The following is a 111,086-nucleotide window of genomic DNA, read 5'->3' as shown; positions in this document are numbered from 1 at the left end:
CCACCGGGAAGGCCATAGGCCAATAAGCCGCGCCCGTTGCACCTGGTGCGATCGACGCCGAACTGGTCCATTGAATGATTAAGCTACCGAGCCAAGACGGAAACACGACATAACCTGATGCGTTGAAACTCACCGTAAAACCCAAACGCATCTTGTACGGCGTGACCATGACGTCATCACCTGATCCCGCATTGACCTGCGCCAAGGTCGCTACTTTGGCAATGCCCTTGACCACTTCAGTCGCCTGAATAACCAACGCCGCAATTCCAGCAGAGAACTTTTTCGGCGTGACAATCGTGGTGTCATCGGCGCCCGAGTTGGTCTGCGTCTGCGTCGCAATTTTCGCCCAGCCGAATGCGGATTCGGTCGCCTGAACTAACCGCTTGGCGATGGCCTGGAACACGCGCAAGGCGGTCATGGGCTTGGTGTTGTCCTGATCGGCCTGCGCCTCGGCTTCGGCCTGCGTCGGGATGTCGATGCCGTAACCCGTCAGCGTGGTTGGATTGGTGCCGCCAATGACTCGACCGTACTTGTCGACGGTCACGCTGCGGTAGGTGCCGGCGTTGATACCGGTGCGCCCGCTGACCATTTCAAACAGCAGATCCGAAACGCCCAGGACAATCGGCCCATCCGTTACCAGTTGCCAAACGCTGTCGCCGTTGAGCGTGCCGCGTTCGACATGCACGAACATGCCGGGAGTTACATCCAGACTGCTGTCGGCATCCGCGCTGCGTGTCCATACCCCCGCTGCTGACACGTTGTACAGACCATTATCTTTGGACGCGGCCTGATGCTTTACCAGCACCCGTGCGTCGCCGGTCAACTGCACGCCATCGATGATCTGCAGGCCATTCAATGCCACCGGGCCGGTGGTAGCTGCCAATACCGAATGCTTAAAGTCCTGCTTGTTCAGCTCATCGAGGACTTTTTGATCTACATACGACCGGGTCGCTAGCACCACGCTCGGATCGATCTTGAGTTCGACGGTGCTGCTGTTGCTGACGAGTAGGTTCATGCGTACGACTTGCGTGCGACCAGATCCTTGCGTGAGTAGCGGTTTGAACGACGGCGCGCAGTTGGCGATTGCCACCAGGTCGTTGTCGGCATCGTACAAACCGATCTCGCGGATCCACCAGCCACCGACCTCGGCCGGGATAACTTGCTCGGCAATGATGATGGCGCTATTGGCAGGATCAACCTTGAGCTGATTCAGCGGCGCGCGACGCCGTTCATTGATCAATGCGATTTGCGTGGCTGCCGGAATCGGGTCGGTGCCGTCGGCATCCCCCACACCCATCTGGGTGATCTTCCAGGGAATGCCCAGGGCATCGGCGTTGGCTTGTTTGGCGGCGCCGACGTTGGTCAGGATGGCGAAGAACTGCGAGGTCTGGTCGATCATGAGTAAATTTCCAGAGTGTCGATTATGTGATCACGCCCACCACGACCGATAACCCCCGAGACTTCGATGTCTCGCGGCTCCGGTGGGTAAACATCAATTTCGTCGCCTTCATGAAGTGCCGCGGCGAGGTGAAAGCCACCCGAGGTTTCCAGGCTGATGGCCAACCCGATCAGATGACGAGTCAGGGGTTTGGCGTCTTCGATCAACCAAGTGAGCTCCTGGTACATCTCCTCGGTGATGCCGGTGTCGAGTACCCCGACCTTGAGGGCAAAGGTGCCCGGGACGCCTTCAGGTACCGTCTGCCACCACTCCAGCACTTCGATCAGGTAGCCCAGCGGTTCGACGACACGCCGCAGGGCGCCGATAGTGCCCTTGCGCGAATGGACGTAATACGAAGTCTTGATGACTTGGCGCTTGGTCGCCTCCGACCAGTTCGAATCCCACCGGTCTACGGAAAACGCCCAGGCAAGGTAGGGCAGCAGGTCAACAGGGCAGCGGTCGGGATTGACCAGGTCGCGGATCGGAATGGGAACGCGCTCGATGCGAGCCAGCGCCTGGGCGGCGAGTTGCTCGAGCTGGCTGGCATTGGGCGGCAGGAGAGTGCTCACAATTGCCCCCCGACAGCCACGGAAACACCCGTGCAATAGGCCGCTTGGGCAGTGGTGGGGGCCAAGTCAGTCCAGCCGTTCAACACTACCTTTCGAACGCCTTCGACGTGCAAGGCGGCGTGAATGGCGGACTCCGAGACTTCAACGCCCAGGCGCCGACGTTGCGATACAAAAGCCGCGAGTTTGGCTTCAGATGCTGCGCGAATGGGCTCCGCTTCGGGTCCAGTGGTGGCCAGGTACAGCACGGCGTCAACGGTGTAGGTCAGGATTTCAGCCGACTGCACGGTGAGGCGATCAGCGACCGGGCGCCGATCCTCGTCACTCAGATAAACAAAGACCTTATCGAGCAGGTCCTGTGAGGCCGTGCCGTCGCCCAGCAACGCCTGAACGGTTACCACCGCCTCGGCAGGGGACGGGCTTTCGGCCGAGGCATCGGCAACACGACCATCGGCGCTGCGCGCGTGGAGGATGTAGCTGTTACGCGGACCAGCAGTGGAAAGACCCTCCCACGCCATTTGGGCGCGTTCGCGCAGGCTTTCGTCCGACTCCATCACCGCCGCGATGGGCGGGACTGCTGTGGGGTTGGCAGGTATGACCACAAGTCGATGAACGTTGACGTTGGCGGCTAGCTGCACCAGGTCATTACCCTTCGCCTTGGCCAACAGGTTGGCCAGGCATGCCTCATTGACCCGTTGACGCCAGATGGTCTCGCGGTAGGCGTTTTCCTGCACCAGTTTGGTCAATGGCTCTGACTCGAGTGCCAGCGTTGCGGCTACTTCTGCCTGCTGTTCGGCAGGCCACAAGCTGACCGTGTAGGCCTTTCGTTCAGCGAGAATCTGCTCGTAGTCGATCTGTTCGACAACGTCGGGGTCCGGTAACTGAGCCAGGTTAATAGGTGTGAAGGTTTTCATGCGGTGGCTCCCATCGCCAGCGGTACGCGCAAGCTGAGCGGCTCGTTGTTGTCTACCCGGGTGCCCTCGATGTCGAGAATTGCCTGTCCGGCTTGAGCGCCCAGGCTCAGTTGCACGCGGCTCAAATGAATCCGCGGTTCCCAGCGCATCAGGGCCATTGCCGTCGCGGCATAGGCCTGCAGGCGCGTGGCGTCATTGGTTGGCCAGTCGATGAGGTCGACGAGCAGGCTGCCGTATTCGCGGCGCATGACGCGTGTGCCAATCGGTGTGGTGAGGATGTCGGCAATCGACTGGTTCAACTGGTCGTTGCCGACGATCGCGCGGCCGGTGGCCTTGTTCATACCTATCATGGCGTCGGCTCCTCAGAGAGACCTGAGCCCGGCATGACGCCTTTGGTTCGGTGGTTAACCAGACTGATGTTTTGGGCGCCGGCAGTGACGTCTTCCGTCGCGCTGACCAGTCCTTCCACCGCTACATTGCCGGTGATGTGCACGTCGCCGGTGATGTTGACGCCACCGGGGGCGGTGAGGTTGGCGGTTCCACCATCAGGCAAGGTGGCGGTAAGCGTATGGGTCGCCGTGTCGTATTCAACAATGGCGCCATCGCGGTACTTGCGCCGATGGCGGGCGAGGTCGTTGTCCGGTGCCGGGAACTGGTCGCTGAAGACGCCGTAGAGGACAAAGCCCGTTGCTGGATTGCCCGATGGTGAAAGCACCAGGCACTGCTCGCCTGCGCTGGGCGGATCCCACTCGCTGTCGGTACCGGCCCTCGGGGCAAAAAATGGCAGCCAGCCGGTTACCAGTCCGCCAGTTTTCACCCGGCAGCGTGGGGCCTCCGGATCGATGTCGGCGATGGTGCCGGCACGGAGCAGGTTTTCGAGGCGGCGAATAAGATCGGTTGGATTTTCCATGTCGCCGATGGTGACGCTCGCGCGTGCGAGTCGCATTGGTCGGTCCGTGTAGCGGGGCGTGCTACAGGAACCGATCAACCCGCGAGATGATCGATCACGGCGTTGCGGATGGTTTCGAGCTCCTGCTCGGTGAATCCGAGCAGTTGACGCGCTTCATATCGGACATCGGCCTGGCCACGTTCAGGCCTGTCCTTCAGGCCGTACTGGTGGACGCGAGCCATACGGGCCACCCGGCCGAGGAATTCGACGGAGAAACCGACACCCGAGCTCTGGATCTTGAGGTAGCGGGCGGTGCGCAGCTTGGTGAACATTTTCGACTTGATCCGCCCCTGCTTGCCCCGCAGCGTTTGCTTCGGCTTGCGTGGGGCAAACGCGGTGCCGTCCGGGTTGCGCTGAGCGGTGATCCGCTGTCGTTGGCTGCGGCGCAGCTCCTGGGCAAGGGTGCCCATAAACTTGCGGCGCTCGTTCGAATCGAGCCGATTCAACAGGACGGTGGCCCAGTCCTCGAGCGCACTCAGGTCCTGGCTCACGGCTGGCCCCATTGAGCGAGAAACTCGCCATCGGAGGTCATCACTGTGACGCCGGCAACGGTGAACTGTTCGTCATCGACAATGGGCTCGGCCGGATGGCTGACCACCAGGTTGCCGTCATCCTGTCGCTTGACGATCACCCTCTCAGTGAGCGGCAGCTTGATCGAAAGGTCGACCTTGCTGTTGTCCAGGACGTCCGCCTCGAACACGATCGCGTCCTTGCTGCGCTCAAGGTTCTCCATCAGTTCGCGCTGGTTGACCAACACCCACGCGAACAAAGGGATGGCGACTGCGTCCGGGTGGCCGGCGAAGTCGGTCAGAATCAGGTTGAGGGTGTAGACATACTCGAACGACAGACCCGGGGCAGCGGTGCTGCGCATCGTGCCGTTATCGATGAACACCAGCAGGCGATCGGGGTTGTGCTTGAGCTCGGGTATCGAGTCGAGCAGGTGTTTGCGCAGGGATTCGGGTTTTTTCATGGCTTTGCGGCCTGTTCCAGTTGGTGGCGATAGACCATGTCGACCTGGGCGGCGCAGTCCGCCCACGCTGCCTCGGCGCGGTCTTGATCAGTGAGCAATTCGCCGTTACTGCTTGGGCGGGTTGCCTGCAGGCTGCACGGCACCACGGCCGGACAGCCACTGACGATAAGCGTCGGCGCCGGTGAGGGCGGGGCGCTCGCGCAGCCGGCGAGCAGCATCAGGCAAAGACTGGGCAGCCCAATCGCGTAGTTCGGCGTTTTCACGTTTCAGAGCCTCAATGGTGAGTTCGCGTTTCGCCAGGCCTTGGCGCAGCTGATCCTGCTGGGTGCGCAGAGTGGTTTGCGCGCTGCGTTCCTGCTCCAGGGTGGCCTGCAGGGTCTTGGCGGTTGCGAGGTTGCGGTCGGCGTCTTCGCGGGCAGTCTTGGCGTCTTGCGTTGCTAGTTCCGTATTCTTGTCGGCAACCGTGATGCGCAGCTCTTGGGTCCAGATCAGCAAAGCCAAGGCACCCAGCAGGGCAACGCCATAGAGGAGCTGGCGCAAAGTACTCACGCGCGGTACCAGCCGAGTTTGTTCATATCACCCACATCCATTTGCTGCACCGGGCCGCGAATGATGATGACTTTGCGGCTTGGCATTTGGACGTAAAGCGCATTGATCAGCAGCTCCATGTCGTGCTGATCGCTGTCCGGTGGCACCACCAGCAGATCGCCGTCCTGGACGTTCAAGCGTTGTATTGCATCGATATCGATCATGCGGCCTCCGGCATCGAGCAGCCGGCAGCATGCCGTTGATAGGCGCGCTGCAGCTTGGTGTCGTAGAGATTGCGTTCGTAATCGGGGCCGTTGTATCCGCGGGCGAACGTTGCCCACTTCTTGGCCCGAAGCGCCTTCAATAGCGCCGGATCTGCCTCGAGGAAGCGCACGAACGCTTCGAACTGCTCGTTTTCGTCCTTGGCCATGCGAGTTGCGAACTCTTGCACGCTGGCATAGCCCAAGCGCACCGCGTGGTACCCCATGATTTGGAAACCGCCCCAACTGGCCGACTCCAGCGCACAGGTGTCGTCGATCAGCTTGGCATTGGCCAGGCGCTGATGTTCGGCCGTGCCGCCGACGTATCCACCGGGACGCGGGTTGACCAGGTTGGGCTGGCTGGCAGCTAGCTCCACGGCATGGGCCTTGAGTTCAGCCACGTTGTCATCGGAGTGGCGGGGCTTGGCGAGCTGGCGGTACATGATGTGCCGCTCGTAGAGAATCTTGGGCTTACCGTTATCGAGGAAGCCCGAGCCCAGGCTTTCCACTTCGTTCACCGCGAGAATGGCTGCCAGTTCGATGCCGAGCCGCGCAGCAGCGGTTGCCAGCGTGGAGTGGCGCAACAGGCAGGAACAATCGGCACCGGCCAATGCGGCGAGGGTCTTGGGGCCGGCGATGCCGTCACTGACCAGTCCGATTTTTGATTGATAGTTGCGCACCGCGATTTCGGTGGCGTCGCCGAAATGACCGTCTACATAGAGACCGGCGCCGGTTTGGTTGAGGCGTTGCTGCAGCACGCGAACATCCTGGCCGCGGTCGCCATGACGAAGGGTTGTCATACCTGCTCCACCTTGCGCTTGAAGAATTGGTTGGCCAGGGCGCGGGTGCCCTCGACGCCCAGCAGTCCGATGACACCGCCGAAGAATGGCGCCGTCGTCGCCGGGATTCCGAGCAAAGACAGACCGTGGCTGCAAGCCAGGGCAAGTGCGCCACACAACGGGGCTTCCAAGGCCACGCGGCGCAGGGTGCCGCCGCCGTACATGATCCGCAGGGCGGCGATAACGGCGGCGAGGCCTCCGGAGTAGATGGCGGGCCAGTTTTGTTCGAGCCAGGCCGCGAGCCAGGCCCAGGTATCCGGTTTGTCAGGCATGCGCATAATTCCGCTGTCCGAAGGTGGAGGTAGAAAGCTTGTCGGTGCCCAAGTGACGGGCGGCTTGAATCAGTCCCACAAATTCACCATCTGGCGCTGCTCGGCTTGTGGCGGTGCCTCGGGTAGTTGCACCAAGGCGCCGTGCGGCAGGATCGTTCCGTAATCGGCCAGCCCCGGGTTCGCCTCGAGCACGGCTTCGGTGACGCCCGCCGTGCGCCCGTAGATCCGCCAGCAAATGGCGTCGACCGTGTCACCCTGATTGGCACGCACACTGGTCGCCATCAGGCGTGTTCCTTGAGGTCCGGGGTGACCGGATCGGCGTACACAAACTCCCCATCAGGTGAAACCAATGCACCTGGTGAAATACCTGTTTCCGGGATGCGGCAAACCGCCAAACCCAGCGGGTGCATGATTTCCCGGTTGATCCGCTCGAGCAGGCCCAGGCGGCTGATTTCGTTCCAGTCGATTCGTTTGCAATCAATCATCAGAGCAGCTCCACGGTGGCACGCGAGATACCGCTCAGGTCGCGCATCGCCCAGCGCGCATCGCGGCGGAATTCGTCAACGCTCGGGGTGAGTTCATCGGCATTGCTGTTGCCGTCGTTGGTGCTGTCGTAACTGCGGTACCGCTCGGCCAGTTCGGCACCGGCGGTGCAGTAAACGGCGCGCAGGTACAGGTGCACTGGACGTTTCATGTTCTGGATCAGTGGTCCGGGAACGGCTTCCAAGCTGGTGTGGCCGAGTGCGCGTTGGGCGGTTTGGTAGTCGCCCAGGTCGCGGTTAACGCTGAGGATTGCGTTGACCAGGGCAACCTCGAGGCGCATGGCACTGATGCTGGCGTCGAGACGCAGAGCGGCGCGCACGCTTTCACCATCGAGATCTGGCCACCAACCGTCATTGCTGATCGGATGGGGCTCGCTCGCGCTGGGAGTGCTGCCGTTCGCAATAAAACCGCTCATGTTCTGGCTCCTGGCCAATCAATGCCTTGAATAGGTCGGCGGTGGTCGGGACTTCACAGCAAGGAAAGGAGAAAACCCGCTGATTCGTCCCGAGCCGCCGGGGTTGCGTGGGAACGCTCGGTTAGCTGGCAGGGCCAGCGTGTTTTTTCAGGAGGCGATCAACGCGCTCCAGATCCTTTTTGCCGCCGCAGGAGGTGTGCAGCGCAATGGCGCGGGTGAGGTTTCCCCTCGCTGATCTGAGCGTCTCCATTTGCTCGGCGGCCGGAGTTTCATCCGTCACCTGTGCAGCCAACGCGCGGCCGATGGCCAGATGCAACTTGGCGCGGGCTTCATCTGGCATGTCCCGCTCCCGCGTCAGCTCCTCGGTGTCGAGCAGTGTTTGCAGGTCGAACTCGCCGCCGGCTTTCTGTGCCTTGAGGGCAGCCTCGGCCACCTCTTCGGCGATCAGGCAGCCGGTGCTGCGGGCAAAGCGGTCGGGCATGATCAGGTTGTGTTTGAGCACGTAGCCCGCGATCTTCAAGGCATGGGGGAATGCACCGGCATCGATCGCCCAGACCATAAGGGTGGTCATCACTTCATCCTGGGCGCCGTTGCCGCCAGCCAGGACACCCTCGATGTAGGGCTCATAGGTCGGCAACAGCTCGATCTTGAGCGCGGCCTTGCGCTCATTGCCCTCGATGTTTTTCAAGCGCAGCCGGTCCTGCAGCAGTTGGGCCAGTTGAAGCTCGTAGGCCGTGGCACCGGCCATGCTCGTCAGTGGGGATGTGGCGGCGGCCTCCAACTCCGCGAGAACGCGGAGCCGGTGGCGCTGAGCGAGTGAAAGCGCCATGGCTTATGCCTCTTCGATGTTCTCGACCACGGCACCCAGACCGAAGTCCTCGATGACGTAGGCGTCGTTGGAAGACTGGTAGTCCGCAATGCGATCCCACTCTGGCTCGTCTTTGATGTGACGGCGGCGGGCGCTGATCTGCCAGTAGATCGACAGGTTCTTCAGGGTGGTGACCATGATCGCCTTGTCCAGGAAGAACGGGGCATCTTCGATCGGCAGACCACCGAGACGAGCCTTGGCGATGATCTGGGACGCCGCCAATTCGTTCTCGTTGTCCGAGGCCCCTTCGATGTTGGCCAGGAACTTGGCGTGCAGCAGACTACGATCGACCAGCACGACCAGGTCCGGACGCTTGCGGTGCCATGGGTCCAGCAACTGGATGGCGTCATAAACCAGGCCATCGAGTGTCTTGTAGTCACCGCCGGCACCGATCGTGACCTTACCCGCGACCGCACCTTCGCTCATTACGCGTTCCGGCGCATTGGTGCGGTACTTCTGAATCCAGCCGACGTTGACATCCTGCAGCAACGGATTGGTTACGCGATTGGTATCCGCGGCTGCACTGGTGCCGTTGAAACCAATCATGATGCGATCGAGCGACTGGCGTTCAACGATGGCGCCCGACAGGCGTGCCTGGAAGTCCTGAAACTTGGCCCAGGCATCGAGCAGGGCGTAAGGGATGGCGGTGTCGAAATCGGTCTTTTTGCAGCTGTAAGTGTCCTTGTTCAAGGAGCTCACATCACGCGGCGTACGGGCCTTTTGGTTGGTGTCGGTACGTCCGGCGATGGAGCTGCCGACACCGAGAACAATGGCTTCGCCGTCCTTTTCGTCCACGCCGATGACGTTGATTTTTTTCAGGAAGTCGCTGGCTTCCTGAATGGCGGTTTCCAGTTTTTGTTGCACCGAAGGGGTGACCGTGAAGGACTCCGCCGCCGAGCTGACGCCGTTGAGTTTGGCGACTTGTTGCAGAAGGCCGGTGTAGGCCTGGCGAGTTTCATTACGCATAGGGTTCTCCGAAGAAAGGCTGGGGTCAGAACTGGGTCAGCACTTGGTTTTCGCCACCGGTGACCGGCGGGCGATGCTGTTGGCTGTGATCAGCGGTGTTGCCGAGCTTGGCCTCGAGGTCTGCAAACTTCGTTGCCAGCGCATCGTGTTTGCCGGTCAGCGCCTGCAGATCGGTTTGGGCTTTTTCATTGGCGTCGAGCGTGCTGCCCACGGCATCCGTCAGCTGACTGATCAAGGTGCCCAGTTCGGCAAATTGCTCTTGGTCGGCGTCGTCCTTGCCTTTGAGGCGGGTGAACAGGCCGTTAATTTTTTCCTTGAGACCGGAGAACACCTGGGGCTGATCGCTGACCTCTTCGAACTCCAGTGCGACCTCTTCGGCGGCAGTAAACAGATTGTCCGAGTGGGCTTTTCGGCTGGAGAGGGTGCCGTGCTGGGCGCTGAATGACAGCGCCTCGGTGCCCAGGCTGGCTGGGGTGTCGGTAATTGCCAGACCCACCAGATAGGCCTTGCCGGTGTCGGCAAATTTCGGTTGAACCTCGATCGAGGTGTAAACCTTTTGGCCGGCCTTGTTCAGGGCGAGCAGGGCATCGTTCGGCTGGAGCTGGCCAAACAGGGCGAGTTTCTTGGCTCCGTTGATCTCGACTTCTTCAGCCTTCAACGCCAGTACGTCGCCGTAGGCACCGAACTCACCGCCAGGCCAGTAGCCTTTGATGTGTTCGCAGTTGATCCGTGCACCGTAAGTGTTCGGGCTGTACTGGGTGGCCATGTCTTCGATCCAGCTGCGCTCGATCTGACGGCCGTCGGTAGTCGCGCCTTCGACGGCGATGCGAGTCCACTTGGAGCGAAATTTCTTTTTCATGGGTGAGGCCTCAATGCGTTGGCTGCGGTGGCAGGTAGCGTTGAGGTCATGGTCGGCAGCGCGCGCACGGCGAGCAATGAGGCTGGACTGTAGCTGTCAGTTTTACAGGTCGCGGCGTTAGGGGCTTCGCGCGCGTGACGGCAGCATCTGCGTCATGAATGAAGCCGCCCACCCACCGATGGACCCTCGCCGCCAGGCCAAGTTTTTGTACTGGACGGGTTGGCGCGTCACCGATATTGCCGACTTCCTGAGCGAGAAAGAGAAAACCATTCACTCCTGGAAGGCCCGCGACGACTGGGACCGGGCAGACAACGTCGAGCGCATCGGTGGTGCGTTGGAAGCACGCCTGGTGCAGTTGATCCTTAAAGAGGGCAAGTCCGGGGGCGACTTCAAGGAAATCGATCTGCTGCATCGGCAACTGGAGCGACAGGCACGCATTCAGCGGTTCCAGGGTGGCGGTACCGAAACCGACCTCAACCCGAAGTTGGCCGCGCGCAACGCTGAACCGAAGAAACAACCCAAGCGTAACGACTTTTCCGAGGATGACTTCGAGAAGTTGGAAGAAGCGTTTCGAGATGGCTGTTTCGAGTACCAGCTCGACTGGTATCGGTCGATGAACCAGCGCACCCGGATGTTGCTCAAGAGCCGGCAGATCGGGGCGACCTATTACTTTGCCCGCGAGGCACTGATCGACGCCCTCAAGACCGGGCGCAACCAGATTTTCCTGTCCGCCAGTAAGGCTCAGGCCCACCAGTTCAAGAACTACATGCAGGCATTCGTCAGCGATGTGCTGGGCCGGCAATTGACGGGCGATCCGATCGTGCTGGCCAACGGCGCCGAGTTGCATTTTCTTGGGACCAACTACCGCACGGCGCAGGGCCGCTCAGGCAACTTCTACTTCGACGAATTCTTCTGGACCCACAAATTCGAGGAGCTCAACAAAGTCGCCTCGGGCATGGCGCTGCACAAGCACTGGCGCAAGACCTACTTTTCGACCCCGTCGAGCATGGCCCACGAAGCCTACAAGTTGTGGACCGGCGAGCGTTTCAACAAGGGTAAACCGACCGCCCAACACCTCAAGCTGGATGTAAGTCACGACGCCCTGGGGCAGGGCCGACTGTGCGAGGACCGAATCTGGCGCCAGATCGTCACGATCCTTGATGCCGAGCAACGTGGGTGCGATCTGTTCGACCTGGAAGAGCTGCGCTTCGAGTACAACCCCGAGCAATTCGCCAACTTGCTGATGTGCCAATTTGTCGACGACGGCGCCTCGATCTTCCCGCTGCAGATGCTCCAGCCCTGCATGGTCGATAGCTGGGTGGAGTGGGGCGAAGATTACAAACCGTTCGCGGCACGTCCCTTTGGCGATCGGCAGGTCTGGGTCGGCTACGACCCCGCCGAAACCGGCGACAGCGCTGGGCTGATTGTCGTGGCGCCGCCGCTGGTACCGGGAGGCAAGTTCCGCGTGCTTGAGCGTCATCAGTTCCGGGGCATGGACTTCGCGGCGCAGGCTGAGGCCATCCGCCAGGTGACCAAGCGCTACTGGGTGACCTACATCGGCGTCGACGTTACCGGTCTGGGCAGCGGCGTGGCCCAGCTGGTGCGCCAGTTCTTCCCGGCCGTCACCACGTTCAGCTATTCGCCCGAAGTGAAAACCCGTCTGGTGCTCAAGGCCTACGACGTGATCAAGAACGGACGCCTCGAATTCGATGCCGGCTGGACCGACATGGCCTCCAGCCTGATGGCCATCCGCAAGACCATCACCGCCTCAGGGCGGCAGTTCACTTATACGGCCGGACGTAATGACGAAACCGGTCACGCCGACTTGGCGTGGGCATTGTTCCACGCCCTGCACAACGAGCCGTTGGAAGGGCAGACCGCTGCCAACACCGGCATCATGGAGATTTGTTGATGACTACCGATCTGGTTGAGGCGCTGCCTGCGCAGAGTCAGGCCCATGCATTCACCTTCGGCGATCCGGTACCGGTGCTCGATGGTCGCGAGATTCTCGATTACCTGGAGTGCTGGTCGAACGGGCGCTGGTACGAACCGCCGCTGTCGCTGGACGGCTTGGCCAAGTCGACCCGGGCCAGCGTGTACCTGCAGTCGGGGCTCAACTTCAAGCGTAATGCCCTGGCTCGGACTTTCATCCCTCACAAGCTGTTGAGCCGCCAGGCCTTCGAACAGGTTGCCCTGGACTTTATCTGGTGCGGCAACACCTACCTGGAGAAGCGCGACAACATGCTGCGCCAGGCGCTCGGCTTGTTACCGGCGATGGCGAAGTTCGTCCGCCGCGGCATCGACGAAGGGAGTTACTTCCAGGTGCGTGGCTGGCGCGACGAGCACGAGTTTCGCAAGGACAGCATCTGCCATCTGCGGGAGGCCGACATTAACCAGGAAATCTATGGATTGCCTGAGTGGCTGTCGGCGCTGCAGAGCGCGCTGCTGAACGAGGCAGCGACCTTGTTCCGGCGCAAGTATTACCAGAACGGCAGTCATGCCGGCTTCATCCTCTACATGACCGATGCCGCGCAGAACGAAGATTTCGTCACGGACCTGCGCAGCGCCATGAAGAGCAGCAAAGGCCCGGGCAACTTTCGCAACCTGTTCATGTACGCACCTGGTGGGAAGAAAGACGGCATCCAGCTGATCCCCATCAGCGAGGTCGCGGCCAAGGATGATTTCGGCTCAATCAAAAACATCAGTCGCGACGATCTGCTTGCGGCTTTGCGTATTTATCCGCAACTGATGGGCATCGTGCCGCAGAACTCGGGGGGCTTTGGTTCGATGCGCGAGGCTGCCCAGGTGTGGGGGCTGAATGAACTGGAACCGCTGCAGGCGCGCCTGCTGCAAATCAACGAATGGCTGGGCGAGGAGGTTATTCGCTTCAAGCCGTTTGAGCTTGGAGAGGGGAAATAAGCCCGCGCAGTGAATAAACGAGGCGACGAGCCGGTGCGTCAACACCAGCTCGACGTCGTACCACTCGAGCATTCCGAGTGATCCAACCCAAGGCCTCGCCCCACTGCGCAGGGGGTGCGAAGCCTAAGCGAATCCAATAGCAGAGACAAGGATCACTTATGTCTACACCGATTTTCCCGTGGATGGGCGGAAAGCGCCGCATGGCCAAACACATCCTGCCTGAGTTCCCAGAGCACGAATGCTATGTCGAGCCGTTCTGTGGAGGTGCGGCACTGTTCTTTATGAAAGAGCAGAGCCATGTGGAGGTCATCAACGATTTCGATGGTGAGGTGGTCAACCTGTACCGGGTTGTGGCGCATCACCTGGAGGAGCTGGTCCGGCAGTTTCGCTGGTCACTGGTCAGCCGCAAGATGTTTGAATGGACCAACATGCAGATCCCGGAAACGCTGACTGATATTCAGCGGGCTGCGCGGTTCTTCTACCTTCAGCAGCAATGCTTTGGCGCCAAGCCAACGGGCCGAACCTTCGGTACCGCGACCACTTCACCGCCCAGGCTGAATCTGTTGCGCATTGAGGAAAAGCTCAGCGAGGCACACCTGCGATTGGCTCGGACAACCATCGAGCATCTGGACTGGAAGGAATGCATCCGCCGGTACGATCGGCCGCACACGTTGTTCTACCTCGATCCGCCTTACTTCGAAACTGCGGGGTATGCACCAGGTGCATTCAACTTCGAGCAGTACCGGGTGATGGCCGAGCTGGCGGCATCGATCAAGGGTCACATGATCATCTCAATCAACGACCACCCGCAGATCCGTGAGGTGTTCTCGGGGCTTCGACTGAAGGAAGTGCCATTCCGGCATATGGTGGGGGGGCAGGGTGGCAAGCAGGCCAACGAGTTGATTTATTTAAACTGGTGATAAGCGCTCCAAGGAGGCGCTGAGAGAAAACACTACAGCCGCCCTCGGGCGGCTTTTTCGTGGTCGAGTGCTAATAACTAATTGGATGATCTAGTGAGTAGATTATGTTGTTGTGTGTGTCGTTGATTAAGTTTTCATTGTTCTCAAATAACAGGGGGGCGTATTCTTTGAACTCAGATAGCGAATCAATATTGTTGAGAAGTCCTCTCATTACCCCAGCCTGGCATCTTGAAACAGCATAAATCATTATGCTGCTAAATAGTTCAAGTTCACTTTTCGTGAAGTCGACACTTCTAAAGCCTTCATGCACAGAATCGTTGCGAAAGTCACGAATCTTCAAGACTATTTCAAGAAGTTTTTTTTGCCAGTGTTTGTATCTTGGGTGGCTTTCTAAGTTGCTAATTAGTGTTTTAGATACTAGCTCTAGCTGCCTGCCGTTGGGGAATCCCAAAAATAAACGGATGTAGCTCTCAACGCAATTGTCTGTCACGCTGGCCTTTAATAAAGCTTCCAGGGAAAACCATAGAAATATAATTTTAATTTGGGGGTTCGTTTCGTTTTTGCTGTTTCTTGCCCAATGAAGGGAACGCATGTAACGTTCGCTTAGCTCACTTTTGAGTGAAAGTACAAAATTGGTTGTATCAAAACTGTTGGTTTTTCCCCGGCTCATAACGAAAGTTAGTGAAGGTTGGAAGCCAAATCCTTTAATTGGTGTTATTTCCCCTGATTCTAAATCTTTAATCAGGCCAATCCGCGACGTTTTGATAGTGGACACTGAAAATTCTGTCGATTTCAAATCGAGAACTTCAAGGAACCTGTTCTCAGAAATGTGTACTGCCTCACTATGCGTTTCGCATTCGACGATCGTGGCTAATCTGGCGCAGATGCTAAGTCTGGCAAAGTCTAGCCCACATTCAGATGCAGACTTTTCCAAGGCATCAGTTTCAATCTTTGTGTCAGATAAATAAGATCTAAGCTCAACAGTTCCGTAGTTTTTTGTTGATGTTTCAGAGATGCTTCGGTCGTCTAAGACTTTAACTACCAAAAAGAATGTCATTTTAGTCCCCGAAGTGTTTCTATGAGTCTTTCAATTGTTATCTGTTTTAGCCAGTTGCTCATCGGAGGTTTGAGAGTTAGCTGATATTTAACAAGGTGTCGTGCTAAAGGTTCGGCTATCGAGTATCTTTTACGCTCTAAACATACTTCAAGGATTGCGGATAGGTATTCATTGCTTAAGCTATTTCCAAGCATTTCAATGCATACGGCTTCGCAGTTTAATATATTGTTTTGAGATTGGTAATAACGCAAGCGGTACCACAGCAGTTCGTTAATGTCTGGCTTCGAGTCAGTCAGCAAATTATCGTATTTCCAAACTCCATCGTTGTCGAAGAGAGCAATTGAAATTGCATATCCTAATCTAATGGTTTTTTCATGGTGTGGGCTAATTTCACATAGCTTTGAAAAGAAGTGATTGGCTTCTAGGTATCTGCCTCGCTTCACCAGTTCATTGACATACTCAGTAAGCCTTTTAGGGTATTTACGACTTGTGGTCGCTGTGTCCCTATAATTTCTTTCAATCTCTTCCAAAACGCAAAGCTCCATTCTCAGCGTATCACCTGATTTACAACATGCTCTTGTCTTTCAGGGTAGTTGTTGATTCAAATATAAGTCCTTCAATCCATCCCTGACGACGGTTTCCAGCAGTTTGGTCTGATACCTGCGGCTTAGCAAATTCTACCTGAGGCGAGTTACCGTCCGCCGAACTTCAAACCACTCCCTTCCTGTTACTAACGATAGAGCTCAGAGTTCAGGCGCTAGAGCTGAGGGATGCCATCGCCCAGAAATGGTGCGCGAGTGAGGTGCGGACGGTGATTTCTCCTGGCGCGCGCCGTCGTCCCCCCGCCACGCCTGCGGGCTAAATAGGGCGCTTTTTCTGCACTCCCTGCAGATGCTGCGGCGCGGGCGTGGCGGTGCTTGCTTGGGCTTTGATGGGCGTGAAAAAGCCTGCGAATCCCTGCGAGGGTAGGCTGTTTTGAGAGCAGGGCTGGAGCGCAGGTTGCGAGCGATTCTGAGAGGTCACTCGGGAAAAGGGTTAGTTTCTGAAAAAGGGAGGAGAGGTGCTGTACAGGTCCCGTATTTGCTGGGCTTGAGAGCTAACTTGGGAGGGTTAGCTATGGTTAGGTTTTAGGTTAGTAAATCGCAAGTCGCTGATTTATATAGGTTTTATATGTTGAATTTTTAACAGTTATAAAGGTTAGGAAATTACTTCTCATAACCCTAAAGCTAACCCAAAGCACCACCCGCAAAGCCGCAGAGAATAAGGCTTTCAGGTCGATTAGCAAAAAACTAACCTTCCTAACCTATTTCCCGTGGGTCAACATGAAAAGCCGAGAGCACCTAGGGCGTGGGTGCTGGCAATGGTCCGTCAGATGTTGTGCATGCACGCGCCGCACGAAAACTCCCAGGATTACAGTAACTGTCACCAAAACTGTCACCAGTCTCGTATGACGCTACCTCGATACCGCTGGAGGCCTTGAAAAAAGTGGAGCGGGTGAAGGGAATCGAACCCTCGTTATCAGCTTGGGAAGCTGGAGTAATGCCATTATACGACACCCGCTCAGAGCGGTGACTTTGTACCAGATGTGGGCATGGAAATGAAGTTTTTCTTTGCGCCAGACGGGTTTAGCACAGATGACACGGAGCAACGACCGGATGACGGTCTGTCGCGGGCAAGCTTCGCGGCTACAGGAATGCGTTCAACACTGTAGAGCGAAGCGTGCTCGCGATGACTCTCTTTCAGATTGCCAATGCATGGTGGTCCTGGACGTAGTGGTAACGCGGTCGGCTTTCGTGCAGCGCCGGCTTCAGGAACCCCATCAGGGCGTTACGGCTGTCTCGGCAGGCGGCTTTGTGTTCCATGTCGAGAAAGTGGCCGGTGGCCTCAAGGGTGGTGAAGGTGGCGTTTTGCACGTGGTTGGCGAACAACCGGGCGCCATCGGCGGCGGTGTATTCGTCCCATTCGCCGTTCATGAACAGCACTGGCACGTTGATTTTCTCCGAGGCTTTCAAGAAGCACTGGCGGTCGCTGTGCAGCAGGTCGTTGATGTGGAAGTGCATCTGCCCGTATTCGTGATCGGCCAGGCTGCTGACGTGCCGGTAGTTGAAACGCTTGAACAGCGACGGCAGGTGTTTGCCGATGGTGCTGTTGACCAGATTGCCGACACGGTCGCCATCACGGCTGCCAAGGTAATCCACACCGCGCTCAAGGTAGTCGAGCATGTGTGCGTTGATCTCCGGGGAGAACGAGCTGATCACGGCTTTTTCGATGCGCCGTGGCCGGTGGGCGAGGGCGACCAGGGTCGCGGCGCCACCCCAGGAAAACGACAGCACGTGTTCAGCGGCGAAGTGGTCGATCAGCTCCAGGAGGATCTGCCCTTCGACTTCCTTGGTCAGCAATTTCTCATGCAGGTTGTGGGCTTTGGACTTGCCCGCGTAGGGCTGGTCGTAGCAGACCACATTGAACTGCGGGTGAAGGTTCTTCACGGTTTGTGCAAACGACGCAGTCGTGGCCATCGAGCCGTTGACCAAGATGATGGTCTTCTCTGCGGCGTCTGCGCGATAGAACTCCGTGTAAACCCGATACTGACCCTGTATATCCAGCACAGCGATTTCTGGCCTCATGTCATAAGACTCCTGGCAAGCGGGTATGCGCGCAAAAGAGATTGCACGAGCTTTGTGACAGGTAGGCATATGCCTGGAATTTTGAGAGGCCCATGTCGATCCAGTGCAGTCCGGTCGACGGGTATTGTTATTGGCGGGCAGTCTGCCGGGTGAGGCCGGAACCCAAGGGTTCCTACCGGCAAAAAGTTTCTTAGAAGTATGTGGTGACTTGTCGGTCACATTTCGGCCGACGTCCTGATTCAAGCAGGGGTCACATCATTGCGCAAGTGCCGTTGGTAAATTGTTCGACAACTTCTGCTCAGCGGTAGGCTGCTTAGATCAATTCGATCTCATCAACCCTCAGCGGACGGTATTCGCCCGGTTTTAACGCGTCGTCGAGCACCAGCGGGCCCATGCGTTCACGGTGCAGGCGCAGCACTTTGTTGTTGAAGTAGCCAAACATGCGCTTCACCTGATGATAGCGACCTTCGACGATGCTCAGGCGCGCGCACTTCGGCCCGAGCAGCTCCAGCTCGGCGGGCTGGGTGGTGAGGTCTTCGAAGGCGAAATACAACCCTTCGTTGAATTTGATCGCGTATTCGGGGCCGATGACTTGCTCGGTTTCGACGTAGTAGACCTTCGGCAGTTTGGTCTGCGGCTGGGTCAGGCGTCGTGACCAGCTGCCGTCGTTGGTGATCAGCATCAGCCCGGTGGTGTTGAAGTCCAGGCGTCCGGCGATGTGCAGTTCGTCCTTGTCCGGTTCATGGATCAGGTCGAGCACGGTCGGGTGGTGCGGGTCGATGGTGGCGCTGACGCAACCGGCAGGCTTGTTCAGCATGAAGTGGCGCAACGGTTTGCCGGTTTGCAGTACCTCGTCGTCGACCTCGACGCGACTGAACTCGCGGACTTCGCTGTGCGGGTCGCTGACGATTTTGCCGTCAATCCTGATGCGTTTTTCGACCAGCAACAGGCGCACTTGCTTACGGTTGAAGCGAGGCAGATTGCTGAGGAATCGGTCGACGCGCATGACTTAAGGATCGGTCAAGAAAGGGCCGCGCATCTTACTTGATCGCCCCGGGCGCTGCTTGCAACTGCGCCTCGACCTCGGCACAACGCGGGCACAGGCAGGAAGCATTGCGCAGCTCGGCGGGCAGCGCTTCGAGTACTGCCGGGTCGATGCTGACGCCGTAGCACCAGCAGGCCTGGTCGGCGGTTCGCGGGTCGGCCAGGGCGCAGTCGTTGGGGGCGCCGCAGGCTGGGCAGAGATCAGGCGGGTTCATAGCTGGAGTGAGGTTTTTCCACGCAGGTGCGGTTGCGGCCACTTTGCTTGGCCCGATACATCGCATGATCGGCCCGCGACAGCAGGGTATGCAAGGTGTCGTCGGTTTGCAGGGTGGTCAGGCCGATACTGACTGTCAGATGCAGGGTGCTGCCGTTGTAGGCATAACGCTGCTGTTCGACATGATGACGAATTTTCTCGGCGATCATCAGACCGGTCTCACCGTCGGTGTCCTTGAGCAGCACGATGAACTCTTCACCGCCCCAGCGACAGACGATGTCGGAATGCCGCAGACAGCTCTCCAGGTCCCGGGCAAAGCCGATCAGCACCTGATCGCCAGCGAGGTGGCCGTAGGTGTCGTTGAGGGCCTTGAAGTGGTCCAGGTCCAGCAGCAACGCCGTCAACGGTTTCGGCTCGCGCTGGGCTTCGTGCATGGCTTGCGCGGCCAGCAAGTCGAAGCCGCGGCGGTTGGGCAGGTCAGTCAGACTGTCGAGGGTGGCCTGGGCCTGGATCTTGTTCTGATAGCGCTTGATCACCCGATTGAGCAGGGCCAGCACGGTCAACGTGACGATCAGGCAGATCAGCAGGTTGAGGTACAGCGAGCGACGGATGTCACTGAGTTCGCCGTCTTCGCGTTTGTCGACGAACAGGTACCAGTTCAACTCCGGGATGAACCGCACGTTGAGGAAATGTCCCTGGCCTTCGCCGGAATATTCGTAGCTGCCGCTGTGGGGCTTGGGCAACTGGCTGACCAGATCCTTCATGCTGTCGATTTCGCCCAGGGTCTGCCCGATACGTGCGCCATCCGGCCCACCCTCGGCGCCAGTCAGCACCACGCGTCCGAACGTGTCGACGAAGTACACGCTGCGCTGGTAGCGCTGCTGGTATTTGTCGATCAGTTTGATCACGGCATCGACCGTCAGCCCGACACCCGCGGCACCAATGAAACGGTCGTCGTAGTCGTAGACTTTATAGTTGATGAATACCGTCAGGTTGTCCTTGTTGGCGAGGTCCGGGTCGACGTTGATCTCGTAGGGATCCTTCATGTCGCGCACGCGAAAGTACCAGGCATCGCGCGGCTCGTTGGCCTTGACCTGCTTGAGCACGCCTTTGGCGTGGTAGTACGTCAGGCTGGTGTTGGAGACGAAGAATGCGGTGTAGGCGCCGTAGTGGGTCATGACCTCGTTGAGGTAGCGGGTCATCTGGTCGGAGTCTTTTTCACCGTTGACCACCCAGTCGCGCATAAAGGTGTCGCGGGCCATCATCGAGGAAATCAGGATCGGTCTGACAAGGTCTTTCTGGATTTCCGAGTACACCGTGTCGGACGTCAGCGGCAGTTCGGTGTTAACGATGTTGTCGCGGATCGACGCCCGCGAGGCGTAGTAACTGAGGAATGACGTGGCGAGGAAACCCGCGCCCAGCAACGCGACCAGCGTGAGGACCAACGAACGTTGAGAATACAGCGGCGAGCGAAGCGGCATGGCAATTCCGTGGTCAGTAATCCGGTGGCATGCATTCTAGTGGCACTGCCGGGAAATAACTGCTCTATGTGCGCCGCGAATGGTCGTAAATCTTGCCCGCACCTTGTGGGAGCGAGCTCGCGATCGCGCAGTATCAGACACCCATGAGGGGCGTGCTGACGTCATCGCGAGAAAGCTCCCACAGGCACACTGTCAGACGAGGCTTTTCAGATACGCTCGCCAGCCGCCGAGGTGGCTGATGTCGGTGGCGCCCTCCAGGCCATACGCCTCACAGATAAACCCGCTCTCCCAGCGACCATCCGCCAGTTGCACCTTGCCCAGTCCCAGCGGTGCGGGAATCCCGGTCAGGAACGAGCCCAATTCGTTGCTTGGCAACTCCCACACTTCCACGGCAATCGCCACGCCACCGTCTTTTACGCGAACCATGCCGGGACGAAACGGCGGGCCACCGGCCAGGGCGTACAGTTGATAGTCCGGTGAGCTGAATGTCGTTTCCACCCATCGACCACCGCGCTGCTTGAGCTGCCAGTTCAGCGCCAACCCGTCCAGGTGCGCGCCGCAGACCACCAGTCGGGCGCGGTCATTGCGCGCAATGGTTGTCGGCGCAGACGTTGCCAGGCCCTGTTGGCGCTGCAATCCGTGCGCCACGCTCAATAGATATTGATCGGTAAACGCCCGGCCAAACAGCGTCACGCCCCACGGCAAACCATTGCCCATGAAGCCGCTCGGCACGGCGATGGCGGCGTAGTCCAGCAGGTTCATGAAATTGGTGTAGTAGCCCAGTTCGGAATTGCGCTGCACCGGTTCGGCGGCGAGTTCTGCCAGGGTGACGGGGCGGCCGATGGTCGGCGTGACCACGCAATCGAGGTTGTCCAGCGCTTTGTCGCACAGGGCTTTCAACGCTTGCAGGCGGTACTGGGCGCGGAAGGTTTGCACGCCGCTGACGGCTGGCGCCTTCGCCAGCACGGCACGAATCACCGGCAGCACGGCTTCGGGATTCTGCTCCATTAGTTCGCCAGCCACGCTATAGCGCTCGGCCACCCAAGGACCTTCATAGAGCAGGCGCGCCGCTTCAAGGAATGGCGTCAGATCCAGTTCCACCGCTTCGCCGCCCAGGCGCTTGAGTTGCTCGATTGCATCACCGAACAACACGGGGCCTTCGGCGCAACCGAAAAACGCCAGGTCTTGTGCGCGGGGCACGCCGAAGCGGAACGGGCGCGGCGTGCCAAACGCCGAGCCGTCATTCCACAGCGGATTGTTACGGCTGTACTCATCCCGAGGGTCGAGTCTGGCGGTCAATGCCAGCAACTGACTGGCTTCCCGGGCGGTCGCCGTAAACGTGGTCACGCAATCCAGCGTACGACAGGCCGGCACCACCCCGGCGGTGGAAATCAGGCCCTTGGTGGCTTTCATTCCGACCAGATTGTTCAACGCCGCCGGTACGCGACCGGAGCCTGCCGTGTCGGTACCCAAGGAGAAACTCGCGACACCGAGCGCCACAGCCAACGACGAACCGGCACTGGACCCCCCCGACGGATATTCCGGCAGCACGCTGTTCGGGCAAACGCCATACGGCGAGCGACTGCCATTGAGACCGGTGGCGAATTGATCGAGATTGGTCTTGCCCAACGGCACCGCGCCCAGCGCCAGCAATTGCTCGACGATGGTTGCCGAGCGCTCGGGTACATAGGCAAATGCCGGGCAGGCTGCCGTGGTTGGAATGCCTGCCAGATCAATGTTGTCCTTGATCGCGAAGGGCACGCCGTACAGCGGCAGGCTGTCGATGTCGCGACCGTCGAGGGCCGCCAGATACGGTTCCAGTTCCTCGACACTCAGCAAGTGGATAAACAGGTGATAGTCCGGGTTCAGCGCCGCGGCTTTGTCCCGCAGACTCAGCAGCAGTTGCCGGGGCGTGGTGCTGCCGTCGCGGTAAGCGTTGCGCAGGGCATCGAGTTGCAGATTGATGTTCATGGTGTGCGTCCTTTTCAAAATGGGTTCAGTCGAGTGCCAGCACCACGACGCGCTGTCCGGCGCGCACGGCCGAACCGGGTTGCACGCGAATGTCGCGGACCACCCCGGCCATCGGGGCGAGCAGGGGGATTTCCATCTTCATCGACTCCAGAATCACCAGCACATCACCGGCCTCGACGCGGCTGCCGGTCTCCACCTGCACTTGCCAGAGGTTACCGGCAATGTGGCTGTCGATGCTCAGTTGGCCGTCGCCCAGCGGTGCGTCTTCAGTCGCTTCCGGGGCCAGTTCCTCGCTGTCGAAATGCGCCTGGCCGCTGGCGATCCAGCGCTCGCGTTCGGCGTTGAACGCGGCTTGTTGCTGATCGCGAAAGGCGCTGATGGTCTCGGCTTCCTGCGCCAGGAAAGCCTGGTAATCCGCCAGGTTCAGCTGGCTGTGCTCGATGTTCAGGTCGAAGCGTCCGAGGGGGAAATCCCGGCGGATGCGCAGCAGTTCGTCGGCGCTGACCGGGTAGAAACGGATCTGGTCGAAGAAGCGCAGCAACCACGGTTTGCCATCGAACGCGGCGACTTCGCGGTAGCGGTTCCACATCTGCAAGGTGCGCCCGACAAACTGATATCCGCCGGGGCCTTCCATGCCGTACACGCACATGTAGGCGCCGCCGATGCCCACCGAATTCTCGGCGGTCCAGGTGCGGGCCGGGTTGTACTTGGTGGTGACCAGGCGATGGCGCGGGTCGAGCGGGGTGGCGACCGGCGCGCCGAGGTAGACGTCGCCCAACCCCATCACCAGATAGCTGGCGTCGAACACCGTGCGCTGCACTTCATCGAGGTTCGGCAGGTCGTTGATGCGGCGGATGAACTCCAGGTTGCTCGGGCACCACGGCGCGTCCTTGCGCACGGTGGTCATGTATTTCTCGATCGCCAATTGGCACGCCGGGTCGTCCCAGGACAGCGGCAGGTGGACGATGCGCGACGGGACTTGCAGGTCCTTGGCGGCACACACCGCGTCCCATTCGCCGGCCACGATGCCGAGCAGGTCGGCCAGTGGCAGTTGTTCGGGCTGGTAGTGGATTTGCAGCGAGCGGATGCCGGGGGTGAGGTCGATCACGCCGTGCAGGGTTTTGCTTTCCAGGGCCTGCATCAGTGCGTGGGCGCGGAAGCGCAGGACGAGGTCGAGTTCGGGGGCGCCGATTTCCAGCAACAGGTGGGTGTCGCCGGAGAGGCGTGCCACCAGCCGCGTATCGTCCTGGCCCAAATCCAACACCACAGGCGACACAATCCCCTGTGGGAGCTGGCGTGCCAGCGATGGGCCCCGATCAGACACCGCATCAACTTCATCGCTGGCAGGCCAGCTCCCACATTGATCCCATTTCAAGGCGAGGGTGCGGGCGCTCTTCAGGTCAACTGGACAGAACTGCACCTTGTCCCCAGCCTTCAACTGCCCCAACTGCCAAAGATCCGCCTCGATCACCGTCACCGGGCATACAAACCCACCAAGGCTCGGGCCATCCGGGCCGAGGATCACCGGCATGTCACCGGTAAAATCCACCGCGCCAATTGCATACGGATTGTCATGAATGTTCGACGGATGCAGGCCCGCCTCGCCACCGTCGGCACGCACCCATTGCGGCTTCGGTCCGATCAGGCGCACGCCGGTGCGGCTGGAGTTGAAGTGCACTTCCCACTGCGTGGCGAAGAAGGTGCCGATGTAGTTTTCGGTGAAATATTCCGGGGCGCCGTGGGGGCCGTAGATCACGCGGATCTGCCGCACGGTTGGCAACGCGGTCACGTGCTCTTGCGCCAGTTGCTGACCGACGCTGCGATCGCTCAGCGCGGGTACGTGCAACACGTCGCCGGCACGCAAGGCGCGACCGCCGTGACCCCCAAACTGGCCGAGGGTGAAGGTGCTTTTACTGCCCAGATAATCCGGGACTTGCAGGCCACCGCGCAGGCACAGGTAGCTGCGGGCGCCGGTGCCGGCGATGGTGCCGAGGCTCAACGTCGCCCCCGCTGGAATCAGCAGCACCGTGTTCATCGGCACGGTTTCGCCGTTCAGCGTCAATGGAATCACCGCCCCGGTCACGGCAACCACGGCGTCGCAATTGAAGCGCAGCAATGGGCCGCTCATGGTGATTTCCAGTGCCGCCGCGCCTTCGTCGTTGCCCAGCAAGCGGTTGCCCAGACGCAACGCGCGACTGTCCATCGGCCCCGATGGTGGAACGCCAACAGCCCAGTAACCGAGGCGACCGGGATAGTCCTGCACGCTGGTTTGGGTGCCGGCACTGATGACTTCAAAGGTGTTGGCCTGATACACCATGCCTTCCAGGCAACGGGTCCATGGCTGGCCGCTGGCGAAGGGTGCATCAAGCAGAATCTGCCGCAGGTAATCGCGATTGGTTTCCACGCCATACAGCAGGCTGTCGCCAAGGGCACGATGCAAATCGGCGCGGGCTTCTTCGCGCGTTGGCGCCCAACTGATGACCTTGGCGATCATCGGGTCGAAGTACGGAGGGATCTCGCAGCCCGCTTCGACCCAAGTGTCGATGCGCAGCTGGATGCCGTTGGCTGTCGGGAAATTCACGGCAGTGAGCAAGCCCGGGCTCGGCTGGAAATCCCGGCCCGGATCTTCGGCATACAAACGCGCCTGAATCGCATGGCCTTCGGGTTGCAAGCCCGGCATCAGCTCGCTCAGCGGCGGCAAGTCACCGGCGGCCAGCTGCACCATCCAGCGCACCAGGTCCACGCCCCACACTTGTTCCGTGACGCCGTGCTCCACTTGCAAGCGCGTATTCACTTCAAGGAAATAGAAGCGCTGGGCGTCACTGTCGAAGACGAATTCCACGGTGCCGGCGCTGCGGTAATTCACGGCTTTGGCCAGCTTGATCGCGGCGGCGCAGAGTTCATCGGCCATGCCGTCCGGCAGATTCGGCGCCGGGGTTTCTTCGAGGACTTTCTGGTTGCGCCGCTGCACCGAGCAGTCGCGCACACCAAGGGCAATCACCTCGCCACAGCCGTCGCCAAACACCTGCACTTCCAGATGCCGGGCGCGCTGGATGTACTTCTCGATGAACACACCCGCGTCGCTGAAATTGTTCTGCCCCAGGCGTTTGACCGCTTCGAAGGATTCACTCAACTCGGCCGCGCTGCGGCACACACGCATGCCGATGCCGCCGCCGCCAGCGGTGCTCTTGAGCATCACCGGGTAGCCGACCTGTTCACCGGCAATCAGCGCGGCGTCGAGGCTGTCGAGCAGTTCGGTGCCTTCGAGCATCGGCACGCCGTGTTGTTTGGCCAGGGCGCGGGCGGTGTGCTTGAGGCCGAACACGCGCAGTTGCTCTGGCGTCGGGCCGATGAAGGCGATGTCGGCGGCTGCGCAGGCTTGCGCGAACGCGGCGTTTTCCGAGAGAAAACCGTAGCCGGGATGGATCGCCGTGGCACCGGTGGACTTGGCAATAGCGAGGATTTTGTCGACCGCCAGATACGTGCCGGCGGCGGCGCCTTCGCCGAGGCTGTGGGCTTCATCGGCTTGCAGGATGTGCAGGCTGGCGGCATCGGCTTCGGAGTACACGGCGATGCCCTGGACGTGCAGCTCACGCAGGGTGCGCAGGATGCGGCAGGCGATGGCGCCACGGTTGGCAATCAGGACTTTTTCGAACATGGCATAACCCCTGAAGGGGATGCGGGCCGTCCCGCAGTTTTTCGACAGGCATCCGGGACGTCCCGGATGTAGAAATCCACATCAACTGTAGGAGCTGGCAAGCCAGCTCCTACAGGGATTAACTGTGTTTTTACTTTTTGAGGCACTGGCCTGAACGTGCCTGGCACAGGGCAAACAACCAGCGCCGCAACCGCGAAAATTTCAGTTCCATACCAGCAGCTCTGCAGGGGTCGGGTTGTAGGCGTTGCACGGATTGTTCAGTTGCGGGCAGTTGGAGATCAGCACGATCACGTCCATCTCGGCGCGCAGGTCAACGTACTTGCCCGGTGCGGAAATCCCGTCTTCGAAGGTCAGCCCGCCGTCAGCGGTGACCGGCACGTTCATGAAGAAATTGATGTTCGGCCCGATGTCGCCCTTGCCCAGCCGGCCATCGTGGACACAGGCTCGCAGGTAGTTGTCGCGGCAGCTGTGCATGTAGCGTTTTTCCAGGGCGTAGCGCACGGTGTTGCTCTCTTGCGCGCAGGCGCCGCCGAGGGTGTCGTGACGCCCGCAGGTGTCGGCGACGATGGTCAGCATCGGCTTGCCAAGGTTGGAATACAGCACGCTGCCGGTGCTCAGGTAGACGCTGTTCTGCCGGCGCAAGGTGCGTTGCACGTCGTAACGTTCCTTCGGATTGGCCACGCTGTAGAACAGGGTATCGACCGCTTGGTTGCCTTCGAGGTCAAGGATGCGCAGGGTCTGGCCTGCCTTGACCTCCATCAGCCAGGGTTCGCCGGCGGGCACAGTGGCGCGGTAGATCGCGGTTTCTGGCTGCTTTTCAGTATTGATGAGAGCGAGTGACATGGCAGCGGTCCTCAGGCGAACAAACGGTCGGTGTTGATGAAGCCGCGCTCGTTTTCCGGGCGCGAGGTGCGGCAGTGTTCGGCGACGCTGGCGTCGGCGTTCATCCAGCTGAGCTTCAGTGGTTTCGGTGCGTATTGCGGCGACGGGTCCATCGGGTGTTGCAGGGCGGTGAGCACCACCAGCGTGTCCATCGGTGCGTACAACTCGATGTAATCGCCGGCCTTGGAATTGCCCTCGACAAAGTGGAAGCGTCCGGCGTCGTCGACGTTGACGCGGCTGAACAGGTTGAGGGTCATCAGCAAATCCGACAGGCCCAGACCCCACTTGCCCAGTTCCACCAACAGGTTGTCGGTGCCGTTGCGGAAGAAACCGTTGCGCAGTTCCTGATAGCGCCCGGCGCCGTATTTTTCGGCGACTTCTTCAGCGCAAAGCACACCGCCGAGGCTGTCGCTCCAGCCGCAGGTGTCGGCGGTGATGGCCGCGAGCACGCGGCCCATGTCCGAGTACAGGCAATGGCCGGTGGTGAGCTTGGCGGTGTGTTGGCACTTGAGGCTGTCGGGCAGGTTCAGGCGTTCGGTTTTTTCATTGGCGTTGAGCAGTGTCAGGCTGACGTTGGCGCCGCCGCGAATGTCAGTCAGGCGCAGCAGTTGGCCGCGTTTCAAAACGAAGGAACGATGGCCGCCACCGGGGAGCATTTCTTCGGCGAAGGGCGGGAACAGTCGGGTCGAATCAGTCATTGTCAAAGTCCTCTCAAGCGGTTCGAAGTGCGCCTGCCAGTTGCACCGGCAAGGCATCGACGGCGGCACGGATGGTGCGGCGGTCGCTGTTCAAAGGGATGTCGTAAGTGATGCGTGCGCCATAGCGGCCGGGTGCATGGGGGTCGAGGCGGACCTTGTCGAACACCAGCAGGCGGGTGCCGAGGCTGAAGCCTTCCGACAGATCATGGGTGACCATGAATACCGTTAATTGCGTCTCGCGCCACAACTCCAGCAGCAACGCGTGCATGTCCTTGCGGATGCCCGGATCGAGCGCGCCGAAGGGCTCGTCGAGCAGCAGCACGCGAGGCTTCATGATCAACGCCTGGGCGATGGCCAGGCGTTGCTGCATGCCGCCGGACAGCTGCGCCGGGTACTTGTCCAGCGAGTGCCCGAGGCCGACTTTGTGCAGCAGCGCCGAGGCCTGTTCGCGGGCTTCTTTTTTTGCGCTGCCGAACAGGCGTCCGAGCAATGGCGAGCGCGGCAGTTCGAGGCCGAGGGCGACGTTGTCCAGTACGCTCAAATGCGGGAACACCGAATAGCGCTGGAACACCACGCCACGGCTGGCATCCGGCTCACCGGCCAACGGTTGGCCGTCGAGCAGGATCTCGCCGCGGCTGGCGCGCTCCTGGCCGAGCAGCAGGCGCAGGAAAGTCGATTTGCCGCAACCGGAAGCGCCGACCAGGGTGCAGAACTCACCCTCGTTGACGGTCAGGTTCAGGCCTTCGAGCACCACCTGGTCGGCGTATTGCTGCCAGACGTTTTTCACGGTGATGAAACTCATGCCCGTGCTCCTTCATACCAGGGGAACGCACGTTGGGTCAGGCGTTTAAGGCCCCAATCCATCAGCCAGGCGAGCAGGGTGATCCACACCACGTAGGGCAAAATCACGTCCATCGCCAGGTAGCGGCGTACCAGGAAAATTCGGTAGCCGAGGCCGTCGGTGGAGGCAATCGCTTCGGCGGCAATCAGGAACAGCCATGCCGAGCCGAGCATCAGCCGCAGCGAGATCAGCAGCCGTGGCAGCAGTTGCGGCAACACTACGCGCAGCATCAAGGTCCAGGTCGAAGCGCCGAGGGTTTGGGCCTTGATCAGCAGTTCCACGGGAATTTCCCGGGCGCGCTGTTCCAGATCCCGGGCCAGTGCCGGGGTGATGCCGATCACGATCAGCATCACTTTCGACAACTCGCCCAACCCGAAAACGATGAACAGGATCGGCAGGATCGCCAGCGGCGGCACCATCGACAACACCGTCAGCAACGGCGACAACGGCGCGCCAAACAGCGGCAGGGTGCCGGCGGCCATGCCCAGGCATAAGCCAGCGAGGGCGCTGATACCCAGGCCGATAGCCAGGCGTCGCAGACTCGAAGCGCTGTCCTGCCAGAGCAGGTATTCACCGGTGCGGCTGTCGGCGACGAACGCCAGGCGTTTAACCGCATCGGTCATCTGCACGGCGCTGGGCAGCAGCTTGTCGTTGGGGTTGTCCGCCAGTCGCTCGGCCGAGCCCATGAAGTAGGCGAACAGCACCAGGGCGAATGGCAGGATCACCAGCAACAGACGACTCGGGCGATCCGGGTGGCGATTGATCAGGCGCATGGCCAAGTCCTCTTCTTACAACTTGGCGTCGGCGGCCATTTGCACGTAAGTCGGATCGAAGCGCAGCTTGAGATTGCCTTTGTCGCCGCTGGTCACGCCGTTGGCAAAGGCCATCCCGACCGCACTGGTGTCCTTGGCGCCTTCACCCAGCAAACCGTGCTGGAAGGAGAACTCGGCGACCTTGCGCATGGTTTCCGGCAGTTGCTTGCTGGTGCTGAACGCCAGGGCTTCTTGCGGCGTGGCGAACAGCTTGGTGGTGTCCAGTTGCGCCTGGAAACCTGCCAGGTCGGTGCCCGAGGCTTTGGCCATGTGTTCGAGCGCGGCTTTGCTGGCGGCGTTTTTCGCGTTCATCAACTCGACCACTTCGAACCAGGCGCCGGTCAGTGCTTTGCCGAGGGCCGGGTTGTCTTTGAGGGTGGTGCTGTTGACCACCATCATGTCCATGATTTCGCCGGGGATCTGGCTGGAGTTGAAGACTTCGGTCACCGCTGGCTTGGCCTTGATGTCCGAAAGCATCGGGTTCCAGGTGGTGACGGCATTGACCTGATCAGTATTGAAAGCCGCCGCGATATCGGCGTCGGAGGTGTTGACCACTTTCAGGTCTTTCTCGGTGAGGTCCACCGAATCCAGGGCCCGGGCCAGCAGGTAATGGGACACCGACAGCTCGACCAGATTGACGTCCATGCCTTTGAGGTCGGCGACTTTCTTGCCTTCGCCCTTGAGCACAATGCCGTCGTTGCCGTTGGAGAAGTCGCTGACGATCAGCGCGGTGCTGTCGACGCCACCGGCAGCGGGAATGGTCAGCGCGTCCATGTTGGTCATGGTGCAGCCGTCGAACTGGCCGGCGGTGTACTGGTTGATGGATTCGACGTAATCGTTGAGCTGCACGACATCAATCTTGATGCCGTACTTCTTCGCCCACTTGTCGACGATGCCTTGGCTGCCGGCGTACTCCCAGGGCATCCAGCCGGCATAAATCGTCCAGCAGACGCTGAAGTGGTCTTTCGGTGCGGCGTGGGACGAGACACTCACGAGGGCTGCGAAAGCAGCGGCGAGCAGGGTGGGTAAACGAAGCTGGGACATGGTGGTTCTCCAGTTGATCAGGGGCGGACAGGAGGCAACGCGGCACCTTTAGCGGTGGCTTGTCTCCCGGGCTTTTGTCCCGCCGTGTAACCTCAACTGGAGGTCGCCAACTCTCGGACCAGTCACTCGCGAAGCGAGCCGGAACCCTAGTCAGCCATTGCAAATTGTGGTGCCGCGAACCTGTGATGACTCCTGCACGCCATTGTTAAAGCGAGAGCCGTGCCAAGTTTGCAGAACGCTTCTAGCGCGCGGGGGAGAGGCAAGTCTCGGTGAGTGCAGTGGGGAACAGCTGCTTTGTGATGGTGCATCGGTGCACTGTGATGTGGCGCGGGCAGCCGTTATTACGGCGGTGGATCTAATCCTCTGCACTACTAATCAGCGCGTGAATGGATGAAAAACCTTTCATCGGCGAGATGTTTCAACTTGTTGCTGGAGCGCACCAGATTCTGAAATCGATGTCTGATCTTTCGACCGTCGCCGAATAATCGACTGTCGCCTGCCAGCGTCGCTGGTGTGGCTCACTCGCGGTCCAGGAGGCCGCCATGCTCTCTCGAATTCTACTGATTGCTGTGTTGGGTTTGTCCCTTGGTGCATGCGTGCCTTATTCCGATGGAGGCGTCAGCTACTACAGTTCCGAGGTTTATACCTCGCCAGCGCCAGGCTATTACGCCAGTGGTGATCGCTACTATTCCAATGGCGGTTATTACTCGCCACCAGCCCGTTACTACGCGCCGCCTGCGCGGTATTACAAGCCATCGCCGCGCTACTACTCGCAGCCGCGGATTTATCAACCCTCACCGCGCTATTACCAGGCGGCACCGCGTTACTATCAGGCGCGCCCCGATTACCGGGCGCATCAGAATCATGGCTGGGATGGCCGCAAGCGTGGCGGCTGGGACAACGACCGAGGCCATGGCGGGCGCAACAACAATCACGGCGGGCGAGGTGACCATAACGGACGCGGTGATCGCGACGGCCGGGGCAATCACCGCTAATCATTCTTTGTAAATAGTGGGAGCGAGCAGGCTCGCTCCCACAGTTCTTTCAGTATTCGGAAAGATCGGCCAACGGATGCCGCCCCTCCCAAACCTTGTGAAAATGCGCCTCCACCACCGCATCCGGCACATTATTGATGTCCGGCCAGTGCCAGTGCGGTTTTTGATCCTTGTCGATCAACCGCGCGCGCACGCCTTCACTGAATTCCGGATGGCGGCAGCAGTTGAGGCTTAGCGTGTATTCCATCTGAAAGACTTCGGCCAGCGACAGGTGGCGGGCGCGGGCGATCTGTTCCCAGACCAGATGGGCGGTCAGTGGTGAACCTTCGCTCATGGTTCGGGCGGCGCGGCTGAGCAGCGGGTCGGCGTCATCGCGCAATGGGCTGATGGCCTTCCACGCGCAACGCACATCACTCACATCCAGCAGTTCATCGATGCGCTGGCGCCGCGGCAGCCATTGAGGTTCGGGCATCTGTGCAACGGCTTCCTGCTGCAAAGCCTTGAGCAGACTGTTGAGTTGCATCGGCGTCTGTTCCTGCCAGTTCAGTTGCAGCAAGCCTTCGAGTAACGCTGCCTGTTGCTCGTCGAGCAGGAAGCGGTCGGCCAGGTCCAGATCGATCGCATCACGAGCGTTCATGTGGGCGCCGGTCAAGCCGAGGAACAATCCAAGCTTGCCGGGCAAACGGGACAGGAACCAACTGGCACCGACATCCGGGTACAGGCCGATGGTGATTTCCGGCATGGCCAGTCGACTGCTCGGCGTGACAATGCGGATGCTCGCTCCCTGCAGCAGGCCCATGCCGCCGCCGAGCACATAACCATGGCCCCAGCAGATCAACGGTTTTGGATAGGTATGCAGGCTGAAGTCCAGGCGATATTCCGCTGCAAAGAAGTGTGCGGCCAGGGGGGGCACTTCGCCGGGATGGTCGCGGCAAGCTTCTACCAGGCTGCGCACCTCACCACCGGCGCAAAAGGCCTTGGCGCCGTTGCCTCGCAGCAGGACGCAGACGATTTGCGGTTCCTTGGCCCAGGCGTTCAGTTTATCGCTCAAGGCGTTGATCATTGGCAAGGACAGCGCGTTCAGCGACTTTTCGGCATCCAGCGTGGCAATGCCGATGCGGGCGCCGTCGGTGCCGGTGAGTTCTTCGAAGTGCAGATTCATCGTGACCTCGATCAGGAAATTGAGGGTTAAGTATGATCGCTGTGTAGGAAAGTGCCGGATCTGTGTCAGATCAATTGACAAGCGTGATGCGCTTTCCTAGGGTTCGCCCCATTGTTTTTGCCGGATGTAACCATGACTGCTGATGACCGTATCAAACTCGAACCGAGCTGGAAGGAGGCCCTGCGTGCCGAATTCGACCAGCCCTACATGACAGAGTTGCGAAACTTTCTCCAACAGGAACGGGCGGCCGGCAAGGAGATCTATCCACCGGGCCCGATGATTTTCAACGCGCTCAACTCCACGCCGCTGGATAAGGTCAAGGTCGTGATTCTCGGCCAGGACCCTTACCACGGCCCGGGCCAGGCCCATGGCTTGTGCTTCTCGGTGCAACCGGGCGTGCCGGCACCGCCATCGCTGGTGAACATTTACAAAGAGTTGAAGCGCGACCTGAACATCGACATCCCCAGTCACGGTTATCTGCAAAGCTGGGCCGAGCAAGGCGTGCTGATGCTCAACACCACCATGACCGTCGAGCGCGCCAACGCCAATGCGCACAAGGACAAGGGTTGGCAGTTTTTTACCGATCGGATCATCGAAGTGGTCAGCCAGCAGCAACCGCACCTAGTGTTCATGCTGTGGGGCGCTCATGCCCAGAGCAAGCAGAAGCTGATCGATGCGACCAAGCATCTGGTGTTGACCTCGGTGCACCCGTCACCGCTGTCGGCCTATCGCGGCTTCCTCGGTTGCGGGCACTTCAGCCGCACCAACAAGTTTCTTGAGCAGAATGGCGAAACGCCGATCGAGTGGCGGTTGCCGCCGGTTTGAGGAAAGGAGGGGAGCTTTTGTGGCGAGGGAGCTTGCTCCCGCTGGGCTGCGAAGCAGCCCCAAGTCCCGCGACCTGATTTCTACTGACAGACCGCGCACATAGGTTTTACGACTGCTATGCAGCCGAGCGGGAGCAAGCTCCCTCGCCACAGTGGGCGGTGTCAGGATTGCTCCGGGGCCCGGTTCCAATACTTGAACAACGGCTCCGCCAGAAACAGCACAAACAACAACCGCATCACCTGCATCGCCGTCACCAACGGCACCGACAGTTGCAGGGTCTCCGCCGTCAGGCTCATCTCCGCAATCCCGCCCGGCATCATGCCCAGCGTCAGCGAACGCAGATCCAGATGAGTCAGCGCACTCAAGCCCAATGCCGCTGCCGTGGCGATCAACATGGTCAATACCGTACCGATCAAGGTCCGGCCCATGAATGAAGGCGCACGACGGAAGAACTGCCGGTTGAAATGACAGCCCAGACCGCTGCCGATCAGCCATTGGCCGATTTGGCTGCCGCCGTTGGGCAAGCCGATGTGCAAATCCCAACCGATACTCACCGCTGCACTCACCAGCAACGGCCCGAACAGCCACGGGTTGGGTTGACGCAGCCGTTCCCATATCCAGGCTGCCAGCGCACCGGCGGGAAACAAAATCGCCAGCCAGCGCCAGTCGATGCTGCCAGCATGGGAAATCGGTGCGCCGTCGCCCAATAGATACTTGAACGCCGCCGGCACACACAGCACCACCACCAGTACCCGTAAACTCTGGCCAGCGGCTACTCGGCTGAGCACCGCGCCATTGCGGGCACCGAGGTTGACCATCTCTCCGGAACCACCCGGCATGCTGGAAAAGAATGCAGTGGCGCGATCCTCACCGGTACGTCGCATCAACCAGACACCGACCACGGCCGACAGGCTGGTGACCAACGCACCGAAGAAGATCAAACCGAAATGACTCAGCACCTGCTCCATCACCACCGGGGTGAAATGCAGGCCAATGCCGATGCCGACGATCCACTGGCCGCACTTACGGCCGCCAGGGATTTCCGCCAGTTGCCAGGGTGTCAGGCAGCGCACGAGGATAATCGCCAGCAACGAGCCGACCATCCACGGTAAAGGCCAGCCGACCTGGCTGGCGAGATAACCGCCCAGCAGGCCGACCAGCGGTGTTCCCCACCAGGCTTTGAACGGTGTTCGATCAGACATCGGCAATCGCGCGTTGCGCAGCCGAGCGTTTGCGCCAGATGCGGATAAGTGGCATCAGCAGCATGATCGCCGTCAGCACCCAGCAACCGAAAGTGATCGGGCTCGACCAGAGGATTTCCAGCGCACCGTTGGAAATCGACAGGGCGCGACGCAGGTTTTGTTCCATCAAGCCGCCGAGGATGAAGCCCAGCAATACCGGCGACAGCGGGAAGTCCAGCTTGCGCAGGATATAACCGAAGATGCCGATGCCGATCATCAGGAACAGGTCGAAGGTGGTGGCGTGCACCGCGTAGACGCCAATCCCGGTAATGATCGCGATCACCGGTACCAGTGCCCAGTTCGGCACGGCGAGGATGCGGGTGAAGATGCGGATCATCGGGATGTTGAGGATTACCAGCATGAGGTTGGCGATGAACAACGACGCGATCAGCCCCCAGACGATGTCCGGTTGCTGCTGGAACAGCAGCGGGCCCGGCGTGATGTTGTACAGCGACAGGGCGCCGATCATCACCGCCGTGGTGCCCGAGCCCGGAACGCCGAGGGTCAGCATCGGCACCAGCGCACCGCAAGCGGCGCCGCCGATCGCGGTTTCCGGCGCAGCGAGGCCGCGCATGTCGCCCTGGCCGAAAGTACCTTTGGCACCCGCCATGCGTTTTTCGGTCATGTAGGCCACGGCGCTGGCCAGGGTCGCGCCGGCACCCGGCAACACGCCCATGATGAAACCCAGTACGCCGCAACGGATGTTCACCGCAAACACCGACGCCGCTTCCTTGACGTTGAACATCATCCGGCCGGTGGCTTTCACCGCTTCCTGGCCGTGATGGGTTTTTTCCAGCAGCAGGAGGATTTCACTGATGGAGAACAGGCCCAGCACCAAAACCACGAATTGAATGCCGTCAGTCAGGTGGATGTTATCGCCGGTAAAACGGTACACGCCGCTGTTGGCATCGATGCCGACGGTCGACAGGAACAGGCCGATCAGTGCCGCGATAAATGTTTTTAGCGGTCGGTCGCCGGCCATGCCGCCCAGGCAGACGATCGCGAATACCATCAGTACGAAGTATTCCGCCGGTCCGAACGCAATCGCCCATTTCGCCAGCAGCGGGGCGAACAGCACCATGCCGCAGGTGGCGATGAAGGCACCGATGAACGAACTCCACGCCGACAGCGACAGCGCCACACCGGCCTGGCCTTTGCGGGCCATTGGATAACCGTCGAGTGTGGTCATCACGGTAGAGGCTTCACCCGGAATGTTCAGCAGGATCGAGCTGATCCGGCCGCCGTATTCGCATCCCAGGTACACCGCTGCCAGCAGGATCAGTGCCGACTCCGGTGGCAAGCCGAGGGCGAACGCGATCGGGATCAACAGCGCCACGCCGTTGATCGGGCCCAGGCCCGGCAGCAAGCCCACGACGGTGCCGATCAGGGTGCCGCAGAGCGCGGTCACCAGGTTATACGGGCTCAGTGCGACGCCGAAGCCATGACCCAAATAGCCGAGAGTATCCATATCAGTTCTCCAGAACGTCGAGCACGCCAAGTGGCAGCGGCACGTCCATCAACTTGTCGAACAGCAGGTAGAGGCCGACGGCCATCAGACTGATGATCACGATGCTTGGCACCCAGCGACCGCCATACAAGCGGGCCATGGGTACGCCGGCCAGGATGCTGGCGACGATGAAACCCAGCGGTTCGAAGGTGCCGGCGAACACCAGTAGCAGCGCTACGCAGAGGCCGATCTTGGTCAGGGTTTCGCGATCCAGCGGCGGCTCGTCATCGTTATGCTTGATCGGAGTGGGGCGAAACACCATGTACAGCAGCGCTGAGCCCATCAGGCCCAGCATCAGCAGCGGAAAGGCCCGAGGCCCCACCGGTTCATAGGAAAAAGCCGCTTGATACGGCCAGGCCATCAGCGCGAGACCGACACAGGCCAGCAACAGCACCGAAGCAAAAATGCGTTGTAAGAGCATGGGGAACTCCTGGGCTGCGGCTCCGCCAAACGGAGCCGCAGCCGCTAGACAGAGGCGATCACTGAATCAGGCCGAACTCTTTGGCCAGCACTTTGTAGTCCGCGACTTGCTTCTTCACGTAGGTGTCCAGTTCCGGGCCGGTCATGGCGAACGGGAACAGCTCACGCTGGTCGCGCAGCTTGGCGAACTCAGGGGAGGCCAGCAGTGTGTCGAAGGAGCCTTTCCACCAGGCGTAGTCTTCGTCGCTGACTTTCGGCCCGAGGTAGAAGCCGCGAACCACTGGCCAGACGATGTCGTAACCTTGCTCGCGAGCGGTCGGGATGTCCTTCATTTCCGGCTCATCGAGACGCTTGTCGGCGAACACCGCCAGCAGGCGCATGTCGCCGCTCTGGATGTGCGGCATGGAGTCGGAGATGTCGGTGCTGCCGACCTGAATGTGGCCGCCGAGCAGGGCGGTGGCGATTTCACCGCCGCCTTCGAGGGCGACGTAACGCAGGTCTCGCGGGTTGATTCCGGCGGCTTTGGCGATCAGTGCGGTTTGCATCCAGTCCTGGCTGCCGACAGTGCCGCCGGAACCGATTACCACCTTGCTCGGATCTTTCTTCAGTGCCTGCACCAGATCGTCCAGGGTCTTGTAGGGCGAATCGCTTTTCACCGCGATGGCGCCGTAGCTGGTGCCAACAGCGGCGAGCCAGCGCACATTGGTTTCATCGAAACGGCCGAACTTGCCCTGGGCCAGGTTCAGCAGCGAACCACTGGACCAGGCCACCAACGTACCGGCATCCGCCGGGCGCTGGGCAACCACTGCGTTGTAGGCCACCGCGCCGACACCGCCGGGCATGTAGGTCACGCGCATCGGTTTGGTCAGCAGTTTTTCGTTGACCAGCGCGCTTTGCGCCAGTTTGCAGGTCAGGTCGAAACCACCGCCCGGTGAGGCCGGGGCGATGCATTCCGGGCGTTTGGGCTCGGCCATCAGTTGGCCAGCAAACAGCATGCAGCTGGCGGCGAGGGCGAAACGGCGCAGTGATCGATTCATTTTTTTCTCCACGGGAGTTGTTGTTTTTGGGGATGTTTCAGGTGCGGCGGTTTCGCTTCGCGCAGCCGATGACGGCGCCGGCAAGCGTAAACAATGGGGATCGGGAAAAGGCGCGGGGCGGACAAATCCGGGGCTGGGTGGACAGCATGGCGAAGTACCTCGTTATTGTTCTTATTGGCGAAAACGCATCGAGGCGTTTTTCGGGAGCTACATTTCAAAGCAGGATCGGTGGTTGCGTTTGAAACCATCCGTGGATCGACTCTAACGGTCGAACCTTTCGCTAACCTTTCATCGGGCTTTCACGGTTTTTCGGGCTTCACAGTCGTGGATGCCCCTGTAAACTCCGCGCCAAAGAATGGCGTCGACCATCCCTGAATGAGGTAAAGATCCATGCGTGTCCTGCTCGTCGAAGACCATCTGCAGCTCGCCGAAAGTGTCGCCCAGGCGCTCAAGAGCACCGGCCTGACCGTGGATGTGCTGCACGATGGCGTGGCGGCTGACCTGGCGCTGGGCAGCGAGGAATACGCCATGGCGATCCTTGATGTCGGCTTGCCGCGCATGGATGGTTTCGAAGTGCTCGCGCGCCTGCGTGCGCGGGGCAAGAACCTTCCGGTGCTGATGCTGACGGCGCGCAGCGACGTCAAGGACCGGGTCCATGGCCTGAACCTCGGTGCTGATGATTACCTGGCCAAACCGTTCGAACTCACTGAACTCGAAGCGCGGGTCAAGGCCCTGCTGCGCCGCAGTGTGCTGGGCGGTGAACGCCTGCAACGCTGCGGCGTGCTGGCCTACGATCTGGACACCCGGCGCTTCACCCTTGGCGAAGAGTTACTGACCCTGACTTCCCGCGAGCAGGCCGTGCTCGAAGCGTTGATCGCCCGGCCGGGTCGGGTGATGAGCAAGGAACAACTGGCCTCTCAAGTCTTCGGTCTCGACGAAGAAGCCAGCCCCGACGCCATCGAAATCTATGTGCACCGCTTGCGCAAGAAGCTCGACGGCCAGCCGGTGGCCATCGTGACGTTCCGCGGTCTCGGTTATTTGCTGGAAAGCCGCGATGCATAAGCCCAGCAGCCTGCGCTGGCGGTTGCTGTGGAATCTGGCATTGCTGCTGGTGGTGTTGATGCTGGCCAGCGGCTTGAGCGCCTACTGGAACGGTCGCGAAGCGGCCGATACGGCGTATGACCGGACTCTGCTCGCCTCGGCGCGGACCATCGCGGCGGGCCTCTCCGAACGCGACGGCAGTCTCAGTCTCGACGTGCCTTACGTGGCCCTGGATACCTTCGCCTACGACAGTGCCGGGCGGATTTTTTACCTGGTCAATGACATCAACCAGAAGCTGATTTCCGGCTACGAAAACCTCCCTGGCCCGCCCCCGGGGACGTTGCGCACCGATGATTATCCAGCGCTGGCGCGGTTCTACAATGCAACTTATCGCGGGCAGAACGTGCGCGTGGTCAGCCTGCTCAAACCGGTCAGCGAACCGAACATGAACGGCATGGCGGAAATCCGCGTGGCGGAAACCGATGAAGCGCGGGTCAGCATGGCCCGCAGCCTGGCGGCAGATACATTGCTGCGTCTGGGCATGCTGGCGGTCGGGGCATTGATGATTGTGTGGTTTGCAGTAAGTGCCGCACTGCGTCCGTTGGAGCGCTTGCGCACGGCGGTGGAGGAGCGTCAGCCGGATGATCTGCGGCCGTTGCCGCTGGTGGAAGTGCAACACGAATTATGGCCACTGGTGCGTGCCCTCAATCACTTTACCGAACGCCTGCGCGGACAATTCGAGCGGCAAGCGCAGTTCATTGCCGATGCCGCCCATGAACTGCGCACGCCACTGGCGGCGCTCAAGGCGCGGCTTGAGTTGGGCTTGCGTTCGACCGAGCCACAAACCTGGCGCAGCACGCTGGAAACCACGGCTCAAGGCACTGATCGCCTGACCCATCTGGCTAACCAGTTGCTCTCGCTGGCGCGGGTCGAAAACGGCGCCCGGGCGATCGCCGAGGGCGGCGCGCAATTGCTGGATCTCAGTCAGCTGGCGCGAGAACTGGGCATGGCCATGGCGCCACTGGCCCACAAACGTGGGGTGGCGCTGGCGCTGGAGGCGGACGTGCCGGTTTGGTTACGCGGTGAGCCGACATTGTTGAACGAGCTGTTGAGCAATCTGGTGGACAATGCCCTGGCCCACACGCCGTCGGGCGGCAACGTCATTCTGCGGGTCTCGGCACCGGCGGTGCTGGAGGTCGAAGACGACGGTCCCGGGATTCCGCTGGATGAGCGTGATCGGGTGTTCGAACGTTTTTACCGACGCAACCAGCAAGTGGCTGGGTCAGGCCTGGGGTTGGCGATTGTCGGCGAGATCTGTCGTGCGCACCTGGCGCAGATCAGCCTGCATGATGGGGAGAAGGCGGGGTTGAAGGTGCGGGTGAGTTTCATTCCCGGGCAGTGATTACCGCTTTTTGTGGCGAGCGCGCTTGCTCCCTCGCCACAAGGACCGGCTCAGGCTCAATAAAACATCGACCGCGTTTCTTCCAGTTCCGCGCATTTCGCTTTGTTGTCCAGATCGATCCCGAGTTTGACGAAGGCCGGGACGCTGAGTGGATCGATGCGCGAAATCGGGTGGTCGGTGTCTTTGTGGCAGTACAGGCTGGCAACCTGCACCACGTCGACATAATCGATCCGGGCCGATTGCCGCTTGAAGTTCTGATACAGCAGCGGCACCTGCACCAGCAACTCCGGAAACTCCCAGACCCTGAGCAGCTTGTCGCCGAGCAGCGGATGAATGCGCTCAATCACATGGTTGAGGCTGACCGGATCGGCTAGCAGTTCATAGTGATCTTCGGCATACGTCAGGATCGGCAACACGCCAATCTGATGCACCAACCCGCCAAGGGCTGCCTGATCAGGCTTGAGTTGGGTGTAAGTGCGGCACAGCGCATAACTGACGCCGGCAATCTCCAGGCTCTTGCGCCAGACATCGCGCATTTTCTGTTCAACCACCTCGGAGCGGGCATGGAAAATCTGTTCCATGACCAAGCCGATCGCCAGGTTGCTGCTGTAATTGATGCCCAGGCGAGTGATTGCCGTGTGCAAGTCAGTGACTTCCTGAGTGGCGCGCAACAAGGGGCTGTTGACCACTTTGATCAGGCGCGCCGACAGCGCGGCATCACGACCGATGACTTTGCTCAAACTGCTGATACTGATTTCCGGGTCTTCAGCAGCCTTGCGAATCTGCAACGCCACTTCCGGTAATGTCGGCAGAACCAGGTCATCGTTATCGATGGCCTCAACCAAATCCTGTTGGACCTTTTCCGCCAGCTCAATCATTTAGTTTCTCTAGGTGTCGCAAAAGGGTACTGCGTTTATCGCTGGATTTCGCGGTCGCGGTCCAGTTGATAAGGCAGGTCGAGCAAGTGCAGCGTCGGGCCATCGATGGCGCCTACATGAATATCGCCACCTTCTGCAGCTTCGGCTTGCAACACAGCCAACAGTTCAATGTGTTTTTCGGCGTTGGCGGCGAGCACCACTTCACCTATCGCACTGTTATGGCTCGGGGAGAACAGCTGGGTGCCAGGTTCAGGCAGGTCGCTGGCGTCCAGTTTTACCCGATAGAGTCGACGTTTGAGTTTGCCCAGGTACTGCATCCGCGCGACGATTTCCTGGCCGGTGTAGCAACCCTTTTTGAAGCTCACGCCACCAACGGCTTGCAGATTGAGCATCTGCGGAATGAACAGCTCGCGGGTGCCGGGCATGACCTGGCCGATCCCTGCGCGGACCTGGCCCAGCAGCCATTGATTGAGGTTACCTTCCGCCAGCAGCGCTGACAGCTTGCCCTTGATGCTGTCGGCTTGATCCGCAGCGGCCCAGAGTTCGGCGCGCTCGGGCGATACGCGAATGGCGATCAAACCGTCATGCCGCGCGACGCTGTCGGTGTCTGCCGGGAGGTCAAGTCCAAGGCTTTTGAGTGCGGCATCGCCATGTTCGATGCCGAATCGAATCCAGGCAGTGCTTTCGTCAGTCAGTTTGGATTTGGAAAACACGGCGTACTTTTTCAGGTCGGCCAGTTGCGGTTCCAACAGTTCACTGGCCATGGCCAGCAACACGCCGTCACCTTCGAGCAGGATACGGAAGCTCGATTGCATCCGGCCTTTCTGGGTGCAGCGCGCACCGAGGCTGGACTGTGTGTCGCTCAGGTAATTGAGGTTGCAGGTCAATTGGCCTTGCAGGAATTTGCCGGCGTCCGCGCCGCGGACCGCCAGGACACCTTCATGAGACAGCGTGCAGAAAAAAGCAGAATCGGCCATGGGTCATCGCAGGGTAAAGAGTCTGGCGGACATGATAAGGGTGCGCCTTCGAAATGGGTAGTTCACAAAGGATCGCCGGTGCCCGACCAAAGCCGACTGTTCGGCGCGGCGAGGCGCTGTATACTTGCGGCCTATTTGAGGAGCGCTCCATGGTCGAAGATGTTGAACTGAATCGCCTCTACTGGCACAGCCGCCGCGGCATGCTTGAGCTTGACGTGTTGCTGGTGCCGTTTGTGAAAGAGGTTTACGCAGGTCTGAACGAGGTGGATCGCGCGTTGTACGTCCGCCTGCTGGAATGCGAGGATCAGGACATGTTCGGCTGGTTCATGGAACGCAACGAATCGCAAGATCCGGAGCTTCAGCGCATGGTTCGCATGATCCTGGATCGTGTCCAGCCCAAGTAATGCGTTCGAATGCCGCTGGCACGCCTCACGGCAGTTGCTGGCGGCATATCTGTTGGCCCAGCTGCTCGCGCTGGGCGCGTTGTTCCTTCTTGAAATCCCGCTCTGGGTCAGCCTGCCTGGCGCTTTGTGCTGCCTGCTGCATGGTGTTCGGGCGTTGCCTCGTCAGATACTGCTGACACACCCACAGGCATTTTGCGGCTTGCGTCGCGATGCCGATGGTTGGCAGTTATGGAATCGGGCGGCGGGATGGCAACCGGTGCAGCTGCGTCCGGACAGCCTGGCGCTGCCGTTGATGGTGGTGCTGCGTTTTCGTCTGCGAGGCGAGCGACGGGTCCGGGCAATCTGTGTACCCAGTGATTCGCAGGCGGCGGATGTGCACCGACGCCTGCGGGTTCGGCTCAAATTCAGTCGGCGTAGGTGGGCGGCACCAGAATAGTGTCGAGCGCGACGGGCAGCATTTGCGGATAGTCGAGCGTGTAATGCAGGCCGCGACTTTCTTTGCGCTCCATGGCTGACAAAATCATCAATTCGGCCACCTGGGCGAGGTTGCGCAATTCAATCAAGTCCCGGCTGACTTTGTAGTTGCTGTAGAACTCGTCGATTTCATCCAGCAACAACCGCACCCGGTGCTGAGCCCGTTGCAGGCGCTTGTTGGTGCGCACGATGCCCACGTAGTCCCACATGAAGCGCCGCAGCTCATCCCAGTTGTGCGCAATGATCACGTCTTCGTCGGAATCCGTCACCTGGCTTGCATCCCAGGCGGGCAGGGCGATGGGCGCTGAAACCTGCGGCAACTGCTCAACGATGTCCGCAGCCGCCGAGCGCGCGTAGACAAAACACTCCAGCAGCGAGTTGCTGGCCATGCGGTTGGCACCATGCAGGCCGGTGAAGCTGGTTTCGCCAATTGCGTACAACCCGGGTACATCGGTGCGACCTTGCTGGTCGACCATTACGCCACCGCAGGTGTAATGCGCCGCCGGAACCACCGGGATCGGTTGCTTGGTGATGTCGATGGAAAATTCGAGGCAGCGTTCGTAGACGGTGGGGAAGTGCGTCTTGATGAAGTCTTCGGACTTGTGGCTGATGTCCAGATACACGCAGTCAACGCCCAGGCGCTTCATTTCATGGTCGATGGCCCGTGCGACGATGTCTCGGGGCGCCAGTTCGGCCCGCGGGTCGAATCGCTGCATGAAGCGCTCGCCATTGGGCAGCTTCAAGTGTGCGCCTTCACCGCGCAGGGCTTCAGTGATCAGGAAACTTTTCGCTTGCGGGTGATACAGGCAGGTGGGGTGGAACTGGTTGAATTCCAGGTTCGCCACCCGGCAGCCCGAGCGCCAGGCCATGGCAATGCCGTCACCGCAGGCGCCGTCGGGGTTGCTGGTATAAAGGTAGACCTTGGCGGCGCCGCCGGAGGCGAGGATCACGAAGCGGGCGCCATAGGTGTCCACTTCACCGGTGCCGCGATTGAGCACGTAGGCGCCCAGGCAGCGGTCGCCTTCAAGGCCGAGGCGTTTTTCGGTGATCAGGTCGACGGCGACTCGCTGTTCCAGCAGTTCGATGTTCGGCCGTTGCTTGGCCTGGGTCAGCAAGGTTCTGAAAATCGCCGCGCCAGTGGCGTCGGCGGCATGGATGATACGGCGATGACTGTGCCCGCCTTCACGGGTCAGGTGGAATTCGAAGCCGCCGTCTTCGACGCTGGACTGTTCATCACGAGTGAAGGGAACGCCCTGGTCGATCAGCCATTGAATCGCCTCTTTACTGTGCTCGACCGTGAAGCGCACGGCATCCTCGTGACACAGGCCGCCGCCGGCATTGAGGGTGTCATCGACGTGGGATTCGACAGTATCGGTGTCATCCAGCACGGCAGCGACACCGCCTTGCGCCCAGAACGTCGAGCCGTTGGCGAGATCGCCTTTGCTCAGTACGGCGATACGCAAATGACCGGGCAAGGTCAGCGCAAGGCTCAAGCCGGCAGCGCCGCTGCCAATTACCAGAACATCGTGTTGAAACTGTTGGCTCATTTCAGGATTCCGCTCAAAGCGACCCGGGTCGGGGGAGGCGCTGGACAACTGGACAGGCGAGTCAGGTTTGCGAACAGCCCACTAGTATATAGAGGGGTGGAGCGGCACAATAGCCGAGCCCATATGGCATTGTGAAACTACTCTTGCGGAAAACACCCGACGCTTCGTCGGATGTTTTTTCGATCGATTCGGCGACAAGTGAACTGTATCGTGGATTTAACAGTCTTTTTCGCTGCGTGGTTGCACAATGTCGGTTTCATGCAGCTATAAATATTTGGAACTTTTGCCAAAGGCCCAAGATCAATAGACGGTTGCCTGATTCAAGGGACAGTGTCGGCTTCAGCGCGGGATCTGCTTTGGATCCTTGTCGGCGAAACCGATAACAAGATTATTCGCGCAGCCGGGGAATCTCGAGCTGCGTTTTTCGTGCGTGCCGAATCAGAGCCCGCAGGAAACTTGCCTGGAGGGGGAGAACTTTTGCGAAAAGCCCGAGTCTATGTTTGCAAGTCCGGTCGTTTAGTTATGCAAGCCTCCTCCGAGCTTATCGAGGAGTGTTCATGCTAACCCAGGAAGAGGATCAGCAGCTGGTCGAACGCGTTCAACGCGGCGACAAGCGCGCGTTCGATCTGCTAGTGCTGAAATACCAGCACAAAATTCTCGGGTTGATCGTGCGTTTTGTGCACGACACCCATGAAGCCCAGGATGTGGCACAAGAAGCCTTTATCAAGGCTTACCGTGCACTTGGAAATTTTCGCGGAGACAGCGCGTTTTATACGTGGCTTTACCGCATCGCCATTAACACGGCGAAAAACTATCTGGTTTCACGCGGCCGCCGGCCGCCGGATAGCGATGTCAGTTCCGAGGATGCAGAGTTCTACGATGGCGATCATGGCCTCAAGGATCTCGAGTCGCCAGAACGGGCTTTGCTGCGGGATGAGATCGAAGGCACCGTCCATCGAACCATTCAGCAACTACCGGAAGATTTGCGTACGGCTTTAACTTTACGTGAATTCGACGGTCTGAGTTACGAGGACATTGCGAGCGTCATGCAATGTCCGGTGGGCACCGTGCGCTCCCGGATTTTCCGCGCCCGGGAGGCCATCGATAAAGCCCTGCAGCCGTTGTTGCAGGAAAACTAAAGACAGCGGCGACAGCCAAGAGAGGAACGCCATGAGTCGTGAAGCCCTGCAGGAATCGCTGTCCGCAGTGATGGATAACGAAGCGGACGAATTGGAATTGCGTCGGGTACTCAGTGCCTGTGACGATGTTGAAACCCGTGAAACATGGGCTCGTTATCAGATCGCTCGGGCAGCGATGCACAAGGATCTGCTGCTTCCACGTCTGGACATCGCCGCGGCCGTTTCCGCAGCCTTGGCTGACGAAGCCGTACCGGCAAAAGCCACCCGTGGTCCATGGCGCAGCCTGGGTCGTCTGGCGGTCGCTGCTTCGGTAACGGTTGCTGTACTGGCGGGTGTTCGCCTGTACAATCAGGACGAAATCGCCGGTGTAGAACTGGCTCAGCAGTCCAGCCAACAGAACCTGGCCGCTCCTCAAGTGAAGGGCCCGGCCGTTTTGGCAGGCTACAATGAGAGCTCGGAAGCCACTGGCCCTATGGCCAACGGCGTATTGCAAGGTCAGCCAGACTGGCACGATCAACGTCTGCCGAGCTACCTGCGTCAACATGCTCAACAGGCTGCATTGAAAGGCACTGAGAGCGCGCTGCCTTACGCTCGCGCAGCAAGCCTGGAAAACCGCTAAGGAGGATCATGCGCGCCATACCTCTACTTTCGCTTTTGCTCAGTGGCTGGTTTGTTGTTCCAGCCCACGCCGATGAAGCCCAGGACTGGTTGACCCGTCTTGGTCAGGCCGAGCAACAGCAAAGCTTTCACGGTACCTTCGTCTACGAGCGTAACGGTAGTTTTTCTACCCATAACATCTGGCACCGCGTCCAGGATGGCAAGGTCCGCGAGCGTTTGCTCCAGCTCGACGGATCCGCTCAGGAGGTTGTGCGCGTTGATGGCCATACGCAATGCGTCAGCGGCACCCTGATTGCAGGGCTTGGGGATTCTCCCAATTCCGCCGCTCGTGCACTCGATCCACAAAAGCTCAAGAACTGGTATGACCTTGCTGTCATCGGCAAGTCGCGTGTGGCCGGGCGTTCGGCGGTCATTGTGTCACTGACGCCTCGCGACCAGCACCGTTATGGGTTCGAGCTGCATCTGGACAAGGAAACCGGCCTGCCACTCAAGTCATTGTTGCTCGATGACAAAGGGCGTCTGCTGGAGCGTTTCCAGTTCACGCAACTGGTCACCGCTGATGTTCCGTCCGAGAGCGATCTACAGCCGGGTAGCGATTGCAAGGCAGTCAACCTCGACAGTGACAAGGCTTCGGCAGTCAAGGCTGCGCAGACCTGGCATTCAGACTGGTTGCCACCAGGATTCGAGCTGACCAGCAGCACGTCACGCAAAGACCCCGAGACCAAAACCCAGGTCAACAGCCTGATGTATGACGATGGCCTGGCGCGTTTTTCTGTTTTCCTTGAGCCTTTGAACGGCGCTGCCGTCACCGATACCCGCACTCAGCTCGGGCCAACGGTGGCTGTATCCCGGCGATTGACGACCCCGCAAGGTGAAATGATGGTGACGGTGGTGGGTGAAATTCCGGTCGGCACTGCTGAACGGATAGCCTTGTCCATGCGCACCGACGTCACTGCAACCTCCAAGCAGTGAGCTGAAATCGAAATGTTTCGTGAGCATTTCAGTTTGCAAATACCTCCAGAATTTTTTATAGGTCAGAGCCCCTCGGCTCTGGCCTTGTTTGTTGTTCCCGGAACAAAAATACTGGCGTATCTTTCCCGGTGTTCCTTGAACCATATCGCTTAACCATGCTCGTCGTAACGGGAGCCGTATGTCGATACCACGCTTGAAGACTTATCTATCCATCTTTGCCACCGTGCTGGTGCTCGGTCAGTCGGTCGCTGCGCAAGCAGTCGAATTGCCTGACTTTACGCAACTGGTTGAACAGGCGTCGCCCGCGGTCGTGAACATCAGTACCACGCAGAAGCTGCCGGAACGCAAAGTGAACCAGCAGATGCCTGACCTTGAAGGCCTGCCGCCAATGCTGCGCGAGTTCTTCGAGCGCGGCATGCCGCCACAACCGCGTTCGCCTCGCGGTGATCGTCAGCGTGAAGCCCAATCCCTGGGTTCGGGTTTCATCATCTCGCCTGACGGCTACATCCTGACCAACAATCACGTCATCGCTGATGCCGACGAAATTCTCGTGCGTCTTGCCGATCGCAGTGAAATGAAAGCCAAACTGGTCGGCACCGATCCACGTTCCGACGTGGCGCTGCTGAAAATCGAAGGCAAGGACCTGCCGGTTCTGAAACTCGGCAAATCCCAGGACCTGAAGGCCGGTCAATGGGTCGTGGCAATCGGTTCGCCGTTCGGCTTTGACCACACCGTGACCCAAGGCATCGTCAGTGCCGTCGGTCGCAGTCTGCCCAACGAAAACTACGTGCCGTTCATCCAGACCGACGTGCCAATCAACCCGGGTAACTCCGGTGGTCCGCTGTTTAATCTGAACGGAGAAGTGGTTGGCATCAACTCGCAGATCTACACCCGTTCCGGCGGCTTCATGGGCGTGTCGTTCGCGATTCCCATCGATGTGGCCATGGACGTTTCCAATCAGCTCAAAAGCGGCGGCAAAGTCAGCCGTGGCTGGTTGGGCGTCGTGATCCAGGAAGTGAACAAGGATCTGGCCGAGTCATTCGGTCTGGACAAGCCAGCCGGTGCGCTGGTTGCCCAGATCCAGGATGACGGCCCGGCTGCCAAGGGCGGCCTGCAAGTCGGCGACGTGATCCTGAGCATGAATGGTCAACCGATTGTCATGTCCGCCGATTTGCCGCATCTGGTGGGTGCACTGAAAGCCGGTGCCAAGGCTAATCTGGAAGTCATCCGCGAGGGCAAGCGCAAGAACGTCGAGTTGACCGTCGGTTCCATTCCTGACGAAGACAAAGAGCTCGATGCATTGCCGAAGACAGGCACAGAAACCAGCAGCAATCGCATGGGTGTTTCGGTTGCCGAGTTGACCGCCGAGCAGAAGAAAACCTACGACCTCAAGGGTGGTGTGGTGATCAAGGAAGTGCAGGACGGTCCTGCTTCGATGATTGGCCTGCAGCCAGGTGACGTCATTACTCACCTGAACAACCAGGCTATCGAGTCCGCCAAGCAATTCACCGACATCGCCAAGGCGCTGCCGAAGAATCGTTCGGTATCGATGCGCGTATTGCGTCAGGGTCGCGCCAGCTTCATCACCTTTAAACTGGCTGAATAATCCAGTTGCAGGTTGAATAAAAAACCGCCTCGAAAGAGGCGGTTTTTTTATGTCTGAAACAAACTATCCCATCATGTCCTTGATCATGCGCTCCTGTTCCATCAGCTCTCGCTGGCGGGCATCGATGCGTGACGACAGCGGGAAGTTGGAGCCGGCCTTGCGCTTGGCGAAGTCCAGTTGCTGGATGGCCTGGCGGTAGTCGCCGACCAGTGCGAAGTACTCGGCGCGAGCCTGATGCAGGCCAATGATGTTGCCTGACAAGCCGCGAGTTTCTGCCACCTGATACCACACGTCCGGATCGTCCGGGCGCGACTTGAGCAAACCTTCCAGTGCTTTCTCAGCGTCCGCGGCGCGGTTCTGTTTGAGCAGCAGATCGACACGCACCTGGTTCAGCGGATAGTTGCCGGGGTATTGAGTCAGCATCCGGTCAACGCGGGTCTGCGCATCCGGCAGACGGTTGTTGGTGATGTCCAGATCAATCTGCGCGAGGTTGTAGATGATCTCGTTGGGCGCCTTGGCCAGCAGCAGCTTGAGGTTCTCCCGTGCCTCGTTCAGTTGGCCGCCCTTGACCTGGGCAATGGTCAGGCCGTAGCGAGCGACATCGCTTTTCGGGTTTTCATCCAGTTGGGCGCGGAAGCGCTTGGCGCCCAGGCCCGGAGTCTCCTCATAAATCAATTGCACGCGTGCGCGAATCAGTTGATAGCGCACGGTGTCTTCGATGCCCCCTTGTGGAGCCTGTTCGGCGCGGTTGCGGGTGTCGGCGATCCGCGATTCGGTGACTGGGTGAGTCAGCAGGAATTCGGGTGGCTTGGCATCAAAACGGTACTGACGCCCCAGACGCTCAAACATGGTGGGCATCGAGCGCGGGTCGTATCCGGCCTTTTCCAGGTTGAGAATGCCGATACGGTCGGCTTCCTGTTCGTTCTGACGGGAGAAACGTCGTTGTTCCTGAATCGCCGCCGCCTGCGTGCCGGCAATGGCCGCGATCCCGGCATCACCGGCACCGGCCGCCGCAATCACGATCCCGGCCAGCAGCGCGGCCATCATCGGCACCTGCATACGCTGTTGGGCTTCGACGCCACGAGCAAAGTGGCGTTGCGACAAGTGAGCCAGTTCGTGAGCAAGCACCGAGGCATACTCGCCTTCGGTCTGGGCGTTGAGGAACAGGCCGCCGTTGACCCCGACAATGCCGCCCGGCGCCGCGAATGCGTTGAGTTGCGGGCTGTTGATCAGAATAAACTCAAGACGCCGGTCATTGACCTGGCTGGTTTCCACCAGGCGATAAACGCTGGATTCGACGTAGTCCTTGAGTTGCGGGTCGTTGAGTTGCGAAACCTGGCTGCGTAACAGCGCAAGCCAGGCGCGACCCAACTGGTATTCCTGCTGCGGCGAGACAATGGCAGAGCTGGCGTCGCCGAGTGACGGCAGGTCGTCGGCGAAGCCCGGTGAGGCGAGCAGGCAAGCGAGCGTCAGCAGGGTAGGGCGCAAAAAAGTCATGCACAAAGCCTTAGTCGACAAAGACCTTACTGTAGCCGGACACCAGCCTTGCGACCAGATATTCTAGGCAACTCGACTATGTGACCCGGAGTGATGCAATGATCGATGCTGTAGCCCATGACGTTGAGCTGGACGCCAGTGGCCTGAATTGTCCGCTGCCGTTGCTCAAGGCCAAGATGGAACTCAATCGGATGGCCAGTGGCGCGATACTCAAGGTCATTGCCACCGATGCGGGTTCGCAGCGCGACTTTCGCACCTTCGCCCGATTGGCCGGTCATACGCTGCTTCGTGAAGAAGACGAAGCAGGCGTTTACCGCTACTGGTTGAAAAAAGCCTGAAACCTGCGGCATTTGTTCTTAAGGATTATTGATGTTCAAAGTGTTACGCGACTGGATTCAGCGCTATTTCTCCGATGAAGAAGCGGTGGTGTTGGCGGTCCTGCTGTTTCTGGCGTTCACCGCGGTCCTCACGCTGGGTGGCATGCTGGCGCCGGTACTGGCGGGGATGGTGCTGGCGTACCTGATGCAAGGGCTGGTGGTGGCGCTTGAACGGATGCGCGTGCCCGGCTGGGTGGCGGTGGGGCTGGTGTTTGCCTTATTCATGGGGTTGCTGCTGGTATTCATCGTGGTGGTCGTGCCGCTGCTGTGGCACCAACTGATCACGCTGTTCAATGAGTTGCCGGGGATGCTCGCCAAGTGGCAATCGCTGTTGTTGCTGCTGCCCGAGCGCTATCCGCATCTGGTGTCCGACGAGCAGGTACTGCGGGCCATCGAAGTGGCGCGGGGCGAGATCGGCAAGTTCGGTCAATGGGCACTGACATTCTCGCTGTCGAGTCTGCCGCTGTTGGTCAACATCATGATCTACCTCGTCCTTGTGCCGATCCTGGTGTTCTTCTTCCTCAAGGACCGGGCCATGATCGGCCAGTGGGTGCGTGGCTACTTGCCGCGCGAACGGGCTTTGATTACCCGGGTCGCCCATGACATGAACCGGCAAATCGCCAACTACATTCGCGGCAAGGTCATCGAGATATTCATTTGCGGCGGCGTGACCTACATCGCCTTCGTCGTCCTGGAACTCAACTACGCGGCACTGCTGGCATTGCTGGTGGGGATTTCGGTGGTAGTGCCGTATGTCGGCGCGGTTGTGGTGACGGTGCCGGTGTTTCTGATTGCGCTGTTTCAGTGGGGCTGGAGTGATCAGTTCATCTATTTGATGGCGGTGTACGGAATCATTCAGACGCTGGATGGCAACGTACTGGTGCCGCTGCTGTTCTCCGAAGCGGTCAACCTGCACCCGGTGGCAATCATCTGTGCAGTGCTGCTGTTCGGCGGGCTGTGGGGGTTCTGGGGCGTGTTCTTTGCGATTCCCCTGGCAACGCTGTTCAAGGCTGTGCTGGATGCGTGGCCGCGTAAGGAACCAGTGGTGGCGCCGCTGCTTTAAAGGATGTTGATAAAAAAATCGCAGCTCAGGGCTGCGATTTTTTTTGAGGATCAGGCCTTGTTCAGCGCCTGAGCTGCCGCCAAAACTGCATCAACGTGCCCCGGCACTTTCACGCCGCGCCATTCCTGGCGCAAGACGCCATTCTTGTCGATCAGGAACGTGCTGCGATCAACGCCCATGTATTCCTTGCCATAAAGCTTCTTCAGCTTGATCACATCGAACAGCTGGCAAAGTGCTTCTTCCTTGTCGCTGATCAGTTCGAACGTGAACGCCTGCTTGGCCTTGAAGTTCTCGTGGGACTTCAGGCTGTCGCGGGACACGCCGAACACTTCGGTGTTGGCAGCTTTGAACGCGTCCAGCTGATCGCGAAAGCCCTGCCCTTGGGTTGTGCAACCCGGCGTGCTGTCCTTCGGATAGAAGTAGATCACCACTTGCTTGCCTTTGAGGCTCGCCAGGCTGACGGTTTGCCCGCTGGTGGCGGGTGCTTCGAAGTCGGCAACCGGTTGGTCGATAGCAACGGCCATGAATAGCTTCCTTACATTGGGTTCTGTGGGCGCCACGGTTCGATCAGGGCGTCCAGGTTCAGCGCGTCGGCGAAGTCGAGGAACTGATCGCGCAGCCAGCTGATTTGCACGCCGGCCGGCAACGTCACGGTAAACGTGGCATTGAGCATGGTGCCGCCGGTCTGTGGAGCCTGATAGGTGTCGCAGGTCAGGTTTTCCAGCTCGACGTTGTGGTCCATGAAGAACTGGCACAGTTCATTAATGATGTCCGAACGGTAAGCCGAGCTGACATAAGCCACGTAAGGCAGGGCCTGGGGACGATTCTCCAGTGCCGCGCTGCGCACCACGTTAACGGTAAACGCATGACGCTTGGCCAGCACCGGCAGGCTGCCTTCCAGGCGCGCCAGGGCGTCCCAGCTGCCGGAGATTTCCAGGACCAACGCACTGCACTCGCCATGACGGGTCAGGCGGGAGGTGACGACGGCGCAGCGGTTTTCATGGCTGGCTCGGCACAGGACGTTGGTCAGCTCCATGGGGTTGGCGCCGAGGGCACTGATGACAAGGAATTGTTCGCGAACTGTGGGGGTGGACATGCAGCATTCCTAAAGCGATGAGCGGTCGGTACTTCTATTGGCTGGTTCTGCCGGGAGTGAGCCTGCGAATGCGAATTCAGAAAGCCCCGGGCGCAGGTTGCAACGTGCTCCAGTATGGCAGGAGCGGGGGGTAGCAACGCTGGGGTGGGGCTCGTGATGCCGAAATTGGAGGCTTAAACCCGGTGTACGAGCTTGTCAGTATCGATCAAAGTCTGAAGGGTAGCGAAAAGCGACGCCAAGGGGAATGGCGGCAGCGCAGTACTTCGCTTGTACAAGCATCTTGGCGCCAGTACCATTACGGCTCTCTTTTTCCGGCAGGAGCGGTTTCATGATTGCGGGCAGTATGGTGGCACTGGTCACTCCCATGGATGCACAAGGGCGTCTTGACTGGGACAGCCTCAGCAAACTCGTGGACTTCCATCTCAAGAACGGTACCCATGCCATTGTCGCGGTCGGAACGACCGGCGAGTCGGCAACCCTTGATGTAGAAGAACACATCGCCGTCATCAAAGCCGTGGTCAAACAGGTTGCCGGGCGTATCCCGGTGATTGCCGGTACCGGCGCCAACTCGACTCGCGAAGCTGTCGAACTGACCCGTAACGCCAAAGAGGCCGGCGCCGACGCCTGCCTGCTGGTCGTGCCGTATTACAACAAGCCGACCCAGGAAGGCCTGTACCAGCACTTCAAGCACATTGCCGAAGCCGTCGACATCCCTCAGATCCTCTATAACGTTCCTGGCCGCACCTCCTGCGACATGCAGGCCGAGACCGTTATCCGTCTGTCCACCGTGCCGAACATCATCGGCATCAAGGAAGCGACCGGTGACCTGAAACGCGCGCAAGCCATCCTCGATGGCGTGAGCAAGGACTTCATCCTCCTTTCCGGCGATGATCCGACTGCCGTCGAACTGATCCTGCTGGGCGGCAAGGGCAACATCTCGGTCACCGCCAACGTCGCCCCGCGCGAAATGGCCGACCTGTGCGAAGCCGCACTCAAGGGCGACGCCGCGACCGCCCGTGCAATCAACGAAAAACTGATGCCTCTGCACAAAGACCTGTTCATCGAAGCCAACCCGATTCCGGTGAAGTGGGCTTTGGTTGAAATGGGCTTGATGCAAGAAGGCATTCGCCTGCCGCTGACCTGGCTGAGCGCACCTTGTCATGAAACGCTTCGCACGGCCCTGCGCCAGTGCAGCGTCCTGGTTTAATTGAGGAAGTACAACGCATGAAGCGAATGGCCGGACTTTCCGCACTTGCCTTGATTATCTCCAGCACCAGTGGCTGCGGATGGGTCTGGGGCCCGGAAGGTTATTTCCGTGACCGTGGTAGTGATTACCTGGAAGCGCAACAGACTGCACCGATGCAACTGCCACCCGACATCAGCACCGCCAAACGTCTGGATCCGCTGTTGCCGATCCCGCGTAACGTCGCGGATGACACCGCCAAGGGCGAGTACGTTGTGCCTCGTCCGCAGCCGTTGTCGGCCGCTGCCGATGCCAGCGCCTACTCCCTGCAAAAGAGCGGCGATACTCGCTCGATCCTGGCGCAGAACCCTCCGGCCGAAGTCTGGCCTGTGGCCGTGCAGTTCTTCCAGGACAACGGTTACCGCCTGGATGAACAGCGCCCGCAAACCGGCGAGTTCACCACCACCTGGCAGCATTCCGACGAACTGTCCGCAGCCATGGCCAAGCGCCTGAGCGCGGCCGGTGTGAGCACCGACAGCGAAACCCGCGTCCGGGTCCGCATCGAGCCTGGCGTGCAGCGCAACACCAGTGAAGTCTACGTGGTCAGCGCCGAGCGTCCTGCCGGCAGCACTGCCGATGTCGCCTTCACCAACCGTTCGGTCAACACTGGCCTGGACGCAGCACTGGTCGACGACATGCTCGCGAGCATGAGCCGTATCTCCGAGAAGGGCGGTTCGGTTTCCATGCTGGCTTCCCGTGATTTCGACGCACCGAGCCGTGTCAGCCTGAGCGAAGACGGCAGCGGCAACCCTGTGCTGAACGTCGGTACCGATCTGGATCGTGCCTGGTCGAGCGTCGGTCGTGCGATGGAACAGGGCGAATGGCGCGTGGAAGACATCAACCGCAGCCTGGGCCTGTACTACATCAACCTGGCCGAAAAAGCTGAGAAGAAAGACGACAAGCCAGGCTTCTTCAGCAGCCTGTTCGGCAGCGCGCCGAACAAGGAAGAAGTTGAAGCCCGTGCCGAGCGTTATCAGGTTCGCCTGAGCAAGGTGGGTGAAAACGTTCAGGTCACCGTCGAGAAAAACATCAACACCGTGGCGCCTGCTGACGTGGCGCGTAAAGTGTTGAGCGTGATTCAGGACAATCTGGGCTGATCACATGCGTTTTGCCGTTCTCGGCAGCGGTAGCCAAGGGAACGGCACGCTGATAGCCAGCGCTGATACGTACGTGCTGGTGGATTGTGGTTTTTCCCTGCGGGAAACCGAAAAACGCCTGCTGCGTCTGGGTGTGAACCCTGCGCAGCTGAGCGCGATACTCGTAACCCACGAACATGCCGACCACGTGCATGGCGTGGGTTTGCTGTCTAGGCGCTACAATCTGCCTGTCTACCTCAGTCGCGGGACCCTGCGCGGGATGCGCAAACCGATTGAACCCGCGGGCCTTCTGGCTGGCGGCGAGCAACTGCAAATCGGTGACTTGAGCATTGGTGTCATTGCCGTGGCCCACGATGCGCAGGAACCGACGCAATACGTTTTCAGTGATGGTGAGCGGCGCTTCGGCCTGTTGACCGACCTGGGCTCATATTGCGACAAGGTGCTGGACGGCTATCGGGACCTCGATGCGTTGATGATCGAGGCCAACCATTGCCGTGACATGCTGGCTCGCGGTCACTACCCGTATTTTCTCAAGCAGCGGGTAGGCGGTGAATTGGGACATTTGAACAACCACCAGGCGGCATTCCTGGTGTCCGAGTTGGGCTGGCAAGGCCTGCAACACCTGGTCCTGGCCCATCTGAGCAGCAAGAACAACCTGCCGCAGCTGGCCCGGCAATGTTTTGTCGACACCCTCGGGTGCGACCCGGACTGGCTGCAATTGGCCGATCAAGATTCAGGGCTCGACTGGCGACACATCGCCTAGCCCATCTACTTAGCAAGCGGAGCCCATCATGGAAAAACGTGAAGAACTCTACCGCGGCAAAGCCAAGTCGGTTTACAAGACCGACGACGCTAACCGCTTGATCCTGCTGTTTCGCAACGACACTTCGGCGTTCGACGGCAAGCGCATCGAGCAGCTCGACCGCAAAGGCATGGTGAACAACAAGTTCAACGCCTTCATCATGCAGAAACTCGAAGCTGCCGGCGTACCGACACAGTTCGACAAGTTGCTGGGCGACAATGAGTGCCTGGTGAAGAAGCTGGACATGATCCCGGTTGAATGCGTCGTGCGTAACTACGCCGCCGGCAGCCTGGTCAAGCGTCTGGGTGTTGAAGAGGGCATGAAGCTCAACCCATACACCTTCGAACTGTTCCTCAAAGACGACGCCAAGGGCGACCCGTTCATCAACGAATCCCACGTTGTGGCTTTTGGTTGGGGCACCGCCGAGCAACTGGCTCGCATGAAAGAACTGTCGCTCAAGGTCAACGAAGTCCTGAGCAAGCTGTTTGACGACGCCGGCCTGCTGCTGGTCGACTTCAAACTGGAATTCGGCGTATTCCATGACGGCTCCATCGTCCTGGGTGACGAATTCAGCCCGGACGGCTGCCGTCTGTGGGACAAGGCCACCAAGAAAAAAATGGACAAGGACCGCTTCCGTCAGGGCCTCGGTGACGTCATCGAAGCCTACGAAGAAGTCGCCAATCGTCTGGGCGTACCGCTTTAACCGACGCAAGCATCTGATAGCACAGAAATATTTCGCTCAGGGGGTTCGCTTCCGGCAAAAGTGTTGTTATGATGCGCGCCGTTGGAGAGATGCCAGAGTGGCCGAATGGGACGGATTCGAAATCCGTTGTACCTTCACCGGTACCTAGGGTTCGAATCCCTATCTCTCCGCCATTACATAGAAAAAGCCCCGTAGCTGAAAAGTTACGGGGCTTTTTTGTTTGTGCGGTTTTTCTATCGATGGATGAGTGTCGGACAGAGCAGCATCCCGATGTAAGAAAAATATGCCGATTTTCAAGAAAAATTACCGACCCCTGTCGCTGAATTTACCGACCCCTTAATCCATTGGTCGCCCCCGCGGTTCAAGGTTTTCTCCCGAAATATTCTCTGACACCCCGACGCTTCGCTACCAAAAAACCTCATCTACTCTGGCATTCACGGGTCAGCGACCTGTTGTAATCAGTCATCGCAAGGAGCGAACAATGTATTTTGAGATTTACAGGCAAACCCGCGGCTCGATCCTGACTGGGAAAGGCCAGTGGAGGTGGCGTTTGCGGGCGGGGAATCATGAAACGATTGCCAGCGGCGAGGCGTACGTCAACAAGGCCGATTGCGTGCATGCGATCAGTTTGATCAAGGGCACGTGCGACGTGACTCCGGTCAAGGAGATCTAAGCCAGTCGGTTAAACCGATCAGTCAGCCACTTTGTTCCAGTCGGGCAGTTAATTTGCAGAGTGTTGCGGCTATTCGCTCGTGTTGCATAGACGCCGATTGGGACATCTCCCTAAACTGTCGACAGTTTTTGGGCGCGGGGCAATGGATGAATCGCAACGAACTACGCAAGGCCGACATCAACCTGATGGTGGTGTTTGAAGCATTGATGCTTGAGCGCAATGTCACGAAGGTGGCGAACAAGCTGTTTCTCGGTCAGCCGACCATCAGCTCGGCGCTCAACCGTTTGCGTACGATGTTCGACGATCCGCTGTTCATTCGCGTCGGCCATCGCATGGAGCCGACCGCACGGGCCGAAGAGATCTTTCGCTACTTGTCGCCGGCACTGGACTCGTTGTCGGTGGCATTGAGCCTGACCCACGATTTCGACCCGAGCAACAGCGCCATGACTTTTCGCATCGGCATGTCGGACGATGTCGAGTACGGGCTGCTGCCACCCCTGCTGCGCGCGCTGCGCCAGGAAGCGCCGAAAGTGGTATTCGTGGTGCAGAACGTCGATTACTGGCGGATTCCCGATTTGCTGGCGTCTGGCGATATAACGGTCGGTATCAGTCAGACACGTGGGCTACCGGCCAATGCCAAGCGCAAATTGCTGCGGCACATCCACCCCAGTGTGTTGCGGGCCGATGCGTCCGATACGCCGTTGACCCTCGATGAGTATTGCTCGCGCCCGCATGTGCTGGTGTCCCACATCGCCAACGTCAGTGGTTTCGCTGATGAGTGGTTGGCGCAGATTGGTCGTTCGCGTCAGGTGGTGCTCTCGGTGCCGCAGTACAGTTCGCTGCCGGCATTGCTTGCCGGGACAGATCTGATTGCCAGCCTGCCTGACTACACCGCCGAAGCCATGGCGGCTTCCGGTCAGCTGTTCAAAGAACCATTTCCCTTCAATACCCCGACCCTTGAGCTATCGATGGTTTGGCTCAGCCATGCCGACAGCGATCCTGCGGAGCGTTGGTTGCGCTCACGAATTGAAGCGTTCATGGGGGAGCGCAATCTGATGTCATTGCCGTAATGACCCGGGTAGCGCTGTGTTATATGTACGAACTTTCCACCCACCTACAGGAGTTACGCCATGCCTCATCTGCACTTGGAATACACCGCGAACCTGACTGATCTGAACGCCGATGTGGCGTTGATGCGGCTGAACAACACGCTGGTGGGTTCCGGGCAGTTCGGTGCCGAGTTCGACATCAAGAGCCGCGCGGTGAAAGTTGAAACGTTCAAGATCGGGACGGCGATGGCTGAGCGGGGTTTCGTGCATGTGAAGCTGGCGGTGTTGAGCGGTCGCTCGCCGCAGATCAAGCAGCAATTGTCGGAAAGCCTGCTGACGGTGGTGAAGGAGTTGTGTGAATGGCCGGCAGGCGTTGAAGTCCAGTTGTGCGTGGAGATCCTCGATATCGATCGTGAGCCATACGCCAAGGCTGTCATCGGCGTCTGAGTTTCAGCTTTCCGGCTCGACACAAGCCTTGAGCACCTGCTCGCGCAACCAGGTATTGGCGCTGTCCTGATCGACATTTTGACTCCACTGCATGTCGAGGCTGAAACCTGGCAGGCCAATGGGGGCTTCACAGTGATTGAACACGGCCTCGTTGGCCAGCAACTGCTGGATGCGTCGGGGCAGGGTCAGGAGAAAGTCTGTGCCGGTGATTGTCTTCAGTGCCGCGCTGTAGCTGTTGGCCCGGGCAATAACCTGCCGTTGCCGGGCCTGCTTGGCCAGCCAGCCGTCGATCATATTGCTGCTGGATGTCCACGGTGTCGGGAACACATGCTGGCGCTCGATGAAGCTTTGCAGGCTCAAACGCGGCTCCGGCGGGGTGGCGCGTTTATCGAAGACGCAGACGAGATCATCTTCCAGCAGCGTTTGCGCGTTGAGGTCGCCGTGGCTTCGATGGAAGTTCGGCCCGAAACCTATCACCAGGTCAAGGCTGCCGTCACGCAATGCGTCAGCCGGGATGTCTGTTTCCAGTTTGTGCATATTGACCATGACCGGCAACCGGTCAAAAGCAAAGCTCTTCAACAAGCGCGGCAGGACCAATTGCTCGAAGTATTCGGGTGCGCAAATGTTGAAGGTCGCCGGCTGCAAGGTCGGATCGAAGGTGGAGGCTGCGGTGTGACACAGGTTGATGCTTTCGAGGATATTCAGCATATGGGGGTACATGGTGCCGGCTTTGAGCGTGGGGCGCATGCCGGCGCGGGTGTTGATGAAGAGTTCGTCCTCGAAGCCGGTACGCAGCTTTTTCAGGCAGTAACTTACGGTGGACTGGCTGACGCTCAGTGCCTCGGACACACCGGTGACGCTGTTCTGTTCATACACGGCGACAAACACCATGAGGTCCTGCATATCCAGTTTTCTAAGTAAATTGCTGTTCAGCATCCATTCCGTCCCGCGGTACCCATTGCGCTGATCATGCACAATCTTGTGTGAAAGATCCTAACGGAATGGAGACTGCTGGAGAAAGTCACTGAGCATTCAGCGCTCAGTGAATATGTCGGGCGTAGTGCCGGGGATCGAAGCGCAAGACCATCAGCAGCATCAGCAGCATGACGCCCGTCAGTGACCACCAGGCCCATTCGAAGCTGCCGAGCTGATCACGGATCACTCCGGCAATCAGTGGCGAGAGGCCGGCGATCAGGTAACCGATGCCTTGCACGAAAGCGGTAAGGCTTCCTGCACGGCGTGGCTCATCGAGATGATCCAGTGCCACGATCAGGCTCATTGGAAACAAGCCGCCAATCCCCAGACCCAGCAGACTCGGCCACAGCAGGCTTAGCTGATTCGGGCAGAGTATCAGCCCGCAAAAACCGGCCATGATCAGCACCAGCAGTGCCCCCAATACCCAGCGCCGATCGCGGCTGCGATTGGCAATGGCCGGTGTCAGCAAGCCCGATATCACTTCCATGGCGGTCAGAAAACCCAGCAGCAATCCGGCGTTCTGTTCGCTCCAGCCTTTTTCCACGTAATACGGCGCCAGCCAGGCCAAGACGCAGGTGTAGGACGCCGTGCCCAGGCCAAAGAAGATGGCGAGCAACCAGGCGCGGGAATTGTTAAAGAAGCGTTCGTTCGCTGAAGGCTTTGTAGGCTGAGCCGGCATCACTGCACGCTGGATGCACCACAACAGCAATGCGATCACCGCCAGTGTCGCCCAGATCGCCAGGCCCACTCGCCAACTGCCGGTGTGGGCCGTTACCACTGGCGCGAAAGAGGCAGCGATGGCGGCGCCGGCCATGATCGAGGTGACATAGAGGCCCATGCACAGGGCAACGTTGTCGCTGAAACGGGATTTGATCAGCGCCGGCATCAATGCCTGGATCAGTGCGATACCGATTCCTGCCAGCACCGCGCTGAGGATCAGCTCTGCCGCCGAATCGAGGAATAACCGCGATAGCGTGGCAATCCCGACAATCAGCAGCGAAAGCACCACCGTGCGGTGTTCGCCAAGGCGCTGGCTGATAGCAAGTCCGAAGAACATCGCCAATCCCATCGCCATCACCGGCAACATTGTTAGCAGTGACGCCAGGCTGAAACTCAGCGGGATGTCGAGGCGAATAGCCGATAGCAATGGTCCGACGGCAGCCATTGAAGGGCGCAGATTCAGGGCGACGAGAATGATGCTGAGCATCAACAGGTAGGCGGGGCGAGTGGTTGTGCGAACGGTTTCCATAATCGGACCTTGAGGAGCGAGGAGCCGATTAGGCGCTCGCGCGCGCAGGGCGGCAAATCAGAAAGTCGGTAGAGGTATCTGGAAATCAAATACTGTTGCGACGCCCCAAAAAACTTGTGGGTTGCATTGAACAGTCACTGAACCAGAGTTGAACCATTCTCAAATAATTTGGAAATTCGATTTCGGGCAGAAAGGCCAACTAATCGTTGGCTTCTTTTTCACAAAAAATTGATGGTCGACTACCCAGAATTAGTGTCGTCACAGTAAATGAAATTTTCACATTTACAGCAGGCATTTCTTTTCAGGAACAGCCGATCATCATGTTTAAGATTAAAGCCGTTCGCCCCGAGTGGGTGACAGTGATTGCCAGCGCTTTTCTAATAACCGGCTTTAACCTGGTTCTATGGAAACATCTTTTTGAAATCACCGCGACTGACACAGCGGGCATCCTCATGCGTCTGGCATTCGGGGCGATGATCTTCGCCGCCTTCAATATTGTGCTGACCTTGCTGGCGTTCCGGCCAGTGATGAAGCCGGTCTTGACGCTGTTGTTCATGGTCAGCGCGGGTGTCGCGTATTTCATGAGCCAGTATGGCGTATTGATCGATGCCGGAATGTTCCGCAACTTCGCCGAAACCAACGCCACGGAAGTTCGTGACTTACTGTCTTTGAAGTTGTTTTTTTATATCGTGTTGCTCGGCATATTACCTTCGTGGTTGTTGTGGAAGACCCCAGTTAATTATCGACGCTGGCATCGTGAGCTATTGAGTAAAGTGTTGGTGTGTTTGGCGTCGGCGGCGGTAATCGGTAGCGTTGCACTGATGAACTATCAAGGCTTGTCGTCCCTATTCCGTAATCACCACGAGTTGCGTCTGATGGTGGTGCCAAGCAACTACATTGGAGCTTCGTTTGGTTATTTTCGTGAACAAGTCGCGTCGGCCCGCCAGCCCTTTATCGCTGTCGGTGAAGACGCGCGGCGCAATCCGGCCTGGCAAACCCACGGTCGAAAATCCCTGACGGTATTGGTGGTGGGTGAAAGTGCCCGGGCCGAAAACTTCGGCATCCTCGGTTATGACCGCGACACGACCCCAATGCTGGATAAAGAAGCCGGCCTGATCGCGTTTACCGATGTGCATTCATGTGGCACTGAAACCGCTGTATCGGTGCCGTGCATGTTTTCCAACATGGGCCGCAAGGATTACAGCGCCAGCAAGGCGAAGAACGAAGAGGGTCTGTTGGACGTGCTCAAGCGCGCCGGTCTCGACGTGATCTGGCGCGACAACCAGTCCGGCTGCAAAGGCACATGTGATCGGGTCACGCTCGATGATGTCAGCAAACTGAAAGACCCGGCGCTGTGCGCCAACAGTGAATGCCGCGACGAGATTCTGCTGCAAGGTCTGCAGCACTTCATCGATAACCTGGATAAAGACACGGTATTGGTGTTGCACCAAATGGGCAGTCACGGTCCGGAGTATTTCAAGCGCTACCCGAAAGAGTACGAACGCTTTACCCCGGTGTGTGAAAGTAATGCGCTGAACAATTGCAGCCGAGAAAGTATCGTCAACGGCTACGACAACACCCTGGTCTACACCGACCACGTGCTGTCGACCCTGATTGATTTACTGCGCAGCAATCAGGACAAGGTCGATACCGCGATGCTTTACCTGTCGGACCATGGCGAATCCCTGGGCGAGTACAACCTGTTCCTCCACGGCACACCGTACATGCTGGCGCCGGAACAACAGAAGCACGTGGCGATGCTGGCCTGGTTCTCCGACAGTTATCAAAAGTCGTTCTCCGTAGACACCCATTGCCTGCAACTGAGCCGTGAAAAACCCCTGAGCCAGGACAACCTGTTCCATTCGATGCTGGGGTTGCTGGAGGTCAACAGCAAGGTCTACAACCAGGATCTGGATATGTTTGCCGGATGCCGATCAGCGGTGATCGATGGCGTGTTGGCCGAAAAGTGAGGGCTGCATCTCTTTTGGTCGAGTTTGCTTACATGCCCTGTAAGGCCGCTTGTGTGGGGACTTGCGGGCTATTCTTAGTGAGCGTCGGGTGTTTTCGCTAAAGCTCTTGTTCAGTGGATGCGCGGAAATCGCCGGGGGCGATATATACTGCGGGCCATTCTTCAAGGGAGAGCCGTGTGGCCATCGATATTCACTGGATTCGCGACAACGATAGCCTCGGTCAATGTTGTGCCGAGTGGCAAAAGTTGCCATTCGTTGCTCTCGACACCGAATTCATGCGGGTCGACACCTTTTATCCGATCGCAGGTTTGCTGCAGATCGGCGATGGCGAACGCGCTTACCTGATTGATCCACTGACCATCGACAACTGGCAGCCCCTGGCCGCGTTGCTGGAAAACACAGCCGTGGTCAAAGTCCTGCATGCCTGCAGTGAAGACCTCGAAGTCTTGCTGCGCCTGACCGGCAGCCTGCCGGCGCCGCTGTTCGATACGCAGCTGGCCGCCGCTTACCTGAACCTTGGTTTCTCGATGGGTTACTCGCGTCTGGTGCAGGAAGTGCTCGGCATCGATCTGCCCAAGGGCGAGACCCGTTCCGACTGGCTGCAACGCCCGCTTTCCGAGACCCAGATCAGCTACGCCGCCGAAGATGCCGTGCATCTGGCGGAAGTTTTCGTACAGCTGCGTCCGAAACTTTCCGACGACAAATATGCCTGGGTCCTGGAAGACGGCGCCGAACTGGTGGCTAATCTGCGCCGCGAGATCGACCCGTACGAGGTCTATCGCGACGCCAAACTGGCCTGGAAGCTCTCCCGCGCTCAGCTCGCGGTGCTGCGTGAACTCTGCGCCTGGCGTGAAAAAGAAGCCCGTGCCCGTGATTTGCCGCGTAATCGCATCGTCCGCGAGCATTCGCTATGGCCACTGGCGCGCACGCAGCCGGACAACCTTGGCGCGCTGGCGAAAATCGAAGACATGCATCCGCGTACCGTGCGTCAGGACGGCGAGTTTCTGCTTGATCTGATCAAGCGCTCTGGCAGTGTGTCGCCAGATCAATGGCCGCCAGCCGTGGCGGAGCCGTTGCCAGTGGACGCCGCTGCATTGCTCAAACAAATGAAAGCCATCGGCCAGGCCGAGGCGGAGCGTCTGAACATTGCGCCGGAACTGATGCTGCGCAAGAAAACCCTGGAAGCGCTGCTCAAAAGCGGCTTCCCCAATGGTCCTTACCAATTGCCTGATTCGCTGCGTGGCTGGCGCCGCGAATTGATGGGCCAGGCGCTGCTCGACAGCCTGGCCACCGCCGGAGAACAGCCTTGAAACGTATTTGCTCCATTTACCGCAGCACCAAACGCAATGAAATGTACCTCTATGTGCTCAAGAGCGATGCCCTGGAGCGCGTACCTGAAACGCTGATGGCGGCATTCGGCAAAGCCATCCACGCCTTCGACCTGGTGTTGAGCCCGGAGCGCAAGCTGTCGCGCGAGGACATCACGGTGGTGCTGGAAAACCTCGACACGCAGGGGTATCACCTGCAAATGCCGCCCGCCGAGGACGAGTACATCGAACATTTGCCCGAAGAGTTATTGCGACGCAACGACCCTATGTAATCGGCAGACAGGCTCTGTTCAGAGTCTTGATGAAACACTGGAATGATTTTGGCGATGGTCGCGAGGACGGAGCGAAGCTCTGTCGGCGACCGTCTGCACTGTTTTCGAAAGGTTTGATGCATGCGCGTTCTGATTGCTGAACACGACCACCCGGTGTACGCCCGATTGTTGCGGGAGGCCGCGCCTGATCTGGAAGTACTGACCAGTGGCGACTCCGCCGAACTGGCCCGCCAGGCAGCCGATTGCCCGATCTGGCTCGGCCAGCCCGATTTGCTGGCGACGTTGCTGCGACAGGGACACCAGCCGCAATGGCTGCAATCGACATGGGCAGGCATTACGCCGCTGCTGGTCGACGGCCTGCCACGGCACTATCGCCTGACCCGCGCAGTGGGGATTTTTGGCCAGGTCATGGCTGAGTACGTGCTCACCTACATGCTGGGGCATGAGCGCGAAGTGCTGGCGCGGTTGGTCAGCCAGGTTGAACGCAAGTGGGACAGTCGCCATTGCCAGAGCCTGGCGGGGCGCAAGGTGCTGATCGTCGGCACCGGTGACATCGGCCAGACCGTTGCGCAGTTCCTCGTGCCGTTTGGTGTTGAACTGTACGGCATCGCCAGCAGTGCCCGGGAGCAGGCGCCTTTTATCGAAGTCGGCGCAATGGCGGATTTGCCACGCCTGGTCGGCGAGGTGGATTACGTGATCAATCTGCTGCCAAATACTCCGAACACCCACGATATCTACGATGCCGCTCTGTTCAAGCAGTTCAAGTCGACTGGCTTGTTCATCAACGTCGGGCGTGGCGTGGCGGTGGTCGATGCAGATTTGGTGGAAGCGTTGAAGGAAGGCCATCTTGCGGGGGCGGTGATTGACGTCTGCCGTCAGGAGCCTCTGCCGCAGCGCCATCCGTTCTGGACTGCCTGGGGCTTGTTGTTGACGGGCCACAGTTCGGCACCGACGTCGCCGTCGTTGATGGTCAAACTGTTTGTCGAGAACCTGCGGGCGTATCAGGCGGGTGAGGCGTTGCGCGGGGAAGTGGATTTCAATCGCGGGTATTGAGTCAGGACTGAAAAAAGATCGCAGCCTGCGGCAGTTCCTGAAGGGGGGTTCACACCAGCAGGCGTTGCCGACGGCTGCGATCTTTTGCTTTTAAAGGGTGAAGTCGCCTTCAGCCGCCAACTCGCTCAATGGACGACGCGGGCTCGGCTCTTCGCGGGCCTGCAGGTACTCCGCCAGTGTGGCCTTGTCGCCCAGCTTGCCTACCGCGACAGCCGCGTGCAGGGCGTAGCCTTCAGGAATGTTCAGCTCCTTGCGGGTCAGTTCCTGATCGAAACCGGCCATGCCGTGGGTGTGCCAGCCGCTGAGGCTCGCTTGCAGCGCCAGGTGGCCCCAGGCCGAACCGGTGTCGAAGGTGTGCCACAGCGCCGGGGTTTCTTCGCTCGCACCCGGTACGGCGAAAGTGGTTTTAGAGATCACGATCACCAATGCCGAGGCGTGTTGCGCCCAGCTACGGTTGAACTCGTTCAACAGGCCCAGGTAGCGTTCCCAGTTAGGCGTGTCGCGGCGCGCATAAAGAAAGCGCCAAGGCTGCGAGTTGTATGCCGACGGTGCCCAGCGGGCCGCTTCGAAGAAGCTCAGCAGGGTTTCTTCAGGGATGGCTTCGCCGGTAAAGGCGCGGGGCGACCAGCGATCGGTGAACTGAGGGTGAATGGCGTATTCGGCAACGCGTGGGTTTGCACTCATCAAGAGATTCCTTGCTGCGTATGAAGGTGATTGGCGACGCAAAACCCTACTTGGCGGCGCAATAGCTGACAAGCGCGTTCTACCGACAGTCGCCAATGCTTGGCCCGCGGGGCTGCGGGCACTAGACTGGCGGCCTTTTCACCACCTGATGTTGACGCTCGAACCATGGCCGCCAAAGTAGAACCGTTCTGGATACGCAAGACCCTCGATCAACTCGATCAAGAGGAATGGGAATCGCTGTGCGACGGTTGTGGCCTGTGCTGCCTGCAAAAGCTTGAAGACGAGGACGACAACAGCGTCTATTACACGCGCATCGCCTGCAAACTGCTGGACTTGAAAACCTGTCAGTGCACCGATTACCCGAACCGTCGCGACTCGGTACCCGATTGCATCCAGCTGACGCCGGGCAAGGCTGACGAGTTCAAGTGGCTGCCACCTACCTGCGGTTATCGCCTGGTCAGTGAAGGCAAGGATCTGCCACTCTGGCATCACCTGGTCTGTGGTGATCGCGACGCGGTGCACCACGAGCGTATTTCCCAGTCCGGGCGCATGCTCGCCGAAGGCAGCGTGCCGGAAGATGATTGGGAAGATCACCTGATTTTCCGCGCGGGTTAAGCGCCCCGGAGTCGACGGTTTTATCAAGGCGTGAGTATGGCTGTGGGCCAAGTCTGGGCAGAAGGTCACGACGCTGCGCGGGAAGCAGGTTAATCCGGCGCAGGTGGCCAGGGCGACGGGGCTTTCAAGCGCGTCGAGCCTTGCAGGTCAGACGCCGGTTTTTGGCGACTTCAAAGAGTCATTCCCGGTCACGGTGGCGGTTTTGGTCGCCGCTTCGGCATTAGCCTTCAGCGTCTGCAACTCCTCGCCGGCACGCTGAATCTTCGCCCGGACGTTATTCATGTCCTGACGGCTTTTTTCCAGCAGGCTTTTCGCCGAGCTGTGGCCGGTGATGCCGCGGGCCAGGGCTACGCCGCCGATGGCCACCTGGATCAGGCCAAAGAAGCCGCCGCGACGCAGACCCTTGCCCACCATCACCACGCCACCGGCCAGTGAACCAAGGCGTTCCCAACCCTGAACGTTATGATCGGACGGAGTCTGGAACGGGGTGGATTCGATGCGCTCTACACGTTTGAGTTCGCTCATGATCTGTCTCTAGGCAGGAAGGGCTGCTTCAGTGATCGATAGTAAAGCTGACTGCGCGGGCATGTCGCTTGTTCCATCGGATGTGCGGCAACTCAGCGGAATTTTGGTCCCGAGCGGGTATTGAGGCCCTTGGCCATGCGGTCATAGAGCACGACGTTGACCGTGGCGGCCAGATTCATGCAGCCGGTGGTCGGGATGTAGACCACGTCTTCGCACCAGTCGCGAATTTCTTTATCCAGCGAGCCGTCTTCCGGGCCGAAGATGTACAGCGCGCGGTCCGGGTGGGTGTACTCGGGCAGCGGGCGGGCGCCTTCGACCAGTTCCACGGCGACCGGAACGCAGTTCAGTGGCAGGATTTTCTTCAGGTCGTCGATGCCGATCAGCGGGATGTCGTAGTGGACGCGCTTGGTATCGGTGACGAAATCGGCGGCGCGTTCATACCGCTTGCCGGTGTAGAACACCGACGCCACGCCATAACAGCCAGCGGCGCGCATCACCGAACCGACGTTCTCCGGTGATTTGGGGTTATACAAACCAATGCAGCTGTACCGTTTGTCTGCCACGAGCGAGGAGCCTTTGGGGAAAAAAGCGCGATTATACGGGGATTGGGGCAGGGGTGCTCAGGTTGGCGATCTATGTGTCCGGGCTATTGCTATCGCGGGCAAGCCCGCTCCCACAGAGATTTCCGTCGTTCACAAAATTTGTGTACACCCGATAACCTGCGGGAGCGGGCTTGCCCGCGATGAGGCCAGTTCAGGCTCGAAAGAATTTCAGTCTTCTTTCTTCATCAGGCCGGCCAGCGCGGCAAACGGGTTATGCGTCGCCTTGGCAATTTTCGGCGTGCTCAGCGAGCCTTCGCCGAAGTACTGCTGGTCGGTATAACGCGAGTGCTCGTTATCGTGGCAGTACAGGCACAACAACTCCCAGTTAGAGCCGTCCTGCGGGTTGTTGTCGTGGTTGTGGTCGCGGTGGTGCACGGTCAGTTCGCTCAGGCGCTTGCCGGAGAATTCACGGGCGCAGCGGCCGCACACGTGCGGGTACATTTTCAGGGCTTTGTCGCGGTAGCCCATTTCCTTGTCGCGCTGATTGTCGGCGAGGATGCGATCGAGCTTCGACGTGTTGGTTGGGGTGGACGAACTCATGGGTTCACCTTTGTAGAAAGACTAATGACGGTTATGCAGCCAGTTTAGCTCAGCCCTTGAGCTTCTCGGCAATCCAGATGGTGTGGCGGGTGCCCTTGTTGCCGTGGGCGAAGACCTGCACTTCTTCGGCCTTGAACCCGGCTTTTTTCAGTTTGTCGGAAAACTGCCGGTCTGCGCTGGCCGACCAGACCGCCAGCACGCCTTTGGGCCGCAGGGCCTTGGCGCAGGCGCTGAGGCCGCCGGCGGAGTAGAGCCAGCTATTGGCTCGTTGGGTCAGGCCTTCGGGGCCGTTGTCGACGTCGAGCATGATCGCGTCGAAGCCCTGTGGCTCGGCTTGCAACACCTTGGCCACGTCCTCCATGCGGATGACCGTGCGCGGGTCCTGCAGCGGGTTTCCGGCTTTTTCACCCAAGGGCCCACGGTTCCATTCCACCACGCCCGGCACCAGTTCGGCGACCACCACTTCGGCGGTCTTGCCCAGGTGCTTGAGTGCCGAGGCGAGGGTGAAACCCATGCCCAGGCCACCAATCAACACCCGAGAATTCGGACGACCGGCGACCTTGCGGCAGGGGATCTCGGCCAGGGCATCTTCGGAGCCGTGCATGCGCGTGTTCATCAACTGCCCGCCGTCGCCGCCCTGGATCTTGATGACGAAATCCTCGCCATACTCGAACAGGCACAAGGCGCCGCCGTTTTCGGGAATGGGGGCGGTATCGAGTAGAACGAAACGTTTCATGGGGCTCACTTGAGGAAAAATGGCAGCACAGGGGGAAGGCAAATCGACGCAGTTGGGAGTAGCCTGCAACAGACCACAAGGCCAACGGAGCCATTGATGAAGCGCACCATTCTAACGGTCATTGCCATGGCCGCGCTCTCGATTACTGCAGTGCAGGCCCAACAGCTGCAATCCCTTCCCGTCAGCCCCGCACCCATGCCTGGTTCACCGGGGACCGCGACGCCTACGCCGTATCCGCAAATCAGCCCGGCACCCTTGCCCAAGGTCGGTCCCGGCAGCGGCGGCCCGCCGTTGGTGCCCATTGAAAGACCGAGCCCGCCCACCAAGGACCAGCCGTTACCGGGTGTTGAACCTGACCCGCCGAAAGCCAAATCGCCCGGTGGTTAGACCTGCTGCGTAAGCAATTGCCCGTCAGCCATGCGCAGGCGTCTGGAAAGCGCGACGGCGAGGGCGCGGATGATCTTGGCGGCGATTTTCGGTGCGTCGTTGAGCATTTTTTCCAGTGAGTCCTTGCCCAGGTTGAGCAACTGGCAGTTGCTCGCCGCCACGCAACTGGCCGAACGCCGTTCACCATCGAGCACGGCCATTTCGCCGAACGAGCGACCACTGCGCAAGGTGGCAATGGTCACCTGCTGGCCGTCACTGGTGGTCTTCTGCACGGCCACCTGGCCGGTGTGGATGATGCACATGAAACTGCCGGCATCACCCTCGTGGAAAATCTCTTCGCCCTGGGCAATGGTGCTGATGCTGAAGTAGCCCGAAGCTGCGGCAAAGTCCGCTGGCAGCAGCTGGTCGAACAGGCCGCAGTCCATCAGCCAGTCGCGGATTTCGTTGTTCAGGAAGGTTGGTTCTGACATGTCGTGCGGTCTTTTTTGTTGTGTCTGATGGCGGCTTTTTGAGTATCCCCAATCCCACAGGGATCTTCGTTGTATCGGGTCCGGTGTACTGGTCTTGAGACCGGTTCATCGGGCCAAGTTCCTCAGGCAACGCCCAAAACCTTGAACAAAAATGCATATTCGAGCGCTACGTCACGCAATCCCTGATACCGGCCGCTCATCCCGCCATGCCCGGCGCCGAGTTCGGTCTTGAGCAGCAGGGGATGGGTGTCGGTTTTGGCAGTGCGCAATTTCGCCACCCACTTGGCCGCTTCCCAATACTGCACGCGACTGTCGTTGTAGCCGGCAATGACCAGCATGGCCGGATAGGCTTGCGCCTTGACGTTTTCGTAGGGGGCGTAGGCCTTGAGCCGCTCGTAGACGTCTGGCTCCTGCGGGTTGCCCCACTCGTCGTATTCGGTGACGGTCAGCGGCAGGTCCGGGTCGAGCATGGTGTTGAGCACGTCGACGAACGGCACTTCGGCAATCGCCGCACCGAACAGCTCCGGGCGCTGGTTGAGCACCGCGCCGATCAACAGGCCGCCTGCGCTGCCACCGCTGATCGCCAGTTGTGGCGCGCTGGTGAAGCCGTTCGCAATCAGGTGCTCGGCGCAGGCAATAAAGTCGCTGAAAGTGTTTTGCTTGTGTTCCTGTTTGCCGGCGCGATACCAGGCCTCACCCAACTCGCCGCCACCGCGAACGTGGGCAATCGCGAACGCCATGCCGCGATCGAGCAGGCTCAGGCGCGCGTGGGAGAACCACGGGTCGAGGCTTTCGCCATAGGCGCCGTAGCCGTACAGATACAGTGGCACAGGTTTGCCGAGGGCTTCGCGCTTGATCACCAGGCTGATCGGTACCTGCGTGCTGTCGGGCGCGGTGGCCCACAGGCGCTGGCTGACGTAGGCGTCGGCATCGAACGGACCGAGCACCGGGGTTTGCTTGAGCACTTGCTGTTCGCCGTTGCTCAGTTGCAATTGGCGGATCTGTGCCGGACGGTTCAGCGCTTCATAGCGCAGGCGAATCCGCTCACTGGCGAACTCCAGCGTGTTCTGCACATGCAGGCTGTACGCCGCGTCCGGCAGTTGCACGCGGTAGCTCGGCAAATCCTGTGGGTGAACTTCGATGATCGGCAGCCCACCTTCACGCAGGCTCAGGGTCATGGCGCCGGCGTTCAGACTCATGCCGTCGATCATCACCGTGTCGCTGTGCGGGATCAGAATTTTCCATTGCGCCTCGATCGGCGCCACGCCGGTATCGACAGCGGTGTACAGGGCGAAGTTGATGCCGTCGCGGTTGGTGCGGATGAACCAGGTCCATTGGCCGTCGAGTGCGCCGTGGTCGACGTCGTACTCGTGGTCTTCGACCCTGGGCGCGATACAGGAAAAGGCTTGTTGCGGCTGGTTGGCGTCGAGCACCCAGACTTCGCTGGTGGTCTTGCTGCCCACGGACAGCAGCAGTTGTTGCTCGGAGCTTGCGCGGTAGCAATGCATGAAGAAGCGGCCGTCCGGCTCGTGGAACACTTCTTCGGCCGCCGTGCCGTCCAGGCGATAGCGATACAGCTTGTGCGGGCGGTGGGTGTCGTCCAGCTCGCCAAAGAACAGCGTCAGGCTGTCGTTGGCCCAGGTCATGCTGCCGTCGCAGTCCTGGAACTCCAGTTCGCTGACACGTCCGTCGGACAGTTCCTTCACGAACAGCGTGTAAATCTCATCGCCCGTGGAGTCAATGCTGTAGGCCAGGCGCTGGTGGTCCGGGCTGATGCTGAACGCCCCGAGGGAAAAGAAGCCACCGTTGGCCAGCACGTTCGGGTCCAGCAGCAGTTGTTCCCGGCTTTCGTCGAGGGTCAGGCTGTCGTCGGCCGGACGCGGGCAGCGGTAATGGCGGGCGTATTCATCGCCTGCCATGGTGCGCGTGTAATACAAGTACGGCCCCCAGGGCGAGGGCAGGGACAGGTCGGTTTCGAGAATCCGGCCCTTGATTTCCTCGAACAGGGTTTCACGCAGCGCGGCCTGATCGGCGGTTTGCGCTTGCTGGTAGCTGTTTTCAGCCTTGAGGTAGTCGAGCACGGCCTCGGTGTCGCGCTCCTGCAGCCAGGCATACGGGTCGGAGCCTTCGGCCTTGTGGGCGATCGGGGCGTCGCAAATGTTGGCGGATATGGACATGGAGGGCTCTCGAACAATTTACGGAATATAGGGTTTCGTAGAAAACAGGCCAGTCTTGAAGCCAGCAGAGACTCTGTGGGAGTGCCGGCAGGCATTGGTGCAGCCTGATGGGCGAAAAGCCGTTATCATAAGCGCCTCTTTGCTTGCCTTGCCATGGACACCATGACCGAGAACGACTATCTGATCGCTTGGGGCCTCTACGCCTTTGCCGCTTTGGGCTGCCTGTTGGTGTGGATGCGCATTACCCGCTGGATGTGGCGCTGGCTGCGTGAACCGCTGCGGGTGCTGGTGGCGGTGCTGCTGTTCAGCCCGACGATCATTGACCCGGTCAAGGAAAAGGTCGCCCCGGCCATTGCCATTACTGCCCTGGACCTGCTGTTCAAGGTCGGCAACAACGCCTGGCGGGCCATTTCCGATCTGTTCATGTACGGCATGATCGCGTTCGGCATTTACCTGGTTTTCGTGGCCATCCGCTTCCCCCTCGAACGCGCCGCCAACGCCCGCAAGGAACAGGCCGCCGCCGCCAAGGCCGCTGCCCGTGCCGACGATACGGAGGCAGAGGATCATCCTTTTGGTGGTGCCGGCGATGATCGCTACGGCCGTCCGCCGGTACCGAGCAATCCCCAGCGTATGCGGGTCGAACCTCGTCTTTAACCATGCCCCCTGCCATTGAGCGAGAGTCCGAGCATGTGTGAGTTATTGGGCATGAGCGCCAATGTCCCGACCGACATCGTGTTCAGCTTTACCGGGCTGATGCAGCGTGGCGGGCGTACCGGTCCGCACCGTGACGGCTGGGGTATCGCCTTCTACGAAGGTCGCGGTTTGCGCCTGTTCCAGGACCCGGCGGCGAGTTGTGAGTCGGAAGTGGCCAATCTGGTGCAGCGCTACCCGATCAAGAGCGAAGTGGTGATCGGGCATATCCGCCAGGCCAACGTCGGCAAGGTCTGCCTGTCCAACACCCACCCGTTCGTCCGTGAACTGTGGGGCCGCAACTGGTGTTTCGCCCATAACGGGCAGTTGGCGGACTTTCAGCCGACGGCCAGTTTCTATCGTCCCGTGGGCGATACCGACAGCGAAGCGGCGTTTTGCGATTTGCTCAACCGCGTGCGTGCGGCGTTTCCCGAGCCGGTCGAGGTCGAAGAACTGCTGCCGGATCTGGTGGCCGCTTGCGCCGAATACCGTAGCAAAGGCGTGTTCAACTGCCTGCTCAGCGATGGCGACTGGCTGTTCTGCTATTGCTCGACCAAGCTGGCGCAGATCACCCGTCGTGCGCCGTTCGGCCCGGCCCGCTTGAAGGATGTCGATGTGATCGTCGACTTTCAGGCTGAAACCACACCCAACGACGTGGTGACAGTGATCGCCACCGAACCGTTGACCGAAAATGAAACCTGGACCCGTTACGAACCGGGTCAATGGAGCCTGTGGCGACGCGGTGAATGCGTCAGTCAGGGCCAGACCTCATAAGGATCTACTGCCCATGTTGCTCAGTTATCTACGGCTGGTGTTGTTCGCGGCGGGACTGTTGATCGGTGTCCAGGTGCCGGGGTTCATCAGCGATTACGCCAAGCGGGTCGAAGCGCACCTGATTGAAGCGCAGACCGGCTTGAGTGGATTCCAGAACACCGCCAATCAGTTTTTCAAGGGCGATATGCAGGCCCTGGTGGCGCATTATCGCGCCAGTGAAGACCCGATCTTTCGCAGCGATGCCGACAGCCTGAGCAACCTGCTGACCCGTCAGGTCGCGCTGGATAAACAGTTCCAGGCGATGCAAGGCCCGTGGTACATCCGGTTCCTGCAAGTGGTGCTGGCGGCCGACCCGGACATCCGCAAGGAAACCTGGAATGGCTACAGCTACCAGATCCTGCTGACCCCGGAGGCGATGATTTGGGGCATGAGCGGCGCGTTGCTGCTGTCGTTCGGGATTGAGTGCCTGTTCCGGCTGATCGACTGGGTGGTGCTGGGCGGCAAGCGCCTGCGCCAGAGCCGGCCGATTGAAGAGCGGGATTTGCGCGGGCTGTAAAAATCAACCTGTAGGAGCTGGCTTGCCAGCGATCCGGGGCGATGCGGTGGGGCAGACAGGACGCCATCGCTGGCAAGCCAGCTCCTACAGGGGCTTCAGCGATTCAGGGTGATGTAGTGTTCGCCCACCTTCAACGCATATTCCTCCAGCACCTGCTGACACAACGCCACAATCTCTTCGACCCACTCCACGCCCACGCGCCACGACACCACCACCTGCAAATCCGGTGGCCGTTGCTCGATGTCGAGCAAGGTCAATTCCCCGCGCGCCAGTTCCTCGGCCACCAGCACCGGCGGCAACGCGCCAATCCCAAAACCGTCACGCAACAACCGGGTAATCGCCGACACCGAATTCACGCAGTTCAGTCGCGGTGCTGCCACGCCATTGGCCTGCATCAAGGCGAGCACTTCCTGATGCGGGTGGGAGTTTTTCGAATAGGTGATGATCCGTTCGTTCGCCAGGTCGGCGATGCCCGAATACGCGCGGTTGTAGAGGGCGTTGCTGGCCACGATCCAGCCCATCGGATGGCTCGCCAGTTCGAGGCTGCGCACGCTTTCCTGGCGTAGCAGGTCGGTTTGCAGGATGACATCGAGAAAGCCCTTTTGCAGCTGATCGCAGAGGTTCAGCGAGGTATCGGCCACCAGCTCGATTTCCACCAGCGGGTAGTGATCGGTCATCTGCGCCACCAACGGGCTGAGCCAGGTGTGGATGACCGTGTCCATCACACCGATGCGTATGCGCCCGGCCTTGCTCGAACGGGTCTCGATCGACTGCTTGAGCGCCTGCATGGTGTCCATCATCTGCTCGGCGTAATCGAGCACTTTCAAGCCTTCGGGCGTCAGGCTCACGCCGCGTGAGTCACGCAGAAACAGCTTCACCCCCAGCTCGCTTTCCAGCACGGCGATGCGGCTGGAAATCGACGCCTGGGTGGTGAAGAGCTTGTCGGCGGTCAGGCGAAAACTCTTGAGTCGGGCGACCCAGACAAAGGTCTCGAGGAACTTCAGGTTCATGGGATAAAGATTTCTTATGCCTAAGACGGGTTTTTATTAGTTGGACGCCGCAGGGATGGGCGCACAAAAATCTGCGCCATCCGGTTCCCACGATAGGCGTCGTAGGGGCTCAGAACAATACCAATAAAATCAGCGCGGAGATTTGCCATGAGTGCGCCCGACACTACCGCCATCCCGAAAGCCCCGGCCCGCCCGGGACCTTTCGACTGGTATCGCAACATCAATCAGCAGGAGCGTCGCACCTTCTGGAGCTGCAAGATCGGTTATGGCCTGGACGGCATGGACACCCAGATGCTCAGCTTCGTGGTGCCGACCCTGACCGAGTTGTTCCCTACACGCATTCGCGGTTCCGGCCAGGGCTTCTGCTACAACATCGGCCGGGCGCTGGCGGCGTTGTTCCCGCTGCTGATCGGCCTGCTGAGCCAGACTGTGCCACTGAGTGTGGGCATCGGTGCCTTCGCGGCGGTGTCCTACGGCGTGGTGATTCTGGCGGCGTTGAGCCTGCCGGAAACCCGTGGCAAACAACTCGACGCCCAGTAACTGATAATCTGTGGGCGTGTCATACGGATATGTCCCACAGTCGAAAAGAATAAAGCCTACAGGAGTGTTCACCGTGAGCGGCCTGCTATTGAACTGCGACATCGGCGAGAGCTTCGGCAACTGGACCATGGGTCTGGACGCCGAAGTCATGCCTTTGATCGATTGCGCCAACATCGCCTGCGGCTTTCACGCCGGCGATCCGAGCATCATGCGCAAGACCGTCAGCCTCGCGCTCAGCCACGGCGTACAAATCGGCGCCCATCCGGCGTATCAGGACCTCGTGGGGTTCGGCCGGCGTTCCATGGCCTACGCGACCCAGGAACTGCAGGACATTTTGCATTACCAGATTGGCGCGCTCGACGGCATCTGCCGGGCTCAGGGCGGGCGGGTCAGCTACGTCAAACCCCACGGCGCGATGTACAACGACATGATGGCCAACCCGGCGCAATTGCGTGCCGTGCTGCAAGCGGTGGCGTCCTATGACCGCGACCTGCCACTGATGTTGATGGCGACCAGGGACAACAGCGCCGCGCAGCAGTTGGGTGATGAGTATGGCGTGACCCTGTGGTTCGAAGCCTTCGCCGACCGTGCCTACGACAGCGCCGGCATGCTGGTTTCGCGACAACTGCCGGGGGCGGTGCATCACGATCCGGAAAAAATCATCGAGCAGGCGCTGACCATTGCCCGTGGCGCCCCCCTCACCGCTAGCGACGGCAGTGCCTTGCATTTGCAGGCCAACACCCTCTGCGTACACGGCGACAACGCCAGTTCGGTGGCCGCCGTACAACGCATCCGCCAAGCCCTGAACCAGCAGAGCACGTCATGAAACTGCGGGTGGAAGTGGTCGCGCTGGATTGCCTGATGGTGCGCCTGTTCGATGAAATCGCCGAAGCCAACATGCCGTGGATGCTCGCGGCCAGCGAAAGTCTGCGGGCTGCGTTTGCCGGGCACTTGATCGATCTGGTGCCGTCCTACACGACGTTGATGGTGCATTACGATCTGACCGCATTGAGTCCGGCCCAAGCCCGCGAGTTGATCGCCCACGCGTTGATTGATCTGTCGCCCAATGCGCGGGCACGCGGCACCTGCCACGTGCTGCCGGTGTGGTACGACGTGAGCGTCGGCCCCGAGTTGAGCCTGTTGGCGCAACGCAGCGGGTTGGCGGTGGAGGAGGTGATCCGACGCCACAGCGAGCGTGAATATCAGGTGTTCGCCCTGGGCTTTGCGCCGGGCTTCGCCTTTATGGGGTTGGTAGAAGAAGTGCTGGCCGCACCGCGCTTGAACACCCCGCGCAAGAAAGTCGCCGCCGGCAGTGTCGGCATCGCCGAGCGACAAACCGCAGCCTATCCGGTGGTATCGCCGGGCGGCTGGAACCTGATCGGCAGAACGCCGGCCAAATTGTTCGACCGCAACCGTGACGGCTACAGCTTGATGCAACCGGGTGACACCGTGCGCTTTGAAGCTGTCGGTCATGCCGAGTTCATCAATCTGGGCGGTGACGACACGCCACTGGAGGCCCAGGCATGAGCCGTTTGACGATTGAGGCGAGTACGCCGCTGTGCCTGTTGCAGGATGCCGGGCGTTTTGGCGTGCGGCATCTGGGCGTGACCCAGGGCGGCTCGGCTGATTGGCGTTCGATGTCGTGGGCCAATTGGTTGCTGGGCAATAGCCTGGATGCGGCGGTGATCGAAATCACCCTTGGCGGGTTTACTGTAGTGGCCAATGACGAATGCGTGCTGGCGCTGGCCGGGGCCGATCTTGGCGCGCTAGTGGACGGCGAACCGTTGGCACCGTGGCGCAGCTTCAGGCTACAAAAGGGGCAGCGTTTGCAATTCACCCAACCGTTGCTAGGTGCGCGTGCCTATCTGGCGGCACCGGGTGGCTTCGATGCGCCGAAAGTGTTGGGCAGTGCTGCGACGGTAGTCCGTGAAGAGCTCGGCGGGCTGGATGGCATGGGGCGTGCGCTGAGCCAAGGCGCGAACTTGGGTTATTCGGGCAACTCCGTGATGCTGCTGCGGGAATTGACCGCAGACCAGCGGCCGGACCTGAACCTCAATGCACCGCTGGATTTGGTCCTCGGTGCACAGATAGGTGAATTCAGCGGGCAGAGCCTGTTCGATGCGTTCAACAGCGTGTGGAGCCTCGACAGCCGCGCCGACCGCATGGGCATTCGTCTGTTGGGCACGGCTTTGCAGTACCAGGGCAAGCCGATGATCTCCGAAGGCATTCCGCTGGGGGCCGTTCAGGTACCACCGGATGGGCAGCCGATTGTGCTGCTCAATGATCGGCAGACCATCGGCGGATATCCGCGGTTGGGGGCGTTGACGCCGTTGGCGCTGGCGCGATTGGCGCAGTGTTTGCCGGGGGCGAAGGTGCGGTTGCGGCCGGTGGTGCAGGACGTGGCGTATCGCGAACAGGTCGAATATCTACAGCGCTTTTAATTGTGGCGAGGGAGCTTGCTCCCGCTGGACTGCGAAGCATTCCCGTTTTTTCGAGAAAAGGGGTCGCTTCGCAACCCAGCGGGAGCAAGCTCCCTCGCCACAGGTTCAGTGTGTTATTTGGACAAAAATCGCATCCCTTCCTCCAACCCGCGAAGGGTCAGCGGATACATCTGGTCGTCAATCAAGTCCCGCACAATATTGGTCGACGAGGTATAGCCCCAAGTGTCCTTCGGATACGGGTTGATCCAGATGAGCTTCTTGTACTTCTCCTTGAACCGCTGCATCCACACATAACCGGCTTCTTCGTTCCAGTGCTCGACACTGCCGCCCGCCTGGGTGATTTCATACGGCGCCATCGCGGCATCGCCGATGAAGATCACTTTGTAGTCGGCGCCGTACTTGTGCAGCAGGTCTTGGGTCGAAGTGCGCTCGGAAGTGCGGCGCATGTTGTTTTTCCACACCGATTCATAAATGAAGTTGTGGAAGTAGAAGTACTCCAGATGCTTGAACTCGGTCTTGCAGGCCGAGAACAGCTCTTCGCAGATCTTCACGTGCGCGTCCATCGAACCGCCGATGTCGAACAGCAGCAACAACTTGACCGTGTTGCGCCGCTCCGGTCGCATCTGGATGTTCAGCAGCCCTGCGTCCTTGGCGGTGTGGTCGATGGTGCCATCGATGTCCAGTTCTTCCGCCGCACCCTGACGGGCGAATTTGCGCAAGCGCCGCAGGGCGACCTTGATGTTGCGCGTACCCAGCTCGACCGAGTCGTCGAGGTTCTTGTATTCACGCTGATCCCAGACCTTGGCCGCCTTACCCTGGCGCTTGCCGGCGTCGCCGACCCGAATGCCTTCCGGGTTGAAGCCGCCGGAACCGAACGGACTGGTGCCGCCGGTGCCGATCCACTTGTTGCCGCCCGCGTGGCGTTCCTTCTGTTCTTCCAGGCGTTTCTTGAACTCTTCGATCAGCTTGTCCAGGCCACCGAGGGACTGGATCGCCGCGCGCTCTTCATCGGTCAGGGAACGCTCGAATTCCTTGCGCAGCCAGTCTTCGGGAATCAAGGCCTGCAAGTGATCGTCGAGTTTTTCCAGGCCATTGAAGTAGGCACCGAAGGCGCGGTCGAACTTGTCGAAATGCTTTTCGTCCTTGACCAGAATCGCCCGGGACAAGTAGTAAAACTCATCCATGTCGGCGAAGGTCACGCGCTGTTTCAGCGCGTTGATCAGGTCCAGCAACTCTCGCACCGAGACCGGTACCTTGGCTGCGCGCATTTCATTGAAGAGGTTGAGCAACATGGGTTGACGCCTGTTTAGTAGTGCTTAGCGGCTGCCGCGACGACTCATGAACGCCAGACGTTCAAGCAGTTGCACGTCCTGTTCGTTTTTCACCAGCGCACCGGCCAGTGGCGGGATGGCTTTGGTCGGATCGCGTTCACGCAGCACGGCTTCGCCGATGTTGTCGGCCATCAACAGCTTCAGCCAGTCCACCAGCTCGGAGGTCGAAGGCTTTTTCTTCAGGCCCGGCACTTTGCGCACGTCGAAGAACACGTCCAGCGCTTCGCTGACCAGGTCTTTCTTGATGTCCGGGTAGTGCACGTCGACGATTTTTTGCAGGGTGGTGCGGTCCGGGAAGGCGATGTAGTGGAAGAAGCAGCGACGCAGGAAGGCGTCCGGCAGCTCTTTTTCGTTGTTGGAGGTGATGATGATGATCGGACGCTTCTTGGCCTTGATGGTCTCGTCGATCTCGTAAACGTAGAACTCCATCTTGTCGAGTTCTTGCAGCAGGTCGTTAGGGAACTCGATGTCGGCCTTGTCGATTTCGTCGATCAGCAGGATCACCCGCTCTTCGGACTCGAAGGCTTCCCAGAGCTTGCCCTTTTTCAGGTAGTTGCGCACGTCGTGGACTTTTTCGTTGCCCAGCTGCGAGTCGCGAAGGCGGCTGACCGCGTCGTACTCGTACAGGCCCTGATGGGCCTTGGTGGTGGACTTGATGTGCCAGGTGATCAGTTTGGCGCCAAAGGATTCGGCCAGTTGCTCGGCGAGCATGGTCTTGCCGGTGCCCGGTTCGCCCTTGACCAGCAACGGCCGCTCCAGGGTGATGGCGGCGTTGACCGCGAGCTTCAGGTCATCGGTGGCGACGTAGGCCTGGGTGCCTTCGAACTTCATCTGCTAATCCTCGAACGGTAACGCCGACCTGAGCGAGGCAGGGCGGGGCGCAATAAAATAGTCAACCCCGACTATAACGCGCTGCCCGGTCGACTGTGAACGCAGACGACTTATTCAGTCTCTGAATGGGGCGTCACATCTTGACTTGGTTTCGACGTGTGGCCAGTATTGAGCTATCGCCATATTGGCGATAGCTTGCGAAGCATGTCTACTAAATACCGATTTCGAGATACGTATCGCATTCAGTTGCGGGAGAAGGATCATCCGCCGCCCCATGTTCATCTGATCGGTGGCGGGCTGGATGTCATGGTAAGCCTGGAAACCGTCGAGGTGATTGTGGGCAAGGCACCGCCGCTGATTATCAAAGAGGCGCTGGCGTGGGTCAGGGCTCATCAGGCGCAATTGCTGGAGGATTGGAAACGATGTTACCCATGAAACGACCACGGTTGTCGGCGGTGCAGGTGTTAGCGGATTACCGAATGGCCCTGACCTTCATTGATGGTCAGCAATTGATACTGGATTTGAGCCACGACTTGCAGGCCTTTCCGGGGTTGCAGCCGTTGCAGGGACGTGGGTTCGAGCAGGCCGAGCTCGGGGATGACGGCTGGTGCGTTGAATGGCCTGAGCTGGACATCCAGATCGGCGCCGATACCTTGTATCTGGATGCACTCGCGCAAAACGCATCCGACGAAAATACCCGCATATTCATCGACTGGCGTGCACGCACCGGGTTGCCACTCAATCAGGCCGCCGAGGCATTGGGCGTCAGCACCCGCAGCATCACTCGCTACAGCAGCGGTCGGGAACCTGTGCCACGCTCATTGGCTCTGGCCTGTCTCGGCTGGGACTTCCTGCAACTGCAAGCGAAATCGCCAAGAGCAGCCGAAGAGACCGGGCGGTACACCGTCACGCGTAAACGTTAACCGGCATCCGGCTTCGGCCGCTCATACCGTGCATTGAATGCCTGGATGAAACCATTGCGTAAAATCTGCAAAAACGCTTCGAATGCGTTGATATTTTGCTGGTGTACGCTGCCACTGAGTTCAACCCGCGTGGCGAACTGGTTTTTGCCCTGATTTTTCAACACAGTCTCAGAGCCGCCGACGATGGCCTCCCAAATGGAGCGGAACAGGCCTTTGTCTTTGTTTTCCACGTCCTGCTGCCAGTTGAACACGTCGACGTCTTTCAACAGCGGCTTGATATAGCCGGTCAGTCTGGCCTTTTTTGCCTGGGCTTCGATGACTACATCGCCATGGCCTGCATTGAAATCGAATTTTCCGTACGCCGAGGCGAAGTCGTTCATGCGTTTGAGCTCGATATCCCTGGCCCGCAAGCGGAACTGGAAATCTTCGAAATTGCTCAGCGGGTCAAACGTTGCGGTGGTTTCCAGCGGCGCATGCCCCAGCAGCAGCGCCTTGCCTTCGAAGCGGGCATCGCGTTTGCCTTCGGTGTCGGCCACGTTGGTCAGGTTGAAAATGCTGGCGTCGACATTTGTGGCATTCATGTTCACCGGTGGCTTTGAGTTGAAGTTGCGAAAAGTGATTTTGCCATCGCTGATTCGCACCTCGTTCAGGGTGATCGGCAGCAGTTTGCCCAGTTGCGCCCGCCAGTCGGTGCCCTGACCGGTCTGGGAGTTCTGTTTGTTGGCGCCGCCGTCGACGAAGTTCACTTCGGGTTTGACGAACTGGACTTCGGCGACCACGGCATGGTCGTACCAGAGCGAATGCCAGCTGACGGAGAGGTCGATCAACGGCGCGTTGACGAACGGAACCGGAACCTTGCCGTCGACCTTGACGATTTTCAGCCCGTTGATCTTGTAGGCCCCCCGCCACAGGGCCAGGTCTACATCGGTTATCTGGCCACGGTAATCGCCCATGTCCGCCAACCTGTCGTTCAGGTAGTCGCGCACCAGGTAGGGCAGGGCAAAGTGCAGGGCAATGAGTAGCACAACGAGACCGGTGAGGGTCCACAGTGGCCAGCTGTATCGACGTTTCATGGCGGCAAATCTCTGGCGATCTAAAGCCATTGACTGCGCTGACCTGCGGACGTTCGACCTGACTGGACGCCTACCGGCAAGAGGCTTACCTTGATGCCCTATTTCAATGCTGTCGTTAAGGACCCAGCCATGAGCCGTATTTTCGCTGACAACGCCCATTCCATCGGCAATACGCCGCTGGTGCAGATCAACCGTATTGCTCCCCGTGGTGTGACCATCCTGGCCAAGATCGAGGGGCGAAACCCCGGCTATTCGGTCAAGTGCCGCATCGGCGCCAATATGATCTGGGATGCCGAAAGCACCGGCAAACTCAAGCCGGGCATGACCATTGTCGAACCGACCTCCGGCAATACCGGCATCGGCCTGGCCTTCGTTGCCGCCGCGCGGGGCTACAAACTGATGCTGACCATGCCTTCTTCCATGAGCATCGAGCGCCGCAAGGTGCTCAAGGCACTGGGGGCGGAGCTGGTGCTGACCGAGCCGGCCAAGGGCATGAAGGGCGCCATTGAAAAGGCTGGGGAAATCGTTGCGAGCGATCCTTCCACCTACTTCATGCCGGCGCAGTTCGACAACCCGGCAAACCCGGCCATTCACGAAAAAACCACCGGTCCGGAAATCTGGAACGACACCGATGGCGCGGTGGATGTTCTGGTGGCAGGTGTCGGAACCGGTGGAACCATTACCGGTGTGTCGCGGTATATCAAGAATACCCAGGGCAAACCGATTCTCTCGGTGGCGGTCGAGCCCGTCGTATCGCCGGTAATCACCCAAGCGCTGGCCGGTCAGGAAATCAAGCCGAGCCCGCACAAGATCCAGGGTATCGGTGCCGGTTTTGTGCCCAAGAACCTCGACTTGTCGATTGTCGATCGCGTGGAGCTGGTCAGCGACGAAGAATCCAAGGCCATGGCCCTGCGTTTGATGCAGGAAGAAGGCATTTTGTGCGGTATCTCCTGCGGCGCGGCGATGGCGGTGGCGGTGCGGTTGGCCGAAACCCCGGAAATGCAGGGTAAAACCATCGTGGTGATCCTGCCTGACTCCGGCGAGCGCTATTTGTCGAGCATGCTGTTCAGCGATCTGTTTACCGAGCAGGAGAACCAGCAGTAAACCGCCGCGTCCGGCTGATGGTGGAGGAGGAGCAAAAGCCTTCTCCATCAAGGCGGATTGCCGTCAGCCGGCGTTCAGGCCCTTCGTGCTAATAAGTGCTTTGTTGCACATTCGTTAACACTGATTGTTGGCCCAGGCGGGTTTTTCCCTTGGTGGGTACTGTTTATCATGCCGGTTGCAACGTCGGGTAAATGGCGTTGTGCAACGTGTTTATTGCCAAGGAGTTGTTGATGACCTTTTCTTTTGCCGCGAAGGCGTCGTTGTTGCTGCTGTTTCTGGGCAGTACCCTCTATGTGCATTTACGTGGCAAGGCGCGTTTGCCGGTCCTGCGCCAGTTCGTCAACCACTCGGCACTGTTTGCCCCCTATAACGCCTTGATGTACCTGTTCTCCAGCGTGCCTTCCAAACCTTATCTGGACCGCGACAGGTTTCCCGAACTGGACGTGCTCAAGCACAATTGGCAAGCCATTCGCGACGAAGCGATGCACCTGTTCGACGAGGGCTACATCCGCGCCGCCGAGAAAAACAACGACGCCGGTTTTGGCTCGTTTTTCAAGAAAGGCTGGAAGCGTTTCTATCTCAAGTGGTACGACAAACCATTGCCCTCAGCAGAACTGCTGTGCCCGAAAACCGTGGAGCTGGTCAACAGCATTCCCAACGTCAAGGGCGCGATGTTTGCGCTCCTGCCAGGCGGCAGTCACCTCAACCCGCATCGCGACCCGTTCGCCGGCTCCCTGCGTTATCACCTGGGCCTGTCCACCCCCAATTCCGACGATTGCCGGATCTTCGTCGACGGCCAGGAATACGCCTGGCGTGACGGAGAAGACGTGATGTTCGACGAGACCTATGTGCACTGGGTCAAGAACGAAACCGACCATACCCGGGTCATCCTGTTCTGCGATATCGAACGGCCGTTGAGCAATCGCTTGATGACTCGCATCAACCGTTCGATCAGCGCTTTCCTGGGCAGCGCCACCGCACCGCAAAACCTCGATGATGAACGTGTGGGCGGCATCAATCAGGCTTACGCCTGGAGCAAGAACTCCAGTGATAAAGTCAGCGGTGCCGTCAAACAGTGGAAACGTGGTAATCCAAAGGCTTACCGAGTGCTGCGGCCTGTGTTGGCTGTGCTGGTATTGGCGTTGTTGGGGTATTGGTTGTTCGGGTGATGGTCTGCATAAAAAAACCGCTCTCTTGGAGCGGTGAACAACCGTTTTACTTGTTCAGCGCATGTTCAGCCCGCACCGAATTCATGAACGCCTGCATTGCCGACGACTGAATGCGATGGCGGCGGGTGATCAGGCCGTACGGTGGCAACCGTGCTTCGAACTTGATGGGCAACACTGCCAGCAGGTCACGACCGGGATAATCCTCGACCACCGACACCGGCGTGACGCCCAGCATGTCGGTCTGTTGTATCAATGAAAGCAGGGTCATGATCGACGTGGTTTCGACGATGCTGCTGGGGATGTCGACACGGGCGTTGTGGAACACCTGATTGATGATCGCGCGCATCGGACTGGGTTGTTGTTGCAGCACCCACGTCATGTTCTGCAACTCTGCCCAACCCAGATTTTTCTCTTGTGCCAGCGGATTTTTCGCACCCGCGATTACGCACAGTTCTTCTTCACCGAGGCTGTCGAACAGCAGTTCTTCAGCCCGCGCGCCGGGGGGAATCCGCCCCAGCACGATGTCCAGTTGATCCTGCAGCAGTGCCTGTACCAGCACGTCGCTGGTATCGACCTGGATGCTCATGGACAAGCGCGGATGGCTCTGTTTCAACGTGGCAATGGTGCGGGTCAACAGCCCCGAAGCCAATGCCGGAATGGCACCGACCGCGACCCGCCCAAGGTTGCCCGATTGGAGCGCCACCAGCTCTTCGCGCATGCCGCTGAGTTCGGCGAACACCATGCGTGCGTAGTAGATGACGGTTTCACCAAATGGCGTGGAGCGCATGCCCCGGGGCAGGCGTTCGAAAAGCTCGACACCGAGCAAATCCTCGGCCTCGTGCAACATCTTGGTCGCCGCCGGCTGGGTCATGCCGATGTGGTCAGCGGCGCGCCGCAACGAACCGAATTCCTCCAGCGCCAGCATCAGCCGCAGTTGGCGTAGACGCAGTCGACTGTGGATTACATTGGCATCTGGAATTCGGGACATGGGCCGTACTCGCAATAAAGACTGCGGCAAGCCTGACAACAAATGTCAGGCCTTGCCAGCATTGCCGTGTCACAGCACCGATTTTGGTTTGGCGACGTGAGGTTTACGCAAGCCCAGCAGCGCACCCAGCGCCTTGGAAATCAACGGCCAGAACAGCATCAGCAGCGCCGCCGTGGTCAGGCAGCCCACCAGTGGGTTGGACCAGAAAATGCTCAGGTGCCCGTCAGAGAACAGCATCGACTGACGGAACGCATCTTCAGCCTTGTCCCCCAAAACGGCCGCCAGCACCAGTGGCGCAATCGGGTAGCCGAGTTTCTTGAACAGATAACCCAGCGCACCGAAGCCCAGCATCAACACCACGTCGAAGAACGAGTTGTGCACCGAGTACGCGCCGATGGCGCAGACCATGATGATGATGGGCGCGATGATCGAGAACGGAATGCGCAGGATCGAAGCGAACAGCGGCACGGTGGCCAACACCACGATCAGGCTGACCACGTTGCCCAGGTACATGCTGGCGATCAGGCCCCAGACAAAATCGTGTTGCTCGACGAACAACGTCGGCCCAGGATGCAGGCCCCAGATCATCAGGCCACCGAGCATCACAGCGGCCGTGGCGGACCCCGGAATGCCCAGGGTCAGCATCGGCAGCAGTGCGCTGGTGCCGGCGGCGTGGTCGGCGGTTTCCGGGGCGATCACGCCTTCGATTTCGCCTTTGCCAAAGTTGTCGCGGTTTTTCGAAAAGCGCCGCGCCAGGCTGTAGCTCATGAACGATGCGGCCGTCGGGCCACCAGGCGTGATACCCATCCAGCAACCGACCAGGGTGCTGCGCACAATCGTCCACCAGTAGCGCGGCAGTTTTGCCCAGGTGCGCAAAATCACCATCGGCGTAATCCGCGCGTGCTCACCACGGAACACCAGGCCTTCTTCTACGGTGCAGAGGATTTCGCCGATGCCGAACAGGCCGATCACCGCGACTTCAAAACTGATCCCGGTCATCAGGATTGGCTGGTCGAACGTCAGGCGCAGGTTGCCCGACACAGTGTCCATGCCGACTGCCGCCATGGCGAAACCGATCATCATCGCCACCACGGTTTTCAACGGCGGGTTCTTGCTCATGCCAATGAAGGTGCAGAACGCCAACAGGTACACCGCGAAGAACTCCGGCGAACTGAAGGACATGGCGAACGCGGCGATTTTTGTCGACAGGAACGTCAGCAACAACACCCCGCACAAGGCACCGATCAGTGCCGAGCTGAACGCCGCGGTCAACGCTTCGGCAGCGCGGCCTTCGCGGGCCATCGGGTAGCCGTCAAACGTCGTCGCCACCGATGAGGGCTCACCGGGTATGTTGAACAGGATCGAGGTGATGGAGCCGCCAAACAGCGCGCCCCAGTACATGCACGACAGCAGGATGATCGCCGACACCGGCGACATGGTGAACGTCAGTGGCAGCAACAGCGCCACGCCGTTGGGGGCGCCAAGGCCGGGCAGGACGCCGACCAGAATGCCCAGCAGCACGCCGATCACCATCAGGCCGATGTGGCCCGGGGTCAGGATCAGGTTCATGCCTTGCAACAGGGAATCGAATTCGCTCATTTGAAAGTTCTCCCGGCCAGGGCAATCCAGTCGCCCATCGGGCCGGCATCCAGCGGGACCTTGAACCACAGCGCGAAGATCAGGTAGCTGGCGAGTACCGCGCCGAGGGATACGCTGCCGATCATCAATTTGCCGTACGGTTTTGCACGGACCTTGTCACGCCACATGAACCACGCGATGAAGCACGCCGAGGCGACGTAGATGCCGGTGAACGGCATTGCGCCGACGAACAGGGCGATGGGCACGAACACCGATATCACTTGCCTGAACGCACTGCGGCTGACGAATGCAACGCTCAGGGCTTGCCAGCGCACCGCGGTCAACACCGCGTTGGCGACGCTCGCGGCGCTCAACATCAAACCGATGTAGAAGGGGAAGTAACCCGGTTCAGGGCCGGCATCGCCCCAGCCGATGCCTTGTTCGATACTGCCGTACATCACCACCGCGCCGAGCAGTGCGGTGAAGACCGTCAGGCCGAGCTCGACCCAACGGGTGCCGACCAGCGCCGGTGAATCCGAAGAATGGGACATCAAACACCTCCAGCAGGTGACGGCCGCCCGTGGGCGAGCGGCCCTGGCAACTTCAGTTTTTCAGCCAGCCGGCTTCCTTGAACACCGGAGTGACGCGGGCGGTGTCTTTTTCGATGTAGGCAGTCAGCGGTTCGCCTTCGAGGAAGGTTGGCACCAGCGCGTTTTGCTTCACGTAGGCCTTGAACTCATCGGACTGCGTGACTTTGCGCATCAGCTCGACATAAAACGCCCGTTGTTCGGCGCTGATATCGCCGGGCATGAACACGGTGCGCGGGAAGCGATATTGGTCGATACCCAGGCCTTGTTCGTGGCAGGTCGGTACGTCGGCCCAGGATTTATCGCCAGCGACCTTCTCGGTGTAGCTCATGCGTTCCTGACTGAACACACAGAGCGGCTCGACCTGGTCGCCACGCCATTGGCTGATGCTTTCGCTGGGGTTGTTGACGTTGGCGGCGATGTGTTTGCCGGCCAGTTGCGTCGCGGCTTCACTGCCGCTCTTGAACGGGATGTACACCAGTTTGCTGTTGTTGGTCTGGTTGAGCAGCAGGGTCAGGGTCTGGTCGACGTCCTTGGACTGGCTGCCACCCATGCGCAGTTTCGATGGATCGGCCTTGACCGCCTCGTAGAAGCTTTTCGCGTCTTTCCACGGCGCGCCTTTGTAACTCCAGAGGATGAAGTCGTCCTCGGCCACGGCGGCAATCGGTGTCAGCTCCTGCCATTGGTAACCGAGCTTGGACACCAGCGGTAACAGGTAGATGTTGTTGGTGCCGATCACCAGTTTCTCGGCATCGCCCTTGTTCATTTTCATGTCGAGGAACGCTTCGGCGCCGTTGCCGCCGCCCTTGTTGAGGACGATGGTATTGACGTCGAGCAGCTTGTGGGTGGTGATGATTGACTGGATCAGGCGACCGAGTTGGTCGGTTCCGCCACCGGGGCCGCCGGCGACAACGATTTCAACGTTCTTGTCCGGTTGCCAGGCGGCCTGAGCGAGCGCGGGAAGGGCACCGGCGGCGATCAGGCTGCTGCCAAGAACCAGACGGGAAGTGCGACGGACGAATGCATTTCGCATGATGGAAGAGCCTCGTTTTTGTAGTTGTTATGAGTGACTTGTCTGCGCTGTGAAGCCGCAAGCCTGGCCTGAGTGTGGGAAGAGGCGGTCGCCGCGTCTAGTCAAAACAATACATACACCGATAGCCTGGGGTTATAGCTCGTAGTCGGGAAAACCGTGGATATTGCTCAGAGACCTGCGCTAGAGCTTTTCCCGAAACAAGTCGAAATAGATAGAGGTGGGTGAAAGCCCAGTGAAAGCAGCCTGTGCCATAACCCGAAGCTATCACCTGATTTCAAGTTTTGATTAGACGGTTATCACCGGGCCTTCGATAGTACTCATAACGTCGTGAGAAACGCGGCACAGACTCAACCCTGTAGGAGCCGGCTTGCTGGCGATTGCGGTGTGTCAGGCGCTATCAATGTTGATTGATGCGCCGCCATCGCCCGCAAGCCGGCTCCTACAGATTGACGTTTGCATCTCCACAAAAATAATAAAACGAGGTTCGCACCATGGCTCGTCCCAGTGCTTCCCTGCATCTGCCCGGCGCAGAGGCTCCGTCCGCCGTCGCGGCTGTGCCGCAGGCTACCGCCGCCAAGGCCAGCAGTGTGCGCTGGCGAATCTTCGCGATCGTCTTCGCGTTGACCATGGTCAACCTGATCGACCGGGTGTCGCTGTCCATCGCGATGCCGACCATCGCCCATGAGTTTTCCCTGTCGCCGAGCATGCAAGGCTTGATCCTCAGCAGTTTCTTCTGGGCCTACGCGCTGTTGCAGATTCCAGGCGGCTGGATGATCGATCGATTCGGTCCGCGTCGGGTCATCACTTGGTCCACCGGCTTGTGGGGCACGTTTCAGGTGCTGGCGGCGTTTGCTTCCGGTGGCTTGTCGTTGCTGTTCGCCCGCGTGGCGCTGGGGGCTTCGGAAGCGCCTCTGTTCCCGTCCGGCGGCAAGTTGATTTCCCTGTGGCTGGCGCCCAGCGAACGCAGCCGCGGTGCGGTGTTGATGGACAGCGGCAGCCCGTTGGGTGTGGCGTTGGGCGGGTTGATCATTGCTTATCTGATCGCCTCGCTGGACTCCTGGCGCCTGGCATTTGTGATCGCCGGTGTCGCGACCCTGGCCCTGGCCTGGCTGGCGTGGCGTTATCTGCGCGACGACCCGGCCAGTCATCCGCAGGTCAATGAACTGGAGCTGGAAAAAATCAACGCCGGACGCGCGACACCGACCGCTGAAGCTGCACGCGTTCCGGTCAAGGGCCTGGGGATTGCCGCCCGTTCCCTGAGCGGTTTGCTGATCGGCCGGGCCAGTTGGGCGATGGTGTATTTCGGGTTGCTGACCTGGGGGCCGAGTTATCTGTCCCAGGCGCGCGGCTTTGATATCAAGGGCATTGGCGCGGCGACATTTGTAATTTTCGTCTGTGGTGCGCTGGGTTCGCTGACCGGTGGGTTCCTCTGCGACGGTTTGATCCGCAAGGGCGTCAGTCGTGGTGTGGCGGTCAAGAGCCTGCTCGCGTTTTCCGGCCTGATCGCCCTTGGCGCGTTCCTGTTGTTGCCGACCCTGAGCAATCCTTTTGCCGCGGTGGCGTTGCTGGCCATGACCGCGTTTTTCTTGATGTGGGGCAGCCTCTACTGGAGCTTCCCGGCATTGCTCGCCGCACCGGCGCGGGTCGGTTTGATTGGCGGTGTGATGAACATGGCCGGCAGCACCGGCGGCATCGCGGTGCCGATCCTGGTGGGGGTGATCCTGCAAATGTCCGGTGGATTTGCCCCGGTGCTGGGGTTCTTCGCGGCATGCTCGGCGGTGTTCGTGCTGGCGACGTTGTTCATCAGCCTGGATGAGGTGCGTCATGACTAATGCGCAATGGGACGGTCCGATCATCGACGCCCATCATCACTTCTGGGACCCGGCTATCAACGACCACCCGTGGCTCGCCCCCGAGGCCAATGTGCCGTTTCGCTACGGTGACTACAGCGCGATCAAGCGCCGTTATTTTCCCGAGGATTACTTCGCCGACGCCGGGCCGCATAACGTCGTGCAAACGGTGTACGTCGAGACGGAGTGGAACCCGCAGGACCCGATTGGCGAAACCCGTTTCATCGAGCAACTGGCGGCCCGTTATGGCGTGCCCAATGCGGTCGTCGCGCAAGCCTGGCTCGATCACCCGGACGCCATCGATGTGTTGAGCGAACAGGCGCGCTTCAAGCATGTGCGCAGTGTCCGACACAAACCCGGCGGGCCGATCGCGCCGGAACAGGTCGGGCATCTGCGCAGCCTGATGAGCGACGAACACTGGCGCCGCAGTTACGCCGCGCTGGAAGGTCTGGGCCTGCATTTCGATTTGCAGACGCCGTGGTGGAACCTGCATGAGGCCGAGCGCCTGGCTCGGGATTTTCCCGGTATCACCCTGATTCTCAACCATGCCGGGTTGCCCAACGACCGCAGTGCCGAAGGCCTGGCGGGCTGGCGTCTGGCGATGGCGCGGCTGGCCCGATGGCCGAACGTGCTGGTGAAGATTTCCGGGCTGGGGCAGGGCGGCCGGAAATGGCGCGCCAAAGACAATGCCTGGATCGTGCGCGAAGTCATCGCGATGTTCGGCACCCAGCGGGCGATGTTCGCCAGCAACTTTCCGGTGGACAGCCTGTGCGGCTCGTTCGACGACATCTACAGCGGTTTCAAATCCATCGTCGCCGATCTGCCACTGGCTGATCAGGAGCGACTGTTCTACAGCAACGCGCAGCGCATCTATCGCTGCGAACCTTGCGCCATTGACCGGGCGCGGCCTGAATCCTTGAGGAGTGAAGCATGAAAAAAACCACTATCGCCATGGTCCTCGGTGACCCGGCGGGCATTGGCCCGGAGTTGATTGCACGCTTGCTCGCCGAGCCCGACGTGCGCAGCAAGGCCAACGTGATCCTGATCGCCGACGAAGCCGAAATGCGTCGTGGCATGCGCATCGCCGGGTCCGAGTTTCCTTATCGTCGCGTGGAGACTTTGCAAGCGTTGCAGTTTGTCGATGACACGCCACTGTTCTACGACTTTCGCGGTGAGGCGGTCGGTGAATTCCCGCGCAGCGAGGCCAGCGTGATTGGCGGTCGCTACAGCCTCGACACGCTGGAGCAGGCCCTGCGCCTGACCGAAGCAGGGACCACCGATGCGATCCTGTTCGGGCCGCTGAACAAGACCTCGCTGCACATGGCCGGCATGGCGCACAACGACGAACTGCACTGGTTTGCCGAGTTGCTGGATTTCCACGGGCCGTTCTGCGAATTCAACGTGCTCGACAATCTGTGGACGTCGCGGGTGACCTCCCACGTGGCCCTGGCCGAAGTCTCGGGTCTGCTCAGCGAGCAGCGGGTGGTTGAAGCGATTCAACTGATCGACACTGCGCTCAAGCGCAATGGCCTGGAGAAACCGCGTATCGGCGTTTGCGGTTTGAACCCGCACAACGGCGACAACGGTTCGTTTGGCCGTGAGGAACTGGACATCATCGGTCCGGCCGTACGCTCGGCGCAGGCGCTGGGGATCGCGGCGGAAGGGCCGTATCCCGGGGACACGATTTTCCTCAAGGTCCAGGGCGATGCCAGTGCCTTCGACGCGGTCGTGACCATGTACCACGACCAGGGCCAGATCGCGATCAAGTTGATGGGCTTTTCACGGGGCGTCACGGTGCAGGGCGGCCTGCCCATCCCGATCACCACTCCGGCCCATGGCACCGCGTTCGATATTGCAGGACAGGGCAAGGCGAACGTGGGCGCGACTCGCCAGGCGTTTGAGATTGCCTGCCGGATGGGCGCCAACAGCTACTGACACAACGCAATCCCCCTGTAGGAGCTGGCTTGCCAGCGATGACGGTCTGACAGACACCTTGGAGTGACTGCCAGGCCGCAATCGCTGGCAAGCCAGCTCCTACAGTTTTATGTAATACCCGATAACTCGATCTACCTGATAACTGCTTTTTCCTATCACCCCAGGTTATCGGCGGATACGCATAAGTGATTATCCGCATCCCCCGGGCGCTGGCTAAAGTCGGCCCATCGAATGCCGGAGCCGAGCGTTTCAAGGGTTCTGCGCACACGACTGACAACTACAAGAAACCGGCAGCCCAAGGAACTGTATTCATGAAAATCAAAGCGATCCGTACCCGCGTATTCGAGTGGAAAGGCAAAGTCGTTCCCCCTCAAGCGCACTTCTGCACCAACGCCAGCGACATCCTCTTCGAGCGCGGCGATGCCATGGGCTCGTTCCGTTTCCACGGCTGGCTCGTGGTGGAAGTCGAGACCGATACGGGCCTCGTCGGCATCGGTAACTGCGCCCTGGCGCCGCGTGTGGCCAAGGAAATCATCGATACCTATCTGGCACCGATCGCCATTGGCGAAGACCCGTTCGACAACGAATACATCTGGCAGAAAATGTACCGCCAGAGCCACGCCTGGGGCCGCAAAGGCATTGGCATGGCGGCGATCTCGGCGATCGACATCGCGATCTGGGACATCATGGGCAAAGCGGTCAACAAACCTGTGTTCAAACTGCTCGGCGGTCGCACCAAGGAAAAGATCTGGACCTACGCCTCCAAGCTCTACGCCAACGACAACCTCGACCTGTTCCTCGAGGAAGCCCAGGGCTACCTGAACCAAGGCTTCACCGCGCTGAAAATGCGCTTCGGCTACGGCCCGAAAGACGGCCCGGCGGGCATGCGCAAGAACATCGAACAGGTACGCGCGCTGCGTAATCTGGCCGGCCCTGACGTCGACATCATGCTCGAATGCTACATGGGCTGGACCCTGGAATACGCGCGGCGCATGTTGCCGAAACTGGCCGAATTCGAACCGCGCTGGCTGGAAGAGCCGGTGATCGCCGATGACATCGAAGGCTACATCGAGCTGAAGAAGATGGGCATCATGCCGATCTCCGGCGGCGAGCACGAATTCACTTCCTACGGCTTCAAAGACCTGCTGGAACGCCGCGCCATCGACGTGATCCAGTACGACACCAACCGCGTCGGCGGCATCACTGCCGCGCGCAAGATCAACGCCATGGCCGAAGCCTGGTCGGTGCCGGTCATCCCCCACGCCGGGCAGATGCACAACTACCACCTGACCATGTCCACCACGGCTTCGCCGATGGCCGAGTTCTTCCCGGTGTTCGACGTCGAAGTCGGCAACGAGCTCTTCTACTACGTGTTCAAGGGCGAGCCGCAACCGGTCAACGGCTACATCCAGCTCGACGACAACAAGCCGGGCCTGGGCCTGGAAATCTCCGATGAGTACTTGAGCGACTTCAACATCATCGAGTGACCTGGAGGCGCCGCAAACCTGCGGCGCCCACCCTGAATTTCTGGAGGCCAGCATGCGCCTGATTCAATTCGAAAACGCCAACGGGGAGCGCCAGGTCGGACTCGTCGACGGGGCACAAGTCCAAGTGCTCCAAGGCACCCGCAACACCCGTGAACTGGCACTCGCCGCGATCCGCGGCAAACGCAGCCTGCAAGAAGAAGTCGCCTCGCGCGGCACCGAGCACGGCCCGGATTACGCACAGCTGTTGCAACAAGGCAAAGTCCTGCCGCCACTCGACCATGAAGACCCGGCCCACTGCCTGATCAGCGGCACCGGCCTGACCCATTTGGGCAGCGCCTCGGCGCGGGACAAAATGCACCAGCAGGAAGGTGCGGTGGAAGCCGGTATGACCGACACCATGCGCATCTTCAAATGGGGTCTTGAGGGTGGTAAACCCGCGGCGGGGCAGGTCGGTGCGCAACCGGAATGGTTCTACAAAGGCGACGGCAGCATTGTCGTGCGCCCCGGCGCGGACTTCCCGGTGCCGCCGTTTGCCGAGGATGCCGGTGAAGAACCGGAGCTGACCGGCCTCTACGTGATCGGCGACGACGGCCAGCCGTATCGGGTCGGTTATGCACTGGGCAATGAGTTCTCCGACCATGTCATGGAGCGGCGCAATTACCTGTACCTCGCCCACTCGAAATTGCGCAGTTGCTCCTACGGTCCGGAGCTGCGCGTCGGTGAGTTGCCCAAGCATCTGGTCGGCACCAGCCGCATCCAGCGCAACGGTGAAACGATCTGGGAAAAGGAATTTCTCAGCGGCGAAGACAACATGTGCCACAGTCTGGCCAACCTTGAATTCCACCACTTCAAGTACGCGCAGTTTTTGCGCCCTGGTGACGTCCATGTGCACTACTTCGGCACTGCCACGCTGTCGTTTGCCGACGGTGTGAAGACCCAGCCGGGGGATCGTTTCCAGATCAGCCTCGACGAGTTCGGTGCGCCATTGGTCAACGGCATTGGTGAAAGTGCCCAGCCGTTGCAAATCGGTCAGGTGCGCACACTCTGACCCCGGATCGGGAACGTCGACGAACCTGTAGGAGCTGGCTTGCCAGCGAATGGCCTCCCGGCCTTGCGACGCCTTTGTGGACGCCATCGCCAGCCAGCCGGCTCCAGGGTTTGCCATTGATCAAGGAATTCACATGACCACGTTATCTGGACACAACTACATCGGCGGTCGCCGCAGCGCCAACGGCACCTTGCAATTGCAAAGCCTCGATGCGACCACCGGCGAACCCTTGCCCGGTACATTTTCTCAGGCATCCGAAAGTGAGGTAGACGCAGCCGCCAAAGCCGCCGCTGCGGCGTATCCGATCTATCGCAACGTGAGTGCGGAAAAACGGGCCCGGTTCCTCGATGCCATTGCCGATGAAATCGACGGACTGGGCGATGACTTCGTCGCTACCGTGTGCCGCGAAACCGCGTTGCCGGCCGGGCGCATTCAAGGGGAACGGGGACGCACCAGCGGCCAGTTGCGCCTGTTCGCCAAGGTGCTGCGTCGCGGTGATTTCTACGGCGCGCGCATCGACCGTGCGTTGCCGGAGCGCCAGCCATTGCCGCGCCCGGATCTGCGTCAGTACCGCATCGCCCTGGGGCCCGTGGCGGTGTTCGGCGCGAGCAATTTCCCGTTGGCGTTTTCCACCGCTGGCGGCGATACCGCCTCGGCACTGGCCGCCGGTTGCCCGGTGGTGTTCAAGGCCCACAGCGGCCACATGGCAACCGCCGAGTGGGTGGCAGACGCGATCATCCGTGCCGCTGAACGTACCGGAATGCCGGCCGGCGTGTTCAACATGATTTATGGCGGTGGTGTCGGTGAGTGGCTGGTCAAGCATCCGGCGATCCAGGCGGTGGGCTTCACCGGATCGCTCAAGGGCGGCAATGCCTTGAGCCACATGGCCGCCACCCGGGCGCAGCCGATTCCGGTGTTCGCCGAGATGTCGAGCATCAACCCGGTGTTCCTGCTGCCCGAAGCGTTGACGGTACGCGGCGAGCAAATCGCGGCGCAACTGGCCGGTTCGGTGACATTGGGTTGTGGTCAGTTCTGTACCAATCCGGGCCTGGTCATCGGCCTGCGTTCGCCGCAGTTCAGTACTTTTCTGCAAACCTTCTGCGCGAACATGAACCAGCAACCGCCGCAAACCATGCTCAACGTCGGGGCGTTGGCCAGTTACAGCCAAGGTCTCGGCGAATTGCACGAACATCCGGGCCTGACGCATCTGGCGGGCAAACCGCAACAGGGCAGTCAGGCGCAGCCGCAAGTGTTCAAGGCCGATGTCAGCCTGTTGCTCAAGGGTGATGAACTGCTGCAGGAGGAGGTGTTCGGGCCGACCACCATTGTCATCGAAGTCGAAGATCGCGCGCAGTTGGCGGCGGCATTGCACGGCCTGCGCGGGCAATTGACGGCGACGTTGATCGGCGAGGCGGACGAGTTGCTGGAATATCGTTGGCTGGCAGAGGTGCTGCAGGAGAAAGTCGGGCGGATCCTGCTCAATGGCTATCCGACCGGGGTCGAGGTGTGCGAGGCGATGGTGCATGGTGGGCCGTACCCGGCGACGTCCGATTCCCGGGGTACGTCGGTGGGCACGCTGGCCATTGATCGCTTCCTGCGGCCGGTGTGTTTCCAGAATTACCCGGATGCGTTGTTGCCCGAAGCATTGCAGAACGCTAATCCGCTGGGCATACGGCGGTTGGTGGATGGGGAGGTGAGTGCTTTAGCCCTTTAGATGTGGGTGCCTGATCGACCGCTATCGCTGGCAAGCCAGCTCCTACAGTGTCAGGTGGTGTACGTAAATTACGTGGGCAACCCCGATCCCTTGTAGGCGCTGGCTTGCCAGCGATGGCGTCATCAGCAGCACCACACATCTATTTGGTTGCGACCTCAGCCACCTTCACCAGCGCCGGTTTCAACACCAGCCACAACGCCACGGCAATCAACACCCCGCCATAGATATGCGCCATCGACAGCGGCTCATCCAGAAACAGCGCGCCCCACAACACACCGAACAACGGGATCAGGAAGGTCGTGGTCATCGACTTCACCGGGCCAACCGAGCTCAGGAGGCGGAAGTAAATGATGTACGCAAACGCCGTGCAGCCCAGACCCAACCCCAGCAGCGATAGCCAGACACTCCAGCCGCCCCAGCTCGCCGGTGGTTGGCTGATAACGCTGTAGCCGAACAGCGGCAGCAGGAACAGCGTTGCGCCGAGCATGCTGCCCAGTGCCGACAAGCGGCTGTCGAGACCTCCGGCCTGATCGAGCCAGCGGCGCGCCAGAAAGCCCGCAAATCCGTAGCAAGTGGTCGCGAGCAGGCAGGCGACGGCACCCATCAGCAGTTCCATATCGAACGCCACCGGACCGGCACGGGTCAGCACGCCCACGCCGAACAGCCCGAGGAACACGCCGCCGAGCTTGGCGCCAGTGAGCCGTTCATGGAAAAACAGGCCGCCAATCAGCACGCCCATCAAAGGGGTGGTGGCATTGAAAATCGACGAGTAACCGGCGGGCAGCACCTGCGCGGCCACCGAATAGAGCGTCGCCGGAATCCCGGAGTTGATCACCCCGAGCAGCATTACAGTTTTCAGTTTGCCCTTGAAATCCCAGCTGATACGCATCAGCCCCAGAATCACCAGCAACCCGGCAGCGGCAATCGACACACGGAAAAAAGCGGTAGGGATGCTGCCTATCACCGGCGCAATGATGCGCATGAACAGGAAGCTCGCCCCCCAAATGGCCGCAAGTGACAGTAAACGGAATAAATCGACGGGGTTCACAGCGCGTTCCTTCCTTGATGAGGGCGAGAGTGTTGCTGAGCGCCTGATCGATGGCAACCGGAAAACGAGCAGGTAACTCTCAAGGCGTTGATGACGCGGCGGTCACAAAATTACGCTTCTCCTGCACCCGTTTCACTGGCTAAGCTCAAGGCTCACGAATTCCCGCAGAGGTCTCACCATGCCGCAGCAATGGCCAGCCGCCGACATCGCCCGTTTGATCCTCGATGGCTTTGACGATTACCGCGAGCATTTTCGCCAGATCACCGACGGCGCCCGTGCCCGCTTCGAACAGGCCAAGTGGCAGGAGGCGCAGTCGGCGTCGGCCGCGCGGATTAACCTGTATGAAGAAAAAGTCAGTGAAACGGTGGGCCGTTTGCGCGCGGCATTTGACACCGACACGCTGGACGTCAGCTGCTGGCCACTGGTGAAAAGCGCCTACATCAGCCTGATCGACCTGCGCTTCGACGATGAACTGTCCGAGACCTGGTACAACTCGATTTTCTGCGGCTTGTTCAGCCATGACCTGATCAGCGACGGCTGCATGTTCATCCACACCACCCGACCCAGTCTGCGCCGGGCCCGCGCTGCGCAAACCCGCACCTATAAACCGCAGGGGCAATTGTCCGGCATGCTCGCGAGCATCTTTGCCGATTACCGCTTCAGCGAGGAATACGCCGACCTGCCCGGCGACCTCAAGCGCCTCGAAGCACAACTGCGCGAGAACCTGCCGGACTGGGTATGCAAGGACCCGGAACTGAGCGTCGAACTGTTTTCCTCGGTGCTTTACCGCAACAAGGGCGCCTACCTGGTGGGGCGCATCTACACCGCCGACGAACAATGGCCGTTGGCGATCCCGTTGTTGCACCTGGAGGGTCGCGGCATCCAGATCGACGCGCTGATCACCGACGAGGCGGACGTGTCGATCATTTTCTCGTTCACCCGTTCGTATTTCATGGTGGATGTGCCGGTGCCGGCGGAGTTCATCGGCTTCCTGAAACGCATTTTGCCGGGCAAGCACATCGCCGAGCTGTACACCTCGATCGGTTTCTACAAGCATGGCAAATCGGAGTTCTACCGGGCGCTGATCAATCACCTGGCCAACACCGACGACCAGTTCATCATGGCCCCCGGTGTGCGCGGCATGGTCATGAGCGTGTTCACGCTGCCGGGGTTCAACACCGTATTCAAAATCATCAAGGACCGTTTCTCGCCGTCGAAAAACGTCGACCGCGCCACGGTGATCGAAAAGTATCGCCTGGTGAAAAGCGTCGACCGTGTCGGGCGCATGGCCGATACCCAGGAGTTCGCCGACTTCCGGTTTCCGCTAAGCAAATTCGATCCGGCGTGTCTGGAAGAGCTGCTGGAAGTCGCGCCGTCAACGGTCTCGGTGGAAGGCGACACGGTGCTGATCCGCCACTGCTGGACCGAGCGCCGCATGACGCCGCTGAATCTGTATCTGGAAAACGCCAACGAAGCGCAGGTGCACGAAGCGCTGGAAGATTACGGCCTGGCGATCAAGCAACTGGCGGCGGCGAACATTTTTCCCGGGGACATGCTGCTGAAGAACTTCGGCGTGACCCGCCACGGTCGCGTGGTGTTTTATGACTACGACGAAATCTGCTTCCTGACTGAAGCCAACTTCCGCCACATTCCCGAGCCGCGTACACCGGAAGACGAAATGGCGTCCGAACCGTGGTATTCGATCGGGCCACTGGATGTGTTCCCTGAAGAGTTTCCGCCGTTCCTGTTTGCCGATTCGGGGCAGCGCAAGTTGTTCGATCAACTGCATGGCGAGTTGTACAACGCCGACTACTGGAAAAGCCTGCAAGAGGCGATCCGGGCAGGGAAGGTGATCGATGTGTTCCCGTATCGACGCAAAAGCGCCGAAAACTGACTGTGTAGGCGCTGCCGAAGGCTGCGATCTTTTGATCTTGAAATCAAACGATCGCCGCCTCGTTTCACTCGACAGCTCCTACAGGAGAAACAGCCAATCCATGGCAAATCTGCGACAATCCCCGACCTTGCGCCACTAGACGACTGAATTGCGTACCCGATGACCGACGAATCGCCCTCCATCGACAAACTGCTGAAAAACCTCGATCACGCCATGCTCGCCGACCGCCACCGGCTGCGGCGGCAGTTGCTTGAGCTGCGCAAGAAACCCGACGAGGCCAAGCTGGCCCAATGGGTGGCGCGCATGCAGGCGTCTTGTGATCAGGTGCTGGCCCGCCGCGCCAGCCTGCCGGTGATTCGTTACGACGACAGCCTGCCGATTGCCGCCAAGCGCGACGAAATCAAGAAAGCGCTGGAAAAGCATCAAGTGCTGATCATCGCGGGCGAGACCGGTTCGGGTAAAACCACCCAGTTGCCGAAGATCTGCCTGGAAATCGGTCGTGGCCAACATGGCCTGATCGGCCACACCCAACCGCGCCGCATCGCCGCACGCAGTGTGGCCGCCCGGGTCGCAGAAGAATTGGGCACGCCGTTGGGCGCGCTGGTCGGTTATCAGGTGCGGTTCGAGGATCAGAGCGATTCCAACACCCTGATCAAACTGATGACCGACGGCATCCTGCTGGCGGAAACCCAGAACGACCGCTACCTGGAACGCTACGACACGATCATCGTCGACGAAGCCCACGAGCGCAGCCTCAACATCGACTTCCTGCTCGGCTACCTGAAAACCCTGCTACCACGCCGCCCGGATCTGAAAGTCATCATCACCTCGGCGACCATCGACCTGGAGCGATTTTCCAGGCATTTCGACGATGCGCCGATTGTCGAAGTGTCCGGCCGTACCTTCCCGGTGGACACCTGGTACCGCCCGCTGACCCTGGAGCAGGACGAAGAGGGCAACCGCGTCGAGGATGACTTGACCGTGGACCAGGCGATCCTCGCCACCCTCGACGAAATCGCCGCTTACGAGCGCAGCGAACGCCGCAGTCCCGGTGACGTGCTGGTGTTCCTGCCCGGCGAGCGCGAGATTCGCGACGCTGCGGACATGCTGCGTAAAGCCCAGCTCAAACACACCGAGATTTTGCCGTTGTATGCGCGGCTGTCACCGGCCGAACAACAGCGGATTTTCCAGTCGCACCCTGGCCGCCGTGTGGTGCTGGCGACCAACGTCGCGGAAACCTCGCTGACCGTCCCGGGTATCCGCTACGTGATCGACAGCGGCACCGCGCGCATCAGTCGCTACAGCTACCGCGCCAAGGTCCAGCGCCTGCCCATCGAAGCGATTTCCCAGGCCAGTGCCAACCAGCGTAAGGGTCGTTGTGGACGGGTCGAGCCGGGCATCTGCGTGCGCCTCTACAGTGAAGAAGATTTCCTCGGGCGCCCGGAATTTACCGATCCGGAAATTCTGCGGACCAACCTTGCAGCCGTTATTTTGCAGATGCTGCATTTGCGCCTAGGCGAAGTCACCGCGTTCCCGTTTATCGAGCCACCGGATGGCAAGGCGATCAGCGACGGCTACAACCTGCTGCAAGAACTCTCGGCGGTGGACCGCAACAGCCAGCTGACCCCGCTCGGTCGGCAATTGGCGCGGCTGCCGGTGGACCCGCGCATGGGCCGCATGTTGCTCGAAGCGGCCAAGCTCGGCAGCTTGCAGGAAGTGCTGATTGTCGCCAGCGCCATGTCGATCCAGGACCCGCGCGAGCGCCCGCCGGAGCGACAGCAAGCGGCGGATCAGGCCCACGCACAATGGAAGGATGTCGACTCGGACTTCGCCGGGCTGGTCAATCTCTGGCGCGGGTTCGAAGAGCAGCGCCAGGCGCTGACGGCCAGCCCGCTGCGAAACTGGTGCCGCAAGAACTTCCTGAATTACCTGCGTCTACGCGAGTGGCGCGATTCCCATCGCCAGTTGAGCCTGATCTGCCGCGACATGCAGCTGAGCCTCAACAAAGAGCCTGCGGACTATCCGAAACTGCACAAGGCGGTGCTGGTGGGTTTGCTTAGCCAGATCGGCCAGAAAACCGAAGACGGCGACTACCTCGGCGCACGGCAGCGGCGCTTCTGGATTCACCCGTCGTCGGGCATCGGCAAGAAGCGCCCACAATGGCTGATGACCGCCGAACTGGTGGAAACCACCAAGCTCTACGCGCGGATGGTGGCGAAGATCGATGCCGACTGGATCGAGCCGCTGGCCGGGCACCTGATCAAGAAAAACCACTTCGAACCGCATTGGGAGAAGAAGCGCGGCCAGGTGGTTGCCTTCGAGCAGATCACTCTGTTCGGGCTGATCGTGGTCGGTCGCCGGCCGGTGCATTACGGCCCGGTCGACCCGGTGGTGTCCCGCGAGCTGTTCATTCGTGAAGCGCTGGTGCGTGGCGAGATTCAGTCCAAGGCCAAGTGCCTGGCCGCCAACAAGCAATTGCTGGAACAGCTCGACGAACTGGAAGCCAAGGCCCGACGTCGCGACATTCTTGCCGACGAAGAAACCCTGTTCGCCTTCTACGATGCGCGGCTGCCGGCGGAGATCCATCAGACCGCGACCTTCGACAGCTGGTATCGGATCAACAGCCAGAAAGACCCGCAGCTGCTGATCATGCGCGAAGAAGACGTGCTGGCCCGCGAAGCCAGCGAAGTCACCGCGCAGCATTACCCGGACACGCTGCACATCGGCGATCTGGAATTGGCCCTCAGCTACCACTTCGAACCGAACCACCCGCGCGACGGCGTGACCCTGCGCGTGCCGGCGCCGCTGTTGCCGATGCTGCCGCCGGAGCGCCTGGAGTGGCTGGTGCCGGGTGTCATCGAGGCCAAGTGCATTGCCCTGGTGCGCAACCTGCCCAAGGCGTTGCGCAAGAACTTCGTTCCGGTGCCGGACTTCGTCAAAGCCGCGTTGCAACGCATGACCTTCGCCGAGGGCTCGTTGCCCCAGGCACTGGGCCGCGAGTTGCTGCGTATGACCGGCGCCCGGGTCAGCGATGAAGCCTGGAGCGAAGCGGCGCAGCAGGTGGAAAGCCATCTGCGCATGAATCTGGAAATCGTCGATGCCCAAGGCAAGTTCCTTGGTGAAGGCCGTGATCTGGCCGAGCTGACCGCGCGTTTCGCCGAGGCGAGTCAGGCCGCGTTGGCGGTGCCGCAAACCGCGAAGAGCCAGCAACCTGTGGAGCCGAAGGTGTTTGCCGCGGTCGCCGAGAAGACCCAACAGAAGATCGCCGGGCTGTCGATGACGGTGTATCCGGCGCTGGTGGAAGAGGGCGGTACGGTCAAGGAAGGGCGTTTCTCGACCCCGGCCGAAGCGGAGTTCCAGCATCGTCGCGCGCTGCAGCGACTGTTGATGCAGCAACTGGCCGAACCGGCGAAATTCCTGCGCGGCAAGTTGCCGGGCCTGACCGAGCTGGGCCTGCTGTACCGCGACATGGGCCGTGTCGATGCGCTGGTGGAAGACATTCTGCTGGCCAGTCTCGACAGCTGCATACTCGAGGGTGAACACCCGTTACCTCGCGACGGCGCCGGTTTGGCGTCGTTGGCCGAACGCAAGCGTGGCGCGTGGACCGAGCACGCCGAGCGGCTGGCGAAGCTGACGCTGGAAATCCTCAAGCATTGGCATGGCCTGCAAAAACGCTTCAAGGGCAAGATCGACCTGGCACAGGCCGTGGCCCTTAACGACATCAAGCAGCAGCTCAGTCATCTGGTGTATCCGGGGTTCGTCCGGGAAACGCCGATGCAGTGGCTCAAGGAGTTGCCGCGATATCTCAAGGCGATCGAACAGCGCTTCGAGAAAATCGCTGCTCAGGTGCAACGGGACCGGGTCTGGAGCGGCGAGTTGTCAGGCCTTTGGACGCAATACCAGACCCGCGCCAACAAACACGCCCAGGAAGGCAAGCGCGATCCGCAGCTGGAGCTGTATCGCTGGTGGCTGGAGGAATACCGGGTTTCGCTGTTCGCCCAGCAATTAGGGACCAAGGTGCCGATCTCCGACAAACGCCTGAACAAACAGTGGACCCAGGTCGAGCCCTGAACCTGAGGTTTGCACAATACCCTGAGGGAGCGAGCCTGTTCGCGAAAGCGGTGTGTCAGTCAATGCAGGTGTTGAATGTGATGACCCCTTCGCGAGCAGGCTCGCTCCCACAGGATGCTGTAGTGTCTTATCCAGCAAATAGGGGCCAAAACCCAAGGTTTATGGCAAACTTCGCGCCTATAAACGCCGGCCCCGCGGTTTTGAGCCTTCGCCACTGCGGGCAGATCGGAATAAAGCGATGCCAGGTTTGCGTCCCCCGGATGGGAATAGACCCTTTGTGTATTGGTACGACGGTGCCAATGCTTTCTGCCTGAACAGATTAGAGACACGACCATGCATAACGTCGTCATCAGTGGCACCGGCCTGTACACCCCGGCCAATAGCATCTCCAACGAAGAGCTGGTGCAGTCTTTCAATGCCTATGTCGCGCAATTCAACGCCGACAACGCCGATGCCATCGCTCGCGGCGAAATCGAAGCATTGACCGAGTCCAGCGCAGCGTTCATCGAAAAAGCATCCGGCATCAAGAGCCGCTTTGTCATGGACAAGGAAGGCATCCTCGACCCGCAACGCATGGCGCCACGCCTGCCGGAGCGCTCCAACGACGAATGGTCGGTGCTCTGCCAGATGGCCATCGGCGCTGCCGGGCAAGCCTTGCAACGCGCCGGCAAGACTGCAGCGGACATCGACGGCGTGATCGTCGCTTGCTCCAACCTGCAACGCGCCTACCCGGCCATCGCCATCGAAGTGCAGGAAGCGCTGGGCATCCAGGGTTTCGGTTTCGACATGAACGTGGCGTGCTCTTCGGCGACCTTCGGCATTCAGGCCGCCGCCAACAGCATCCAGCTGGGCCAGGCCCGGGCGATCCTGATGGTCAACCCGGAAGTTTGCACCGGTCACTTGAACTTCCGCGACCGCGACAGTCACTTCATCTTCGGCGACGCGGCCACTGCCGTGATCATCGAACGCGCCGACCTGGCGACGTCCGAATACCAGTTCGACATCGTCAGCACCAAGCTGCTGACCAAGTTCTCCAACAACATCCGCAACAACTTCGGCTTCCTCAACCGCGCAGCGGAAGAGGGCATCGGTGCCAAGGACAAACTGTTTGTCCAGGAAGGTCGCAAGGTGTTCAAGGAAGTGTGCCCGATGGTGGCCGAACTGATCGGCGCGCACCTGGAAGAAAACCAGCTCAACGTCAGCGACGTGAAGCGCTTCTGGCTGCACCAGGCCAACCTCAGCATGAACCACCTGATCGTCAAGAAACTGCTCGGTCGCGACGCCACCGAACAGGAAGCGCCGGTGATTCTCGACACCTACGCCAACACCAGTTCCGCCGGTTCGGTCATTTCGTTCCACAAGAACCAGGACGATCTGCCGGCCGGTTCCCTGGCGGTACTCAGCTCGTTCGGTGCCGGTTACTCGATCGGTAGCGTGATTCTGCGCAAGCGCTGAGTCTACGGGTTACCCCCGGTCCATGTGGGAGCGAGCAGGCTCGCTTCCACAGTGGATCGCCGCGATAGTCAGATTCGCGGCAAACGAATGACCGCCGTCAGCCCGCCACCCGGCGTTTCCTCCAGCTTCAACTCTCCGCCCAGACGTTCAGCCGCTTCACGGGCGATGGTCATTCCCAGGCCGACGCCACCGGAGTTGCGATTGCGCGAACCTTCCAGGCGAAAGAACGGTTCAAACACCGCTTCACGTTGCTCCGCCGCGATGCCAGGGCCATGGTCGATCACTCGAATGATCAACTGCTCGCGATGGTCTTCGAGGGTCATCAGCGCCTGGCCGGCATAACGCAGGGCGTTGTCCAGCAGGTTGTTGACGCAGGAACGCAGCGCCATGGGTTGTACTTGCAGTGGTGCGCAATGACCATTGGCCTGTACGTCGGCGCCCTGGTCCTGGGCGTTTTCGCACAGGGATTCAACCAATGCCTGCACATCCATCAACTGCGGTTGCTCGCTGGTGCGCTGTTCGTGCAGGTAGGTGAGGGTGGCGTCGAGCATGCTGATCATGTCGTCCAGATCCTGGCGCATCTGGCCCTGCAGTTTGTCATCGTCGATCTGTTCCAGTCGCAGCTTCAGGCGTGACAGTGGCGTACGCAGGTCGTGGGACACTGCGCCGAGCATGCGCGAGCGCTGCTTCACCTGCTCGATGATCTTGCGCTGCATCTTGTTGAAGGTGTGCGCCGCCTGCCGCGCCTCCCGTGGACCGGATTCATCGAGCGGCTCGCTGTCGAGGTTTTCGCTCAGGCGCTCGGCGGCGTCGCTCAGACGCTGGATCGGTCGGCTCAGCAGTTTGGCGCCGTACCACGCAGCGATGATCAGCGAGATCAGCTGAAACGTCAGCGGCACCACTGGCCCACCGAACCATGGCCGTGGCGGTCGACCCTCGAATCGCGGGTCGGGTGCCGGACGTTGTCCGTCAAACGTTTCGGAAAACTCCGCGGGCGGCGGTGGTGGTGGAGGGCCGTAATAGTGAAACCAGGCAAACGCCAGCAGGTGCGCCAGGATAATCGCCACTAACAGCACGCCAAACAGGCGACCGAACAGCGTATCGAAGCGCCCGCGCATCAGCCAATGTCTCGTGCGTCGAACAGGTAGCCTTCGCCGCGCACGGTTTTGATCAGTTGCGGTGCCTTGGGGTCGTCCCCCAGTTTCTGGCGCAAGCGCGACACCAGCAGGTCAATGCTGCGATCAAACGCTTCGATCGAGCGCCCGCGTGCGGCATCAAGCAGTTGCTCGCGGCTCAGGACCCGGCGCGGACGTTCGATGAATACCCAGAGCAAGCGGAATTCTGCGTTGGACAGCGGCACCACCAAATCGTCTGCGGCGATCAACTGGCGCAACACGCTGTTCAGGCGCCAGTTGTCGAAACGGATGTTCGCCCGCTGTTCGCTGCGGTCGTCGCGCACCCGACGCAAGATGGTCTGGATGCGCGCCACCAGTTCCCGCGGTTCGAACGGCTTGGCCATGTAATCGTCGGCGCCCAGCTCCAGGCCGATGATCCGGTCGGTGGGTTCGCAACGGGCCGTGAGCATCAGGATCGGGATATCCGACTCGGCGCGCAGCCAGCGGCACAGTGACAGTCCGTCTTCGCCGGGCAGCATCAGGTCGAGCACCACCACGTCGAAATGTTCCGCATGCAATGCCAGGCGCATTGCCGCGCCATCCGTGACGCCGCTGGCGTGGATGTTGAACCGGGCCAGGTAGTCGATCATCAGTTCGCGGATCGGGACGTCATCGTCGACGATCAGGGCGCGAATGTTCCAGCGTTTGTCGTCGCTGGGCGCTTTTTGATCGTCGTTCACGGGAGTTTGGGTGTTGTGCATGCGTGCGTTCATCTGCCAGGTAGGCTGCCAACCACAAAGATGGGCTGCGAGGTTGTGGTTTCAGCATAGGCGTCCGGCCCGGGGGCGGGAAGTGCTGTTGTAAGGACGTATTGCGGTTGGCGAGGGTAGCGGACAAGGGTGTTGCGGGCATGTCGGATGTGTACCGAACTCGACACAATTGCGGCAGAGGCTAGTCTTGGCTGAGCGCTATCGACGATTTACCGATCATCGGGTCCCGCAGCGGCGCTGGTTCCGCTACAATGCGCGCCGATTTCGACTTGCCTGAGAGCCCACTCATGTCCGCCTGCCAGACTCCTATCATCGTCGCCCTGGATTTCCCTACCCGTGACGCCGCACTGAAGCTGGCCGATCAGTTGGACCCGAAACTGTGCCGGGTCAAAGTCGGTAAAGAACTCTTCACCAGTTGCGCCTCGGAAATCGTCGGCACCCTGCGTGACAAGGGTTTCGAAGTGTTCCTGGACCTCAAGTTCCACGACATTCCAAACACCACCGCCATGGCGGTGAAAGCGGCAGCGGAAATGGGCGTGTGGATGGTCAACGTTCATTGTTCCGGTGGCTTGCGCATGATGGCGGCCTGCCGTGAAGTGCTGGACAAGCGCAGCGGCCCACAGCCTCTGCTGATCGGTGTGACCGTGTTGACCAGCATGGAACGTGAGGATCTGGCGGGCATCGGCCTGGACATCGAACCGCAAGAGCAAGTGCTGCGCCTGGCCGCATTGGCGGAAAAAGCCGGGATGGACGGTCTGGTGTGCTCGGCCCTGGAAGCCCAGGCCCTGAAGTCGGCGCACCCGTCGCTGCAACTGGTGACCCCGGGGATTCGTCCGGCGGGCAGCGCCCAGGACGACCAGCGCCGCATCCTGACCCCGCGCCAGGCACTGGACGCCGGTTCCGACTACCTGGTGATCGGCCGTCCGATCAGCCAGGCAGCCGACCCAGCGAAGGCGTTGGCCGCTGTGGTAGCCGAACTCGCCTGAATATCGATCTGCAGGAGCCGGCAAGCCGGCTCCTGCAGGTTGGGGTTAAACCTTCAACACCAACTTGCCGAAATTCTCCCCGCTGAACAATTTCATCAGCGTCTCCGGAAACGTTTCCAGTCCTTCCACGATGTCTTCCTTGCTCTTGAGCTGCCCCTTGGCCATCCAGCCGGCCATTTCCTGCGCGGCACTGGCGAACTGCGTGGCGTAGTCCATCACCACGAAACCTTCCATGCGCGCGCGGTTGACCAGCAACGACAGGTAGTTGGCCGGGCCCTTGACCGCGTCCTTGTTGTTGTACTGGCTGATGGCGCCGCAGATCACCACGCGCGCCTTCATGTTCAGACGGCTCAGTACCGCGTCGAGAATGTCACCGCCGACGTTGTCGAAATACACGTCGACGCCTTTCGGGCATTCGCGCTTGAGGCCGGCAATCACGTCTTCGCTCTTGTAGTCGATCGCTCCGTCGAAGCCCAGTTCATCGATCAGGAACTTGCACTTGTCCGCGCCGCCGGCGATACCGACCACACGACAACCTTTGATCTTGGCGATTTGCCCGGCAATGCTGCCCACCGCGCCCGCCGCACCCGACAGCACCACCGTGTCACCGGCCTTCGGTGCGCCGACATCGAGCAAGGCGAAATACGCGGTCATGCCGGTCATGCCCAACGCGGACAAATAACGCGGTAGCGGCGCCAGTTTCGGATCGACCTTATAGAAACCTCGTGGCTCCCCGAGGAAATAATCCTGCACGCCCAAGGCGCCATTGACGTAGTCCCCGACGGCGAACTGCGGATTGTTCGAAGCAACGACCTGGCCGACGCCCAGGGCGCGCATCACTTCACCAAGCCCCACTGGCGGAATGTAAGATTTGCCTTCGTTCATCCAGCCGCGCATGGCCGGGTCCAGGGACAGGTATTCGTTCTTGACCAGGATCTGACCTGCCGCCGGCTCGCCGACCGGTATTTGCTGATAGGTGAAGTTTTCGCGGGTGGCTGCGCCCACCGGGCGTTTGGCGAGCAGGAACTGGCGATTGGTCTGGGAGCTCATGACAGGCACTCAAGATGAATGAAGCCTTGTTGATAGCCCTTCACGAGCGATGCCGCAAGTTTGGCTGATGCGGCGAATGCAGGTTTATCCAGTGCAGTGATAGTTGGTACGGCAGTTCCATCACTGCCACTCATGGGCAGCCAACCGGCCACCTGATAGTGCTGCCTCGGCGGGGGCCGCTGTGGCTAGACTGGGAAAACGCGACCCTCCCGCAAACTTCTCTTCGAGGACATAACAATGAGCATGACGTTTTCCGGCCAGGTAGCCGTAGTGACGGGCGCCGCCAATGGTATCGGCCGTGCGACTGCCCAGGCGTTCGCCGCCGAAGGCTTGAAGGTGGTAGTCGCCGACATGGACACGGCGGGTGGCGAGGGGACGGTGGCGCTGATTCGCACGGCGGGCGGCGAAGCGACGTTCGTGCGGTGCAACGTCACCGTAGAAAGCGAAGTAAAAAATCTGATGGATGAAGTGGTCAACACCTACGGCCGTCTCGACTATGCCTTCAATAACGCCGGCATCGAGATTGAAAAGGGCAAATTGGCCGAAGGCACTGTCGACGAGTTCGACGCGATCATGGGCGTCAACGTCAAAGGCGTGTGGCTGTGCATGAAGTATCAGTTGCCGTTGCTGCTGGCCCAGGGCGGCGGCGCAATCGTTAACACCGCTTCGGTGGCTGGCCTCGGCGCCGCGCCAAAGATGAGCATCTACGCTGCCTCCAAGCACGCAGTGATCGGCTTGACCAAGTCCGCTGCCATCGAATACGCCAAGAAAAAAATCCGCGTCAATGCGGTATGCCCGGCGGTGATCGACACCGACATGTTCCGCCGCGCTTACGAAGCCGACCCGAAGAAAGGCGAGTTCGCCAACGCCATGCACCCGGTGGGCCGCATCGGCAAGGTTGAGGAAATCGCCAGCGCGGTGCTGTACTTGTGCAGCGATGGCGCTGCGTTCACCACGGGGCATTCGTTGGCTGTGGACGGTGGGGTCACCGCGTTCTAGAAAGAGCCCCCTGGAAACCCCGGACCTCCAGGCGCGCGCCTACAGTTTCCGCTTGCCTTGAATGTCCCGGCAGTGTGTTTCAAATGGTTAAAACCGCCGGTTTTGGCGGTGTTGTCGCACATCCCGTCGAACGCTCCTGTGATTAACTGTTTCCGGCAGAACCCACAGGAGTTTTCTTGCTCATGGAATTGAGAATAGATCGACAGGCATTGGTGCCGGTCGTACAGCAAATCGTCGATGCACTGCTCTGTTGGCTGCATTGCAACGAGTTGGCGCCGGGAGCGCGTTTGCCTCCAGTGCGACAGATCGCGCGAATCAACCTGCTCAGTCAGTCCTGTGTCGTCGAGGCTTGTGAGCGCCTGGTGGTGCAAGGTGTGCTGGAATCTCGACAGGGCGCCGTTTTCGTCGTGGCGGCTCCAACGCCCGATGCCCGGGATCGCCAGGATGACTTGTGGTTTCAAGGCACACAGCCGGGACCTTCGTCTGAATTGCAACTGGGCTGCGGTGGGCTGCCCGAAAGTTGGCGCGAGTCGGACGATTTGAGTTACGCGATCCGTCAGGTCAGCCGCACCGACATGGCCGGCCTGTTCAACTACAGCACGCCCTTGG

The 111,086-nt window shown here is 59.9% G+C and carries 112 protein-coding genes, 2 tRNA genes, 2 pseudogenes and 1 riboswitch (2 of these 117 only partly in view); of the genes and pseudogenes, 52 read left to right on the top strand and 64 right to left on the bottom strand.

Annotated features, from left to right (window positions below):
* The 18 genes and pseudogenes from M5G20_RS23680 to M5G20_RS23595 form a co-directional block, all read right to left on the bottom strand.
* Positions 1–1,399, bottom strand: partial view of a phage tail protein gene (locus tag M5G20_RS23680; RefSeq protein ID WP_273921140.1) — the 5' portion only. Its footprint begins 155 nt before the window's first position; the window shows 1,399 of its 1,554 coding nt (coding positions 1–1,399); the start codon lies at positions 1,397–1,399; its stop codon lies off the left edge, out of view.
* The gene (locus tag M5G20_RS23675; protein WP_273921139.1) at positions 1,396–2,007 is read right to left on the bottom strand and encodes a phage tail protein I; all 612 of its coding nucleotides are present in this window, start codon (positions 2,005–2,007) and stop codon (positions 1,396–1,398) included. The genes M5G20_RS23680 and M5G20_RS23675 overlap by 4 nt, the downstream gene beginning before the upstream one ends.
* A complete protein-coding gene (locus M5G20_RS23670; protein ID WP_273921138.1) occupies positions 2,004–2,918 on the bottom strand; it encodes a baseplate J/gp47 family protein in 915 nt (304 codons plus the stop codon). The genes M5G20_RS23675 and M5G20_RS23670 overlap by 4 nt, the downstream gene beginning before the upstream one ends.
* Positions 2,915–3,259 carry a GPW/gp25 family protein gene (locus M5G20_RS23665; RefSeq protein ID WP_443218325.1) on the bottom strand — a complete coding sequence of 115 codons (345 nt, stop codon included), beginning with the start codon at positions 3,257–3,259 and terminating at the stop codon, positions 2,915–2,917. The genes M5G20_RS23670 and M5G20_RS23665 overlap by 4 nt, the downstream gene beginning before the upstream one ends.
* Positions 3,260–3,264: 5 nt before the next feature.
* Positions 3,265–3,864: a phage baseplate assembly protein V gene (locus M5G20_RS23660; protein ID WP_273921136.1), complete on the bottom strand. Its 600-nt coding sequence runs from the start codon at positions 3,862–3,864 to the stop codon at positions 3,265–3,267.
* Positions 3,865–3,902: 38 nt separating this feature from the next.
* Positions 3,903–4,358, bottom strand: a complete 456-nt coding sequence (locus tag M5G20_RS23655) for a phage virion morphogenesis protein (protein ID WP_273921135.1) — start codon at positions 4,356–4,358, stop codon at positions 3,903–3,905.
* A complete protein-coding gene (locus tag M5G20_RS23650) occupies positions 4,355–4,837 on the bottom strand; it encodes a phage tail protein (RefSeq protein WP_273921133.1) in 483 nt (160 codons plus the stop codon). Before M5G20_RS23650 ends, M5G20_RS23655 begins: the two co-directional genes overlap by 4 nt.
* Positions 4,834–5,028, bottom strand: a pseudogene (gene lysC, locus M5G20_RS23645) (Rz1-like lysis system protein LysC); the annotation flags it as partial. The pseudogene lysC and the gene M5G20_RS23650, both read right to left, overlap by 4 nt.
* Positions 4,943–5,386 (bottom strand): Rz-like lysis system protein LysB, encoded by a 444-nt coding sequence (gene lysB, locus M5G20_RS23640; protein WP_337994301.1) that lies wholly within the window; start codon positions 5,384–5,386, stop codon positions 4,943–4,945. The pseudogene lysC and the gene lysB, both read right to left, overlap by 86 nt.
* A complete protein-coding gene (locus tag M5G20_RS23635) occupies positions 5,383–5,589 on the bottom strand; it encodes a hypothetical protein (protein ID WP_056852166.1) in 207 nt (68 codons plus the stop codon). Before M5G20_RS23635 ends, lysB begins: the two co-directional genes overlap by 4 nt.
* The gene (locus M5G20_RS23630; protein WP_273921129.1) at positions 5,586–6,425 is read right to left on the bottom strand and encodes an N-acetylmuramidase family protein; all 840 of its coding nucleotides are present in this window, start codon (positions 6,423–6,425) and stop codon (positions 5,586–5,588) included. Before M5G20_RS23630 ends, M5G20_RS23635 begins: the two co-directional genes overlap by 4 nt.
* Positions 6,422–6,736: a phage holin, lambda family gene (locus M5G20_RS23625; RefSeq protein WP_273921128.1), complete on the bottom strand. Its 315-nt coding sequence runs from the start codon at positions 6,734–6,736 to the stop codon at positions 6,422–6,424. The genes M5G20_RS23630 and M5G20_RS23625 overlap by 4 nt, the downstream gene beginning before the upstream one ends.
* Before the next feature lie 69 nt (positions 6,737–6,805).
* A complete protein-coding gene (locus tag M5G20_RS23620) occupies positions 6,806–7,018 on the bottom strand; it encodes a tail protein X (protein WP_273921126.1) in 213 nt (70 codons plus the stop codon).
* Positions 7,018–7,221 carry a DUF7415 domain-containing protein gene (locus tag M5G20_RS23615; protein ID WP_273921125.1) on the bottom strand — a complete coding sequence of 68 codons (204 nt, stop codon included), beginning with the start codon at positions 7,219–7,221 and terminating at the stop codon, positions 7,018–7,020. The genes M5G20_RS23620 and M5G20_RS23615 overlap by 1 nt, the downstream gene beginning before the upstream one ends.
* A complete protein-coding gene (locus M5G20_RS23610; RefSeq protein ID WP_273921124.1) occupies positions 7,221–7,694 on the bottom strand; it encodes a head completion/stabilization protein in 474 nt (157 codons plus the stop codon). The genes M5G20_RS23615 and M5G20_RS23610 overlap by 1 nt, the downstream gene beginning before the upstream one ends.
* 121 nt (positions 7,695–7,815) lie before the next feature.
* The gene (gpM, locus tag M5G20_RS23605) at positions 7,816–8,523 is read right to left on the bottom strand and encodes a phage terminase small subunit (RefSeq protein WP_273921123.1); all 708 of its coding nucleotides are present in this window, start codon (positions 8,521–8,523) and stop codon (positions 7,816–7,818) included.
* A 3-nt stretch (positions 8,524–8,526) separates the two neighbouring features.
* Positions 8,527–9,528: a phage major capsid protein, P2 family gene (locus M5G20_RS23600; RefSeq protein WP_273921122.1), complete on the bottom strand. Its 1,002-nt coding sequence runs from the start codon at positions 9,526–9,528 to the stop codon at positions 8,527–8,529.
* Between the two features lie 25 nt (positions 9,529–9,553).
* Complete coding sequence (locus tag M5G20_RS23595; protein WP_273921121.1) at positions 9,554–10,387, bottom strand: GPO family capsid scaffolding protein; 834 nt, start codon at positions 10,385–10,387, stop codon at positions 9,554–9,556.
* 154 nt (positions 10,388–10,541) lie between these two features.
* Between M5G20_RS23595 and M5G20_RS23590 the strand changes: the two genes are divergently transcribed.
* From M5G20_RS23590 to M5G20_RS23580, 3 genes are all read left to right on the top strand, one after another.
* Complete coding sequence (locus M5G20_RS23590; RefSeq protein ID WP_273921120.1) at positions 10,542–12,299, top strand: terminase ATPase subunit family protein; 1,758 nt, start codon at positions 10,542–10,544, stop codon at positions 12,297–12,299.
* The gene (locus M5G20_RS23585) at positions 12,299–13,306 is read left to right on the top strand and encodes a phage portal protein (protein WP_273921119.1); all 1,008 of its coding nucleotides are present in this window, start codon (positions 12,299–12,301) and stop codon (positions 13,304–13,306) included. The genes M5G20_RS23590 and M5G20_RS23585 overlap by 1 nt, the downstream gene beginning before the upstream one ends.
* Before the next feature lie 158 nt (positions 13,307–13,464).
* Positions 13,465–14,226, top strand: coding sequence for a DNA adenine methylase (locus tag M5G20_RS23580; protein ID WP_273921118.1), 762 nt, complete (start codon positions 13,465–13,467; stop codon positions 14,224–14,226).
* A gap of 70 nt (positions 14,227–14,296) precedes the next feature.
* On the opposite strand, the gene M5G20_RS23575 is transcribed toward M5G20_RS23580, so the two are convergent.
* From M5G20_RS23575 to M5G20_RS23510, 14 genes are all read right to left on the bottom strand, one after another.
* Complete coding sequence (locus tag M5G20_RS23575) at positions 14,297–15,283, bottom strand: HEPN domain-containing protein (RefSeq protein WP_273921117.1); 987 nt, start codon at positions 15,281–15,283, stop codon at positions 14,297–14,299.
* Positions 15,280–15,813 (bottom strand): hypothetical protein, encoded by a 534-nt coding sequence (locus M5G20_RS23570; protein WP_273921116.1) that lies wholly within the window; start codon positions 15,811–15,813, stop codon positions 15,280–15,282. The genes M5G20_RS23575 and M5G20_RS23570 overlap by 4 nt, the downstream gene beginning before the upstream one ends.
* Positions 15,814–16,769: 956 nt before the next feature.
* Positions 16,770–16,843, bottom strand: a tRNA-Gly gene (locus M5G20_RS23565).
* Positions 16,844–17,022: 179 nt separating this feature from the next.
* The gene (locus M5G20_RS23560) at positions 17,023–17,907 is read right to left on the bottom strand and encodes an alpha/beta fold hydrolase (RefSeq protein ID WP_075947516.1); all 885 of its coding nucleotides are present in this window, start codon (positions 17,905–17,907) and stop codon (positions 17,023–17,025) included.
* Positions 17,908–18,220: 313 nt separating this feature from the next.
* Positions 18,221–18,913, bottom strand: a complete 693-nt coding sequence (locus M5G20_RS23555; RefSeq protein WP_273921114.1) for a pseudouridine synthase — start codon at positions 18,911–18,913, stop codon at positions 18,221–18,223.
* A gap of 34 nt (positions 18,914–18,947) precedes the next feature.
* Positions 18,948–19,166, bottom strand: coding sequence for a cysteine-rich CWC family protein (locus M5G20_RS23550; protein WP_273921113.1), 219 nt, complete (start codon positions 19,164–19,166; stop codon positions 18,948–18,950).
* The gene (locus tag M5G20_RS23545; protein WP_273921112.1) at positions 19,153–20,646 is read right to left on the bottom strand and encodes a sensor domain-containing diguanylate cyclase; all 1,494 of its coding nucleotides are present in this window, start codon (positions 20,644–20,646) and stop codon (positions 19,153–19,155) included. The genes M5G20_RS23550 and M5G20_RS23545 overlap by 14 nt, the downstream gene beginning before the upstream one ends.
* Positions 20,647–20,838: 192 nt before the next feature.
* Positions 20,839–22,617, bottom strand: a complete 1,779-nt coding sequence (gene atzF / locus M5G20_RS23540; RefSeq protein ID WP_273921111.1) for an allophanate hydrolase — start codon at positions 22,615–22,617, stop codon at positions 20,839–20,841.
* Positions 22,618–22,642: 25 nt separating this feature from the next.
* Positions 22,643–26,275, bottom strand: a complete 3,633-nt coding sequence (gene uca, locus M5G20_RS23535) for an urea carboxylase (protein WP_273921110.1) — start codon at positions 26,273–26,275, stop codon at positions 22,643–22,645.
* 201 nt (positions 26,276–26,476) lie between these two features.
* Entirely contained in the window at positions 26,477–27,118 is a 642-nt protein-coding gene (locus tag M5G20_RS23530) for an urea amidolyase associated protein UAAP2 (RefSeq protein WP_273921109.1), read from the bottom strand.
* Positions 27,119–27,129: 11 nt separating this feature from the next.
* Complete coding sequence (locus tag M5G20_RS23525) at positions 27,130–27,855, bottom strand: urea amidolyase associated protein UAAP1 (RefSeq protein WP_273921108.1); 726 nt, start codon at positions 27,853–27,855, stop codon at positions 27,130–27,132.
* A 13-nt stretch (positions 27,856–27,868) separates the two neighbouring features.
* Positions 27,869–28,657 carry an ABC transporter ATP-binding protein gene (locus tag M5G20_RS23520; RefSeq protein WP_273921107.1) on the bottom strand — a complete coding sequence of 263 codons (789 nt, stop codon included), beginning with the start codon at positions 28,655–28,657 and terminating at the stop codon, positions 27,869–27,871.
* The gene (locus M5G20_RS23515; protein ID WP_150732237.1) at positions 28,654–29,469 is read right to left on the bottom strand and encodes an ABC transporter permease; all 816 of its coding nucleotides are present in this window, start codon (positions 29,467–29,469) and stop codon (positions 28,654–28,656) included. The genes M5G20_RS23520 and M5G20_RS23515 overlap by 4 nt, the downstream gene beginning before the upstream one ends.
* A gap of 15 nt (positions 29,470–29,484) precedes the next feature.
* A complete protein-coding gene (locus M5G20_RS23510; RefSeq protein ID WP_273921106.1) occupies positions 29,485–30,552 on the bottom strand; it encodes a putative urea ABC transporter substrate-binding protein in 1,068 nt (355 codons plus the stop codon).
* Positions 30,553–30,613: 61 nt separating this feature from the next.
* Positions 30,614–30,713: riboswitch (guanidine-I (ykkC/yxkD leader) on the bottom strand.
* 381 nt (positions 30,714–31,094) lie between these two features.
* On the opposite strand from M5G20_RS23510, the gene M5G20_RS23505 reads away from it, so the two are divergent.
* The gene (locus M5G20_RS23505; RefSeq protein ID WP_273921105.1) at positions 31,095–31,547 is read left to right on the top strand and encodes a hypothetical protein; all 453 of its coding nucleotides are present in this window, start codon (positions 31,095–31,097) and stop codon (positions 31,545–31,547) included.
* 49 nt (positions 31,548–31,596) lie between these two features.
* Here M5G20_RS23505 and M5G20_RS23500 read toward each other — a convergent pair whose 3' ends face one another.
* Complete coding sequence (locus M5G20_RS23500) at positions 31,597–32,709, bottom strand: enoyl-CoA hydratase/isomerase family protein (RefSeq protein ID WP_273921104.1); 1,113 nt, start codon at positions 32,707–32,709, stop codon at positions 31,597–31,599.
* A 132-nt stretch (positions 32,710–32,841) separates the two neighbouring features.
* Between M5G20_RS23500 and ung the strand changes: the two genes are divergently transcribed.
* Positions 32,842–33,534 (top strand): uracil-DNA glycosylase, encoded by a 693-nt coding sequence (gene ung, locus M5G20_RS23495; RefSeq protein ID WP_075947504.1) that lies wholly within the window; start codon positions 32,842–32,844, stop codon positions 33,532–33,534.
* Positions 33,535–33,695: 161 nt separating this feature from the next.
* Here the strand turns inward: ung and M5G20_RS23490 are convergent, their stop codons facing one another.
* The 4 genes from M5G20_RS23490 to M5G20_RS23475 are packed head-to-tail and all read right to left on the bottom strand — an operon-like array spanning position 33,696 to position 37,739.
* The gene (locus tag M5G20_RS23490) at positions 33,696–34,736 is read right to left on the bottom strand and encodes an AbrB family transcriptional regulator (RefSeq protein ID WP_212625503.1); all 1,041 of its coding nucleotides are present in this window, start codon (positions 34,734–34,736) and stop codon (positions 33,696–33,698) included.
* On the bottom strand, positions 34,729–36,243 hold the full coding sequence (locus M5G20_RS23485) for a tripartite tricarboxylate transporter permease (RefSeq protein ID WP_273921103.1): 1,515 nt from the start codon (positions 36,241–36,243) through the stop codon (positions 34,729–34,731). The genes M5G20_RS23490 and M5G20_RS23485 overlap by 8 nt, the downstream gene beginning before the upstream one ends.
* Before the next feature lies 1 nt (position 36,244).
* Positions 36,245–36,703, bottom strand: coding sequence for a tripartite tricarboxylate transporter TctB family protein (locus M5G20_RS23480; RefSeq protein WP_273921102.1), 459 nt, complete (start codon positions 36,701–36,703; stop codon positions 36,245–36,247).
* A gap of 58 nt (positions 36,704–36,761) precedes the next feature.
* Entirely contained in the window at positions 36,762–37,739 is a 978-nt protein-coding gene (locus tag M5G20_RS23475) for a Bug family tripartite tricarboxylate transporter substrate binding protein (RefSeq protein ID WP_273921100.1), read from the bottom strand.
* A 390-nt stretch (positions 37,740–38,129) separates the two neighbouring features.
* Here M5G20_RS23475 and M5G20_RS23470 point away from each other — a divergent pair, with 390 nt between their 5' ends.
* Together M5G20_RS23470 and M5G20_RS23465 are read left to right on the top strand one after the other, a co-directional pair.
* Entirely contained in the window at positions 38,130–38,801 is a 672-nt protein-coding gene (locus M5G20_RS23470) for a response regulator (protein ID WP_075947499.1), read from the top strand.
* Positions 38,794–40,182 carry a sensor histidine kinase gene (locus tag M5G20_RS23465; protein WP_273921099.1) on the top strand — a complete coding sequence of 463 codons (1,389 nt, stop codon included), beginning with the start codon at positions 38,794–38,796 and terminating at the stop codon, positions 40,180–40,182. Before M5G20_RS23470 ends, M5G20_RS23465 begins: the two co-directional genes overlap by 8 nt.
* Before the next feature lie 56 nt (positions 40,183–40,238).
* On the opposite strand, the gene M5G20_RS23460 is transcribed toward M5G20_RS23465, so the two are convergent.
* Together M5G20_RS23460 and ygfZ are read right to left on the bottom strand one after the other, a co-directional pair.
* A complete protein-coding gene (locus M5G20_RS23460; RefSeq protein WP_273921098.1) occupies positions 40,239–41,060 on the bottom strand; it encodes an HDOD domain-containing protein in 822 nt (273 codons plus the stop codon).
* 35 nt (positions 41,061–41,095) lie between these two features.
* Positions 41,096–42,037 (bottom strand): CAF17-like 4Fe-4S cluster assembly/insertion protein YgfZ, encoded by a 942-nt coding sequence (ygfZ, locus tag M5G20_RS23455; protein WP_273921097.1) that lies wholly within the window; start codon positions 42,035–42,037, stop codon positions 41,096–41,098.
* 149 nt (positions 42,038–42,186) lie between these two features.
* Between ygfZ and M5G20_RS23450 the strand changes: the two genes are divergently transcribed.
* The gene (locus tag M5G20_RS23450) at positions 42,187–42,441 is read left to right on the top strand and encodes an FAD assembly factor SdhE (RefSeq protein ID WP_273921096.1); all 255 of its coding nucleotides are present in this window, start codon (positions 42,187–42,189) and stop codon (positions 42,439–42,441) included.
* The gene (locus tag M5G20_RS23445; protein WP_273921095.1) at positions 42,425–42,877 is read left to right on the top strand and encodes a protein YgfX; all 453 of its coding nucleotides are present in this window, start codon (positions 42,425–42,427) and stop codon (positions 42,875–42,877) included. Before M5G20_RS23450 ends, M5G20_RS23445 begins: the two co-directional genes overlap by 17 nt.
* On the opposite strand, the gene nadB is transcribed toward M5G20_RS23445, so the two are convergent.
* Complete coding sequence (nadB, locus tag M5G20_RS23440; RefSeq protein WP_273921094.1) at positions 42,846–44,462, bottom strand: L-aspartate oxidase; 1,617 nt, start codon at positions 44,460–44,462, stop codon at positions 42,846–42,848. The two genes, M5G20_RS23445 and nadB, sit on opposite strands and share 32 nt — an antisense overlap.
* A gap of 557 nt (positions 44,463–45,019) precedes the next feature.
* On the opposite strand from nadB, the gene rpoE reads away from it, so the two are divergent.
* From rpoE to M5G20_RS23420, 4 genes are all read left to right on the top strand, one after another.
* Positions 45,020–45,601 (top strand): RNA polymerase sigma factor RpoE, encoded by a 582-nt coding sequence (gene rpoE / locus M5G20_RS23435; RefSeq protein WP_003172477.1) that lies wholly within the window; start codon positions 45,020–45,022, stop codon positions 45,599–45,601.
* A gap of 31 nt (positions 45,602–45,632) precedes the next feature.
* Positions 45,633–46,220, top strand: coding sequence for a sigma-E factor negative regulatory protein (locus tag M5G20_RS23430; RefSeq protein ID WP_273921093.1), 588 nt, complete (start codon positions 45,633–45,635; stop codon positions 46,218–46,220).
* An 8-nt stretch (positions 46,221–46,228) separates the two neighbouring features.
* Positions 46,229–47,191 carry a MucB/RseB C-terminal domain-containing protein gene (locus M5G20_RS23425; RefSeq protein ID WP_273921092.1) on the top strand — a complete coding sequence of 321 codons (963 nt, stop codon included), beginning with the start codon at positions 46,229–46,231 and terminating at the stop codon, positions 47,189–47,191.
* Positions 47,192–47,369: 178 nt separating this feature from the next.
* Complete coding sequence (locus M5G20_RS23420) at positions 47,370–48,797, top strand: DegQ family serine endoprotease (protein ID WP_273921091.1); 1,428 nt, start codon at positions 47,370–47,372, stop codon at positions 48,795–48,797.
* A 63-nt stretch (positions 48,798–48,860) separates the two neighbouring features.
* On the opposite strand, the gene M5G20_RS23415 is transcribed toward M5G20_RS23420, so the two are convergent.
* Entirely contained in the window at positions 48,861–50,294 is a 1,434-nt protein-coding gene (locus M5G20_RS23415) for a M48 family metalloprotease (protein WP_273921090.1), read from the bottom strand.
* Between the two features lie 98 nt (positions 50,295–50,392).
* On the opposite strand from M5G20_RS23415, the gene M5G20_RS23410 reads away from it, so the two are divergent.
* Both M5G20_RS23410 and M5G20_RS23405 read left to right on the top strand, forming a co-directional pair.
* Positions 50,393–50,632: a sulfurtransferase TusA family protein gene (locus M5G20_RS23410; protein WP_056856016.1), complete on the top strand. Its 240-nt coding sequence runs from the start codon at positions 50,393–50,395 to the stop codon at positions 50,630–50,632.
* Positions 50,633–50,663: 31 nt separating this feature from the next.
* Positions 50,664–51,734, top strand: a complete 1,071-nt coding sequence (locus M5G20_RS23405; RefSeq protein WP_150704618.1) for an AI-2E family transporter — start codon at positions 50,664–50,666, stop codon at positions 51,732–51,734.
* 50 nt (positions 51,735–51,784) lie between these two features.
* Here M5G20_RS23405 and M5G20_RS23400 read toward each other — a convergent pair whose 3' ends face one another.
* On the bottom strand, positions 51,785–52,258 hold the full coding sequence (locus M5G20_RS23400; protein WP_008034924.1) for a peroxiredoxin: 474 nt from the start codon (positions 52,256–52,258) through the stop codon (positions 51,785–51,787).
* Between the two features lie 11 nt (positions 52,259–52,269).
* Positions 52,270–52,830 (bottom strand): glycine cleavage system protein R, encoded by a 561-nt coding sequence (locus M5G20_RS23395; protein WP_007979776.1) that lies wholly within the window; start codon positions 52,828–52,830, stop codon positions 52,270–52,272.
* Between the two features lie 328 nt (positions 52,831–53,158).
* On the opposite strand from M5G20_RS23395, the gene dapA reads away from it, so the two are divergent.
* The 8 genes from dapA (at position 53,159) to M5G20_RS23355 (ending at position 58,844) form a co-directional block, all read left to right on the top strand.
* Positions 53,159–54,037 carry a 4-hydroxy-tetrahydrodipicolinate synthase gene (gene dapA, locus M5G20_RS23390; RefSeq protein ID WP_273921089.1) on the top strand — a complete coding sequence of 293 codons (879 nt, stop codon included), beginning with the start codon at positions 53,159–53,161 and terminating at the stop codon, positions 54,035–54,037.
* A gap of 17 nt (positions 54,038–54,054) precedes the next feature.
* Positions 54,055–55,170: an outer membrane protein assembly factor BamC gene (gene bamC / locus M5G20_RS23385; RefSeq protein WP_273921088.1), complete on the top strand. Its 1,116-nt coding sequence runs from the start codon at positions 54,055–54,057 to the stop codon at positions 55,168–55,170.
* A 4-nt stretch (positions 55,171–55,174) separates the two neighbouring features.
* Positions 55,175–55,933: an MBL fold metallo-hydrolase gene (locus M5G20_RS23380; protein ID WP_150704622.1), complete on the top strand. Its 759-nt coding sequence runs from the start codon at positions 55,175–55,177 to the stop codon at positions 55,931–55,933.
* 28 nt (positions 55,934–55,961) lie between these two features.
* Positions 55,962–56,675: a phosphoribosylaminoimidazolesuccinocarboxamide synthase gene (gene purC, locus M5G20_RS23375; protein WP_046816763.1), complete on the top strand. Its 714-nt coding sequence runs from the start codon at positions 55,962–55,964 to the stop codon at positions 56,673–56,675.
* Positions 56,676–56,758: 83 nt separating this feature from the next.
* Positions 56,759–56,848 (top strand) — tRNA-Ser (locus M5G20_RS23370).
* Positions 56,849–57,156: 308 nt separating this feature from the next.
* Complete coding sequence (locus M5G20_RS23365) at positions 57,157–57,348, top strand: YegP family protein (protein ID WP_150732268.1); 192 nt, start codon at positions 57,157–57,159, stop codon at positions 57,346–57,348.
* A gap of 146 nt (positions 57,349–57,494) precedes the next feature.
* Positions 57,495–58,418 (top strand): LysR substrate-binding domain-containing protein, encoded by a 924-nt coding sequence (locus tag M5G20_RS23360; RefSeq protein ID WP_273921087.1) that lies wholly within the window; start codon positions 57,495–57,497, stop codon positions 58,416–58,418.
* 60 nt (positions 58,419–58,478) lie between these two features.
* On the top strand, positions 58,479–58,844 hold the full coding sequence (locus M5G20_RS23355) for a 5-carboxymethyl-2-hydroxymuconate Delta-isomerase (protein WP_273921086.1): 366 nt from the start codon (positions 58,479–58,481) through the stop codon (positions 58,842–58,844).
* A 3-nt stretch (positions 58,845–58,847) separates the two neighbouring features.
* Here M5G20_RS23355 and M5G20_RS23350 read toward each other — a convergent pair whose 3' ends face one another.
* Together M5G20_RS23350 and M5G20_RS23345 are read right to left on the bottom strand one after the other, a co-directional pair.
* Positions 58,848–59,780, bottom strand: coding sequence for a LysR family transcriptional regulator (locus M5G20_RS23350; RefSeq protein WP_273921085.1), 933 nt, complete (start codon positions 59,778–59,780; stop codon positions 58,848–58,850).
* 103 nt (positions 59,781–59,883) lie between these two features.
* On the bottom strand, positions 59,884–61,068 hold the full coding sequence (locus M5G20_RS23345; RefSeq protein WP_273921084.1) for a cyanate transporter: 1,185 nt from the start codon (positions 61,066–61,068) through the stop codon (positions 59,884–59,886).
* Positions 61,069–61,388: 320 nt separating this feature from the next.
* Between M5G20_RS23345 and M5G20_RS23340 the strand changes: the two genes are divergently transcribed.
* The 4 genes from M5G20_RS23340 (at position 61,389) to M5G20_RS23325 (ending at position 65,691) form a co-directional block, all read left to right on the top strand.
* Positions 61,389–63,038, top strand: coding sequence for a phosphoethanolamine transferase (locus M5G20_RS23340; protein WP_273921083.1), 1,650 nt, complete (start codon positions 61,389–61,391; stop codon positions 63,036–63,038).
* Between the two features lie 176 nt (positions 63,039–63,214).
* The gene (gene rnd, locus M5G20_RS23335; RefSeq protein WP_273921082.1) at positions 63,215–64,348 is read left to right on the top strand and encodes a ribonuclease D; all 1,134 of its coding nucleotides are present in this window, start codon (positions 63,215–63,217) and stop codon (positions 64,346–64,348) included.
* Complete coding sequence (locus tag M5G20_RS23330; RefSeq protein ID WP_075947480.1) at positions 64,345–64,638, top strand: YcgL domain-containing protein; 294 nt, start codon at positions 64,345–64,347, stop codon at positions 64,636–64,638. Before rnd ends, M5G20_RS23330 begins: the two co-directional genes overlap by 4 nt.
* Before the next feature lie 120 nt (positions 64,639–64,758).
* A complete protein-coding gene (locus M5G20_RS23325) occupies positions 64,759–65,691 on the top strand; it encodes a D-2-hydroxyacid dehydrogenase (RefSeq protein WP_273921081.1) in 933 nt (310 codons plus the stop codon).
* Between the two features lie 90 nt (positions 65,692–65,781).
* Here the strand turns inward: M5G20_RS23325 and M5G20_RS23320 are convergent, their stop codons facing one another.
* Positions 65,782–66,375: a nitroreductase family protein gene (locus M5G20_RS23320; RefSeq protein ID WP_273921080.1), complete on the bottom strand. Its 594-nt coding sequence runs from the start codon at positions 66,373–66,375 to the stop codon at positions 65,782–65,784.
* 165 nt (positions 66,376–66,540) lie between these two features.
* Between M5G20_RS23320 and M5G20_RS23315 the strand changes: the two genes are divergently transcribed.
* Positions 66,541–66,990 (top strand): YcgN family cysteine cluster protein, encoded by a 450-nt coding sequence (locus tag M5G20_RS23315; protein WP_008015986.1) that lies wholly within the window; start codon positions 66,541–66,543, stop codon positions 66,988–66,990.
* 147 nt (positions 66,991–67,137) lie between these two features.
* On the opposite strand, the gene M5G20_RS23310 is transcribed toward M5G20_RS23315, so the two are convergent.
* The 4 genes from M5G20_RS23310 to M5G20_RS23295 all read right to left on the bottom strand — a co-directional run bounded on the left by M5G20_RS23310 (position 67,138) and on the right by M5G20_RS23295 (position 69,393).
* Complete coding sequence (locus tag M5G20_RS23310) at positions 67,138–67,515, bottom strand: YgaP family membrane protein (protein ID WP_150732280.1); 378 nt, start codon at positions 67,513–67,515, stop codon at positions 67,138–67,140.
* A 92-nt stretch (positions 67,516–67,607) separates the two neighbouring features.
* Positions 67,608–68,078, bottom strand: coding sequence for an RNA methyltransferase (locus M5G20_RS23305; protein WP_007911337.1), 471 nt, complete (start codon positions 68,076–68,078; stop codon positions 67,608–67,610).
* A gap of 207 nt (positions 68,079–68,285) precedes the next feature.
* Positions 68,286–68,657 carry a YajD family HNH nuclease gene (locus M5G20_RS23300; RefSeq protein ID WP_007944009.1) on the bottom strand — a complete coding sequence of 124 codons (372 nt, stop codon included), beginning with the start codon at positions 68,655–68,657 and terminating at the stop codon, positions 68,286–68,288.
* A gap of 49 nt (positions 68,658–68,706) precedes the next feature.
* Positions 68,707–69,393 carry a spermidine synthase gene (locus tag M5G20_RS23295; RefSeq protein WP_150704637.1) on the bottom strand — a complete coding sequence of 229 codons (687 nt, stop codon included), beginning with the start codon at positions 69,391–69,393 and terminating at the stop codon, positions 68,707–68,709.
* Between the two features lie 96 nt (positions 69,394–69,489).
* On the opposite strand from M5G20_RS23295, the gene M5G20_RS23290 reads away from it, so the two are divergent.
* Positions 69,490–69,780, top strand: coding sequence for a hypothetical protein (locus M5G20_RS23290; protein WP_273921079.1), 291 nt, complete (start codon positions 69,490–69,492; stop codon positions 69,778–69,780).
* Here M5G20_RS23290 and M5G20_RS23285 read toward each other — a convergent pair.
* Together M5G20_RS23285 and M5G20_RS23280 are read right to left on the bottom strand one after the other, a co-directional pair.
* A complete protein-coding gene (locus tag M5G20_RS23285) occupies positions 69,777–70,250 on the bottom strand; it encodes a cyclic nucleotide-binding domain-containing protein (protein ID WP_273921078.1) in 474 nt (157 codons plus the stop codon). The two genes, M5G20_RS23290 and M5G20_RS23285, sit on opposite strands and share 4 nt — an antisense overlap.
* 122 nt (positions 70,251–70,372) lie before the next feature.
* The gene (locus M5G20_RS23280; RefSeq protein ID WP_273921077.1) at positions 70,373–72,427 is read right to left on the bottom strand and encodes a S9 family peptidase; all 2,055 of its coding nucleotides are present in this window, start codon (positions 72,425–72,427) and stop codon (positions 70,373–70,375) included.
* A 153-nt stretch (positions 72,428–72,580) separates the two neighbouring features.
* On the opposite strand from M5G20_RS23280, the gene M5G20_RS23275 reads away from it, so the two are divergent.
* Genes M5G20_RS23275 through M5G20_RS23265 form a run of 3 tightly spaced genes read left to right on the top strand, consistent with a single transcriptional unit; the run spans position 72,581 to position 74,447 of the window.
* Positions 72,581–73,081, top strand: a complete 501-nt coding sequence (locus M5G20_RS23275) for an MFS transporter (RefSeq protein WP_273921075.1) — start codon at positions 72,581–72,583, stop codon at positions 73,079–73,081.
* Between the two features lie 33 nt (positions 73,082–73,114).
* Entirely contained in the window at positions 73,115–73,891 is a 777-nt protein-coding gene (locus M5G20_RS23270; RefSeq protein WP_075947469.1) for a class II glutamine amidotransferase, read from the top strand.
* A gap of 13 nt (positions 73,892–73,904) precedes the next feature.
* Positions 73,905–74,447, top strand: a complete 543-nt coding sequence (locus M5G20_RS23265; protein ID WP_273921074.1) for a DUF2937 family protein — start codon at positions 73,905–73,907, stop codon at positions 74,445–74,447.
* 95 nt (positions 74,448–74,542) lie between these two features.
* Here M5G20_RS23265 and M5G20_RS23260 read toward each other — a convergent pair whose 3' ends face one another.
* Positions 74,543–75,457: a LysR family transcriptional regulator gene (locus M5G20_RS23260; protein WP_273921073.1), complete on the bottom strand. Its 915-nt coding sequence runs from the start codon at positions 75,455–75,457 to the stop codon at positions 74,543–74,545.
* Positions 75,458–75,772: 315 nt separating this feature from the next.
* Between M5G20_RS23260 and M5G20_RS23255 the strand changes: the two are divergent.
* The 4 genes and pseudogenes from M5G20_RS23255 to M5G20_RS23240 all read left to right on the top strand — a co-directional run.
* Positions 75,773–75,997, top strand: a pseudogene (locus M5G20_RS23255) (MFS transporter); the annotation flags it as partial.
* A 73-nt stretch (positions 75,998–76,070) separates the two neighbouring features.
* A complete protein-coding gene (locus tag M5G20_RS23250; RefSeq protein ID WP_273921072.1) occupies positions 76,071–76,823 on the top strand; it encodes a 5-oxoprolinase subunit PxpA in 753 nt (250 codons plus the stop codon).
* Positions 76,820–77,524, top strand: coding sequence for a 5-oxoprolinase subunit PxpB (gene pxpB, locus M5G20_RS23245; RefSeq protein WP_212625482.1), 705 nt, complete (start codon positions 76,820–76,822; stop codon positions 77,522–77,524). The genes M5G20_RS23250 and pxpB overlap by 4 nt, the downstream gene beginning before the upstream one ends.
* Positions 77,521–78,438, top strand: coding sequence for a biotin-dependent carboxyltransferase family protein (locus tag M5G20_RS23240; protein WP_273921071.1), 918 nt, complete (start codon positions 77,521–77,523; stop codon positions 78,436–78,438). Before pxpB ends, M5G20_RS23240 begins: the two co-directional genes overlap by 4 nt.
* Before the next feature lie 113 nt (positions 78,439–78,551).
* Here M5G20_RS23240 and M5G20_RS23235 read toward each other — a convergent pair whose 3' ends face one another.
* Both M5G20_RS23235 and M5G20_RS23230 read right to left on the bottom strand, forming a co-directional pair.
* A complete protein-coding gene (locus M5G20_RS23235) occupies positions 78,552–79,730 on the bottom strand; it encodes a vWA domain-containing protein (RefSeq protein ID WP_075947462.1) in 1,179 nt (392 codons plus the stop codon).
* Positions 79,731–79,754: 24 nt separating this feature from the next.
* Positions 79,755–80,600, bottom strand: a complete 846-nt coding sequence (locus M5G20_RS23230) for an AAA family ATPase (RefSeq protein WP_025110627.1) — start codon at positions 80,598–80,600, stop codon at positions 79,755–79,757.
* Between the two features lie 204 nt (positions 80,601–80,804).
* On the opposite strand from M5G20_RS23230, the gene M5G20_RS23225 reads away from it, so the two are divergent.
* Together M5G20_RS23225 and M5G20_RS23220 are read left to right on the top strand one after the other, a co-directional pair.
* A complete protein-coding gene (locus M5G20_RS23225) occupies positions 80,805–81,035 on the top strand; it encodes a DUF4160 domain-containing protein (protein WP_273921069.1) in 231 nt (76 codons plus the stop codon).
* A complete protein-coding gene (locus tag M5G20_RS23220) occupies positions 81,023–81,523 on the top strand; it encodes a DUF2442 domain-containing protein (protein ID WP_273921068.1) in 501 nt (166 codons plus the stop codon). The genes M5G20_RS23225 and M5G20_RS23220 overlap by 13 nt, the downstream gene beginning before the upstream one ends.
* Here the strand turns inward: M5G20_RS23220 and M5G20_RS23215 are convergent.
* Positions 81,520–82,626 (bottom strand): DUF748 domain-containing protein, encoded by a 1,107-nt coding sequence (locus M5G20_RS23215; protein WP_443218320.1) that lies wholly within the window; start codon positions 82,624–82,626, stop codon positions 81,520–81,522. The genes M5G20_RS23220 and M5G20_RS23215 overlap by 4 nt on opposite strands.
* Before the next feature lie 99 nt (positions 82,627–82,725).
* Here M5G20_RS23215 and cysK point away from each other — a divergent pair, with 99 nt between their 5' ends.
* Together cysK and M5G20_RS23205 are read left to right on the top strand one after the other, a co-directional pair.
* Entirely contained in the window at positions 82,726–83,700 is a 975-nt protein-coding gene (gene cysK / locus M5G20_RS23210; RefSeq protein ID WP_150732297.1) for a cysteine synthase A, read from the top strand.
* A gap of 230 nt (positions 83,701–83,930) precedes the next feature.
* Positions 83,931–84,869, top strand: coding sequence for an aspartyl/asparaginyl beta-hydroxylase domain-containing protein (locus tag M5G20_RS23205; protein WP_273921066.1), 939 nt, complete (start codon positions 83,931–83,933; stop codon positions 84,867–84,869).
* A gap of 46 nt (positions 84,870–84,915) precedes the next feature.
* Here M5G20_RS23205 and M5G20_RS23200 read toward each other — a convergent pair whose 3' ends face one another.
* The 4 genes from M5G20_RS23200 to M5G20_RS23185 all read right to left on the bottom strand — a co-directional run bounded on the left by M5G20_RS23200 (position 84,916) and on the right by M5G20_RS23185 (position 89,055).
* Positions 84,916–85,857 (bottom strand): LysR family transcriptional regulator, encoded by a 942-nt coding sequence (locus M5G20_RS23200; RefSeq protein WP_273921064.1) that lies wholly within the window; start codon positions 85,855–85,857, stop codon positions 84,916–84,918.
* A 69-nt stretch (positions 85,858–85,926) separates the two neighbouring features.
* A complete protein-coding gene (locus tag M5G20_RS23195) occupies positions 85,927–87,456 on the bottom strand; it encodes a tripartite tricarboxylate transporter permease (protein ID WP_075947458.1) in 1,530 nt (509 codons plus the stop codon).
* On the bottom strand, positions 87,453–87,986 hold the full coding sequence (locus M5G20_RS23190) for a tripartite tricarboxylate transporter TctB family protein (RefSeq protein WP_273921063.1): 534 nt from the start codon (positions 87,984–87,986) through the stop codon (positions 87,453–87,455). The genes M5G20_RS23195 and M5G20_RS23190 overlap by 4 nt, the downstream gene beginning before the upstream one ends.
* Before the next feature lie 52 nt (positions 87,987–88,038).
* On the bottom strand, positions 88,039–89,055 hold the full coding sequence (locus M5G20_RS23185; protein WP_273921061.1) for a Bug family tripartite tricarboxylate transporter substrate binding protein: 1,017 nt from the start codon (positions 89,053–89,055) through the stop codon (positions 88,039–88,041).
* A 491-nt stretch (positions 89,056–89,546) separates the two neighbouring features.
* Here M5G20_RS23185 and M5G20_RS23180 point away from each other — a divergent pair, with 491 nt between their 5' ends.
* The 6 genes from M5G20_RS23180 to M5G20_RS23155 all read left to right on the top strand — a co-directional run bounded on the left by M5G20_RS23180 (position 89,547) and on the right by M5G20_RS23155 (position 97,089).
* A complete protein-coding gene (locus M5G20_RS23180; RefSeq protein ID WP_273921060.1) occupies positions 89,547–90,887 on the top strand; it encodes an MFS transporter in 1,341 nt (446 codons plus the stop codon).
* Positions 90,880–91,839, top strand: a complete 960-nt coding sequence (locus M5G20_RS23175; RefSeq protein ID WP_273921059.1) for an amidohydrolase family protein — start codon at positions 90,880–90,882, stop codon at positions 91,837–91,839. Before M5G20_RS23180 ends, M5G20_RS23175 begins: the two co-directional genes overlap by 8 nt.
* Positions 91,836–92,840: a 4-hydroxythreonine-4-phosphate dehydrogenase PdxA gene (locus tag M5G20_RS23170; protein WP_273921058.1), complete on the top strand. Its 1,005-nt coding sequence runs from the start codon at positions 91,836–91,838 to the stop codon at positions 92,838–92,840. The genes M5G20_RS23175 and M5G20_RS23170 overlap by 4 nt, the downstream gene beginning before the upstream one ends.
* A gap of 311 nt (positions 92,841–93,151) precedes the next feature.
* Complete coding sequence (locus tag M5G20_RS23165; protein ID WP_034150001.1) at positions 93,152–94,327, top strand: L-rhamnonate dehydratase; 1,176 nt, start codon at positions 93,152–93,154, stop codon at positions 94,325–94,327.
* A gap of 52 nt (positions 94,328–94,379) precedes the next feature.
* Complete coding sequence (gene araD1, locus M5G20_RS23160; protein ID WP_273921057.1) at positions 94,380–95,375, top strand: AraD1 family protein; 996 nt, start codon at positions 94,380–94,382, stop codon at positions 95,373–95,375.
* 133 nt (positions 95,376–95,508) lie between these two features.
* Complete coding sequence (locus M5G20_RS23155; protein ID WP_273921056.1) at positions 95,509–97,089, top strand: aldehyde dehydrogenase (NADP(+)); 1,581 nt, start codon at positions 95,509–95,511, stop codon at positions 97,087–97,089.
* A gap of 139 nt (positions 97,090–97,228) precedes the next feature.
* Here the strand turns inward: M5G20_RS23155 and M5G20_RS23150 are convergent, their stop codons facing one another.
* Entirely contained in the window at positions 97,229–98,137 is a 909-nt protein-coding gene (locus tag M5G20_RS23150; protein WP_273921055.1) for a DMT family transporter, read from the bottom strand.
* A gap of 178 nt (positions 98,138–98,315) precedes the next feature.
* On the opposite strand from M5G20_RS23150, the gene aceK reads away from it, so the two are divergent.
* The 3 genes from aceK to M5G20_RS23135 all read left to right on the top strand — a co-directional run bounded on the left by aceK (position 98,316) and on the right by M5G20_RS23135 (position 105,557).
* A complete protein-coding gene (aceK, locus tag M5G20_RS23145) occupies positions 98,316–100,031 on the top strand; it encodes a bifunctional isocitrate dehydrogenase kinase/phosphatase (RefSeq protein WP_273921054.1) in 1,716 nt (571 codons plus the stop codon).
* Between the two features lie 159 nt (positions 100,032–100,190).
* Entirely contained in the window at positions 100,191–104,102 is a 3,912-nt protein-coding gene (hrpA, locus tag M5G20_RS23140; RefSeq protein WP_273921053.1) for an ATP-dependent RNA helicase HrpA, read from the top strand.
* A 333-nt stretch (positions 104,103–104,435) separates the two neighbouring features.
* Positions 104,436–105,557, top strand: coding sequence for a beta-ketoacyl-ACP synthase III (locus tag M5G20_RS23135; protein ID WP_273921051.1), 1,122 nt, complete (start codon positions 104,436–104,438; stop codon positions 105,555–105,557).
* A 68-nt stretch (positions 105,558–105,625) separates the two neighbouring features.
* Here the strand turns inward: M5G20_RS23135 and M5G20_RS23130 are convergent, their stop codons facing one another.
* Positions 105,626–106,675 carry a sensor histidine kinase gene (locus tag M5G20_RS23130; protein WP_273921050.1) on the bottom strand — a complete coding sequence of 350 codons (1,050 nt, stop codon included), beginning with the start codon at positions 106,673–106,675 and terminating at the stop codon, positions 105,626–105,628.
* Positions 106,675–107,433: a response regulator gene (locus tag M5G20_RS23125; protein WP_273921049.1), complete on the bottom strand. Its 759-nt coding sequence runs from the start codon at positions 107,431–107,433 to the stop codon at positions 106,675–106,677. Before M5G20_RS23125 ends, M5G20_RS23130 begins: the two co-directional genes overlap by 1 nt.
* Before the next feature lie 296 nt (positions 107,434–107,729).
* On the opposite strand from M5G20_RS23125, the gene pyrF reads away from it, so the two are divergent.
* Complete coding sequence (gene pyrF / locus M5G20_RS23120) at positions 107,730–108,428, top strand: orotidine-5'-phosphate decarboxylase (RefSeq protein WP_130931720.1); 699 nt, start codon at positions 107,730–107,732, stop codon at positions 108,426–108,428.
* A 45-nt stretch (positions 108,429–108,473) separates the two neighbouring features.
* On the opposite strand, the gene M5G20_RS23115 is transcribed toward pyrF, so the two are convergent.
* Positions 108,474–109,478, bottom strand: a complete 1,005-nt coding sequence (locus tag M5G20_RS23115; RefSeq protein WP_273921047.1) for an NADP-dependent oxidoreductase — start codon at positions 109,476–109,478, stop codon at positions 108,474–108,476.
* A 237-nt stretch (positions 109,479–109,715) separates the two neighbouring features.
* Between M5G20_RS23115 and M5G20_RS23110 the strand changes: the two genes are divergently transcribed.
* The gene (locus M5G20_RS23110) at positions 109,716–110,477 is read left to right on the top strand and encodes an SDR family oxidoreductase (RefSeq protein ID WP_075947444.1); all 762 of its coding nucleotides are present in this window, start codon (positions 109,716–109,718) and stop codon (positions 110,475–110,477) included.
* Positions 110,478–110,659: 182 nt separating this feature from the next.
* Positions 110,660–111,086, top strand: partial view of an aminotransferase-like domain-containing protein gene (locus M5G20_RS23105; RefSeq protein ID WP_273921046.1) — the 5' portion only. Its footprint extends 950 nt past the window's final position; the window shows 427 of its 1,377 coding nt (coding positions 1–427); the start codon lies at positions 110,660–110,662; its stop codon lies off the right edge, out of view.

It is taken from the genome of Pseudomonas sp. TNT2022 ID1044 (assembly GCF_028656895.1).
GTDB classification, from domain to species: domain Bacteria; phylum Pseudomonadota; class Gammaproteobacteria; order Pseudomonadales; family Pseudomonadaceae; genus Aquipseudomonas; species Aquipseudomonas reinekei.
The sequence above is the reverse complement of the archived record's forward strand: the minus strand, read 5'-3'. Positions and strand labels throughout refer to the sequence as shown.

Bases quoted from the DNA above. Each gene is read 5' to 3' on its own strand.
- uca (WP_273921110.1), bottom strand. From the start codon at position 26,275: ATGTTCGAAAAAGTCCTGATTGCCAACCGTGGCGCCATCGCCTGCCGC.
- purC (WP_046816763.1), top strand. From the start codon at position 55,962: ATGGAAAAACGTGAAGAACTCTACCGCGGCAAAGCCAAGTCGGTTTAC.
- M5G20_RS23490 (WP_212625503.1), bottom strand. From the start codon at position 34,736: ATGTCTGATCGAACACCGTTCAAAGCCTGGTGGGGAACACCGCTGGTC.
- M5G20_RS23545 (WP_273921112.1), bottom strand. From the start codon at position 20,646: ATGCCGCTTCGCTCGCCGCTGTATTCTCAACGTTCGTTGGTCCTCACG.
- M5G20_RS23635 (WP_056852166.1), bottom strand. From the start codon at position 5,589: ATGATCGATATCGATGCAATACAACGCTTGAACGTCCAGGACGGCGAT.
- M5G20_RS23235 (WP_075947462.1), bottom strand. From the start codon at position 79,730: ATGTTGCTCAACCTCTTCAATGAAATGCGCGCAGCCAAGGTACCGGTC.
- M5G20_RS23130 (WP_273921050.1), bottom strand. From the start codon at position 106,675: ATGCGCGGGCGCTTCGATACGCTGTTCGGTCGCCTGTTTGGCGTGCTG.
- M5G20_RS23665 (WP_443218325.1), bottom strand. From the start codon at position 3,259: ATGAACAAGGCCACCGGCCGCGCGATCGTCGGCAACGACCAGTTGAAC.
- M5G20_RS23405 (WP_150704618.1), top strand. From the start codon at position 50,664: ATGTTCAAAGTGTTACGCGACTGGATTCAGCGCTATTTCTCCGATGAA.
- M5G20_RS23580 (WP_273921118.1), top strand. From the start codon at position 13,465: ATGTCTACACCGATTTTCCCGTGGATGGGCGGAAAGCGCCGCATGGCC.
- M5G20_RS23625 (WP_273921128.1), bottom strand. From the start codon at position 6,736: ATGCCTGACAAACCGGATACCTGGGCCTGGCTCGCGGCCTGGCTCGAA.
- M5G20_RS23650 (WP_273921133.1), bottom strand. From the start codon at position 4,837: ATGAAAAAACCCGAATCCCTGCGCAAACACCTGCTCGACTCGATACCC.
- aceK (WP_273921054.1), top strand. From the start codon at position 98,316: ATGCCGCAGCAATGGCCAGCCGCCGACATCGCCCGTTTGATCCTCGAT.
- M5G20_RS23280 (WP_273921077.1), bottom strand. From the start codon at position 72,427: ATGTCCATATCCGCCAACATTTGCGACGCCCCGATCGCCCACAAGGCC.
- M5G20_RS23275 (WP_273921075.1), top strand. From the start codon at position 72,581: ATGGACACCATGACCGAGAACGACTATCTGATCGCTTGGGGCCTCTAC.
- hrpA (WP_273921053.1), top strand. From the start codon at position 100,191: ATGACCGACGAATCGCCCTCCATCGACAAACTGCTGAAAAACCTCGAT.
- pxpB (WP_212625482.1), top strand. From the start codon at position 76,820: ATGAAACTGCGGGTGGAAGTGGTCGCGCTGGATTGCCTGATGGTGCGC.
- M5G20_RS23470 (WP_075947499.1), top strand. From the start codon at position 38,130: ATGCGTGTCCTGCTCGTCGAAGACCATCTGCAGCTCGCCGAAAGTGTC.
- M5G20_RS23575 (WP_273921117.1), bottom strand. From the start codon at position 15,283: ATGACATTCTTTTTGGTAGTTAAAGTCTTAGACGACCGAAGCATCTCT.
- M5G20_RS23610 (WP_273921124.1), bottom strand. From the start codon at position 7,694: ATGAGCGGTTTTATTGCGAACGGCAGCACTCCCAGCGCGAGCGAGCCC.
- bamC (WP_273921088.1), top strand. From the start codon at position 54,055: ATGAAGCGAATGGCCGGACTTTCCGCACTTGCCTTGATTATCTCCAGC.
- M5G20_RS23325 (WP_273921081.1), top strand. From the start codon at position 64,759: ATGCGCGTTCTGATTGCTGAACACGACCACCCGGTGTACGCCCGATTG.
- M5G20_RS23600 (WP_273921122.1), bottom strand. From the start codon at position 9,528: ATGCGTAATGAAACTCGCCAGGCCTACACCGGCCTTCTGCAACAAGTC.
- M5G20_RS23585 (WP_273921119.1), top strand. From the start codon at position 12,299: ATGACTACCGATCTGGTTGAGGCGCTGCCTGCGCAGAGTCAGGCCCAT.
- M5G20_RS23485 (WP_273921103.1), bottom strand. From the start codon at position 36,243: ATGGATACTCTCGGCTATTTGGGTCATGGCTTCGGCGTCGCACTGAGC.
- M5G20_RS23560 (WP_075947516.1), bottom strand. From the start codon at position 17,907: ATGAGGCCAGAAATCGCTGTGCTGGATATACAGGGTCAGTATCGGGTT.
- M5G20_RS23195 (WP_075947458.1), bottom strand. From the start codon at position 87,456: ATGAGCGAATTCGATTCCCTGTTGCAAGGCATGAACCTGATCCTGACC.
- M5G20_RS23420 (WP_273921091.1), top strand. From the start codon at position 47,370: ATGTCGATACCACGCTTGAAGACTTATCTATCCATCTTTGCCACCGTG.
- ung (WP_075947504.1), top strand. From the start codon at position 32,842: ATGACTGCTGATGACCGTATCAAACTCGAACCGAGCTGGAAGGAGGCC.
- M5G20_RS23320 (WP_273921080.1), bottom strand. From the start codon at position 66,375: ATGAGTGCAAACCCACGCGTTGCCGAATACGCCATTCACCCTCAGTTC.
- M5G20_RS23205 (WP_273921066.1), top strand. From the start codon at position 83,931: ATGACCTTTTCTTTTGCCGCGAAGGCGTCGTTGTTGCTGCTGTTTCTG.
- M5G20_RS23360 (WP_273921087.1), top strand. From the start codon at position 57,495: ATGAATCGCAACGAACTACGCAAGGCCGACATCAACCTGATGGTGGTG.
- M5G20_RS23185 (WP_273921061.1), bottom strand. From the start codon at position 89,055: ATGCGAAATGCATTCGTCCGTCGCACTTCCCGTCTGGTTCTTGGCAGC.
- M5G20_RS23345 (WP_273921084.1), bottom strand. From the start codon at position 61,068: ATGGAAACCGTTCGCACAACCACTCGCCCCGCCTACCTGTTGATGCTC.
- M5G20_RS23500 (WP_273921104.1), bottom strand. From the start codon at position 32,709: ATGAATCTGCACTTCGAAGAACTCACCGGCACCGACGGCGCCCGCATC.
- M5G20_RS23430 (WP_273921093.1), top strand. From the start codon at position 45,633: ATGAGTCGTGAAGCCCTGCAGGAATCGCTGTCCGCAGTGATGGATAAC.
- M5G20_RS23520 (WP_273921107.1), bottom strand. From the start codon at position 28,657: ATGAGTTTCATCACCGTGAAAAACGTCTGGCAGCAATACGCCGACCAG.
- dapA (WP_273921089.1), top strand. From the start codon at position 53,159: ATGATTGCGGGCAGTATGGTGGCACTGGTCACTCCCATGGATGCACAA.
- M5G20_RS23230 (WP_025110627.1), bottom strand. From the start codon at position 80,600: ATGAAGTTCGAAGGCACCCAGGCCTACGTCGCCACCGATGACCTGAAG.
- M5G20_RS23660 (WP_273921136.1), bottom strand. From the start codon at position 3,864: ATGCGACTCGCACGCGCGAGCGTCACCATCGGCGACATGGAAAATCCA.
- M5G20_RS23475 (WP_273921100.1), bottom strand. From the start codon at position 37,739: ATGAATCGATCACTGCGCCGTTTCGCCCTCGCCGCCAGCTGCATGCTG.
- M5G20_RS23225 (WP_273921069.1), top strand. From the start codon at position 80,805: ATGTCTACTAAATACCGATTTCGAGATACGTATCGCATTCAGTTGCGG.
- M5G20_RS23240 (WP_273921071.1), top strand. From the start codon at position 77,521: ATGAGCCGTTTGACGATTGAGGCGAGTACGCCGCTGTGCCTGTTGCAG.
- M5G20_RS23515 (WP_150732237.1), bottom strand. From the start codon at position 29,469: ATGCGCCTGATCAATCGCCACCCGGATCGCCCGAGTCGTCTGTTGCTG.
- M5G20_RS23410 (WP_056856016.1), top strand. From the start codon at position 50,393: ATGATCGATGCTGTAGCCCATGACGTTGAGCTGGACGCCAGTGGCCTG.
- M5G20_RS23465 (WP_273921099.1), top strand. From the start codon at position 38,794: ATGCATAAGCCCAGCAGCCTGCGCTGGCGGTTGCTGTGGAATCTGGCA.
- M5G20_RS23425 (WP_273921092.1), top strand. From the start codon at position 46,229: ATGCGCGCCATACCTCTACTTTCGCTTTTGCTCAGTGGCTGGTTTGTT.
- M5G20_RS23155 (WP_273921056.1), top strand. From the start codon at position 95,509: ATGACCACGTTATCTGGACACAACTACATCGGCGGTCGCCGCAGCGCC.
- M5G20_RS23300 (WP_007944009.1), bottom strand. From the start codon at position 68,657: ATGAGTTCGTCCACCCCAACCAACACGTCGAAGCTCGATCGCATCCTC.
- M5G20_RS23400 (WP_008034924.1), bottom strand. From the start codon at position 52,258: ATGGCCGTTGCTATCGACCAACCGGTTGCCGACTTCGAAGCACCCGCC.
- M5G20_RS23480 (WP_273921102.1), bottom strand. From the start codon at position 36,703: ATGCTCTTACAACGCATTTTTGCTTCGGTGCTGTTGCTGGCCTGTGTC.
- M5G20_RS23355 (WP_273921086.1), top strand. From the start codon at position 58,479: ATGCCTCATCTGCACTTGGAATACACCGCGAACCTGACTGATCTGAAC.
- M5G20_RS23510 (WP_273921106.1), bottom strand. From the start codon at position 30,552: ATGTCCCAGCTTCGTTTACCCACCCTGCTCGCCGCTGCTTTCGCAGCC.
- M5G20_RS23340 (WP_273921083.1), top strand. From the start codon at position 61,389: ATGTTTAAGATTAAAGCCGTTCGCCCCGAGTGGGTGACAGTGATTGCC.
- M5G20_RS23415 (WP_273921090.1), bottom strand. From the start codon at position 50,294: ATGACTTTTTTGCGCCCTACCCTGCTGACGCTCGCTTGCCTGCTCGCC.
- atzF (WP_273921111.1), bottom strand. From the start codon at position 22,617: ATGAACATCAATCTGCAACTCGATGCCCTGCGCAACGCTTACCGCGAC.
- M5G20_RS23125 (WP_273921049.1), bottom strand. From the start codon at position 107,433: ATGCACAACACCCAAACTCCCGTGAACGACGATCAAAAAGCGCCCAGC.
- M5G20_RS23285 (WP_273921078.1), bottom strand. From the start codon at position 70,250: ATGTCAGAACCAACCTTCCTGAACAACGAAATCCGCGACTGGCTGATG.
- M5G20_RS23180 (WP_273921060.1), top strand. From the start codon at position 89,547: ATGGCTCGTCCCAGTGCTTCCCTGCATCTGCCCGGCGCAGAGGCTCCG.
- M5G20_RS23165 (WP_034150001.1), top strand. From the start codon at position 93,152: ATGAAAATCAAAGCGATCCGTACCCGCGTATTCGAGTGGAAAGGCAAA.
- M5G20_RS23200 (WP_273921064.1), bottom strand. From the start codon at position 85,857: ATGTCCCGAATTCCAGATGCCAATGTAATCCACAGTCGACTGCGTCTA.
- M5G20_RS23550 (WP_273921113.1), bottom strand. From the start codon at position 19,166: ATGAACCCGCCTGATCTCTGCCCAGCCTGCGGCGCCCCCAACGACTGC.
- M5G20_RS23190 (WP_273921063.1), bottom strand. From the start codon at position 87,986: ATGTCCCATTCTTCGGATTCACCGGCGCTGGTCGGCACCCGTTGGGTC.
- M5G20_RS23350 (WP_273921085.1), bottom strand. From the start codon at position 59,780: ATGCTGAACAGCAATTTACTTAGAAAACTGGATATGCAGGACCTCATG.
- M5G20_RS23380 (WP_150704622.1), top strand. From the start codon at position 55,175: ATGCGTTTTGCCGTTCTCGGCAGCGGTAGCCAAGGGAACGGCACGCTG.
- cysK (WP_150732297.1), top strand. From the start codon at position 82,726: ATGAGCCGTATTTTCGCTGACAACGCCCATTCCATCGGCAATACGCCG.
- M5G20_RS23290 (WP_273921079.1), top strand. From the start codon at position 69,490: ATGAAGCGCACCATTCTAACGGTCATTGCCATGGCCGCGCTCTCGATT.
- M5G20_RS23555 (WP_273921114.1), bottom strand. From the start codon at position 18,913: ATGCGCGTCGACCGATTCCTCAGCAATCTGCCTCGCTTCAACCGTAAG.
- M5G20_RS23365 (WP_150732268.1), top strand. From the start codon at position 57,157: ATGTATTTTGAGATTTACAGGCAAACCCGCGGCTCGATCCTGACTGGG.
- M5G20_RS23215 (WP_443218320.1), bottom strand. From the start codon at position 82,626: ATGGCTTTAGATCGCCAGAGATTTGCCGCCATGAAACGTCGATACAGC.
- M5G20_RS23460 (WP_273921098.1), bottom strand. From the start codon at position 41,060: ATGATTGAGCTGGCGGAAAAGGTCCAACAGGATTTGGTTGAGGCCATC.
- M5G20_RS23265 (WP_273921074.1), top strand. From the start codon at position 73,905: ATGTTGCTCAGTTATCTACGGCTGGTGTTGTTCGCGGCGGGACTGTTG.
- M5G20_RS23175 (WP_273921059.1), top strand. From the start codon at position 90,880: ATGACTAATGCGCAATGGGACGGTCCGATCATCGACGCCCATCATCAC.
- M5G20_RS23615 (WP_273921125.1), bottom strand. From the start codon at position 7,221: ATGATTGATTGCAAACGAATCGACTGGAACGAAATCAGCCGCCTGGGC.
- gpM (WP_273921123.1), bottom strand. From the start codon at position 8,523: ATGGCGCTTTCACTCGCTCAGCGCCACCGGCTCCGCGTTCTCGCGGAG.
- araD1 (WP_273921057.1), top strand. From the start codon at position 94,380: ATGCGCCTGATTCAATTCGAAAACGCCAACGGGGAGCGCCAGGTCGGA.
- M5G20_RS23110 (WP_075947444.1), top strand. From the start codon at position 109,716: ATGAGCATGACGTTTTCCGGCCAGGTAGCCGTAGTGACGGGCGCCGCC.
- M5G20_RS23620 (WP_273921126.1), bottom strand. From the start codon at position 7,018: ATGGCGACCAGTGTGCGTGCCAATCAGGGTGACACGGTCGACGCCATT.
- M5G20_RS23590 (WP_273921120.1), top strand. From the start codon at position 10,542: ATGAATGAAGCCGCCCACCCACCGATGGACCCTCGCCGCCAGGCCAAG.
- M5G20_RS23310 (WP_150732280.1), bottom strand. From the start codon at position 67,515: ATGAGCGAACTCAAACGTGTAGAGCGCATCGAATCCACCCCGTTCCAG.
- M5G20_RS23630 (WP_273921129.1), bottom strand. From the start codon at position 6,425: ATGACAACCCTTCGTCATGGCGACCGCGGCCAGGATGTTCGCGTGCTG.
- nadB (WP_273921094.1), bottom strand. From the start codon at position 44,462: ATGAGCCAACAGTTTCAACACGATGTTCTGGTAATTGGCAGCGGCGCT.
- M5G20_RS23530 (WP_273921109.1), bottom strand. From the start codon at position 27,118: ATGTCACTCGCTCTCATCAATACTGAAAAGCAGCCAGAAACCGCGATC.
- M5G20_RS23395 (WP_007979776.1), bottom strand. From the start codon at position 52,830: ATGTCCACCCCCACAGTTCGCGAACAATTCCTTGTCATCAGTGCCCTC.
- M5G20_RS23315 (WP_008015986.1), top strand. From the start codon at position 66,541: ATGGCCGCCAAAGTAGAACCGTTCTGGATACGCAAGACCCTCGATCAA.
- M5G20_RS23220 (WP_273921068.1), top strand. From the start codon at position 81,023: ATGTTACCCATGAAACGACCACGGTTGTCGGCGGTGCAGGTGTTAGCG.
- M5G20_RS23270 (WP_075947469.1), top strand. From the start codon at position 73,115: ATGTGTGAGTTATTGGGCATGAGCGCCAATGTCCCGACCGACATCGTG.
- M5G20_RS23450 (WP_273921096.1), top strand. From the start codon at position 42,187: ATGGTCGAAGATGTTGAACTGAATCGCCTCTACTGGCACAGCCGCCGC.
- M5G20_RS23260 (WP_273921073.1), bottom strand. From the start codon at position 75,457: ATGAACCTGAAGTTCCTCGAGACCTTTGTCTGGGTCGCCCGACTCAAG.
- M5G20_RS23115 (WP_273921047.1), bottom strand. From the start codon at position 109,478: ATGAGCTCCCAGACCAATCGCCAGTTCCTGCTCGCCAAACGCCCGGTG.
- M5G20_RS23170 (WP_273921058.1), top strand. From the start codon at position 91,836: ATGAAAAAAACCACTATCGCCATGGTCCTCGGTGACCCGGCGGGCATT.
- M5G20_RS23670 (WP_273921138.1), bottom strand. From the start codon at position 2,918: ATGAAAACCTTCACACCTATTAACCTGGCTCAGTTACCGGACCCCGAC.
- M5G20_RS23505 (WP_273921105.1), top strand. From the start codon at position 31,095: ATGCTCTCTCGAATTCTACTGATTGCTGTGTTGGGTTTGTCCCTTGGT.
- ygfZ (WP_273921097.1), bottom strand. From the start codon at position 42,037: ATGGCCGATTCTGCTTTTTTCTGCACGCTGTCTCATGAAGGTGTCCTG.
- M5G20_RS23135 (WP_273921051.1), top strand. From the start codon at position 104,436: ATGCATAACGTCGTCATCAGTGGCACCGGCCTGTACACCCCGGCCAAT.
- rpoE (WP_003172477.1), top strand. From the start codon at position 45,020: ATGCTAACCCAGGAAGAGGATCAGCAGCTGGTCGAACGCGTTCAACGC.
- M5G20_RS23595 (WP_273921121.1), bottom strand. From the start codon at position 10,387: ATGAAAAAGAAATTTCGCTCCAAGTGGACTCGCATCGCCGTCGAAGGC.
- M5G20_RS23525 (WP_273921108.1), bottom strand. From the start codon at position 27,855: ATGACTGATTCGACCCGACTGTTCCCGCCCTTCGCCGAAGAAATGCTC.
- M5G20_RS23295 (WP_150704637.1), bottom strand. From the start codon at position 69,393: ATGAAACGTTTCGTTCTACTCGATACCGCCCCCATTCCCGAAAACGGC.
- pyrF (WP_130931720.1), top strand. From the start codon at position 107,730: ATGTCCGCCTGCCAGACTCCTATCATCGTCGCCCTGGATTTCCCTACC.